The following is a 115343-nucleotide window of genomic DNA, read 5'->3' on the forward strand; positions in this document are numbered from 1 at the left end:
CTCCCAATCCTCAAGCGCAGCCTTCCCCTGGCTGCGATGACCCTGCTGGCGGGCTGTTCCGTCGCCAAGCCGCGTACCGACGATCCCCATGAGAAGTTCAACCGGGACATGTACGCGTTCAACGACTCGATGGACAAGGCGATCATCCGGCCGGTCGCGGTGGGCTACCGCAAGGTGACCAATCCGCCCGTGCGCCGTGCCGTGAGCGACTTCTTCACCAACATCCGCATGCCGATCACGGTTGCCAACGACCTGCTGCAGGCGCGGCCAATGCAGGCGGCCCAGAGCACCGGGCGCTTCCTGGTCAACCTGACCCTGGGTATCGGCGGCTTCTTCGACCCGGCCAGCCAGCTGGGCATCCCGCTGCAGGACACCGACTTCGGCATCACCCTGGCGCGCTGGGGCGTGCCGGAGGGTGGCTACCTGGTGCTGCCGTTCATTGGCCCGACCACGGTTCGCGACGTCTGGCGCCTGCCGGTGGACAGCTATTTCTTCGATCCGCTGAGCTATTACTCGCGCAACCACAGCTTCGAATACGGCCAGGAATACCTGCCCGAGCTGTTCTACCTGGTGACGCTGCGCTCGCGCGGCATCGATGCCGAGAGCTTCCTGGAGTCGGCCTACGACCCGTACGTGTTCATGCGCGACGCCTACCGCCAGCAGCGCCTGTACGAGCTGTACGACGGCAACCCGCCGGCCGACGTCATCGAGCAGATGCAGGGCCTGAAAGACCAGAACTTCGACCCCGATGAACTGCTGGAAGAGCAGCACAAGTGGGAGAACAAGCAGCCGTCGCAGGAACAGCAGCCGGCCAAGAACTGAGCACGGGCGCGCTGGTCGCAGTCCAAAAAAAGGGGCCCCGGAGGCCCCTTTTTCTTGTCCGGCTTTCGCGGGATCTCAGGCTATCAGGCCTTCGACCTCGCACACGCTGGCCAGCAAATGCATGCCTTCAGGCATGTTCCGCACGGTCAGCGAGCGGCCCCGCTCGGCTGCACCCGACAGTACCGCCAGCACGCAGGCCAGGCCGGCGCTGTCGCTGCGGGTAACGCCCGACAGGTCGATCACGCGGCGATCGTCGCGTGCCAGGGCCGCACCGATCACGTCCAGCGCATGCGCGGCATTGGCGAAGGTGAGCACGCCCGACACGCGAACGGCGTCGGGCGCGATGTCATCGACCTTCACGGGCGCGGAGGCGTCGCTCATGACTTGCCCTTGGTGTCCTTTTCCATGGTATCCAGCGCCTTCGAGCCCTGGCTTTCCAGGTTGGTGGTCAGCTGGTCGATGCCGACCTTGCGGATTTCCGCGTCCACCTGGTTGCGGTAGTTGGTGACGTAGGAGATGCCTTCGATGATCACGTCGTAGGCCTTCCAGGTGCCGTCACTCGACTTGCGGAAGGCGTAATCCACGCCCACGGTCTTGCCGTCGTCCAGCACGACCTGCGTGCGCACCACCGTGCGCTTGTCGTTGAGGTCGCCGGAGAACGGCAACACCTTCACGCGACCGCGGGTGTAGTTGAGCAGACCTTCCGCATAGCGGTGGGTGATCGAGTTGTAGAACGCCTTGGCGAAGCGCGCACGCTGCTCGGGCGTGGCCTCGCGGGCATGCTGCCCCAGCACCAGGATCGACGCATAGTCGATGTCGAAGTGCGGCAGGAACACGTCGTCGATCACCGCGATCAGCTTTTCCTGATCGTTCTTCAGCTGCGCCTGGTGGCCTTCGATGGCACTGGCGAGCTGGTCGGAGATGGCCTGCACCACCTGCTCCGGCTGCTGCTGGGCGCCGGCCGTGGCAGGGGCGTTCTGGGCGAACGCCGGGGCGGCGATCGCGCTGCCGAAAGCGATGGCGGTGGCAAGAGCCAGGCTACGCAACATGGGGAAACTCCTGATCATGATCCATAGGGAATATCGGGACGTGACGTGCCAACTCAATGCTTGGTGTCGCTGTCGGCAGGCTTCTTGTCCGTGGACGAACCACTGACCAGGAACTTGCCGATGAGATCTTCGATCTGCAGCGCCGACTGGGTCAGCACGAGCTCGTCACCGTCCTTCAACATGTCCGGCGAACCGCCGGGCTGGATGGCAACGTACTGCGTGCCGATCAAACCACTGGTGAACACCGCGGCGGCCGAATCGTCCGGAATCTGGCTGTACTTCTTGTCGATGGACAGGCTCACTTCAGCATCCAGCTTGACCGGATCCGCCTGTACCGCCTTGACGCTGCCAATGGCCACGCCGGCCATCTTCACCGGGGCACCGACCGACAGTGCGCCGATATTGGTGAAGCGGGCCTTGACCGTATAGCTGCCGGACAGGTTGTCCGCGGCGCCGCCGGCGCCGAAGAACTTGCCCAGCATCTCTTCCAGCTGCTGCGCCGGGCGCGTCAGCGACAGCGTGCCGCCGTCGGCCAGGGCCTTCTTGGAGCTGCCGTACTGCAGGCCCACGTATTGGTCGCCCAGCAGGCCGCTGGTGAAGATGGTGGCGACGGTGTCCTCGGGAATCTTGTCGTAGTGCTGGTCGATGGCCAGCTTCACGTCGGCCGTCTCCTTGCCCGGATCGAGCGTGATCGACTGCACCTGGCCCACGCGCACGCCCGCGACCTTCACCGGCGCACGCACCTTGAGCTGGCCGATGTTGGCGAAATGCGCCTCGACGCTATAGCTCGGCCCGCGACTGGTATTGACCACCGAGGTGGTCTGGGTCGCGAGATAGCCGAGCGTGGCAAAGCCAAGCACGATGAACAGGCCGGTGCCGACGGCGTAGGACGGTCTCTGGCTCACGGCACGATCCTCAATGAAAGGTTGATGGTGAATTCGGTCATGGCGGCGCTCACATCAGGAAGGCGGTGAGCACGAAGTCGAGCGCCAGGATCGCGATCGACGAGGCGACCACGGTACGGGTGGTGGCGTAGGCCACGCCTTCGCTGGTGGGCGGCGTGGTGTAGCCCTGGAAGACGGCGATGAGCGAGACCACGATGCCGAACACGAAGCTCTTCCACAGCACGCCGTTGATCACGTCCTTGCCCACCTCGACGGTGGCGGTCATGTTCGACCAGAACGTGCCGTTGTCGATGCCCAGCCAGCTGACGCCGACCAGGTGGCCGCCAAAGATGCCCATGGCGCAGAACACGCAGCTCAGCAGCGGCATGGCGATCATGCCGGCGAGGAAACGCGGCACCGCGACGTAGGCGATCGGATCGACCGCCATCATCTCCATCGCGGCGATCTGGTCGGTGGCGCGCATCAGGCCGATCTCGGCGGTCACTGAGGTACCCGCGCGGCCGGCGAACAGCAAGGCCGTGACCACCGGACCCAGCTCGCGGTAGATCGCGATGGCGACCACCGTGCCGGTGGCCGAGGTGCCGCCGAAGATGGACAGCACGTCATAGAGCTGCAGGCCCAGCACCATGCCCACGAACAGGCCGCAGACCATGATGATGATCAGGCTCATCGCGCCCACGAACCACAGCTGGCGCACCGTCTCGCGGTAGTGGCGCAGGCTCTGCGGAATGGCCGCCAGCAGGCGCAGCAGGAACAGGCCGCAATTGCCGATCTGCTCCAGCGAACGCACCACGATGTTGTCGCGGCTCATGGTCAGGCTCATGCGCCCCTCCGTGGAAAACCGAGCGAGGTCGCGTAGTCGCCCGCGGGATACTGGAACGGTACCGGGCCGTCGGCCTCGCCGCCGAAGAACTGCCGCGTCCACGGCGAGCCGTCATCGGCGATGGTCTTGGGATCGCCCTGCGCCACGACCTTGCCGTTGGCGATGAGGTAGATGTGGTCGGCCACCTGCTTGATCGCTTCCAGCTCGTGCGCCACCAATACGCTGGTGATGCCCAGCGTCTCGTTGAGCGTGCGGATCAGCTTGAGCACCTGGTTGAGCGCGATGGGATCGAGACCCACGAAGGGTTCGTCGTACAGGATCAGCATCGGGTCGAACACGATGGCGCGGGCCAGCGCCACGCGGCGTGCCATGCCGCCCGACAGCTCCGTCGGCATCAGCGCAGCGGCGCCGCGCAGGCCCACGGCCTGCAGCTTGGTCAGCACGATGTTGCGGATCAGCACTTCCGGCAGCTCGGTGTGCTGGCGTAGCGGGAACGCCACGTTCTCGAACACGTCGAAATCGGTGAGCAGCGCGGAATTCTGGAACAGGTAGCCAATGCGCTCGCGCAGCTCGAACAGCTTCTCGCGCGACAGCTTCGACACGCTGTGGCCGTCCACCCACACCTCGCCGGCATCACCGCGCATCTGGCCGGTGATGTGCTTGAGCAGGGTGGTCTTGCCGGTACCGCTGGGACCCATGATCGCGGTGATCTTGCCGCGCGGGATATCCATGTCCAGCGAGTCGAATACCTTCTTGCCATTGAGCACCGTGGTCAGGCCACGGACGCGCACGAGAGCGCTGTCGTCGGGCTTGGCACTAACGGGTTCGGTCATGGGCGAGGTGGGGGCTTGGGAAAGCGGCAACGTTAGCCGAATACGGGGGTGAAGGCCATGCGGCGATGGTTGGGCCGCTCAGGGTTGGCTAACAAAACAAAGGCTTGCGGGGTGGCATGAATTTGCTGCGCGGTGGAGTGGCCGGGTGCTGGCAGACCGCCGAGCCTCTCCTCGTGCGAGCTATTACTTCCTCTCCCCCTCACTGCCCCACACGTCCTTTCCAGTGCGGGCATTTACCTCCCTCTCCCTCCGGCGCGCCGAAGATAATCCCCCGCGGGAGAGAGGGTTGCGCAAACGCCCCTTAGCGCGCGCTCTTACCCCCTCTCCCCTCGGGAGAGGGCTGGGGTGAGGGTGCGGGGCTTGCGTTGCACTCCATGGCCCTCCGTCCCTGCGCAGGCCGGACGGAACGCGAAGCGCGCAGAACGCCCGTAGGGTGGTCCCGAAGGGGCGAGCGTAGCGAGTCATCCAGCTTCCGTGTGCACGGTTGTCGCGCTACCGCGAGCGTGCCGCCTACGCGGCGGGCGTTTCGACGTCCTGCCGGCCGCCGAGTCACTTTTCTTTTGCTGGCCCAAAAGAAAAGTAACCCAAAGAAAATGGCCTTAAGAGCTCTCGTAGCGATATGAGGGATACAAGCTTTGGTAACTGGTGCCAGCCGGATCGGTGACGTGCTACCTCAGACCCAGCGGCTACCCCGCAACGCGCCATCGCCCTGAGGGGGCGCAGCGCTGCCTGGCATACCAGCCTGAGGACTGAAGCAAGCCGAATGAGGGACGTGCTACCTCGGGCACAGCGGCTACACCGCGGGGCGGCGAAGTACAGAGGACTTAAAGCGTGTGGGATGTTGTTCTGCTGTTTTCCACAGCGAATGTGGATGCGCACCAGCAAAGCCTGTGGATAGGCACTCCAAGACATTGATGGCAAAGAACTCCACGACACCGTGCGCAGAATCTGCGCAAGCGATGTGCCGCTACGCGGCACAAGCCTTCCCGGGGCCCCTGGGAGGCGGTGAGGGGTGGACGAGCAGGCCCCGCAGGGGTGCCCGACAGGGATGTCGGGCACTTTTCGGCAGGGCAGGAGCCCTGGCGAAAAGCCCGGCCACCCCTCACGGACTGGGCGGGCCGCAGGCCCGGCCAGCGCCGACGGGGGTGCCGTTTCTCTTGGTTACTTCTCTTTGGGCAAGCAAAGAGAAGTAACCCGGCGGCCGGCAGGCCGGCGGAAGCCCGCCGCAGGCGAGCCAGGTCGCCTTAGCGCGACAATCGAAGACCGAGGCTGCTGGATGACTCGCTACGCTCGCCCCTTCGGGGCCGCCCTGCGGGCCGTTCTCCGCGCTTCGCGCTCCGTCCGGCCTGCGCCGGGATGACGAGCAAGGGAGGCTATGGCAAGACCCGCACCCTCTCCCCAGCCCTCTCCCGCAGGGAGAGGGGGTAAACGCTCGCATGAGGGACGACCTTCGGTTCACCGGCGGGCGAGGGAGTAAAAGCGCGTCCTAGGGGCCGCCGCCGACGTTTACCGGCGCCATCAGGCGCTCAGGCCAGCAACTCCGCGATCAGCGTCTCATGCCGCTGCCACTGCAGCGAAGAACGCTGGCGAACGGCATGCACGATCGCCTGCAAGTCACCCAATGCCACGTCGAAGTCGTCGTTGACGATGATGTAGTCGAACTCGTGCGCGTGGGCGATTTCCTCGCGCGAGTTGTGCAGGCGCCGCGCGATCACTTCCGGGCTGTCCGAACCGCGGCCGCGCAGGCGGCGTTCCAGTTCGGGGCGCGACGGCGGCAGGATGAACACGCTCACGCAGTCGGGCTTGGTCTTGCGGATCTGCCGGGCACCCTGCCAGTCGATCTCCAGCAGCACGTCACGCCCCTGCTCCAGCAGCGTGTTCACCGTGGTGCGCGAGGTGCCGTACAGGTTGCCATGCACTTCGGCATGTTCGAGGAAGATGCCCTCGGCGATCTCGCGCTCGAACTCTTCGCGCTCGACGAAGAAGTAATGCCGGCCGTACTGCTCGCCCGGACGCGGCGGGCGCGTGGTGTGCGAGATCGAAAGCGAGATGGCCGGCTCGCGCTCCAGCAGCGCATTGACCAGGGTGGACTTGCCCGCGCCCGAGGGCGCAGCCACCACGAACAAGGTGCACTCGGCGCTCGGGGAGTCGGGCGTGGCGGTATTCATTCGATGTTCTGCACCTGTTCGCGCATCTGCTCGATCAGCACCTTCAGCTCCACGGCCGCATTGGTGCTGCGCACGTCCACGGCCTTGGAGCCCAGCGTGTTCGCTTCGCGGTTGAATTCCTGCATCAGGAAATCCAGGCGACGGCCGACGGCTTCCTTGGTACCCAGCACGCGGCGGGTCTCGGCGATGTGGGCCGTGAGCCGGTCGAGTTCCTCATCGACGTCGCTGCGGGTGATCTGCAGCACCAGCTCCTGCTCCAGGCGACCCGGGTCGGCGGGCTGCTTGATGTCGGCCAGGCGCGATTCCAGGCGGGTACGCAGGCCTTCACGGATCTGCGGCATGAAACTGCGCACGTCGGCCACGATGCGCTCGATCGCGTCGAGGCGATCCTTCAGCAACTCGGCCAGCTTGGCGCCTTCGCGCTCGCGGGTAGCGGTCAGCGCGTCGAGCGCACGTTCCAGCACATCCAGCAGGGCAGTCTGCAGTTCGTCCTGGTCCACCTCGGCCTGCTGCAGCACACCGGGGAAGCGCAGAAGTTCGGTGAACTCGATGTTCATGCGCGGGAAACGGGCTTCCAGGTCCAGCGCGAGCTCCGACAGGCGCGCCAGCGTGCCGGCGTTGACCTGCAGCGATTCGCTGCGCGCCTCGCCACGCAGGCGTACGGTGAGGTCCACCTTGCCGCGCGAAAGGCGGGCCGCGATGCGTTCGCGCAGGGCCGACTCGAACACGCGCAGCTCGTCCGGCAGGCGCGGGCTGAGCTCCAGATAGCGGTGGTTGACCGTGCGCAGCTCGCAGCTGAGCGTGCCGGCGGGGCCGGTCGCCTCGGCGGAGGCGTAAGCCGTCATGCTGCGGATCATGGGGGGCCTTGAGGTGTCCGGAAAGGGCGAATGGTAAACTTTCCCGCCCTGGCTTGCCCAATCCTTAAGGCCGACGCGTCCCATGAGCTCCCCCAGCCGCCCCAGTGGCCGCGCCAGCGATCAGCTGCGCACCGTCACCATCGAACGCCATTACACCCGCCACGCCGAAGGTTCGGTGCTGGTCTCCTTTGGCGATACCAAGGTGCTGTGCACCGCCAGCATCGAAGACCGCGTGCCGCCGTGGCTGCGCGGCAAGGGTGAAGGCTGGGTCACCGCCGAGTACGGCATGCTGCCGCGCGCCACCAACACCCGCATGCAGCGTGAAGCCGCACGCGGCGGACAAGGTGGCCGCACCATGGAGATCCAGCGCCTCATTGGCCGCAGCCTGCGAGCCTGCGTGGACCGCCAGGCCCTGGGTGAGCGCGTCATCACGCTCGACTGCGACGTGATCCAGGCCGACGGCGGCACCCGCACGGCCGCGATCACCGGCGCCTACGTGGCGCTGGTCGATGCGGTGAGCCTGCTCATGAAGCGCGAGAACCTCCGCCGCAATCCGGTGATGGGCGCCGTGGCCGCCGTTTCGGTAGGCATCTACCAGGGCGTGCCCGTGCTCGATCTCGATTACGCCGAGGATTCGAACTGCGACACCGACATGAACGTGGTGATGAACGACGGCGGCGGTTTCATCGAGGTGCAGGGCACGGCCGAAGGCCATGCGTTCCGCCGCGACGAGATGGATGCCATGCTGGCCTTGGCCGAAAAGGGCATCGGCGAGCTGGTGGCGGCTCAGCGCGCGGCGCTGGAACTGGCCTGACCGCGCATGTCCTCCATCGTTCTCGCCAGCAGCAATCCCGGCAAGCTCGCCGAATTCAACGCCCTGCTTGCCGATAGCGGGCTCAACGTCGTGCCGCAGTCCGCTTACGCCGTGAGCGACGCCGACGAGACCGGTCTCACCTTCGTGGAGAACGCGCTGCTGAAGGCGCGCCACGCGGCGCGCATCAGCGGCCGGCCTGCGCTGGCTGACGACTCCGGCCTGTGCGTCGAATACCTGCGCGGCGCACCGGGCCTGTATTCGGCCCGCTACAGCGGTACGCACGGCGACAACGCGGCGAACAATGCCAAGCTGCTGCAGGAAATGAAGGACGTACCCACTGAACAGCGTGGCGCGTTCTTCATCTGCGTGCTCGTACTGTTGCAGCACGCGGACGATCCGGCGCCGCTGATCGCCGAGGGCCGCTGGCATGGTCGCGTGCTGACCGAACAGCGCGGCGCCCACGGCTTCGGCTACGACCCGTTGTTCCTGCCCGACGGGGAGACGGTGACTGCCGCCGAGATGCCACCGGGACTGAAGAACCGCATCAGCCATCGCGGGCGCGCACTGGCCGAACTTCGCCAGCGCCTCGCCGCACCACACGTCTGAAGCCATGTCGTTGATCGCACCACCGCTATCGCTATACGTCCACATGCCGTGGTGCGTGAAGAAGTGCCCTTATTGCGACTTCAATTCGCATGGCGTCAAAGGCGAGTTGCCGCCATATGCCGAATACGTCGACGTGCTGCTTGCCGACCTCGACGCGGATCTGCGTGATTTCGGCAGCGCCGCGTACGGCCGCCCGGTGCACAGCATCTTCTTCGGTGGCGGCACGCCCAGCCTGTTCACGCCGGATCTGATCGACCGTTTCCTCGACGGCGTGCGCGAACGCTTGCCGCTGGTCGAGGGCGCCGAGGTCACGCTGGAGACCAATCCGGGCACGGTCGAGCACGGTCGTTTCGACGGCTACCTCGCGGCGGGCGTGAACCGTTTGTCGTTCGGCATCCAGAGTTTCGACGACGACAAGCTGCGTCGCCTGGGCCGTATCCACTCGGCCAGCGAGGCCGAGGCGGCGGTGAAGTCGGCGCAGGACGCAGGCTACGCCAACATCAACCTCGACCTGATGTATGCGCTGCCCCAGCAGGCCCTCGAGGGCGCGCAGGCCGACGTAACACGTGCCATCGCGCTGCAGCCGACGCATATCTCGCATTACCAGCTGACCCTGGAACCCAACACCGCCTTCGCCGCGAACCCGCCGCCCCTGCCCGACGATGATCACGCGTGGGCCATGCAGGAAGCCTGTGAGCAGCAGCTTGCCGCGGCTGGGTATGGGCAGTACGAGATTTCGGCCTATGCGCAGGCGGACCGGCGCTGCGTGCACAACCTCAACTACTGGCGCTTCGGGGACTATCTCGGCATCGGCGCCGGCGCCCACGGCAAGCTCACGCGCACCGACAACGGCACGGTCCATCGCCGCTGGAAGACACGCCACCCCAAGGCCTATCTGGCCGCCGTCGGCGATGCCGGTCGTATCGGTGGTGACGGCCCGGTCGCGATCGACGAGCTGCCATTCGAATACATGCTCAACGCACTGCGACTGATCGATGGCGTGCCACTCGTCGATTTTTCCGAGCGTACCGGCATGCCGATGGAGCGCATTGCTTCGGCACTCGCATCGGCACGTCAACGCGGCTGGCTGGTCGAGGACGCGGCACGCCTGCAAACCACCGCGCTGGGCCAGCGTTTTCTCAACGACGTGATTTCCAGCTTCCTCGACTAAGCAGCTGCCCGGCTCAGCCCAGTCCGAGCGTCGGTGATTGCACCAGCGCCTCGAGGAACGCAAGCACCACGGCGGAAGTTTCACCCCTCAGCGGCAGCGCGATCGGATGGGCGACCACTGAGCCGTCCGGTCGGTGCACGTGCGCTACGTTGTCGACGCCCGGATGCGCAACCGGCGCGGTATCGAGCCGCCAGCCCTCCCCCGCCCAGTGCCATTCGAACGACCACGCCTGCGGCGTCAGCGCGCGTACCAGCACCTGGATACCCGATTCGCCGCTGAAGGAAATCCCGTCAGGGTGCAAACGCATGCCGCCGGCGAATTCGGACGGCAGCGACGACCGGATCCGGTACGCCAGGGCGGCCAGGCCGGAGCGCGGGGGTGGCAGGCGCTTGCCACCGTTGGCGATCAGGCAGCGCCACTGCAGGGTTTCCTGCAGGGCGCGCTCGCGGTCACCGATGAGCCGCACCGCCAGCCAGGCGTCGTAACCCGGGTGTTCGGGCAAGGCGCCATCGCGTACCGCGGCAAGCATCGCATCGGCGTCTGCGCAGCCCGTATCCTCGAGCAGGCGCTTGCGCCGCTCACGGAGGTCGTACATCCGCCGCGAAACGTCGGAAATCGCCGAAGCGGTCCGCGGGTCCACGTTCTCAAAAAAGGCTCTCATACGCTCTCCCTCACATGCCCATGTCGCCGCCGGCGCCGCCATCCAGGCGCACCATGTCCGGCGTGATCTGTGCGTAGCTCAAAACTTCTCCGCCGAACTGGCGTGCGAACGCCTCCGCGTCCGCGCGCTCGGCAAAGCTGGCCAGGGTGGGTCCCATGCTTCCGCTGCGATGCGAACCACGCACGTAGTAAGCCTTGGTCGCATCGGTCCAGTGCCCGTGCGGGTGGTCCCAGTCGGCGTGCGCCATGTCCTGGGTATAGGCGCCCTTCAAGGCACGCACCTGCTCGGGATGCAGCAGCATCGACAGCAGCTCCAGCGTGTCGCAGAAGTACGCCGTCCTGCCGTCCGCGTAGCTGATCTGCCCCTTGGGGCCGGGGTAGTCGGCCAGGGTCATGCCGTCAAGCTCGCAGTACGCGTCGGCACGCGGCTCGACCGGCCCCTGCGTGTCGGCCTGCTGAGCGCACGCCGCAAGCAGCACCACGAGAAGCCCGGGTATCCAACGTCGCATCGAACTCATCGAAACCTCCAAAGTGCCACGCCGAGCGGCGCGGCGATCCAGGCAAGCAAGACGCTGTACAGAGTGGCGGGCGCATTCCAGCCCTGGGCCATCAAGGTGCCCAGACCAAACGAGCTGCGCAGCGCGTCAGCGCCGAACACGTTGATCACGCGGAACACATCCGCGGGATTGAGCAGCAAGGCATAGGGCGCCCAGGTCGAGGCGTGGCTCCCGGCCGACGCCACCAGCACGCCCAGCAAGGACAGGTCGAACACCAGGACGAAGCCAAACCACAGCGCGATGGCGGCACCGGTGGCCCGCGTGCGGTCCCGCGCCACCGTCGACACCAGCACGGCCAGGCTGAGGAAGGCCAGGCCCAGCATCAGCGCGCTGCCGACGAAGCGCAGGTAGATCACCAACGCGGCGCCATCCATCGAGGGCGCCAGTGGCACCAGTGCGGCACCGAAACCCACCAGCGTCGCCATCGACAAGGCAGCCGCCAGGCCCAGGTATTTGCCGATCAGCAGCTCGGCGCGCGTGATCGGCTGCGACAGCAGCAGGTCCAGCACGCCGCGCTCCCGCTCGCCGACCACCGCGTCGAAACCAAGCAGCAAGGCAATCAGCGGCACCAGGTAAATGGCCAGGCTGGTCAGGCTCGCCACCGTGGCAGCCGCGCTGCGCAGGCCCACCACGCCCGACTGGGCTCCGCCGAAATACGCGATCAACAGCGCGAAGGCCCCAAACACCACGGCTACTGCCAGCACCCAGCGGTTGCGCAGGCGGTCACGCCATTCCTTGGCAGCGATTGCGGCAACCAGGCGCCATTGCCAGCACGATGCCCGCTTCATGCCGCACGCTCCACCCAGGTGCTGCCACGCTGGTGGCGCAGGAACACGTCCTCGAGGGTAGGCTCGGTGAGCGTGTATTCCAGCAATTCGTCGGACAGTGCCGCGAGCACGCGAAGTAGCGTCATGCGCTGGGATAACGTCACCGCCGCCTGCACCAGACCATCCGGTGTGTCCTGGGGCAAGAAGCCCGCCGCCAGCAGCGCGCCCCGCACGCGATCGCGCGCGCCTTCCCGCGGCGTCACTGCCAGGCGTGCCGGCAGGCCGGACGCGGTGGCCAGTGCCGTCACCGTACCTTCCGCTACCAGCTTGCCGCTCGCCATGATCACTAGGCGGTCCACCCTCGACTGGATTTCCGCCAGCAGGTGCGAGCTGAGGATGATGGTGGTTCCATCGTTCCTCAGCTGCTGCAGCACGTTGTAGAAGCCATGGATCGCCTCCGGATCCAGGCCATTGGTCGGCTCGTCGAGCAGCAGCAGGCGCGGCTCGCCCAACAACGCCTGCGCAAAGCCCAGCCGCTGGCGCATACCCTTGGAGTACTCGCGGACGGCACGATGCATCGCCTCGCCCAGACCCACGCGCTCAAGCAGGCTCTTGCAGCGCGAAGGATCGGCGGACTTCAGGCGCGCGAAGAAGCGCAGCGTTTCCAGCCCCGAAAGGTTGTCGTACAGCGCCACGTGTTCCGGCAGATAGCCGATGGCGCGGCGCACCTCACGGAACCGGCTTCCACGCACCGGTTCGCCGAAGAGCAGGATGTCGCCCTCGTCCGCGGCGATGATGCCAAGCATCATCTTGAACAGGGTGCTCTTGCCCGCACCGTTATGGCCCGCCAGCCCGACCATCTCGCCTTCCCTGCAGGAAAAGCCAATGCCGCGAACCACGGATGTCGCGCCATAGCGCTTCACCACGCCCTTGATTTCAACGACCGCTGCGTTCAAGCCACTGGCTCCAGTCGACATGATGGGGGCGCATCGCGGGATGCGCATCGATGATGGTGGGCACGCGAAGCACCGGAAACTGCTTTGCCGCCAGCCCCAGCGCCTGCAACGCGGGACTGCTGTCCAGCAACTTGACGAAGGGATAGCGCGAGACCAGCCGGTCGGTCAGTTCGTTCGCCTCGAAGGGCACGTCGCCGTAGCCGTCCGCGTCCGCGTCCCAGCCCAGGTAGTTGCTCCAGTAGTTACCTTCGTGCTTGCCCCACTCCACGTCGCGCGTGGCGACGTAGCTCACCTGTTCGGCATTGCCGATGAAGTCGTTGCCATCCACTTCGTTGTTGTACGAGCCGGCCCACAGGTGCACGCCGACCGCGTTGCCGATCACCAGGTTGTTACGCAGGGTGAGGTACTCGGCGTCGTAGACGAACAACCCCTCGCCGTTGCCCGCCGATACATTGCCCGTGATGGTCGAATCCTGGATCGTCCGCAGCATGATGCCGTGACCGACGTTGCCCCAGGCCACGTTGTTGCGCACCTCGAGATCCCGCACCTCCATCAGTGCCAGACCGCCGAGGTTGTGGAAGCTCTCGTTGCCCTCCCACAGGTTGTGGTACGAGTTCATGTAGTGCGTGCCGTAGCGCACGTCGTGGATACGGTTGCCGACGAAGCGCGCGTGGTGCGACACATCCACGTAGATGCCATCGCGGGCGAAGCTGATGTGGTTGCGCTCGATCGATGCGCCTTCGGTGTTGTACAGCTGAATGGCGTTGCCGCGCTGCGAAGAAAATTTTTCGCGCATTCCTGTGATCAGGTTGTCTTCCACCGACACCTGGTTGCTCTTCTCGATCCACAGGCCGAACAGCACATGGGCGAAATCGCAGTGGCTGACCACGGCACGGTCGGATCCGGGCTGGATGTAGATGCCGGCGTTCTGTGCCCCCAGGTCGTCACCGCTGTCGCGCACGATCACCCCTTCGACGCGTACATCCGGGGACGCGATGCGTATGACATCGCCCTTGCCGTCGCCGCTTATGGTGGGCCGGCCCACGCCGACCAGCGTCAACGGCTTGTCGATGCGCAAGCCGCCGACGTATAGGCCACGCTCGATCTCGATGGTGTCGCCCGGTGATGCCTGCGCTATCGCCGCGCCGATCCGCTCGCCGGGATGCACGCGGAGCGTCGCCGCACTCGCGGGCAGCGCAGCCAAGCCGAGCAGCAGGAGCGCCGACAGGCGTTTCATTCGACCAGCTTGATCGGGATGAAGTGGCCGTCGCGACCGATCGGCGTCAGCGGCAGGCCGGCCTTGGCGCGGCGCTTGCGCTCGGAGCTGAGCGGCGGACAGGCGTGATCGTCGTGATAGAGCACCAGGCAATCCAGGCATTGCATGCATTCGGAGGGATCGATCCGCCCCTGGGGATCGATGGCCTGCGAACCGCAACCCACCGCGCACGCCTTGCAGGTCGAGCATTCCGCCTTGCGCTTGAGCCCGAACAGGCGGAAGCGCGACGGCAGTGCGAGCGCGGCGCCCAGCGGACACAGGTACTTGCAGAACGGGCGCTCGACGAACATGGAGAGCGCCACGAGCGCCGACCAGAACAGCACGAACGGCCAGCTGCGATTCCACACGTGGACCATGAAGGTGGTCTTGAACGGTTCCACTTCGGCCATCCGCTCGGCCAGTGCCATGGAGTGGAATGAAGCTGCCACCAACACCGCCAGCACGACGTACTTCATCCAGCGCAGGCGATGGTGCCAGCGCGACGGCAAGGCAAACTGCCAGCGCCCGAGACCAAGGCGCCGTGCGCCGCGAAACAGCAGCTCGCTCATCGAGCCATACGGGCACAGCCAACCGCAGAACACGCCGCGGCCCCACAAGGCGATGGTGATGGCGATGAAGATCCAGAACAGGAAGATCAGCGGATCACTGAGAAAAAGGTCCCAGCGCCAGCCGTCGAACGGCGCATGGATCAGCGTAAGCACCTGCACCACGGACGGTTGCGCCAACTGCGTCGCGCCGACGAAGCCCACGGCGATGATCCAGCTGGCGGTATGCGGCCACAGGATCCAGCGCTTGTCGTTGCGCCTGGAGCGTGCGGCCCAGCGCATGCGCAAGGCGTAGAACACGCCAACGGACAGCAGCAGCGCCACGAAGGCGGCGATGGTGAAGGCCTTGGCCTTCCACAGCTTCACCCAGGCCGGCGTCGGCGTCTCGATGGTCGGGCGGCCCCCTTCCAGGTAGCGCGCCGGCAGCCAGTACTCGGCGTTGAAATTGGCGAAGTCCGCATTGCCGTGATCACCGGCATGCTTGGACAGGAACGCGAGCCGCCACGGATACGCCGCGGAGAACGACTTGCCACGCAGGATGAAGATGCCCGACTCGTCGTACGTCGGAACGCCGGGAACATCGACGTGATAGAGGTTGCGGTAATCGCCATCACCGAACTGGAAAGTGTCCGCATCCTGGGTGATCTGGATGCGGTCATACACACCGCCGCGCACGAAGGCCGAGCCCTTGAACGAGCTGCTGCCGCTGTTGATGATGAAGATGGCGTGCTCGCCCGGCTTCAAGTCCGCCATCAAGCGCTGGTAACCCGCCTCGCCCAGCACGGCCTTGCCCACCGCAGGCGCATTGAGATAGCCGAACCATAGATCGATGAACGGCTGCGCAGCCCGCGGCTCGCCCACCTGCTCGGGCATCACCTTGAGATGGCTGACACTCCCATCGGCGACCAATCCTGCCCAGTCGGACGGCGCAGCCGTGCCGGCAAACCGGGCCTGGGGGCGTTCCACGGCATGGATCAACCCGACCTGGCGTGCCACGGCATAGCTGCCCCGCCCCACCATCTGGTTCTCGGCCAGCACGGTGACGGTGGCGCCGCTGATGGCGTCCATCGGCACGTTGGTGCCATCGGCTCGGCCGAGCTCGAAATGGGCACCGGCCGGCTTGCCGGTGTACTGGGCCACATATGCCACGAGCTTTTCTTCGGGGATCCCCGCCAGCAGGATCGGCTCGCTGTGGCGCAGGATGCGCACGCCCGTGATGCGCCCCTGTGCATCCATGCCCACCAGGGTGACGATGGGCTTGCCCGAATAGCCGACGATGTCGGGCGTGGTATCCGTGGACAGGAAGACGTAGCCGACCACTTCGTCATGCCCGTTGTGCTGGCGGATGCCTTCCACGTAGGCCGGATTGCCTTTGCGCAACGAAAACCGCTCGGCGTCCGGCAGCACGCTGCTGCACGGCGCGTACCGACACAGCTCGGGACTGGCAAACATGGCGGCAGGAAGCTCCGCCTCATAGGCGCCCGCCAGGGCATGGCCGCTGCCAAGCAGCAGCCAGCACCCGATGATCAATGCGTATAGCCATCCAAACCGATGGCCATACCGAGTAGCGGCGCCACGCCCACGGCGCAAGCCTTCCATGTTCATGACGCGCTTGTTCCTTACTGCGCCTTGCTGACCATGTAATCGACCGCCGCCTTGATCGCGGTCTCGTCGAGGCTCGGGTTGCCGCCGTGCGCGGGCATTGCGCCCTTCTCGCCGGTAAAGCCTTCCATGGCGTGCTTGTAGAGCACGTCCTTGCCCTGCGCGATGCGCGGAGCCCAGTCGTTCTTGTTGCCAAGCACAGGCGCACCGACCGCTGGGCTGCCATGGCACATCACGCACGTGCCCTGGTACACCTTTTCGCCCGGCGAAGGCTCGGCCGCGACCGCTTCGGCGGCAGGTGCCGCGGCAGGCTGGGCAGCCGGTGCCTCGACGGCCGTCGACGGCGACGACGCTGCGTCACCGGCGGGCGCAGCCTTGTCGCCACCACCACACGCAGCAAGCAGCATGGCCGCCGTGACAATCAGCGGACCACCAAAGTGTCGGACTTTCATCGATTGATTCCCTGGGTACGGATGCGGGTCGTGCACGTGCAAACACTGGCTGCATCGGACGACACGAAGATGAGAGCAGCGGAGGGTGCTTTTCACCTTGACGTGCGTCAGCCCTGTGGCAATCGATCCCGCGCTCAAAGCGCACAGGTTCGGCCCTGCGTGACCTGCATCAATGGCTTGGTGTGAAGCGAATCCTAGAGTCCGCGTCGTCTTAAACCGACGCGACCACAGAGGGATGCGCAGATGAGCGGTAACGAAACGAAAGACGGCTATTCGGCAGTCGATCCGAGCCGAAGGAAATTCCTTGGTAACACCGCGATGGCCGGGCTCGCCGGTACCGGCGCGGCGCTTGGCCTGACGGCATGCGGCGCCTCCCAACCCGCCGGTGACAAGGCGGCCACAGGGTTGGCTCCGGCAGCGGCGCCCGACCACGGCGCCTACGATGTACCGCCGGGCAAGCTGGACAGCTACTACATCATTTCGTCCGGCGGTCATTCGGGCGAAGTGCGCATCCTGGGCTGCCCGTCGGGCCGCACGATCAAGCGCATCCCGGTGTTCAACATCGACCCGATGGTGGGCTGGGGTATCACCAACGAATCGCGCGCCATCATCGGCACGCGCCCGGATGGCCAGCTGAAGTACTGGACGGGTGACACGCACCACGTGCACGGCTCGTACAAGGACGGCACCTACGACGGCAAGCACTTCTGGGTCAACGACAAGTTGAATGCGCGCGTGGCACGCATCCGCGGCGACACCTTCGAAGTGGACAAGATCACTGAGCTGCCGAACGTCCAGGGCCACCACGGCCTGTTCCCGGACAAGCGCGACCCGGTGGATGCGTCGATCAACCACACCACGCGCGTGTTCGCCGGCGCGGAGTTCCACATCCCGTTGCCGAACGACGGCCGCGATGAAAACTCGCCCGACAAGTACGGCTGCCTTTTCAGCTGCCTCGACGCCGAAACCATGGAAGTCCGCTGGCAGTGCCGCATCGACGGCAACATGGACCTGGTCGCCACTACCTACGACGGCAAGCTCGCGGCGTCCAACCAGTACAACACCGAGAACGGCATCCACTACGAGGACATGATGTCCGCGGAACAGGACGCCTGCGTGTTCTTCAACATCGCGCGCATCGAAGCGGCGGTGGCGGCGGGCAAGACGACCACCATCGGCGACTCCAAGGTGCCGGTGGTGGATGGCCGCAAGGACGCCAACGCCGACCCGAAAACGGCGCTCACCTGCTACGTGCCGATCCCGAAGAACCCGCACGGCGTCAACGCCAGCCCGGACGGCAAGTACTTCGTCTGCTCCGGCAAGCTGTCGCCGACCTGCTCGGTCATCGACCTGGCACTGGTGACCAAGTGGTTCGACGGCGAACTGGCCAAGCCGCGCGACGCCGTGATCGCCGAGCCCAACGTGGGCCTGGGTCCCTTGCATACCGGCTTCGATGGCCGCGGCAATGCCTATACGACGTTGTTCCTGGACAGCAAGATCGTGAAGTGGAGCGTCGACTCCGCCATCGCGCAGTTCAAGGGCGACACCAAGGCCAAGGTGATCCTCGACACCATCGACGTGCATTACCAGCCCGGCCACGGCTACACCACCATGGGCGAGACCAAGGAACCGGACGGCAAGTTCTACAACTCGGGCAACAAGTTCTCGAAGGACCGCTTCCTGCCCGTGGGCCCGCTGCACGTGGAGACCGAGCAACTCATCGACATCTCCGGCGACAAGATGAAGCTGGTCCACGACCATTCGGCCCACCCCGAGCCGCATGACGCGATCATCGTGCGCGCCGACATCATCAAGACGCGCCAGATCTACGACCTCAACGAGTTCCCCAATGCCGTCAAGAGCAAGGAGGAAAGCACGATCGAGCGCAACGGCAACAAGGTGCACATCAGGCTGATGTCGCAGGCGCCGGCGTACTCGATGCGCGAGTTCAACGTGAAAAAGGGCGATATCGTCACCATCACGCTGACCAACCACGACAAGGTGGAGGACCTGACCCACGGCTTCGGCATACCGAAGTACAACATCAACTTCATCGTCAATCCGCAGGAGACGAAGTCGGTGACGTTCGTGGCCGACAAGCCGGGCATCTTCTGGTGCTACTGCACGCACTTCTGCCATGCACTGCATCTGGAAATGCGCTCGCGCCTGATCGTGGAAGGCTGAGGCTCCACCCGCACGACCCAGGGGCGCCGCCAGACGGCGCCCCTACCCTCTTCATGGCGCCGGTCGCGGCCGACGCCTTCCCGGAGTACCCATGAAACCCCGCTCGCTCAAGACGGCGATACGTGCGGGCATCATGCTCACGACGTTCGCCCTGCTCACCGGCCTGTTCCTGTGGCTGCGCCCCCTGCAGCCCATGCAGGGCGAGTTCCTGGTATTCGGCACACGCGCTCGCATCGAGCTGCTCACGCCCAGTCGCGACGATGCCGACGCAGCCCTGCAGGACATCGGCCACCTCTTCATCCACGACCACCACACCTGGCACCCGTGGGAACCCAGCGAACTGACCCGGCTCAACGACGCGCTGGCACGCGGCCAGTCCTATCGCGTGCCACCGGATGTCGCTGACCTGATCCGCCGCGCGCAGCTCGGCTACGCCCAGACCGATGGATTGTTCAACGCCGCGGCCGGCCGCCTGATCGGGGCCTGGGGTTTCCACACCAGCCACTATCCCGTACAGACCGCTGCGCCCTCCGACGGTGAGGTCACGAACCTGCTCGCCGAGCGGCCCGACATGGACGAGGTCCATATCGCCGCGGATGGCACCATCAGTGCCAGCAATCCGTTTGTCTCGATCGACATCAACGGCCTGTCCGAGGGCTATGCGTCCTCTCAGGTGCGGGAGCTGCTCGCCCGGCATGGCATCCACCATGCCCTGATCTACCTGGGCGGCTTCGTCATGGCGGTCGGACGCAACCACGGCCAGACCTGGCGAATCGGCGTCAGCGCCCCGACGGGCGTGCTGGGCAATATCGACCTCGATGGCGGCGAGTCGCTGGCCTCCTCAGGGGATTACCAGCGCCATCGCGCCTCTTCTCCCGACCTTGGCCACATCGTCGATACCCGCACGGGCTGGCCGCAACGGGCCAGTGCCGCCACCAGCGTGCTCAGCGACGACGCGGTCTACGCCGACATCGCCGCCACGGCACTGATGGTCGCCGGCCCGGCCGGGTTCCAGCATATGGCCGACCATATGCAGATGAACTGTGCCCTGCTGCTGGGGCACGACGGCAAGCTCTACATCACGCCCGGCATGCGTGCCCGGCTGCACACGAGCTTTCCCCCGGCCATGCTGCAGATCATCCCCCGCCCATCCACAGACTGCCGCCGAAGCGGCGCCAGTGGCGCACCACCGGTCGTGATCCCGGCGGGCATATAGGCGCTCATTGGCCGGCACGCCCCCTGATGCCGTCACATTTCCCCGTCCCAACCGCCTCCTGACCCAGCCTCCCCCATACAGCCGATGGCGGGGCTGCGGGCGAGGCCCTACACTGCGTTCATTCCGGGGGGAACGCACAGGGTCAGCCATGGATGTCGAACAACAGGGTCGACGTCAACCATTTGCATCCGATCGAGACGCACGTCCAGACCGTGCCGACTGGTCGCCGCGTGCCCGCCGCCTGATCGAAGAGACCCATGCGCTGTGCGTCAGCTGGCTGGAGGCGCCGCTGCGTGCATGTCTGTTCGACATCGAGCAACGCCTCTATTCGCAGGCCGAGCGCTCGCGCAACAACCTCGAGCAGCAGCGGAGCCTGTTCAGCCGCCAACTGCTGCAGCAACAGCGCCCGGTGCTGGAGCGGCGTTTCCTCGAAGGCGTGCGCAAGCATTTCAGCCGGCTCGGCTCGGCCGTCATCGCGACGGAAGAGCACGAGCCCGCCCATCGGCCGCTGGAATTGCTCGACCAGAGCGAGCACGAGCAGAGCGTCGCCGTGCAGACCCTGGTGGCGCGCGGAGAAGCCCGGCATGGCTCCGCGCTGTTCGAACTTGGCTATCGTTTCGCGGTACTGGTCAGCCAGCCGCCGCTTGAAGGCGAACATCTCCCGCTGGGACCCCTGGCGCTGTCATCGGCATTCCGCGAAGGCGGCGAGGCGCTGGTCGACTTTCCGGTGGAGCACCGCGTGCTGATGCTGCAGTGCTTCGACACGGCGGTGATCAGCACGCTGGGCTCCCTGTATGACACGGTCAACGAACACCTGCGTGCTGACGGCGTCCTGCCCCAGCTGCGCGCGTTCCCGACACCGCCACGCACGCAGGTCGAGCGACCGCAGCGTGGTGGAAGCGGCGAAAACGCGCCCGCCAATTTCTCGCGCCAGCCTCCCGCTCCGGCCGCACCCGCACCGCTCAGCCCCACCCCTGCTCGCAGCGACAGCATCGCCGTGCTGGATAACCTGCGCGAGATGCTGGCCCAGCATCGCGCCGGCCAGGGTGCGCTGAACTATCAGCAGAGCGGTCGCCCTGCCTCGCCGGAGGAACTGCAGCTCGCACTCGATGCGCTGCAATTGCACGTCTCCGACGTCGCCGATCACGCGCAGCGCGAACTGCGCAGTGCACACGCGCTGCGCGAGGAGCTGATCACCCAGCTCAATGCCGGCAAGCCGGCAGGTGCCAGCCAGACCCACCTCACCGCCGAACAGGGCGACACGGTGGAACTCGTCGCCATGCTGTTCGAGCAACTGGGCCACCAATTGCAGCACGAAGGCAGCGCCCACTCGCTGCTCGGCGACCTGCAGCTGCCGCTGCTGCGCATGGCCGTCGCCGACAAGGGATTCTTCAACCAGCGCGAACATCCAGCGCGCAAGCTGCTAGGTGTAGTCACCGAGGCCGCCAACGATTGGCTGGATGTGCCCGATGGCGACGCCGATCGCTCACTGGGCGCCAAGCTCAACCAGCTGGTGGACCGCGCCCGCCGCGAGCCCCCCAGTACCGGCCTTTACACCAGCCTTCTGGCAGACATCGAACATCACCTGAGCCTGCTCAATCGCAAGGCGCAGATCGCCGAGCGCCGCCAGGTCGAGGCCATGCAGGGGCGCGAGCGCCTTGAGCAGGCGCGCCATCGCGCCGCGGCGCTGATGACCGAACGTTTCGAACGCTGCAATCCGCGCGGTCTGCTGCGCACGCTGCTGGAGCGCGCCTGGTCCGATGTGCTGGCCCTGACGTTGTTGCGCCACGGCGAGGACAGTGAAGCGTTCACGCTGCGCCTGCGCATCACCGACCAGTTGCTGGGCCAGCTGCCGGTGGCTGACCAGGGCCTGCTGCAGTCGGAAGTGGAATCCGGCCTGCAGCAGATCGGCATGCACGCCGAAGAAGCCGTGCAGGTGGCGCAACGCCTGCTGGGCATTTCAGCCAGCACGCCAGCCGCCACCGAGAACACCGCCACCACGACGGAACTCGCGCTCAAGCTCAAGCAGCACCAACGCCTGGGCGAGCACGTTGCACCGGAAGCTCCGGTCGCTGCACCGGCACCACCGCCGGTACCGGCCTCGCCCGAATCGCCCGAACGGCGGATCTACCAGCGCCTGCGCCAACTGCCCTTCGGCACGTGGTTCGAGTTCATCGACGCCAACAACGGCAAGGTCAGCCAGCGCAAGCTGGCCTGGTATTCGCCCGTATCGGGCAACGCCCTGTTCGTGACACGCCGCGGCATGCGCGACGAGGAAATGCCACTGCAGCATCTCGCCCATGAAATGGCCTGCGGCCACGTGCGCGAAATGGCTCACGTGCGCGACAACCTGCTCGACCGTGCCTGGCACGCGCTGACCAGCCATCTTCGCCAGGTCGCCCGCCCGCTTACGGCCGCATCGAGGGACGGAGCGTGAGCGAGAACATTACCTCCATCGACCAGCGTCGCGCCCAGCGCAAGCGCGCCAACTTCACCGCAATCGTCACCGATGTGATCAGCGGCCAGCCGATCGGCCACCTGGGCAACCTGTCGGCCAACGGCATGCTGCTGATCAGCGCCCACCCGCCGCGCAGCGAAGCTATCTACCAGGTCAGCCTGTCATTGCCCGGACTGGGTAGCGCTCCGCAGACGATCGAAGTGGGTATCCAGGAGCAATGGCACGAAGCCGCCGCCAGCCCGGGACAGATCTGGGCGGGTTATCGCATCGTGGCGATCGACGATGCGGATGCGGCGCTGCTGGATGCCTGGTTGGAGCAGCCCGGGCATCCGTGAGTTTGTCGTCCTCCTTCGTTTGGGGAGGAGGTTCTGCAGGCATCACCATACGCACGACTCGATCTCTTTGAAGTCTCTCGCAAGCACCCACCCCTCACCCCAGCCCTCTCCCCAAAGGGGAGAGGGAGCGAAGCGGGCTCCGCTTTAAGTCCTCAGCGCCACGGCGCGTTGAGGTGTAGCCGCTGGTTGGCGGCGGAGGCGGTCGCAATCCGGGCTCCGGAACCTTCAGGGCCTTTCCCATCAGTCCGCTGCCAGCTCTTCAGGCCATTTTCTTTGGGTTACTTTTCTTTTGGGCCAGCAAAAGAAAAGTGACTCGGCGGCCGGCAGGACGTCGAAACGCCCGCCGCGTAGGCGGCACCCTGGTGCCAGCGTAGCTACCAGAGGCCATGCTCTACTCTCCAAAGAACGGAGAACATGAAGACCGGCGCGAAAGGCTGTTGCGCACAGGGTGCGCTCCCACAAAAAGGAGCAGCGTTAGTGTGGTGACTGAAGCGAAGTGCGATCGCGCACTGGGTGCGCTCCTACACAGGCAGGGGCCTCCAGAGTCCCGGTGAGGCGAGCAAATCCGGCCTTCTCCCGCGAAGAGAGACAGAACAAGACAGCGACTGGCACCCGCGCCCACCTGGCGCCATCATGTAAAGCCCCACCCCAACTTGCGCGACCCGCTACCTCGCAGCAGTCACCCCGGAGTTCCCATGCACGATCGCCTCGCCTCACTCTATCCCCAGCACCTGGCCACGCTGCGCGAGCGCGCCGACAAGGCGCTTGCGCTGGGCGGATTCGATCACCTAGTGATCGCGGCGAGCTTGCCGCTGCGCAAGTTCATGGACGACCAGGACTATCCGTTCGTCGCCAACCCGCACTTTCGCCACTGGTTGCCGCTGACCGATACGCCGGGGAGCTGGATCGTCTATACGCCCGGCCACAAGCCGAAACTGATCTTCCTGCAGCCGAAGGATTACTGGCATGTGGTGCCGGCGGCGCCGAGTGGCTACTGGGTGGAGCATTTTGACATCGAGATCGTGCGCGAAGCTGCCGACGCCGTGGCCTTGCTGCCCGGCGCCCACACACGTCGTGCCATCCTGGGCCCCGAGTGCCCGACCGTGCCGGGTGCGGAAGCGAACAACCCGCAGGCCGTGCTCGACTACCTGCATTGGCACCGCTCGTACAAGACGCCCTACGAACTGCAACTGATGCGCGAGGCGAGCCGTATCGGCACGCTCGCACACCGCGCCGCCGAGCGCGCGTTCCGCGCAGGCGAGAGCGAATTCGGCATCCAGGTGGCCTATCTTGCTGCTGCCCGGCAGCTTGAAGCGGACCTTCCCTACGCCAACATCGTCGGCCTCAACGAACACGGCGCCGTGCTGCATTACACCCACTTCGATCGCCAGGCGCCCGCCCAGAGCCGCTCCTTCCTGATCGACGCGGGTGCGAGCGCGGCCGGTTACGCCAGCGATATCACGCGCACGTATGCCGCACATGGCCATGGCGAATTCCAGGCACTGATCGACAGCGTGGACGCCGCACAACAGGAATTCGCGTCGAAGGTGTGTGCAGGCCAGAGCTATCCGGAACTGCACATCCACGCGCACCACGTGCTGGCCGGCGTATTGCGCGAGCACGGCATCATCCGCATGAGCGCCGAGAGCGCGGTGTCTTCGGGCGTCACCTCGGCCTTTTTCCCGCATGGCCTGGGTCACCCCATCGGGCTGCAGGTGCACGACGTGGCCGGCTTCCAGCAGAGCGAGCGCGGCGGCACCATCGCCCGCCCGCAAGGCCACCCGTACCTGCGCATGACCCGTCCGCTGGAGCCGGGCATGGTGGTCACCATCGAGCCGGGCCTGTACTTCATCGATATGCTGCTGGACGAGCTTCGCGCCAAGCCGGCGGCGAGCGACATCGACTGGGCAAGGGTCGACTTTTTCCGGCCCTACGGCGGCATCCGCATCGAAGACGATGTGGCGTGCACCGATGGCGCACCGGAGAACCTGACGCGCGATGCGTTCGCGCGGATCTGAGCACCCATGGACCAGCCCGTCCGCTATCAGGTCACAAGCGAATGGGCTGTCGATGGCATTCCCCGTGCGGTGCGGTTCGAGGTGGATGCCACCAGTGCAGCGGACCCGCGCAAAGAACCGCGCCTAGCGACGGGACAATGACGTAGAGCACCGCTTCGCAGTTCACCGACCAACGAGGCGGCGGCGTAGCCATTGTTTTCGTAGCGGCATGACCGCCCCTGCCGTCGAATGATGCGCTTGCAGCAAGCCGTGTGGCGCTTTGACCAGGCACTAAACCGCCACTTCAGCGCGAGTCCCGCGCCGCAGCGCAACACCGGCCAGAAGCCCAGTCGAAACAAAAACTATCGTTTGAACATGCTGCGTTCGCTCGATTCACGCAGTATCCGTCACGCACACTCGTCCGCACCGAACAATACGGCGACAGACGGACCCATTGATGCGCAGCAAGCTTTTCGTTCCCGGGTCCCGTCCGGAACTGTTCGCCAAGGCGCTTGCCGGTAACGCCGATGCGCTGTCGCTGGATCTCGAGGACTCCGTGTTACCTGCCCTCAAGCAGGAAGCGCGCGAGTGCGTGGGCGAGTTCGTGAGCTCGCCGGCGGTAAGCGCGGCGGCGAAGCTGATCATCGTGCGGGTCAACGCACCGGATTCGGAGCACTTTCAGGCGGACGTGCACGCGGTCGCACGCCAGGGCCTGACCATGCTCAACCTGCCCAAGATCGAATCAGCCTGCGACCTGCTCGAGGCGGTCGCCGTCATCGAGCGTGCCGAAGCGGCCAATCACGTGCATGAGCCTATCCGCCTGCTGGTGAACGTCGAAACACCGCTGGCACTGGCCCATGCCGCTGCCATCGCGTCGGCACACCCGCGTGTCGCGGGACTGCAGCTTGGCTTGGCCGACCTGTTCGAGGCACAGGGCATCGCTCGCCGCGACACGGCGAACGTGCACGCCGCGATGTTTGCCGTGAAGATGGCGGCAGCACAGTCGAGCGTGTTCGCCATCGACGGCGCGTTCGCCGATATGGAAGACAGTGACGGTTTCACAGCGGAAGCCGCCATGGCACGACGCCTGGGTTTTACCGGCAAGAGCTGCATCCATCCGCGCCAGGTGGCGCTGGCGAATGCGGCGTTCGCACCGACCGAAGCCGAACTGTCCGCTGCGCGACGCATTGTCGAAGCGGCACACCGCGCGGAACACGCGGGGCACGGAGCCTTCGTGTTGGATGGCAAAATGATCGACCTGCCGTTTCTCAAGCGCGCGCAGGCCATGTTGGCAGCAGTGGAGCGATGATGGGCATGTGGGGGCAGGCAACGCCGCGGGGGCGGAAGAACACCAGCGCAACGGATCTGTGGTTTGCAAAACTGCTTGCCGTCCTGCTCCTGTTCTCGGGCTTCCCTGCGACGGCCGATACCCTGACGCCGATGCGCGCAAGCTCCCTGCCGGTCCCGGCCGCGCAAGCCATTCGGTCGTTGGTCGTCGTTGACGGGCATCCCATCGCCCTCACCGATCGGGGAGTCGCCGGCTACAACGACCAGCAATGGCGGACGTTGCGGTGGGCGTCCCCTGATGCGACCTCCCAGGTAGCCGCACTATTCGGGAGTAACCGCCAGGGCTACGCGCTGCTCGGCAGCACCACGGCTGTCACGGGCGTGGCACGCCTGTCATTGCATGGTGACGTGCTTTCGCTCGAACCGCTGCCCGCACTGCCGCAGGCCATCGCACACGGACAGGCAACCGTTACCGACAACGCGGTGTTCGTCGCAGGCCAGGCACCCAACGGGACTCACCTGCTGCGACTTCCGCTGGACGTCACTTCAGCGCAGTGGACGGACCGGGCAGGTTGGCCCGGAAACACCGAAGCCACGTCGATCACGGTCCAGAACGCCGGTGCATTCGTTACCGTGGCGCGAGCAGATGGCCACGAGCAGCTGTGGCAGGCAGCCAACGACGGAACCTGGAAAGATCGCGGCAACGTGCCCGGCACCATAGTGGCCTCATCCGCGCGCGCGATGGGACAGGCTCATCTGATGTTCCTCCTGCGCGGATCCGACGGTGGCGTCGCACGCCCTGCCACCTTCCAGACCATCACAAGCGCCTGGACCACCCTTCCCGGCGCTTCCGTCCTGTACCCACAGGCCACCACCGCCTGGCAGGACGGCCTGCTGTGGGCGACGGTTGCGGACGGAAAGATGGAACTCACCTCCGCCCAGGTGCAGTCCAGCAAGCTGCTGCTGCGTTGGCTGGATTGGATCGTCATCGTGGTCTACCTCGCCGCGATGATCGGCATCGGTCTGTACTTCTACGTGCGCGAGAAGCGCAATTCCACCTCGAGCTTCTTCGTTGGCGGCCGCAGCATCCCGTTCTGGGCAGCGGGCGTTAGCCTGTATGCAGCCAATACCAGCTCGATCAGCTTCATCGCTATTCCAGCCAAGGCATTCGAGAGCAACTGGCAGTACCTCACCAACAACCTCATCGCGGTGTTCGGCCTCATGTTCGTCGCGGTATGGATCGTTCCACTGTTGCGCCGACTGGACCTCATGTCGGTGTTCTCGTATCTCGAGACGCGCTTCCATCCGGCCATCCGCATGCTTGCCAGCGCGCTTTGCATCCTCACCCAGATCGGCAGCCGCATGAGCGTGATCCTGTTTCTGCCGGCGCTCGCCATTGCCACCATCACGGGCATCAGTGTCACCTGGAGCGTGATCCTGATGGGTGGATTCACCATCATCTATACCGCCATGGGCGGCATGAAGGCGGTGATATGGACGGATTTCGTACAGGTTATCGTGAAAATGGGCGGCGCCATCTTCGCCATCGGCTTCATCGTGTGGAACCTGCACGGCGGCGTGGGCGAGTTCGTGCATACCGCCATGGCCGAGAACAAGACGAAACTGTTCGATTTCAGCTTCGACCTCACCAAGGCGACGGTCTGGGGCTTCATCTTCCTCGTGCTGTTCGACGTAGTGCTGACTTTCCCGAAGGACCAGGTACTGATGCAGCGTGCGCTGTCCACCAAGTCGGACAAGGAAGCTGGTCGCTCGATCTGGGCATTCGCCGCGATCATGATACCCGGCGGCTTCGTGTTCTACATGATCGGCACGGCGTTGTTCGTCTTCTACAAGACGCATCCCGAGCGCATGAACCCGCTGCTGCCGATCGATGCCACGTTTCCGCTCTTCATTGCGGCCGAGCTGCCCATGGGCGTGACCGGGCTGATCGTCGCTGGCATCTTTGCCGCAGCCATGGCGACACTGTCGGGGATCATGAACAGCGTGGCTACGCTTATCTCCGTTGACTTCTACGACAAGCTGGTGAGTGAAGGCTCGCAGAAAAAGAGCGTGTTCTTCGCTGAAGTCATGACTGTGATGGTGGGATTGATAGGCATCGCCTCGGCGCTGTTGCTGTCTCGCTTCGACGTGCACTCGCTGTTCGACGTGTCAATCGAGCTGGCCGGCCTGCTGGGGGGCGGCTTCGCGGGTGCCTACACCCTGGGCATGTTCACGCGCCGGGCGAACGCGCCGGGCGTGGCCATCGGCATTGGCGCCAGCATCTGCCTCACGCTGATTGCATGGTCGTACAAGCTGGTACATCCGTATTTCTATCTGGCCATCTCGATCTTGTTGTGCATCGTGATCGGCTATCTGGCGAGCCTGTTTTTCCCGGCGCCCACGCGCTCGCTGAAAGGGCTGACGATCTACCGCGACGTGGAGTGATACACCTCGCCATGGGCCGAAAGTCCATGGCGACACCGGCCGATGGTCAGGTAGGCTGCGACAAAGCAAAGGTGGTCGCACGTGGAAACCCAGTTCCTGCATACCTTCATCATCACCGTCGACCAGGGCTCGATGGCGGCGGCAGCACGCGTGCTGAACATCACTCCGGCGGCGGTGGCACAACAGATCCGCACGCTCGAGCGCGAAATCGGCGCCACGCTGATTGCCCGCGTGGGGCGCACGGTGAGCGTCACCGAGGAAGGCTCGCGCATCCTGCAGCACTCGCGCGACCTGTTGCGGCAAGTGGCCAACCTTCGCAGCATCGCGAACGAAAGCGATGTCTCTGGCGAACTCAGGCTCGGCGCCTGCCAGACTGCGCTTGCCGGCATGCTGCCGGACATTCTCGCGCGCATGGTTGATGCGTTTCCGCAGATCAACGTATTCATCAAGCCCGGTTTCTCGGTGGACCTCTATCGCGCCGTGGAAGATGGCGACCTCGACGCCGCCGTGGTGTTGCAGGCGCCCTTCCCGCTGCCCAAGACCTGCGAGTGGCAGTTGCTGCGCGAAGAACCCCTGATCGTGCTGGCGCCACGCAGCATGGCCGACCGCGATCCGCACGAACTGCTGTCGACCGAGCCGCTGATCCGCTACGACCGCAACCAGTGGGGCGGCCGCCAGGCCGACGACTACCTGCGCATCAACGGCATCAAGCCGCGCGAGCGCTTCGAACTGAATGCGCTGAACGCGATCGCAGTGATGGTGGACCGCGGGCTCGGCGTATCGCTGGTGCCTGACTGGGCGCAACCCTGGCCCGAGGGACTCGAGCTCGTGCGTATTCCGCTGCCGAATGCTGCGGTACCACGACGTATCGGCATCGTATGGGCGCGATCGAGCGTGCGCGTGCGGCTGGTATCGGTTTTTCTGCAGGAGGCGCGAAAAGTCGCGCAAACCATCAGGAACACGACGTCGTGAACCTGCATGAGCTGCGCGCGGAGCAGCTCGATCGAAGCAGTTTATTTGCTGCGTCGCGACACATTTTTGCTTGGTTCGTAAGCAACAAAAACTAGTCTCTGAACATAGGACGCGCCGGTTATATGTGGACTGCGTCGCGAGATAGGCTCGCCTTCAGCAACAAAGCGGGGCCGTCGGGACGTTGGGGAGAGAGCACGTCGCCGGCGAATCACCACAAGCAAACGTTCCTGGCCATCCTCCGCGATGCGCCGGGTGGGCATCTGCACACCCGCGGACGACTGCATAACAACGAGACCAAACGATGATCAAGCCACTCACCGCAGCGATCAGCAGCCTGTTGTTGTTCTCCGTCATGGGTTCGTGCGCCCATGCACAGGATGCCCAGGGCGCGGCGCCGGCGAACGCCAGCAGTGTCGATAAGAACAAGAAGGATGCCGACGCTGCGAAGAAGGAGAAAGTCACCAACCTGGACCAGGTCATCGTGACCGGCGTGCGCACGCCCAAGGCCGTGGACGAGATCCCCGGCGCGATCACTGTGGTGGGCAAGGCCGAGATCCAGCACACCCTGTTGGTCACCGACGATGCCACCGCCGTGCTGGCTCGCGCCGTGCCGGGCTATGCCGAATCCTCGCAGGCCATGAGCAACACCGGCGAAACGCTGCGCGGTCGCATTCCGCTCCGCCTGTTAGACGGCGTGCCCCAGGGCTCGCCGCTACGCGAAGGTACGCGCAACGGCACCTTCACGGACATGGGCATCGTCGGCCGCGTAGAAGTGATCAACGGCCCGTCCGCCTCCGAGGGCATCGGCGCGGCGGGCGGCATCATCAACTACATCTCCAAAGTGCCGACCAAGGAAGGCAACGAAACCACCGTCACCATGCGTTACTCGACGCAGGGACCGCGCGACAGCGGCGGCTGGAAGACCGGCGTGACCTTCACCCGCAAGGAAGATTCATACGACCTGCTGCTGTCCGGCTCGCACATCGACCGCGGTGTCACCTATGACGGCAACGGTCGCCGCATTGGCCTCAACACCAGCGGCTCGCTGGCCGATTCGCTCTCGGACAACATCTTCCTGAAGGCCGGTTACAACTTCGGCGAAGGCAACGACCAGCGCGTCCAGGCCTCCTACAGCCACTTCAAGATCGACGGCAAGGGCGACTACTACCAGGTGCTGGGCTGCCGTGGTCCCACCGACGATCCGCCGTGCGCCGTGCCGCGCACCAATACGTCGGAAAAGGGACATATCTACGGCTCGAAGGACGCCTTCAACGACTTCGAGCAGTACGCGGTGGAGTACACCCACAACAAGCTGTTTGGCGGCGCGCTGGACATCAACGTGTACCAGGCCAACCAGGCCATGCGCTACCTGCCCGAGCTCACCGACGACAAGCAGGACCCACTGATCGCGCCGTTGGGCACGCTGTGGGACCAGTCGGAGATCCGCGCCAAGAAGAAAGGCATCCGCACCTCGTGGACGCGCCCCGACCTGTTCCTCACCGGACTGGAGCTGCACGTGGGCGTGGACTACGTGAAGGATCAGGCCGACCAGCGCCTGGCCCTGACCAATCGCTTGTGGGTGCCACCCATGAAGTACGACAGCACGGCGCCGTACGCGCAGCTGTCCTATGACATCGGCCCGGTCACGCTGAGCGGCGGCATGCGCCACGAGGACGACACTCTCAAAGTGGACAGCTACACCACCACCTACTACCGCAATCGCGTGTTCGTGCAGGGTGGCAGCCTGAATTACAAGGAAAACCTGAAGAACATCGGTGGCATCTGGCGCATCACCGACGAATGGTCCGCGTTTGCCTCCTACAGCGAGGGGTTCACGCTGCCCAACATCGGCATCCCGTTGCGCAACATCAACGTGCCGGGCCAATCGGTGGACCGCATCAGCGACCTGCAGCCGATCATCTTCAAGAACGACGAGTTCGGCTTCAACTGGCGCGGTGACTTCGCCTCGTTCGGCGCCACGCATTACATCTCCAAGTCGCCCTTCGGCGCCTCGCTGGCTATCGATCCGCACAGCAACGATTTCATCCTGTCGCGCGCACCGGTACGCATCGAAGGCACGGAACTGACCGGCGACTGGCAGATCAACCCGACCTGGAAGATCACCGGCCTGTATTCGCACATCAAGGGTGCCACCTCGTTCTGGGCGACCGACCCGGCCGGCCGCTTCCCCGCAGGCGACCTGAAGAAGCCGATGGGCGTGCTGGACATCAACCCGGACAAGCTGGCCGGATCGGTGACCTGGAACTTCCTCGCCAACGCCGACGCCACGTTGGGTTTCACCTCACTGTTCGGCCGCCACATCTCCGGATCGGATACCCGCCCATATGACGGCGCCACCTTCAGCTACGACGAGCAGACCCACGGCTACACCCTGTGGGACCTGGGCGTGAACTACGACATGGGTCGCAGCGGCAAACTGTCGTTCGGCGTAGAGAACCTTTTCGACAAGCAGTACATCCTTACCTGGTCGCAGCTGGCCGGTTACCAGAACTACTGGTCGGGTCGCGGCCGCGTTACCTCGGTCACCTATTCGATCACGTTCTGATGCACGGGTGACGGGCAGGGTTGGAACGACGCCCCACGCGAACGGGGCGTCGTCGCGAAAGCAGGAGAGTCGATGATCGATGGGTACAAGCAGGGAGGCCGATGGCTCGTGACCGCCGTCATGATGCTGTGCGTGATGGCGTGCGCCAACGCATCGCCCTGGGACGCCCCCGTCGCGGCAGCCTTCCCCACAGCGCGCTTCGGACGCCTGCATGACTACCTCAACCATGCGACCGACGCGGAGGGTTACCTCGGCGCCGTCTCGCTGGTGATGTACGAAGGCCACATTGTCGATTGGCGGGCCTATGGCCATCGCGACCTGGGCCGCCGGGAGCCGATGCGCAGGGACGACATCTTCCGCATCTACTCCATGACCAAGACGGTGACTTCCGTCGCCGTCATGATGCTGGTGGAGGAAGGGCGCCTTTCGCTGGAAGACCCCGTTTCGCGTTATCTCCCCGGCTTCGACGCACCCCAGGTGATGATCGGCGGCACGGCGGAGGCCCCCGTGCTCCGACCGGCCGGCAAGCCCATCACCTTGCATGCCCTGCTCACCCATACCGCCGGCTTCCCCGCGGGACTCAAGGGCGATGAGCAGGCGACCCAGCGGATGGAAGGCATCGACCCGCACGGTAGCCGCGACCTGCGCGAATTCGCCGAACGCATGAGCCATATCGCGCTGGCCGCCGATCCGGGCAGGCGATTCGGTTATGACGGCGCCTCGATCGAACTGATGGCGCGCGTCGTCGAAGTCGTCTCACAGCAGCCCTTCGATCAGTTCCTGCAGCGACGCATCTTCGCGCCACTGAAGATGCGCGACACCGGCTTCAGCGTGCCGATGGCGCAACGCCAGCGCGTCGTTGACCTCACCACCACGGACTCGCACGGCCGCCTCGTCCTGGCCGATACGAACAGCGCGCGTCATCCCGGCGAGCCGCTCAACGCCTATGCGAGCGGCGCGGGAGGCCTCTATTCCACGGCGGGCGACTACGCACGCTTCGCCCAGATGCTGCTCAACGGCGGCGCGCTCGATGGCGTGCAGCTGCTCAGCCGCAAGTCGGTCGAACTGATGATGAGCAACCATCTCACCATGCTCGATCCGCCCGTCACGCAGTTCAGCGACGCGGAAGGCTTTGGCATCGGTGGCTACGTGGTAATCGACGCGGCGCGGCGCGGCCAGCTCGGGTCCAATGGCCAATACGGCTGGTCGGGCGCTGCTTCCACTTACTACACGATCGACCCACGGGAAAAGCTAGTCGCCATCCTTCTGCTGCAACACCTGCCACGCGAAGGCGTGCAGGAGCTTCCTCGCGTCAGCCGTCCGTTCTACAACCTGGTTTACCAATCGCTGCCATGAATGCCTCCAGTCCAGGATCCGTGCTCGTCATCGGCTCCGCCAATCTCGATTTCGTAGTGCGCGCTTCGCATGTCCCGGCACCGGGCGAGACGGTGCTCGGGCGCGAGTTCACCACCCATCCCGGAGGCAAGGGCGCCAACCAGGCCGTTGCCTGCGCGCGGGCCGGCGGTGCGTCCACGCGCATGCTGCTGGCCCTGGGGGATGATGCCCACGCGCTCCCTTTGGAAACCTCGCTGCGGGACGCCGGCGTGGAACTGGTGGTGATGCGCGCCAAGGCACCGACCGGGGTGGCCTTCGTGTGCCTCTCCGGTACGGCGGAAAATGCCATCACCGTGGCGCCAGGCGCCAATCTCTCGCTGCAACCGCACCATCTGCCATCGCTGACCGGCGTCAGCCACCTGCTGATGCAGCTCGAATCACCACTGGAGAGCGTCATCGCCTGGGCGCGCAGCGCGCGCGAAGCCGGGGTGGTAACGGTACTCAACGCTGCGCCGGCCCAGGCACTGTCACGCGACACCCTGGCGCTGGTGGACATTCTCATCGTCAACGAACCCGAACTGGTGCAACTCACCGGGATCCACGACCTGGATGGCGCGCTTGACTCGCTGGACAATGCTTGCGTGGTTGTCACGCTCGGCGCGCGGGGTTGCCTTGCACGCGCGAACGGCGAGCGCTTCGTGCAACCCGCGTTCGCCATCGATCCCGTCGACACCACCGGCGCGGGCGACACGTTCTGCGGCACCCTGGTGGCAGCATTAAGCCGAGGACTTCCGTTGACCGGTGCCCTGCGGCACGCCACCGCCGCATCCGCACTGGCATGCACCCGACTGGGCGCTCAAGCTGGAGTTCCTTCGCGCGCCGAGGTCGACGCCCTGCTCGCCCGCGTGCCCACCACGCCCGCGCACGCCCATCACGCTCCCTGAGCTTCCATAGCGATAGCCCCATGACGACCGCTCCCGACTTCACCACTGCCGACGACGGCGACACCCTGCATCCCCGCGTGGGCACCGAGTACAAGTTCTCCCACGTCACCACCGGTCGCTACCTGCCCACGCCGGGCAAGGCACCCGGTTGGCCATTCGCCGAGATCGGCCATTGGAAGATGGACGTCGACGGCACCGCCGACGACTGGATTGCCGAGCTGATCGACTGGCGCCGCGAACATCTCACGCGCATCGGCTTCGACGACGCGAACTACCGGCGTCCCGAGCTGCAATGGGCGCAGCGCAACTTCGTGCATGCGCAGATGATGGTGGAAGATCGCTATTTCTACGACCCCGTGGCGGGCCGTTATACGGTCGACCGCTACCTGGACGACCTGGAGGCACGCTTCGGCGGCATCGACAGCGTGCTGATCTGGTTCGTCTACCCGAATATCGGCATCGACGACCGCAACAAGACCGACCTCGCCTTCGACCTGCCCGGCGGGCTGGAAGGTTTGCGAGGTGCCGTCGCTGATTTCCATCGCCGGGGCGTGCGCGTATTCCTTCCCACGATGCCGTGGGACAACGGCACACGGCCATCCGCGGACAACGACTGGCAGGCCATGGCGAAGCTCGTCACCGCCGTCGGCGCCGATGGCGTGAATGGCGACACCTACAATGGCGTGCCGCGTGCCTTCTTCACCGCCTGCGACGAAACGGGACGGCCAGTGGTGCTGCAACCCGAATCCACCATCAGCGCCGAAGAGCAGCTGAACTGGAACGTGCAGAGCTGGGGAAAGAAGGCACCCAACGAAGTCATTCCGCCCGTGGCGAAGTTCAAGTGGCTGGAACCGCGCCACATGATCAACTACGAGAACCGCTGGGGCCGCGACCGCAACCACGACCTCCAGTACATCTTCTTCAACGGCATCGGCTACAACGCCTGGGAGAACGTCTGGGGAATCTGGAACCAGCTGACGCCGCGTGACGCCGAATCGCTGCGCCGCATTGCCGCCATAGAACGGCAGTTCGCTCCCGCCATGGTGAGCATGGCCTGGCGTCCCTACGAGCGCACACAGCAGGCGGGTGTCTTCGCCAGCCGCTTCCCACTGGATGACTACACCCTGTGGACGCTGGTGAACCGCAACGAGTACGACGTGGACGGCGAGCAGCTGGGCGTGCCGCACGTCGAAGGCACGCACTACTTCGACGTCTGGCACGGTGTGGCACTGAATCCGCGTATCACCGACGGCACGGCGCTCTTTTCGTTCCCGATGGAGGGCCGCGGCTTTGGCTGCGTCCTGGCGTTGCGGGCCGATGCCGGCATCGAAGCGCTGGATGTGTTCCTGCAGCGTGCACGCCAGTGGGCGAACACGCCGCTGCAGTCACTGTCGAAGACATGGCGATCGCTGCCGCAACACATCGTGCCGGTTCCGGCCACGACGCCGCTCGCCAAGGCGCCGGCAGGCATGATCACCATCCCTACCGGCGACTTCGATTTCGTCGTCGGTGGCGTGGAGATCGAAGGCCAGACCTGGGAAGGCAACGACGTGCAATACCCGTGGGAGAACAGCGCGCGCCGCCATCACCGGCATCGCATGCAGGTGCCTGCATTCCACATCGACCGCACGCCCGTCACCAACGCGCAGTTCCTCGCGTTCCTGGAAGACACCGGCTGGCGCCCGTCTGACGGGCACCAATTCCTGCATCACTGGCGTGACGGTGCGCCCCAGCCCGGCTGGGAGAACAGACCGGTCACCTGGGTGTCGATCGAGGACGCGCGCGCCTACGCCGAGTGGGCGGGCAAGCGCCTGCCGCGGGAATGGGAGTGGCAATACGCGGCACAAGGCACCGACGGGCGCCTGTATCCGTGGGGCAACTGCTGGGAAGCATCGCGCGTGCCGGCCGTCCACCGCGGCCGCGTACTGACGCCACCGGCTCCTGTCGATGCGCATCCGCAGGGTGCCAGCCCATTCGGCGTGCTGGACCTGGTCGGCAACGTGTGGCAGTGGACCGACGAATTCCACGACGAGCATACGCGGTCAGCCATCCTGCGCGGCGGCAGCCACTACCAGCCGCAGACGTCCCACTGGTATTTCCCCCAGGCCTATCGCCTCGACCAGCACGGCAAGTATCTGCTGATGGCGCCAGGAAAGGATCGCTCCGCATGCGTGGGTTTCCGCTGCGTGGTGGATGCCGCCTGATGCCAGCACCCGTCACGCGACTCGATGGACTGCTGGGCGAAGCCCTGCGCGCCAATCTGCACGGCCGCCTTTCGCACTTCATCACCGATGAACACAGCGCCGCCATCGCGCTGTTCGCGCCAGAGCAGCGCCAAAACAATCGCGCCGGCGACTGGTACGGCGAGCACGCCGGCAAATGGCTCTATGCGGCGGCCAAGGCGGCGGCACGTAGCGGCGACGCCACGTTGCGCGGGCATCTTTTGCGAGTGGCCGATTTCCTGGTCTCGGTGCAGGATTCCGACGGTTATCTGGGCACGTACGCAATCGACCATCGATTCATGGTGCAGCAGCCGCCCAAACTGGTGAGCTGGGACGGCGCGCCCAGCGTACGCACCTGGGACATCTGGACCCATGCTTATCTCGTGCTGGGCCTGCTGGAGGTGCACAAGCACTTTGCCGACGTGCGCTATCTCGACGCTGCACGCCGCATCGGCGACCTCTGCCTGTACACGCTGACCGAAGGCGGCATCGACATCACCGAACTCGGCAACCACTTCGGCATGTCGGCCACGGTGCTGCTGGACCCGGCGGTGGAACTGCACCTCGTCACCGGCGAGGCACGCTACCTCGAACTGGCACGCCGCATCCTCGCGCAAGCCAACGACGAACCCGACCTCGCCCTGCTCACGCGCGCGCTCGCGGATACCGATGCCGCCTTCATTGCGACGGGCAAGGCCTACCAGCTCGCATGGAACCTGGTGGGCCTGGCCAAGCTCTATCGCGCCACCGGCGAGCACGACTACCGCGTAGCGGTGGACAACCTCTGGCGCAGCATCCGCGAGAAGCACCTCACCCTCGGCGGCGGCCCCTGGGGCGGCGTCGCGCATCGGTCGCGCGAGGTATTCAATGCGCCCGGCACCTTCAGCCCGCATGCCTACGTGGAAACCTGCTCCACATTGGCCTGGATCCAACTCAACCGCGAACTGCTTGCCATCAGCGGCGAAGCACGCTACGCCGAAGAAATCGAGCGCTCGGCCTACAACGACCTGCTCGCGGCACAGGCACCCAATGGTGAGGACTGGTGCTACTACGTCTTCCCCAATGGCAGACGCGTGCACACGACCTACTGGCGTTGCTGCAAGTCCAGCGGCGCGATGGCATTGGAAGAACTCCCGGCGATCGCCTACGCGCATGGCGACGACACGCTCAGCGTGAATCTCTACGGCGCCGGCGAGACGCGCTTCTCGCTACGCGGCCACCAGATCACCGTGCAGCAGCAAACACGCTATCCCTTCGACGGCGTCATCGCGCTTCGCGTGCACACCGCGGGTGTCGTGCGCTTCGCCCTGCGTCTGCGCATTCCGTCGTGGGCTACCGACGCCAGCGTGCAGGTCAACGGAGAGCCACTGGACCGCCCCCCGGCCGGCGGCAATTACGCAGAGATCGAGCGCGAATGGCGTGATGGCGATACGGTGATGCTGCAGCTACCGATGCGCCCCTTGCTGCACCACGCCGTGAACCGCAACGTGCAGGAATCGAAGGCACCGGACGGCAGCGACGTGAAGCAGGAAGTGCTGCGCTTCGAATACATCGGCATCACCTGCGGGCCGCTCGTCTACGCCACCGGCCTGATCGACGGCTTCAAGGTCGAGGAGACGGTGCGGCTGCCCGAGGGAAACCCGGACCGATGGCTGAGCTTCCATCCAGGCGCGACGGACGCGACGCCGATGGTAAGCCTCGACCTGGGCTACCGGCCGCCGTTGGAATTCACGCCGTATTTCTGCGCCGGCGGACGCGTGGACGGTGCCTGGCGTCTTGCCTGGCTGCCCCTGGCGCCGCAGCTGCCCTGACGCGCTTACACAAGGAATTGTGCGTCGAGAAACTAGCTGCGGCAGCTTCTTCTTTCACACCCCCTGTTGCAGAGTGAATCTCCGCATGGGGCACCTGGAATCGAGTGAATACGCAACGCATGGAAACCCTTTCGCCTGAGTCGAACGCGGCACCCCGCGGCCATGCCGGCCCTCTCGCAGGCATCCGCGTGCTGGACCTGAGCGCCTACATCGCCGGTCCCTACGGGTGCACGCTGCTGGCTGACCAGGGTGCCGACGTGATCAAGATCGAACCGCCGGGGGGCGACAACCTGCGTCAGTATCCCTCCACGCTCGCCAGCGAGAGCCGTGCGTTCCTCGGCGTCAATCGCAGCAAGCGCGGCATCGTGCTCGATCTCAAGCGCCCCGAGGACCATGCCGCGCTGCTCAAGCTCGTGCGCGATGCCGACGTGCTCGTGCACAACTTCCGCCCTGGTGTCGCCGAGCGCCTGGGCATCGACCACGATCGCCTCAATCTCATCAATCCTCGCCTGATCTACTGCGCCCTTACCGGCTACGGCGAGGCCGGCCCGATGAAGGACAAGGCCGGCTACGACCAGGTGCTGCAGACCATGACCGGCATGTGCGCGCTGCAGGGCAAGCGCGGCGGTCCGCCGGAAGTGATCTTCGGGTCGGTGGTCGACTACTACGCGGCTGCCCTGCTTGCCGCCGGCGTGGCTTCTGCGTTGTTCGAACGGGAGCGCAGCGGGCTCGGGCAATTCGTGGGTGTGTCGCTGCTACGCAGCGCGTTGACCATGCAGTCCGCGCGCATGATCTGGGCAGAAGGCGAGTCGCTCGACATCGGCCGCGACATGCGCTCGGGCGGGGTCACCGGCATCCATCCTACGCGCGATGGCTACATCTACATCTCTGCGAACACGCCGCATTTCTGGCGCGCGCTATGCGAGAAGACGGGACTGAAAAGTCTGCGCGACGACTCCCGCTACGATACCGTGCGCAAACGCGCGGAGCATTACAGCGAGATCGTGCCGCAGCTGCACGAGGCATTGTCCACGCGCAGCGCACTGGAATGGGAGGCGCTGTTCGGCGACGAAGTGCCCAGCGCGGCCGCACGTCGGATCGAAGACATGTTCGAGCATCCGCAGGTGCTGGCCGAAGGCATGATCGACACGTTCAGGCATCCTGCCGTGGGCCACTATCGCGGCGTCGCGCATCCGATCAAGTTCGGACGCACGCCTGGGCCGCAGGCTTTCGCCGCGCCGGCACTTAATCAGGACGGCGCCGAGATCCTCACCTCAATAGGCGCGTTCGTGCCCAGGGCCGAGGACTGATCCAGCCCCGACGGCCGCGTCGCGATCAGCGCGCGGCCAGCAAAGCCTCGATCTCGTCGGCGTCCTTGGGCACGTCGGACGTCAGCACGTCGTTGCCGTCGCGGGTGACCGCCACGTCGTCCTCGATGCGGATGCCGATGCCGCGCCAGCGCTCGGCCACGCTGAAATCGCCAGGGGGCACGTAGATGCCCGGCTCCACCGTCACCACCATGCCGGGCTCGAGGATGCGCGGCTCGCCGTCCACGCGGTAGTCGCCGACGTCGTGCACGTCCAGGCCCAGCCAGTGGCCGGTCTTGGCGGGGAAGAAGCGCTTGTAGCTGCCTTCGGCAATCGCATCGTCGGCGCTGCCCGGGATCAGGCCGAGCGCACACAGCCCTTCGGCAATCACCCGCACAGCCGCTTCATGCGCGGCGCTGAATGCACGACCGGGCATCACTTCGTCGATGGCCGCCAGCTGTGCGGCATGTACGACTTCGTACAGTGCGCGCTGCTCGCGGGTGTAGCGACCGCTGATGGGGAAGGTGCGCGTGATGTCGGATGCGTAGCAATCCATCTCCGCACCCGCATCAACCAGCAAAAGGTCACCCTCGCACAGCACGGCACGGTTGGCGGTGTAATGCATCACACAGGCGTTGTGCCCGCTGGCCACGATCGGAGGAAACGCCGGCACCGCGCCGCGGCTGCGCATCACGCGCAGGATCTCCGCTTCCACTTCGTATTCGTGGCGTCCGGCCAAGGCCGCGTGCATCGCAGCAAGGTGCGCTTCGGCCGCAATCGACGCCGAGGTCTTCATCAGCTTCAGTTCGCCGCGCGACTTGTACAGACGCAGGTCGTGCAGCAGATGTCCCAGTGCGACGAACTCTTTCGGCACCACACCACCGCCGCGCAACTGGCGCAGGCGGCGCATCCAGCCGAGCAGGCGCGCATCGAACTCCGGTTCGCTGCCGAAATGGCAGTAGACGCGCGCCCTGCCCTCGATCATGCCGGGCAGGATGTCGTCGATGTCGTCGATCGGAAACGCGTCGTCCATGGCGTGCTCGCTGACGGCGCGATCGGTGCCGATGGTCTCGCCGTGCCAGCGCTCATGTTCTTCGTCGCGCTCGCGACAGAACAGCACCGCTTCGCCATGCTTGCGTCCCGGCAACAGGGCCAGCACGGCATCGGGCTCGGGAAAACCCGAGAGGTAATGCAGGTCCGAGTCCTGCCGATACGGCCAGTTCGCGTCGGCATTGCGCACGCGCTCGGGCGCGGCGGCAATGAGCAGCACGGCGTCCTCGCCGGCCATGCGCATCAGCTGGCGGCGACGACGCGTGTATTCCTCGGACGAAATGCTCAATGCAGCGTGTCGTTCTGGCTGGCGGGGCGCTTCGCGCATTCGGCGAACAACAGCATGGCGCCCATGCGCACGAACTCATGCACTTCGATCAGCGCATCCTCGTCTTCGGCCTCGTCACCGAAGTCGAACGAGGAGGCGGCAATGGTGCCGAGGTCGCGCAGGATCTCCTGCGCCTCTTCGGACAACTTGCCGTGCGTCTCGGCGCCAGCGAGGCCGAAGCCACCCAGGAAGCCACGACACCAGTCCACCAGCGACTCGGCCCGCTCGGGCAGAGGGCGGTCATCGGCCGGCAGCAGGGGTTCGAAACCCAGCTCAGGGTCGGCCAGCTCGGCCTCGCTCTGCTTGACCAGCCGTTCGAGCAGGGCCTGGTCACGGCCAGCGGGCACCACCTCGGCGTCCATATGCAGCGCCTCGATCAGCGACTGCTTGCCGACGCGGGCGCCGCCCGACAGGAATCCGCAGAGGGAGCCATGCAGCTCGCTGGCCGGGACAGCCAGCTTCAGATGGACCACGGTGTCGTCCAGTTCGTCGTAGCCAATGAGCTCATCAGCGGCCATGGCCATACTCCATTCAGGGCAAGCCGCCAGTTTAATGCACCGCCCCGGGGAACGTGGCGGAGCCTGCTGTTTTGGCCGGACGGCCTGCTATAGTTCCGGGCCATGAGCGCGCCCGAATCCGTCAAGCCAGATCCCGTCAAGCGAGAGCTAGCAGCCCTCGGCGAACAGGTCGATCGCCTGCTCGACACCGTGCGTCGTCTCAATGAGGAAAACCGCAGCCTGCGGCACAGCCAGGAACAGCTGGCGAGTGAGCGAGCAGGCCTGATGGCGCGCAACGAACAGGCGCGCAGCCGCGTCGAAGCGATGATCCAGCGACTGAAGGCGCTCGAAAACAATGGCTGAGAGCAGCGTGAGCAACACCGCCAGCGAACCGGTCGCCCTGCGCCTGGTCGATCGCGAATTCCTCATCGCCTGCGCGCCGGAAGAACGCGAAGGCTTGCTGGAATCGGCCGCCTACCTCGATCGCAAGATGCGCGAATTGCGTGCCAACGCCAAGGCGCCGGGCTTCGATCGGCTGGCCGTTCTGGCTGCGATCAGCATCACGCACGAATTCCTTGCCTTGCGCAAGCAGCACGGCGGATCCGACCAGAGCGTGACTGATGGTCTGGCCGCATTGCGACAGAAGCTTGAAGCGGCACTGGACACCCACATAAAATAGCCACGGCGTTTTCTGCGGTGTGCGCCAGCACACTCTTACATTTGCCTTGTTCCTAAATACGGCCCCGGGTCGGCTTTTCATCGGTCGTTGTGCATGTCCGCCGCGTGCGGAAAGCCTTGAGACCATGTCGCCCTCCCACCTGATCCATCGTGGATCAAGGTCGTTCGGTGGGCAGCGGCATCGCGGTTAACGCCACCTCATTCCCCTCGTACGGCGCCTCTGGCGCCGGGCGTTCAGGTCCGTTCGCGGGCCCGCACTGGCAGGAGACGCGAACGTGGACGCCCAGCGACGCGAACTACGCCGGCAACTGGCCGAGCAGCGCCGCGCGCTGACGCCACCCCAGCGCATCGCGGCCGCCCAGGGCCTGCGGCGCAGCCTGGAACAGCTGCCCGAATACCTCACCGACGCTCGCGTCGCCGGCTACTGGGCCTGCGACGGCGAATTGCCGCTGAATCTGGTCATACCGCCCCTGGCCACGCGCGGCCAGCAGTTCCTGCTGCCGGTGATCGGTCCCAACTACCAGCTCCGCTTCGCCCCCTGGCACGCCGGCGAGGACGTCGAGCCGAACCGGTATGGCATTCCTGAACCGGTATCGCCCCGGGAACTGCTGGAGCCGTTCCAGTTGGACCTGGTACTGGTGCCGCTGACGGCCTTCGACCGCCGTGGCAATCGCCTCGGCACCGGCGGCGGCTACTACGATCGCGCCTTTGCCTTCCTCAACGAGCAGGTCCGTCCGACCGAGCCGCTGTTGGTCGGAATAGCCTATGCGTTCCAGGAATTGCCGGAGATCGACGAGCAAGACTGGGACGTGCCGCTGGATTTCATCGCCACCGACCGCGAACTGATCGACTGCCACGCCAACGGCGAGGATGGAGAAGCCCACGCATGAGCAAGCCCAAGAGCCTGCCTTCATATGCCAAGTGCCTCGCGTTGCGCTTGAGCGGTCGCCAGGCGCTAGTGCGTGGCGCAGCGCCTGCCTGGCTGGCAGGTCAAGCCGCGCGCTATCGCCTGGCGACCGCTCAAGCGCAACCCGATGGGCCGAAGCTGTTTGCCCGCAGCGCGGCGTCATCACTCGGTCGTGTATCGACATACACTCCCTCGTTCTTCCTTGTTCTGCGGGCAAACAGCTTCCGGCGCGAGGTACTTGGCATATGAAGGCAGGCTCTCGCCACTGGCTGATGAAGTCCGAGCCGGACGCGTTCTCCATCGATGACTTGAAGCGCAAGGGCCAGGAAGCCTGGGACGGCGTGCGCAACTACCAGGCGCGCAACTTCATGCGCGACGGCATGCGCATCGGCGACAAAGTGTTCTTCTATCACTCCAACTGCGACGAGCCCGGCATCGTGGGCCTCGCCGAAGTGGCCACCGACGCCTATCCGGATCCGTCCCAGTTCGATCCCAAGAGCAAGTACTTCGATTCCGCCGCCTCGCGCGACAACCCGCGCTGGATGCTGGTGGAAGTGAAGTTCGTCAAAAAGCTCAAGCGCACCATCACGCTGAAGGAACTCCAGTCCGATCCGGCGCTGGTCGAGATGCCGCTGGTGCGCAAGGGCAACCGCCTGTCGGTGATGCCGGTGGGCGCGCCCGAGTGGAAACACATCCTGGCGATGGAATAACGCTTTCACCCTTATCGGAATCTACCCATGAGCAACGCCAACGAAAAACGCCAGGCCGGCGAAGCCGCCATCCGCTACGTCGAGGACGGCGCCATCATCGGCGTCGGCACCGGTTCCACCGTCGCCTTCTTCATCGATGCGCTGGCCGACCTCAAGGACCGCATCCAGGGCGCGGTATCCAGCTCGGAGCAGTCCACCGCGCACCTCAAGCGCCTGGGCATCCCCGTGCTCGACCTCAACGCCACCGGCTCGCTCTCGCTGTACATCGACGGCGCGGACGAATGCGATCCGCACAAGCGCCTGATCAAGGGCGGCGGCGCCGCGCTCACACGCGAGAAGATCGTGGCCGAGGCCAGCGACAAGTTCGTATGCATCATCGACTCCAGCAAGCGCGTCGATCTGCTGGGCAAGTTCCCGTTGCCGATCGAGGTGATCCCGATGGCACGCAGCCTGATCGGCCGCGAGATTGTCAAGCGCGGTGGCAATCCGGTGTGGCGCGACGGCGTGGTTACCGACAACGGCAACTGGATCATCGACGTGCATGGCTGGCAGATCGCCGATCCGGTGGCGCTGGAGAACGATCTCAACCAGGTTCCCGGCGTCGTTGCCGTCGGCCTGTTTGCACGCCGCGCGGCGGATGTGGTGCTGGTGGGCGACAAGGTGATGTGACGCGCCCCTCCATTTTGGGGTGAGGGATCCATCTCACGACAAGGCGTCATCGAGTCCTCCTGTGCGATGAGCCGCAGCGAGCCCCGAAAAAAACGCCCCCGGTCTCCCGGGGGCGTCTTGTTTTACCGGTCAATCGTTCGTCATGGCCAGTTGTTCACCAGGTTGGCCGCGTTCACCGTACCGATGCCGGTGGCAAAGTCCCAACCCGTGCCGGTGCCGTAGGCCTTGGCATAGCTCGTGGTCGAGGTCGACAGCACGCCGTAGGTACCCGACGGGCGATAGCAGCTATGCGTGCCGGTGCAGTTCACGTCCATGTCGCCCTGGGTGACGTCATAGAAGATGCAGCTGCCGCCGGCGGCATTGCCGTTGCTCGAGTTGCACGAGGTGCTGCCGCTGGTGCCGTACTCGGTCTTGGCCAGGGAGTAGAGCGTCGGGTTCGGGTTGCCCACGCTGGCACCGATCTTCTGGTTCACCAGGGCCTGGATGCCCGCCATGATCGGCGAGGCAAACGAGGTGCCACCCGCGCCAGCCCAGCCACTCGGGGCGCCCGTGCAGGCCACGCCGCCACCGGCGGTATTGGTGTAGCAGTACACGTAGTAGTGGCCCCACACGCCATTGGCGGCGAACAGCGAGACGTCCGGGATGTCACGCACGCCATCGGCCGGGTTACCGAGGAAGCCGGACTGCCACGACGGCTTGGCCGTGCCCTTGCAGGTACCGCTGACCACGCCACTGGTGCTGGCCTTGCCGCTGGCGCAGCCGCTCGGACCACCGCTGCCCGAAGCCGTCGTCAGGTAATACTCCTTGCCGGTGGCGCTGTTGCAGAAGCCACTGGTGCCGTAGGGCGTGCTGTAGCCGCTCTTGCTGCTGATCAGCGCGCTGGCGCAGGAGTCGTTCCACGGGATCTCGGGGATGTACGACAGGGCCGAGCCGTAGGTGGAGCCGTTGGTCGAGCTCCAGTACGTGCTGTTGGTCCCTGCGTAGGTATCACCGAAGTCCGTGCCGCCCACCGCCACGTTGTACGGGGTGGACGCAAAGCCACTGACGCCGATGCCGTGAGTGGCATTGGTCTTGTCGGCATCGCAGCTGGCGGCACCCTCGTCACCCGAGGACACGAACACCGACACGCCCTCACTCGCGGCCTGCTCGTAGGTGGAGATGTAGGCCGCATTCGCGGTCGCACCGTTCTCCGCCTCACACTCGCCGTAGCTGACGCTCATGATCGCCGGCGGCGTGCCGGAAGCGTTGATCAGGTTCTCGATCGCGATCAAGCCACCGAAGGTGGTCGAGGTATCGGCACAGGACGCCAGCTCCAGCGTGGCACCCGGTGCGGCCGCACCGGCCCACTCCACGTCCAGCTCTGCCTCGCCATCGTTGCCGGTCACCACGCCCGGGTTGGTACAGCTACTCGGATGCACCTGGGTGAAGGTGGCGGTCGGCAGGCCGAAGGTCGAACGGAAGGTGGTGATATCGGCGGTCGAGTACACGTTGGTGTCTTCGATGAGCACGATGGTCTGACCCGTGCCGGTGATGCCCGCGTTGTACACCGGGGTGAAGTTGTAGATCTTGGCCAGATCCGCCGGCACCACCGCCTGGTACGTGCTGCCGCTGCTGGTGAAGGTGTAGTCAGCGTGCGGCTTGAAGTTCGTATGCGGGCGGAAGTCGTGCAGCGAGACCAGGCCCTGCACCACGCCGGCAAACGCGGCCGGGATCTGCGGATCGCTCATGTTGGCGATGTGCGCGACGTTGTTGACGCTCAGATGATGGATCTCCGTGCGGAAGGCGCTGCGCACCAGTCCGGCCGTACCCGAGAAGTCGATCATCGTGCCGCTGGGATAGACCTGGTTGACGGTGAAACCGTGGGACTTCAGCCAGCTTGTCACCGCATCGATATCGAGCTGCGAGGGACCGTACTGCTGACCGAATTGTTCGGCCGTGAGCCACTGGCGATAGTTCGGCGAGCCCTTGGTCTGCTGTGACTGCATGAACTGCTCGAGCGCAGCTTCGCGATCGGCGGGACGCTTCAGCAACAGCTGCAGGTGCTCCAGCGGCTGGCTGTCGGCAACCGCGCCGCGGTCGTTGTCAGCCGTGGCGAATGGCGACACGTTGCCCGGCAACGATACGCGATCGTTGTCGTTGGGCGCGCGTGTCACCTGTGGAGCAGACAGCAGGCCGATGGTGCCTGCCTGTGCGTGCGTGGCGTAGGTAGTGCCTACGCCCGCTGCCAACAGCGTCAGCAGCGCTCTTGCGGTCACTCGACCGCATACGGATTTGAATCTCACGTTGCTTCCTCCCACGAAAAGGTTTCGGAAAGGTCGTCCGGACGCACGACGCCAACGCCCCCTACGCTGAGGGTGGCCCATGGACCTACGCAAGAAATTGCTTTGCCGCCTCCCCATACGACACGGCCATCGAAGACCGAGCGGCCCTTCGAGCGATAACGCCCGACCGCTTACGTGTTCCTTTCACTCACCCTGAAAAACGGTCGAATGCCGTAGATTTTGTGCCAACCATCACACGTGTTGCACTTCTGCCACACACAAGCTTGCGAAGACTCCGACAAGATCCTGCTTTCGTAGCGCAGGATAGCCGTCTAAATGTCCTGACCGTCGTCCGCAGGTTGGTCGTCATAGCGGATCGACTGATACGTCACGCTCAAGGTGACGCGCGGCGGCTCGTCGTCTTCATGCAACGCCCTCACCTGGTCGATAAGCGCCTTGTCTGACAACGTCATGCGATCGAGCATGCGCAGGTGCTGCAGCCAGCTTTCGACCAGCAGCATCTCGCGCCAGACTTTCTCGTTGCGGACATCGCGGAACAGTCCCCAGTAGCGGCCGCCATTGCGCAAGCGCAGGCTGCGCAGTGCGTCGGACATCGCCACGAATTCGGCCGCGCGCTCGACGGGAATGATGTACTCGATCGACATCGCCACGTCGCCACGCTCGTGATCGAAGTCGAGCTGCGGCGGGTTCGTCTTGCCCCGCGTGACCAGTCGCAGGCTGCCTGCATCCAGTTGCGGGAATTGCGAGTGATAGAGCAGGAAGGTGGCGATGGCCGTCACGATCGCCGAGGCAAGGATCGCGCCCGATACGCTCATGGTTTCGGCGAGATGGCCCCACAGGAACGAGCCGATGGCCAGGCCTGCATACAACGCGGTCTGGTAGAGCGCGAGCGCACGTCCCTTCACCCAGTCCGGCACCAGGATCTGCACATTGGCGTTGTACTCGGTGAGTGCGGCGATCCAGCACGCACCCGCCACGCCCAGCGCCGGCATCATCACGGCCAGGCTTCGCGCATAGGCCAGCAGCACGAGCATCACCGCCAGCGTGCCAGCTGCCATGCTGATCAGGCGACTCGAACCCACCCGGCGGCGCAGCGACGGCACCAGCACGCTGCCGAGGATCGCACCGATACCCAGCATGCCCAGCATGTAGCCGTACAACGCCGCGCTGCCGTCTGGAAAATCACGCGCAACCAGCGGCAGCAGGGCCCATATGACGCTGGCCGTGAAGCCGAACATGAAGGAACGCAGCATGGCGAGCCGCGTCACCGTGGAATTCCAGGTAAAACGGAGCGCAGCCACCACCCCTTCGCGAATGCCTTCGGGCGGCAGGCTGCGCACGGGCACTTCACGGCGCCAGTACCAGAGGGCCGCCAGCAGCGCGATGTAGCTCAGCGTATTGACCAGGAACACCCAGCTCGGCGCGAGCACGCTCAACATGAGGCCACCCAGCGCCGGTCCCAGCGCGCGGGCAACGTTGTAGTTCACGCCGTTGAGCAGCACGGCCGAACTGACCATCTCACGCGGCACCTGCTCGCCCACGGCCGATTGCCACGCCGGCACGGTGATCGCACTGCCAAGTGATATCCACAGCACGGCCAGGATCAGCACCAACGGATCCAGGTAACCGATGAAGGCCAGCACCGTGAGGAAGATCGCGCCGGCCATCTCCACCGCCTGCCCGATCAGCATGATGCGTCGCTTGTCGTAGTTGTCCGCCAGCACGCCCGTGGCAATCGACAACACGACCAGCGGCGCCGCCGACGCGACCTGCACCATTGCCACCATGATGGGACCGGCATGCGCCGCCGTGATCACCCAGGCCACGGCCACGGACTGCGCCCAGGTGCCGAGGTTGCCGAGCAGGTTGGCGATCCAGATATGGCGGAATGCCGTCACGCCAAGCGGCGACAGGATGCTGGCCTCACGGGGCGATGATTCCGCGCGCGGGGCAGCATCCACTTCCGGCGAGGTCGATTGCAGCATCCTGGTGACTGACGTCCCGTGATTCCAGCTAGGTTCCGCGTTCGCTCGTCCTCGATGCGTGAACGTCCACGCTGCCTTGTGACGGCGCTCACAGGGGATTAGGCTCAATCGCGGGGAGCCAGGAAACAGGCATCGAATCCAGAGGCTGCGCGCCTAGGCGCCGTGGGCTCATGCCGATCGCAGCACTCCTCTCGACTCCACATCCGGCCGCCTTCACACGGCCGTATTCATCAACCGCAACGAGGAAAGGGATATGTCCGTCGGCGAGAAGATTTGGATTGCGGAGCACGGCGAGCGCAGCGGGCCGTTTCCGGTGGATGAGGTGCGTCGATGGATGACGGAAGGCCGCTATGACGCGCAGACGCTGGCATGGCGCAACGGCATGCCGGAATGGGCGCCACTGTACTCACTGTTTTCCGAACGCCCTGCTCCGGCCGGCCCCTTGCCGCCATCGCCGCCGCCGGCCGCCGCCGTGTTCGATGCCACGGATCGCCCCGCGGCCACGCACATGCTCGACGAACCTACCTCCGCCTATCGCGCGCCCGCAGAAGCCCCGGATGAAGACCTGCCGCCGGCGCCCTCCATGCACTGGGGCGTGCTGCTACTGCTTGGCATCGTGACGCTGGGCATCTTCACGCTCGTGTGGCCTTTCATGCAGGCCAACTGGGTCCGCAAGATCGACAAGGACAGCAAGGCGATGCTGTGGCTCGGCATCGGCGTGGTCTGCCTGGTGGTCGGCGAAGTAGTGTCGATCGGCCATCCGTTCTCGCTGCTCGGCAGCTTGTTGAGCCTGGCCTACTTCGTGCTGTTCATCACCGCCTACTTCGCCATGGCAGGCTCCATCCGCAGCAAGCTGGCTCCGCATGGGCTCCCGGTAGAGATCGGCGGCGTCACGCTGTTCTTCTTCAACACCTTCTATCTGCAAGGCCAGCTGCGCTGGATTGCTCGCTGGCAGGAAACCGGCGCGCGCCAGCCGGAGCCACCGAAGGTGGTGTTCTGGGTGTTGTGGCTGGCCGCGCTGGTTCTGGGCGCGGCCCTCGTCATTCCCGCTTACCAGCGCTACGTGCAGCGCATCCAGGCCATGCAGATGGAACAGAGCGAATAGAGAAGACAGCGCCAGGGAGCCCGGCCTCATGGCGGGCTCTCATGGCTGCACGATGGCGCTAGGCGCTGGCCACGCGAGGCCAGTGCCACGCCAACCATACGATGTACAGCGACAGCACCGCCTCGATCACGCCGAGGAACTGGTAGAACGTCCATGCGCCTGGCATCGAAATCAGGATGATGATGGCGTAAGCCACGCCCAGCGCAGCATTGAACCAACGGCTCAACACCGCAGGCAACGCCAGGGAAAGAAAGACCATCAGGCTGGGAATCGCCATCAAGGCGGCCGTGCCCAACAGGACGCCCTGAGTGGTCGGGCCTAGCGGACCCATCTGCCCTTTCAGCATGTCCTGCAGGTTGCCAGGCTGGTAGAGCCCGAAATAATCGCCGTAGATGTAGCAAAACATCAGGCTGGCCCATAGCGCGGACAGTTTCAGCCGAACGGGTACCTTGATGTCTTCCAAGGAAGGCGGCTTGGCCATGACGATTCCATGCGTCGGGTCAGAGGGGATGTGAGGGCTGAACGGGAAGCCCGATCGGGCGGCGGACGCCCACGAACAGCAGCCACAGGCAGCTGCCGATCTCGCCGATGGCGGCCGGCAGCGTCATGTAGTCGGACATGCCCATGTCGCCGTAGCCTGGCATCAGGATGCTGCACAACACGTCGACCACGTAACCCACGCAGCCGATCATCAGGAATACGCCGATGAAACGCGGCAGCAACCCCGAACGCATGACCAGGAATCCGAAGGGGAACAACCAGAGCCCCCAGAACACGCTGGTGATGAGTAATCCATGGCTGTATGCGTCGAGCGATGCGCGCACGAGCGCCATCAACTGATCGGACACGTGACTCACATCGCTGCGTTCCAGCAGCGAGAGCAGGTTCAAACGTTCCACCAGGCTCACCAAAGCGAGCGGTACGCTGATAACCACCAATGCCACCATGACGGCGGCCACCGTCGGATCGACCGCGCGCAACAGGCGGTAGAGCGCAAAGGCCAGCAGCAGGAACGCCACCTGCTCCACCAGGAAACTCGCGATGCCGTAACGGAGCAGCGGCTCGAACGCCGCCATGCGTTCCAGCGTCGCCTGCGTATCGCCATGAACGACCAGCCGTGAGGGCACGTAGCCCAGGCTGAACATGCCTGTGACCACAACGATCAGGTAGAGCAAGCCCGCCAGCCGGGCCAGCCGTGATTCCGCATTCATTGGACGCTTCCTTGTAGCCCAGTCAGCGGCCGGCTCGCGGGAACTCACCCACGGCCGGTTGAAAGTGCAGCCTTCCGTGCCACGTTATGACGAGCGGGATTTCGCGAGCTTGTGCCATTTGGCATGGCGGGCGAAGCCGGAGCACGGGAGCCATCCTCGGTGCGGCAGTCTGGGCCGGCGCTGCACCCGGCCTGGACTGGTTGAGGGCTTCGTTAAAGAAGAGCGCTGCTTTTTCGTTCAAGCCAGGGGCAAATGCTCGCCACGTACGGACCTTGGATTGCTCTTCCCACCCGCAGCTCTTCCGTGCAGCGCGATCCGTGGCAAGCGCCATGCGCTGCCCAGTCGAGCCAGGCGAATTTGTCGAACGATGCCCGCCTCCTGCCGCCATAGAAGCAAAAGCCCGACAGAAGACGTGCGCACTGAACCATGGTTTGGCCGGTGTGGCCGAACCATGCGATTCGGAGGAAAGGTTCGGCCCGCGGAGGTGTGGCTCTGCCGGGCCAAAACCAGGGTCTCCCTAGCCCGGCAGACTGACCACCGGCACGAAGCCACCGAAGATCATGCGCTTGCCGTCGAAGGGCATGCTGCTGGCGGCATCCATGCGTGGATCTTTCATGACTTTCTCCATGCCCGCATCACGGGTGGCCTTGTCGGGCCATTCGATCCAGGAGAACACCACCGATTCCTCCTGCTTCGCCTGCACGGCGCGACGGAAATCGGTGAGCTTGCCGTCGGGCACCTCATCACCCCAGCACTCCACCACCCGGATAGCGCCAAACTCCAGGAAAATGGTGTCGAACTTACCGGCGTATCCGATGAATTGCTCTCGGTTGGCACTGGGTACGGCAATCACGAAACCATCGACGTAGGACATGACTATTTCCTTTGCGGGAAGCGGCGACCAGCATGGCCGCCATCATGTATGCGACGAATGAGCATGCGCGGGATCGACAGGGGTGCGCTCTTCGTCCCGTCGCCGCTAACGGAGCCTTCTTTGAAGTGTGGTCGTGATCGGCGCAGAACGGCCACACGCAATTACCGGGTGCCCGAGATGTCCTGCCGAAGATAAGGTGCCAGGCGCATGACTTGCACCGACCAGGCCGCGGAGCACCGAAACGCAGGCAATAAAAAAGCCCTGCTTTCGCAGGGCCTTTTTATTTTGGCTGGGAGACTAGGATTCGAACCTAGATAAACGGAGTCAGAGTCCGTTGTCCTACCGTTAGACGATCTCCCAAAACCCTGCTGAGCGGTACGCTCTGACTTGATGTACCGGCCAGTCGAAGCGGGATTAGCGCTTCGAGAACTGGGTAGCGCGGCGGGCCTTGTGCAGACCGACCTTCTTGCGCTCGACCTCGCGGGCGTCGCGGGTCACGAAGCCAGCCTTGCGGAGCTGGGACTTCAGGGTTTCGTCGTATTCGATCAGGGCGCGAGCGATGCCGAGACGGATCGCGCCGGCCTGGCCGGTGATACCGCCGCCAGCGACGGTCACGTTGACGTCAAACTTGTCGGTAGCTTCGATCAGTTCGAGCGGCTGGCGCACGATCATGCGCGAGGTCTCGCGACCGAAGAACTGGTCGAGGGTCTTGCCGTTGACCGTGATCGCGCCGGTGCCCTTGCGCAGGAACACGCGAGCGGCGGAGGTCTTGCGGCGGCCGGTGCCGTAGTTCTGCTGGATAGCCATGATGGTTCCTTAGATTTCCAGCGCCTGCGGCTGCTGTGCGGTATGCGGGTGCTCGGCACCGCCGTACACCTTGAGCTTGCGATACATCGCGCGGCCGAGCGGATTCTTCGGCAGCATGCCCTTGACGGCAATCTCGATGACGCGCTCCGGATGGGTGGCCAGCAGGTCCTTGAGACTCGTGGTCTTCAGGTTGCCGACGTAACCGGTGAAGCGGTGGTACATCTTGTCGTCCAGCTTGGCGCCCGTGACGGCCACCTTCTCAGCGTTGACCACGACGATGTAATCGCCGGTATCAACGTGCGGGGTGAATTCCGGCTTGTGCTTGCCACGCAGACGGCGGGCGATCTCGGTCGACAGACGACCGAGCGTCTTGTCCGTGGCGTCAATCACGAACCAATCGCGCTTGACGCTTTCCGGCTTGGCGCTGAACGTTTTCATTTCAGAATACCTGGTCTGCCGCCACATGGGCGGTACACGTAATCGGTGGAACAAAGGCGCGAGATGATAACGGAGTTTTCATCAATCGCGCAAGCCCACCGACCGGTGGGATGCGAGCTGGCAATGATAGCATGACCAGCATGGCGCTTGAAAAGCCCCCCTATACCCGAGAACAGAAGATCGCCGCCCTGGCCGACCAGTGCGTGCAGTGCGGGCTGTGCCTGCCCACCTGCCCGACCTACGGTCTGGACGGCAATGAGGCGGAGTCTCCGCGCGGCCGCATTGCCATTGCCGCGGCCCTGGCACGCGGCGATGCCGAGCCCACGGAAGCGCTGCGCATCCACCTCGATCACTGCCTGGGCTGCCTCAACTGCGAGCGCGTCTGCCCCGCCAACGTGAAGTACGGCGAATTGCTGGTGGAAACGCGGGCCATGATCGGCCCGATGAAGCATCGCCCGCGCGGCCTGCTCACCTTGCTCAAGCAACCGACGCTGCTTCGGCTGGCGGCACAGCTCGGCGGCGCTACGGGCCTGGCGCGGTGGAAGCAGCGGCTTGCCGCCCGCCTTCCCGCGCAGTCGGCCTGGCGCGTCGCGCTGGAGACCATGCCCGATAAGCCCGACAGGGCGCCTGCTGCACCCGCACTCGAGGTTTCGACCGACGCCATCACCGTCGCGCTGTTTCCCGGCTGCGTGGCCAGCATCGAAGACGCCGGCGCGGAAGAAGCGGCGATGTTGCTGCTGCGCACGGCGGGTTATCGCGTCGTCCGGCTGCCCGCCTTCTGTTGCGGCGCCATCGACCTGCATGGAGGCGACATGCCATCGGCCGACGAGCTCGCCGAGCGTACGCGCGAAACCTGGCAGGCCTCGGGCGCAAAGCACCTTGTCACGGTCACGCCGGGTTGCCTGGGCACGTTGCGACGTGCGCTGCCAGGCGTCGCCGTGGACGATCCGATCGGGCTGCTGGCCACGCGCGCCGATCGACTGCGTTTTCGCCCGCTCGCAGGACGCATCGCCCTGCACCTTCCCTGCACGCAGGTGAATGTCGCACGCAATGAAGCGGCACTGCAGAAGTTGCTGCGCGCAATTCCGCAGCTCGACCTGCAGGTGGTGCCTCGCGCACCCTACTGCTGCGGTGCTGCCGGAACGCACATGCTGGAATTCCCGGAGCGCGCCGCACGCCTGCGCGAAGCCACGCTGGGACAAATCGCCACCGTAGCGCCGCAGCAGCTGTTGTCGTCCAATATCGGATGTCGCCTGCATCTTGCCGCAGGCATGGATGCCGAGGGCCGGCGCTGGCCGCATATGCATCCGCTGACCCTGCTGGCGCAGCAACTGGAGAATTCGCCATGAACGCACGCACGCTTTCCCCGCTCGACCGCCTGCTGGCAGGCGTCGAACGCGCCCTGGAAACCGTTGCAGGAGCGCCGGAGGCGGCACGCCCGTCGCCCGCCGACACCTTCGACGAAGCCGACATGGATGACGCCGAGCGCCGCCACGCCGCCGGCCTCATGCGCATCAACCACACCGGCGAAGTCTGCGCGCAGGCGCTCTACGACGGCCAGGCTGCATTGGCGCGCAACGACGAGAACCGCGAGCACCTGTTGCACGCCGCCGCCGAGGAGACCGATCATCTGGCGTGGTGCAACGAGCGCCTGAAGGAACTCGACAGCCGCCCCAGCCTGCTCAATCCACTGTGGTACGCCGGCAGCTACGCCATAGGCGCACTCGCTGCGCTGGCAGGCGACCCGATCAGCCTGGGCTTCGTGGTGGAAACGGAACGCCAGGTGGAGGCACACCTGGAAGAGCACCTCGACCAATTGCCCGCGCAGGATGAGCGCTCGCGTGCCGTGCTGATGCAGATGCAGGCAGACGAGATCCGCCACGCGCACAACGCCCGCGAACGTGGCGGCGTGGACTTGCCGTTCCCGATTCCGGGATTGATGCATCTGTCTTCGATGGTGATGAAGACGGTGGCGTACCGGATTTAGTGCCTCGCGCGACGCGGCCAACCGCGTTTCAACGCTATCGCGAGCACCCACCCCTCACCCCGGCCCTCTCCCCAGAGGGGAGAGGGAGAAGTGCGGGACCGACCCGAAAACCGGGATTGATTTAAGTCCTCTTCGCCTCGGCGCGTTGCGGCGTAGCGGATTCCTTCGAGGTAGCACGTCACTAATTCTGCTTGCACCGGTCGACAGGCGCTTCTATTCCACCCAACGCTGAGAGCTCTGGCTCTTAAGGCCATTTTCTTTGGGTTACTTTTCCTTTGGGCCAGCAAAAGAAAAGTGACTCGAGCGCCGGCAGGGGATCGAAACGCCCGCCGCGTAGGCGGCACCCTGGCGGAAGCGCACGAATTACTGAATGAGACTGCAGAAACCCACCTCATCGGAGGTGCCAGATCCGGAGGCTGTGGCAAGACCCGCACCCTCTCCCCAACCCTCTCCCGGAGGGAGAGGGAGTGAAAGCTTGGCAAGGCCATACAAAAAAAACCCGCCTTTCGGCGGGTTTTTCGTCACATCAGGTTGCGACCGTGGAACAACTCCTCGATCTCCCGGCGCAGCAGCGACTCGATGCGCTGGCGCTCCTTGAAGGAGAGATCGTCGGCATGCGCCTCGAACAGATACGTATCAAGGTCGAAGTCCTTGATATGCATCTTCGTGTGGAACATGTTCTCCTGGTACACGTTCACGTCGAACATCTCGTATTTCTGGCGGATGTGCTTGGCCAGATAGTCCTGCACCGAGTTGATCTTGTGGTCGATGAAGTGCTTCTTGCCCTTCACGTCACGGGTGAAGCCGCGCACGCGGTAGTCCGCGATGACGATGTCCGACTCGAAACTGTCGATCAGGTAGTTCAGGGCCTTCAGCGGCGAGATCACGCCGCAGGTGGCCACGTCGATGTCCGCGCGGAAAGTCGCGATGCCGTTGTGCGGATGCGTTTCCGGGTAGGTATGGACGGTGATGTGGCTCTTGTCCAGGTGCGCGACCACCGCGTCGGAGATCGTGTCGCGGCCCAGCTTCTCCACCACCGGCTCCTCGGAAATGAGGATGGTGACGGATGCGCCTTGCGGATCGTAATCCTGACGTGCGATGTTGAGGATGTTGGCACCGATGATCTCGGCCACATCCGTCAGGATCTGGGTGAGACGATCGGCGTCATACTGCTCATCGATGTATTCGATGTAGCGCTGGCGCTGTTCTTCAGACACTGCATAGCAGATGTCGTAGATGTTGAAGCTCAGGGCCTTGGTCAGATTGTTGAAGCCCTGCAGACGCAGGCGCGGAAGCGGTTTTACCACAGCGACTCTCCATGGCCGGGATCATGGCCAGCAGTAGAGGCGGGTTAGCTACAAGGGTCCCCGCTAGAAAATTGAACGTGAAAGCAGGAAGCTTCCACGACCCTTGTGACCGGATCACGACACGCTCGCGTCCGAAAGACCGTGAAGTATGCGGCAAAAAAAGGGAAAACTGAACCTTCGGCGGCTCAAATTAGTTGCCATAATGCCCGGAGGGGGGAAGGATTGGACACTTGGGGGCCGCCTGCGGACCCCGGATTGAATCTACGGGACTCATTGTGGCGCAACTCAAATATCAGCTACAGCAAGCTTTTGAACGTTCCCAGGCGCCGGCCAATTTCGCTCCGGATCCGGCCTCGATGGAGCGCTTCCTGGCGCTTTGCCACCGGCGCCGCTATCCGGGCAAGACGGCCATTATCCGGCCTGGCGACCCGGCCAACACCTTGTATTACATCGTCGACGGCTCGCTGGCCGTTTGCACGGAAGATGAACAGGGGCGCGAACTAATCCTGGCCTACCTGAGCCGTGGACAGTTCATCGGCGAGATGGGCCTGTTCGTGGAACAGGCGCAGCGCGAGTCGATGGTGCGCACCCGTACGGCGTGCGAAATGGCCGAAATCAGCTACGAACGCCTGTTCCAGCTGATGGAGGGTCCGCTGCGCGAGGAGTGCCCGAAGATCCTGTTCGCCATCGGCTCCCAGCTCACGCACCGCCTGCTGCGGACGTCGCGCCAGGTAAGCCGCATGGCCTTCATGGACGTGACCAATCGCATCTCCAAGACCCTGCTGGACCTGTGCCAGGAGCCGGATGCGATGACCCACCCGGACGGCACCCAGATCCGCATCTCCCGCCAGGAAGTGAGCCGCATCGTGGGCTGCTCCCGCGAGATGGTCGGCCGTGTGCTCAAGCAGCTGGAAGAGCAGCGCATGATCGACGTGGCGGGCAAGACCATCGTGGTGCGCGGGACTCGCTGACCGGCAAGCCCTGCCGGAACGACGCAAGCACGAGTGACGCCGCCCCGGCCCCTGGCCCGGGCGGCGTTTTCGTTCAGGCCTTGGCGGCGGCGCGGGCGCGACCGCCCTTTGCCGGCTGATAAACCATGTACACGTCGGCACGTTCGTAGTGCGAGCCGGGCCGGGTGGCGGACTGCATCACGAACCCAGCCTGCTCGTACATGCGCAGGGCCGTCTTCAGGCGGCTGTTGGATTCCAGGAACAGCTCCCGGCCCTCGCGCCGATGGAATTCCGCGATGGCCGCGGCCAGCAGGCTGCGCCCGGCGCCCATGCCGCGGAAGGTCTCGTCCACGCCCATCTTCGACAGCTCGTAGACGCCCAGGGACTCCTGCAGCAGCGCGCAGGTGCCGATGACCTCGCCGTCCAGGCGCGCAAAAAAGATTGCCCCGCCCGGCGCCAGCACGTAGCGCTCCGGGTCGCCCAGCAGCTCGCGGTCGATGTCCTCGATACGGAAGTGGCGTTCCAGCCATTGCGCGTTGAGGCGGTAGAAATGCTCTTTCAGGGCCGACTCGTAGGGCACGATCTCCAGCGTGGCACTGACCAGCGCGGCGTGCTCGGCCAGCATCGCCTCGACCACGGGGCGCTCCTGCAGCGCCTGCTCGGTGGCGGACAGCGCCGCCAGCAGCGTCTGCAGCCCCTCCTCGCCCAGCGACTGGATGATGCCGCGCCTTACCGCCACCCAGATCGGCCCGAGCGCCGCCAGGGCGTGGCGGCCCTTCGCGGTCAGCGCCAGCAGGCTACGGCGGCCGTCCTGGGCATCCTTGCGGCGCTCCACCAGCTCGGCATCCACCAGCTTGTCGGCCAGCTGGCTGACCGCCGAGTGGGTCTGCCCGATCGCGGCGGCCACATCGCTGACCGTGGTTTCGCCGTGCTCCCACAGGAAGCGAAGCACGGGGAACCAGCGCGACTCCACGCCCGCGCCACAGGCGCGATAGACCTCGTCCACGGCACCGTAGAAGTGATCGCTCAGCGATTTGAGACGGCTGCCAAGCGCCAGCTGGGCGAGCGAGGGGAGATACATGGCGATTCCCTGCGATTCTTATGTAAGTCCTAACGTAGTTCCGCTCGCGTGACAGAAGCAAGAACTCCCCGGGCAAAAACGCGAACAGGGCACGACCCGGCCGGATCGTACTCGAGGTGCGCTCTACAGCAGAGGGAACCGGTGGGCTAGAACCAATCCACGCGAGTGATGGTGCGGCCCAGTGCCTTTTCCAGCTTCATGCACAGCTTCGGGGTGCCGTTGACCAGCACCACCTCGGCGGCAGGCTTCAGCATGGGGATATCGAGCAGGGAATCGCTATAGGCCACATGCCACTCGCGAACCCCGAAAGCGGCCAGCTGAGCGGGTTTGCGACGGCCGATGTTGTGCAGCTTCACGCGCATGCCCAGCAGCCCGGGTCGAAACTGCGAGGCAATCACCTCCACACCACCCAGGCCAAGCTGCGCCAGGATGTGGGTGACCAGCACCTGCTCGCAGCCCGTCACCACGATTACGCGATCACCGGCAGCCTGGTGGCGACGGAGCGCGCCGAGGCCATCGCGGCAGAACTGACGAGGCCGACGAACGAGATGCTCGGCGAATGCTTCGGCCGCCGCCTTGTAGCGGCGCTCACCCACGCCCAGAAGTCCGACATGAACCAGCGTGCGCATCGCGCGGCGCCGCGAGAACGGCGTCACCAGCAGCAACCAGGGCAAGGTCAGCAACGCGCCGAACTTGCGCAGCAGCGAGTGCTGGTAGCGATCGCGCATGAAGAGATAGAAGGCATCGCCGTGAATCAGCACGCCGTCGAAATCGAACAGCACGGTACGCGGCGCGGACACGGCCATGTCCGCCGCTGCCGGCATGGAACTGCTTTCCCCTGTAGACATCGGCGCTTACTTGGTGTCGAACAATCGCTTGAGTTCCGTGCCCGGATCGTCGGCGCGCATGAAAGCCTCGCCGACCAGGAACGCATTGATACCGGCATCGCGCAGCGTCGCCACGTCGTCCGGCGTATGGATGCCCGACTCGCTCACCAGGATGCGGTCGTATTCCATCAGCTGCTGCAGTTCGATTGAGGTATCGATCGAGGTGTGGAACGTGCGCAGGTTGCGGTTGTTCACGCCGATCAGCGGCACCGGCAGCGCCAACGCGCGTTCCAGCTCCTCCGCATCGTGCACTTCGCACAGCACGTCGAGATCGAGCTCGGCGGCCAGCAGCGACAGGTCCAGCAAGGCGGCGTCGGTGAGCGCGGCAACGATGAGCAGGATGCAGTCCGCACCGATCACGCGTGCTTCGTACACCTGGTACGGGTCGATCACGAAGTCCTTGCGCAGCACCGGCAGCGAGCATGCATCGCGCGCCTGCTGCAGGAAATCTTCGCTGCCATGGAAGAAGTCGCGATCGGTGAGCACCGACAGGCAGGCTGCGCCGCCCTTCTCGTAGCTGCGCGCGATGGCCGCCGGATCGAAGTCGTGGCGGATCACGCCCTTGCTCGGGCTGGCGCGCTTCACTTCCGCGATCACCGCTGGCAAGCCGGCGTCGACCTTGGCTTCGATGGCGGCCGCGAATCCGCGTGTGTCCGGCAGGTCGCCTACGCGAGCGGACAATTCGACCAGCGGCAGTTTCGCGCTGCGCTCGGCGACCTCTTCGGTCTTGCGGGTAAGGATGCGTTGAAGGATGTCGGTCATGTCAAAAGCTTGCGGGGAGTGGGCATGAAGAGGGCGTGAGCGTCAGGCCGTTTCCGCCAGACGCTGAGTCGACGCCACGAAGTCGTCCAACTTCGCACGGGCCGCACCACTGGCGATGGTGGCGCGCGCGAGTTCGATACCGGCCGCGATGGAATCCACCACGTTGGCCGCATACAGCGCCGCGCCCGAGTTCAGGCAGACGATGTCGTGCGGCACGCCACGGCGGCCTTCCAGCGCTTCAAGCAGCATGACGCGTGACTCCTCCGCGTTTTCCACGCGCAGGTTGCGGCTGGACGCCATGGCGAGGCCGAAGTCTTCCGGTTCGACCTCGTACTCGCGCACTTCGCCGTCGCGCAGCTCGCCCACCAATGTCGCCGCGCCTAGCGAGATTTCGTCCATGCCGTCGCGGCCCCACACCACCAAGGCATGCTTTGCGCCGAGCTGCTGCAGCACGCGCACCTGAATGCCGACGAGGTCGGGGTGGAACACGCCCATCAGGATGTTCGGCGCACCCGCCGGATTGGTGAGCGGCCCGAGGATGTTGAACAGGGTGCGTACGCCCATTTCCTTGCGCACCGGTGCCACCACCTTCATGGCCGGGTGATGGTTGGGCGCGAACATGAAGCCGATGCCCACATCCTGCATGCACTGGGCGACCTTCGCCGGCGGCAGGTCGATGACCGCGCCAAGCGCTTCGAGCACGTCCGCGCTACCCGACTTGGACGACACGCTGCGTCCGCCGTGCTTGGCGATGCGCGCGCCAGCCGCGGCCGCCACGAACATCGAAGCGGTGGAAATATTGAAGCTCGATGCGCCGTCGCCGCCGGTGCCGACGATGTCGACGAAATGCTCGTGAGCCGGCAGATCCACCTTGGCGGACAGCTCGCGCATCACGCGCGCCGCACCGGTGATCTCGCCCACGGTTTCCTTCTTCACGCGCAGGCCGGTGATGATCGCCGCGGTCATCAGCGGGCTCACTTCGCCACGCATGATCTGCCGCATCAGCTCGATCATCTCGTCGTGGAAGATCTCGCGATGCTCGATCGTGCGCTGAAGAGCTTCCTGCGGCGTGATGGTGACGCGGCGCCCCACCGACGGGTTCTGCGCCCCGCTCATGCCGCCAGCTTCAGCGGCAGGCCCAGGAAGTTGCGCAGCAGGTCGTGGCCGTACTGCGTGAGGATCGATTCGGGATGGAACTGCACGCCCTCGACGTTCAGCGTCTTGTGGCGCAGACCCATGATCTCGTCGATCGAGCCATCGGGATTTTCCGTCCACGCGGTGACTTCGAGGCAATCGGGCAACGAATCCTGCTCCACCACCAGCGAGTGGTAACGCGTGGCTTCGAACGGATCGGGCAGGCCGGCGAACACGCCCTGCCCGCGATGGCGCACCGGCGAAGTCTTGCCGTGCATGATCTGCTTGGCGCGGATCACCTTGCCGCCGAACACCTGGCCGATGGCCTGGTGACCCAGGCACACGCCGAAGACCGGGATCTCGCCCGCCAGCTCGCTCAGCACGTCCAGCGACACGCCGGCATCATCCGGCGTACCGGGTCCCGGCGAAATCATGATGTGGGAGGGCTTCAGGGCACGGATGCCGGCCACGTCCAGCGCATCGTTGCGCACCACTTTCACCGACTGCCCCAGCTCGCCCAGGTACTGCACGAGGTTGAAGGTGAAGCTGTCGTAGTTGTCGATCATTAGTAGCATAGAATATGTCTAACTATTTGATTTTATTGACTATTTTGTCAACGATGGGCGACGATTTAGGGTGCCGATACCCCCAACGATACCCCCAATTTTAGTGGGTGGCAGGCGTCACAAAACCGGGGTTTGGTCGCGCCCTGAGTGCCGAGTTGGCACAGACCGCGCTTGATAAGGATAGGGGTAACCCGGTGCTAGTTGTGCACCGGAACTGACAGCCGCACGAGCCAGAAAGCCCCTGGCCGTTCCAAGCAATTGAGATTTGCTTGTGTAACACTTATCTATGAAGCACACCGACTAATGCAGCACTGGCGTACCTTTGTGGCGCTCGGTGAGCATCTTGGTGAGGAAAATACTTATGAATGCCCGCTCGCTCGCCGTTGCTAAGTACATCCTCGACCGTTGCAAGACGCACGGCGATGGTGCTGTTACGCCGATGCAATTGTTGAAGCTTGTTTATATGGCCCATGGGTGGATGCTCGGCCTTGCTGGCCGCCCATTGCTGGACGAGCCCGTGGCTGCGTGGCGCTATGGCCCCGTAGTTCCTTCGCTGTACCAGGCCATTCGAGGCTATGGCAGCAATCCCGTGCAGAACGTCCCTCTATTTAGCGGCGCTGATGTCCAGTTTGATGACACAGAACGGTCAATCATGGACCAGGTGGCTGACATATATGGCGGTTATACGGGGATCCAGCTCTCCAGCATGACTCATGAGGCCGGCACGCCATGGGACATTGCATGGCGTCAATCTGGTCAGAACACGACCATATCGAACGACCTCATAGAACAGTTCTATCGCCAGAAGGCCCAAGCCTCTGAAAAGAGTCGGGGGCACTAATCTGTGGAAGGCATGGAGCCGCAGGACGATGAAGATCCGAATGTTCTTGGACCTGCTCCGGTTCACCCGGGAAAAGAGACCTCTCAGTTAAAAGTGCCGCGCATCGCCCCACCGCAGAAGTCTGGGTGGGGGCGCTGGTTCAACGACGCGAAGGCTCGCAAAGAGAGTGCTGCGGTCAATGCCAATCGCGATCTTGATTTGGAGGCCAGGGAAGCAGACCACGACAGGCTTGAGGACTTACGTAAGCAGCTACAAGTCGGCATAAAGGTGCTGTTTTGGGTTGCGTTGATCTGTACCTGTGCAGGCATCATTGCTTGGTCTCTGCATCAACTCATCCCCGCCGGGTGGGCTTGGCTAAATGACAGCCAACTTCAGACAATCCAGCACATACTGACAACCATCGCTGTGTCAGGCTTGGTTGGTGGCCTCGCAAGACGTGTTATGGAACCGCCATCCAAATCGAAGAGATCCGATGATGACTAAGTAAAAAGCCCCGCATAGCGGGGCTTTTTTTGAGACGCGACCGGTGGAGCGATTTGCACCCACTCTCTGCTGGCAGCTCAACTTAAGTAACAAAACGACTGCGGCGCGACGCCGCTGCTGACCACCGCGCCCAGGTCTAACGGCTCCTCGTAGCGCTTTGCACGTTTGACCTTGATCGCATAGGCAGTATCACGCCCGCGGAAGTATTCGTTGAAAAACTTCCTTGTGATGCCCGCAAAACCAGATGTGAGCGACCACATAACCCGTGGCCGTCCGCTCAAGATTCCTTCGACCTCGAACTCCCCCACAACCTTACCGACCGGCTTCGTTGCATAGATCACAACCGTCTTGAGCCCTTCGGCTTTGGGTACAGCCTTTCGAAACTCAAAGCGCTTTTCCCCGGCCAAGATCTTTTCCGCGTACTCCGGCTTAATGCTTAATAAGACTTTCATCGACTTCGCCTTTGCGGATGATCTGCTGGAACTGCGCATGTGTCAGCGGCAGGAAGCCCCAACGTGCAGCGGCATCAAGCCCGACGTCTTCAATCATGAATCCTCGCGTCACCCTTTTTTTCAGCGCGATATTGTATGTGAACCTAATTACGTGCGGGTACTTCTTCGCCGCCCAAAAATTGCGCAACTCCGCATCAGTAAAAACGCTGTATGGCCGACAGTAAGCCAAAAAGGCTTCGAGGTCAGGGAACGAGTGAATCGACCGGTACTCCTCCACGACACAAACTGAAGTGGCCACGGATCTGTAGTGCGCATGTCCGGCACCATCAGATGTCCGGTAGATCAGCAAGACGTCACCAGGCTCGAGCGCGGATAGGCCCGCCATCGCTGCCAAGTACACTTTGTGAATGCTATTCGTGTGCGAAACGTCCTCAACGACGTCAGCATCTTCGTTATTTAGAATCGAATCTGGCAACAACCTTGTGTGCCACTGAGGATAAAGCGCAAGCAGCGCCACCTTATGCCCGTTGAGCGGAACTAAAGGGTAGCTGGCAGTGGGATTTACATATCCCGACCGCAAATCACGGACGAGCACCAACTCAGTGCCGTTCTGAGTGTGCTTCTCTGCCAGCGCTTTGAATCCGTAACGCTCGAACAAAGCAATGAGAGATGTGTGAGTAGCGAAGACGGTTACATAGATTTCGTCGACCTGCTCGAAGAGCGCATGATCAAAAATTTTCTTGATGAAGCGCTCGCCGAGCTTTGTACCGTGAGCGTTGATCTTCAACGTACCGATCTTGATTCGACGACGCGCCGGCAGAGGAGGAACCACATCCCCCACTTCGCCTTCTTCCACCTTCAGGTACAAGAATCCGTCTATTGCACCGCCATCACCCTCAAAAACGTAGGCGGCGTCTTCAGCCTTCTTAGCGAACCACGCCGGGAATTCGGCGTAATCGGCTTTGAGCGAATCAAAAAACGGATCGGCTAAATTGATGTCCTTGAACTTCCGCAGCTCCAAATTCATTACTCATCCTTGATTTCCCCGTTCACTCATTGTGCCGCGACAGTTTGGTACCCGCCAGCACCCGCATATGACCTTGTTTGACGAGGCCGTAAGTCCGTTTTGTGGCCTCGGGAACCCTAGGAGGACATGCTGCCCCAGCCGCGCCGCGCATCGGCGTCCGCTACACCTACACGCGCAGGTGGGGGGTATCACTGTTGGGCCTGAAGCCGATACCCCCAACGGTACCCCCAAAATCTACGGAGACTGGCGGCTTGTCGCGGACGCCTGCGAACACGAAATGTCGGAAAAGCGCTTCCTTGTCCTGATTTGCGGACAATTGCGAACCGTCAGGAACCCGCCTGCTGCTTTTCGATCATCAGGAGCATGGGGCCGCCAACAGGGGGAAGTCAGGGGAACCAGGCCGGGTACGACCACGAGGAGCATGCCCAGGCCTCTCCGGCCCGCCGAATGCGGCGCCGGAGCCTCCATTGTGCTCAAACCCGCGCCGCACTGCAGCAACCACGACGTTTCCTCACGCCCGACCGTGCTATACCGGCCCCGCATTTCCCTGACCATGCGTTGCCGCATGGGGAGCGAGGCCATGAAAGTTGCCATCGGGTTCAAGGCGCATTCGGGCTGGGCCGCCGCGGTGGCGGTGGCGCTGCAGGACGAGCATCCGCATCTGGTGGACCGGCGCCGGCTTTCCCTGGTCGACACCGAGATCGAAGCCTGGGCCAAGCAGCCCTATCACGCCGCCGAAGGCATGACCCCCAGCCGGGCCGAGGCCCTGGTGCAACGAGGCATCGCGGCGGCCCGGGAGGCCTCGGCCAGCAGCGTGACCCATTGGGTGCAGGAGCTACGCGAAGCAGGCCACGACATTGCCGGCGGCACCGTGCTCACCGGGCCACCGATGCCGGCCTGGACCACCACGCAGATCCTCGCCATGCACATCCGCATGCACCAGGCCGAGGGAAAGCTGTTTCCCGATGCACTGGCCGCCGCCGTGGCCGCCTGCGGCCTGCCCCTGGGCCTGATTCCGGAACGGGCCCTGGATCAGCTGGAACCCTCCGCCTGCCCCTGGGCCGACGAGATTGCGAAGCTAGGCCGATGGGCGGGCCCACCCTGGGGCGCGGACCAGAAACACGCCACCATGGCTGCACTGGTCATTTTTGGCGCCCGGCTGCACTGAAAAGGTAAGCCCCAACCCTTCACAACTCGGCAATCTTGCGCGCGCATACTGCCTTTCCGCCGGAACAGGGAGGAAACACGATGCACGTCATCGCCGAACTGGAACAACGTCTGCGCGATTCGCGCCACCTGATGGCGCTGGAGAAGGAACACCTGCGCCGTGTGCGCGAGGCTGGCCTGGACAGCTCGGACGCGGAGTGGCTGCTGGAACTGCGCCAGCGCTACATCGAGCGCCTGGAAAAACGCCAGGATCACATCGTGACGCGACGCGTGGTCGCCCACGCCAATGCCAACGTGCCCATATCCACCGTCAGCGGTGAAGAGTTGCCGGTCGCGCAGACCCGGCCCGGGCACGCGCTGCCCTGAAACTCCGTATCGCCCGGCGCCGCTCCGCTAGCGGAACAGACGCCCGGGATTGAGCATGTCAGCACTGATACCCGCTGCCTGCAGGTGCGCCGGCAGCGGGCGTCCCAGAGCGAGATGGGCACAGGCCTCGCCCATCGCGGCGGATGTCTGGATGCCATAGCCACCCTGTGCCGCCACCCAGAAGAAATCGCTGCTGCCAGGCGCGAAGCCGCCCACCAGGTCGCCGTCGGCCACGAACGAACGCAGGCCCGCCCAGGTGCGCGTGGGGCGCCGGATGGTCATGGTGGTGGCTTCCTCGATGCGGTGGATGCCCATCGCGATATCGAGTTCTTCCGGCTGTACGTCGTGGGGCAACACCAGATCGGCATTGGCCGGGCAGCCCATCAATAGGCCGGCATCGGGCTTGAAGTAGAAGGCCTCCTCCACGTCCATCACGAACGGCCAGTGCGCGGTATCCATCTGCGACGGCGGCTCGAACAGGAAGGCCGAGCGGCGCCGGGGCTGGATGCCGATGGGCGCCACGCCCGCCAGTGCGGCCACTTCGTCCACCCACGCGCCGGCAGCATTGACCAGCAGCGGCGCGCGGAAGGATTCCTCGCCCGCATCCACGAACCAATGGCCCGGGCCATGCTCGATCGTGCGAATGCCCACGTTGAAGCGAAGCTTGCCGCCCCGCGCGCGCAGCCCGCGCAGGAAGCCCTGGTGCAATTCGTTGACGTCGATGTCCGCGGAACCCGGCTCGGACAGGCCGATCTCCGCTGCCTCCGGACGCAATACCGGCACCCTGCTCCGCAACCACGCTCCATCAACCATGCGCACGCCATCGCCGAGCGGAGCCATCTCCTCGTACATCGCGTGCACCGCCTCGGCCTGATCGCCATTGCCGATGATCACGGTGCCACGCGGCGTCAGGATCGGATGATTGGCGAAGCCTTCCGGCGGACGCTCCAGGAACGGGCGCGTGGCACGCGTCAGTGCACGTACCTGGGCCGAGCCATAGGTTTCCGAAAACAGCGCGGCCGAGCGCCCGGTGGAATGCACGCCCGCATGCTGCTCGCGCTCCAGCACCACCACGCGCGCATGGGGCGCCATGAAATAGGCCACCGAGGCGCCGGCCATGCCGGCACCGATGACGATGACATCCGCGTCCGTAATCGTACTCATGCAGTTTCTTCAGCAGATTGACGCGCCACCACGCTGGTGGCGGTAAGGTCGGCAGTCACATTGCCCAGCGTGGCCAATGCATCGGGCAACGCATCGACAGCGAGCATCAGGCCCAGCGGGCCCACGGGCACACCCATCGCCTGCGCCACCGGCAAGTTGGTCGCCATGAAACTCACGGCGCCCGGCAGACCCACCGAGCCAAGACTGATCACGACAGCGAGCAACGCCGCCGCGACAAGCTGGGCTGCACCCACGTCGATGCCATAGGCCCAGGCGATGAAGCAGGCCGACACCACGTACTGCACCGGGCTGGTCAAGCGGAACAGGCTCACGGCCATCGGCAGCACCAGCGCGTTGACCTGCGAGGGATAGCCGAGGCGACGCTCCGCGCTTTCGAGCATGGCCGGCAACGAAGCGAGCGACGACTGCGTGCTGGCTGCCACGATCTGCGCGGGCACCAGCGCCGGCACGAACCGACGCCATGTCTCGCCGCCCCACAGCACGGCCACCGGCAGCATCAGCAAGGTCACCGCCAGATACAGCAGGCACTCCACCAGCACATAGATGCCCAGCGCACTGAGCATGTGCAGCCCGGCCCGGGCACACACGGCGAGGATCAGCGCGAACACGCCCAGCGGCGCCACCCACAGCACCCAGCGCACGATCACGATCATGGTGTCGGCGATGGCCTGGAAGAAATGGATCACCAGCTGGCGCCGCTCGGCATCGATGCGTGTGAGGCCGAAACCAAAGAACAGTGCGAACACCACCAGCGGCAGCATCGCACTCTGCGCCGCGGACATGATCGCGTTGGAAGGCACGATGCCGTTGAACCATTCCGCCCAACCCACGCCGGTGGTTGCCGGTGCTGCATGCGTGGCGACCGCGCTTTCCAGCGCACGGGTCAATTCGTCGTTGTGCGAGAACAGCGAGAACAGGCGGGGGGCCGCCGCCGCCGCGAACAACGCGCCGCCGACCAGGATCAGGATGAACGCCACGATGGCGCGCCGCGCGATGCGCCCCGAGGCTGCCGCATCGCTGGCCGTATTCACGCCGACCACCACCAGCGCGAACACCAGCGGCACCACCGTCATCTGCAATGCGTTGAGCCACAGGCGTCCTAACGGCTGCACGGCATCCGCCACCTGCGCCGCATGGTCGGGCTGCCACGCCGCCAGCGCCAGGCCACCCATGGCGCCCAGCGCAAGACCGATCAGTACCCTCGTCGTGGCGCTCAAGGTTGCTTGCCCGGCGCGGGCAGATGCCAGGTCGCAGCAAGCCGCCGATAGGCGTCCTGCGGCAACAGCACGAACACCGGGTGGTCCTCGGGCTTGAGCCACGCCAGCAATCCACGCATGGCGGACTCGGGCATCGCCGTGCAGCCAGCCGTGGCATCGGTGGGCGACTTCCACAGGTGGGCGAAGATGCAACTGCCACCGCCCGTCTTGCCCTGCGGGTTCTGCTCGATCACGAAACCCAGTTTGTAGCGCTGGTCGCCATCCAGGTGCAGGTCGCGACGCATCGGTTCGCTGGAACCGGCCACCGCCTTTTCGCCGACCTTCTTCGCATCGACGATCTGGTTGTAATACGGCGAGCCATCCACGTCGACGCACCAGTCGCTCATCTGCATCGCCTGGTAAGGCATGCGGGTGTCGGCGTGATCGGCATAACCGAATACCTGCCCGATGCGAAATACACCGGCCGCGGCGCGACCATCGCCCTCATGCTTCTGCGGGCCATCGGATTGCGGTCCGCTGAGCCCCACTCCCCACGCGGCACCCGCGCGACCGACGGTGACGTCCTGTGCCTCGCCCGCCGGCTTCCACACATTGCCGTCGCGCTCATAAGCACGCAACACGCCATGGTCGGCGCTCCAGTCCGGCGTCACCACCAGCACCATCTGCGTCGAGCTTTGCCAGGCGGCGTCGGCCTGCGCAGCGGTAGCCTGTCCGGCAACACAGGTCGCGGCACCGACGCCCAGTACGAACAGGGCGTGAAGTAGGGAATGGCGATGCACAGGCTTCATGGGACTCCGGACTCGATACGAAGTGACTACGATTCCAGCACCTGCTGGACGCGCTCCAGGTTCGCCAGCAACTGCACGTGACGCTGCTCGTCGCCTTCGCACAACTGCACGAACACACGGTCGAGCAGATGCTGCAACGCTGACTGGTACAGCACGGGCTGGAAATACGGTCGATCGTCGTGCGCCGATACCAGCAGCGCGAGATCGGCCAGCGCACGCAACGGATTGGACGTGTGGCGCGTGACCGTGATCAGCAGGCCGCGGCGCTCGCGGAAGAACCGCCCGATCTTGCACAGCGCCGGATGGCTGCCCTGCTCGGAAAACACCAGCAGCACATCCCCTTCGCCCGCGGCGGACACGCTCGCTGCCATGCGCGGCGCGTCGAAGTTGTGCACGCTCGGGATGCCCAGCAGCGACAGGCGCAACGCAAAGCTGCGCGCATAGATGTCGTCATCGCCCAGGCCGATCATGAATACCTTGCCCTTGCATCCCGCCGCGGCAATGGCATCGGCCACGGCCTGCAGGGTTTCGGGCGGGTTGATCAGGCGGGTCTCTTCTTCCGCCTCGGACTTGCGGCGCCACAAGTGGGTCGCGCGCAGATCATGCTCGCCTCCATCCGCTTCTGGCGACACCTCCGTGGCGTCACCGTTGTCGGCGCGTGCGATCGCCTCGCCCACGGAGTACTTGAGGTCGGGATAGCCCTTGAAACCAAGCTTTTGGGTGAACTTCACCACGCTGGACTGGCTGATGCCCAGCGCATTGGCCAGCTGCTGCGAGGAGTAGTCGCGCAGCAGCTGGGCGTTTTCCAGGATGAAGTCGGCGATGCGCCGCTCGACCGCCGACATCTGGTCGCGTTCGGAGCGGATTTTCACCAGCGGTGACATATCAGTCGGGCAACCTTTCCAGGCCACGGATCTCCCGGATTCCCAATCCGGGCGCCTCGGTGACCGAGATCTCCGACTCGTTGAAGATCACGCCCCCGTCAATGGGGTTGTACTGGCACAGCGAGGGGCCGTCCAGATCCACCTTGGTGATCACCGCCGACTTGGCCACCGCCACGTGCACCGCGGCCGCCACGCTGATGCTGGTTTCCAGCATGCAACCAATCATGCACTCCACGCCGTACATCGCGGCGATGTCCGCGATGCGGATGGCGTTGGATATGCCACCGGTCTTCATCAGCTTGATGTTGATGATGTCGGCGGCGCGCATCTGGATCAGGTCGATCACTTCCATCGGACCGAACACGCTTTCGTCGGCCATGATCGGCGTATGCACGCGCTCGGTGACGTAGCGCATGCCTTCCAGGTCGCGCGCCTTCACCGGCTGCTCCACCAGTTCCAGCCGAACCCCTGCATCTTCCAGCGTCTGCAACGCATAGACGGCCTGCTTGGCGGTCCAGCCCTGGTTGGCGTCCAGGCGCAGCAGCGCGCGGTTCTGCACCGCGGCGTAGATGGCCTTGACGCGCTCGATGTCGACGCCGATGTCCTTGCCCACCTTGATCTTCAGCGACTCGAAGCCACGCTCCACCGCACTGACCGAATCGGCCACCATCTTGTCGATGTAGTCCACGCTGATAGTGATGTCGGTGGTGATCACCGGATCGCCACCGCCCAGCAATTTGTAAAGCGGCGCGTTGTACAACTGGCCCCACAGGTCGTAGAGGGCGATTTCCACCGCGGCCTTGGCGCTGGTGTTCTTTTCCATCGAGCTCTGCACCAGCTGGGTGAGCCGGTTGAGGTCGGCGATGTCCTGGCCCATCAGGCGCGGTGCGATGTAATGGCGGATCGCATCGACGATCGACCCATGCGTGTCACCGGTGATCACGGCCGTGGCCGGCGCTTCGCCGTAGCCCACGTGGCCGGTGTCGGTGTGCACCATCACCACGATGTCTTCGACCGTACCTACGGTGCGCAGCGCCGTCTTGAACGGCGTCTTCAAGGGCACCCGCAGCATGCCGAACTGGATGTCGGTGATCTTCATGACGCTCGGAGGCTTCCTGTCTTCGAAAGGGAGAATGGGGTTGGCGGCGGCCATCACGGGCGGATGTGCACGATGCTGGTCATGCGGTCGACATAGCTGTGCTTGCTGTCGAACATGAGGGGCAGCAGCGGCGTCACCGACACTTCATTGAGCTTGACCCGGCGCATCGTGCCGTTGCCGTCGAAGTAGCTGATGCCGCCCGTGTCATGGATGACGTAGGGCTCGCCGTTGAGCTTGCCGATCACCATCATCACGTGGCCGGGGATATAGACCAGGTCGCCGACATTGAGCGCCAGCGCCGCCTTCATGCGCGCGTCATGGCTGTCCTTGTCGGTGAACGCCTGGTGCGTCAACGCGGGACTGATCGCCTGCTTGCTGGTGTTGCGCGGCATCTGCACGCCCAGGCTGCGATAGACGTCCGACACGAAACCGCTGCAATCGCGCCCGTCGTAGGCATGGCCCCAACCGTAGCGCTCGCCCAGGAACTTGAAGCCCTGGCGGATGATGTTGGCCTCGGTCAGCGGCAAGTAGCTATCGCCGGTATCGGCCACACGCTGCACCAGTGCGGGCGAGAACGCGAGCTTGCCCTCGGCGCCCTGCAGCGGCAGCTCGACCACGTGCGAGGCGTACGGCGACTGGCCGTTCACCGGCTGGTCGGCCGGCTGGTCGGCCAGCACCGGCACGGCCACGCCCATGTCCAGTTGCAACTGCGAGATACCCGGCTGCTCGGGGGTGAACACGGTGGCCACGTTGTCGCCGGTGATGATGCGCACCGGCGTCTTGCCGGCATAGCCGAACACTTCGGCAGCCGAGCCTTCCGCCACGTTCTCGCGGCGCGTCCAGGCGGCATAGCGCGGGCTCACCACGAACAGCCACTGGCCGTCACGGCTTTCATGCGCGATCACCATCGGCGTACCGGGAAATTCCGCGGTTTCCTGAAAGCGATCGATGTCGTGGTCGTCGGTCGAGGTGAACACCCGCTGGTCAGTGGGGAACGTGCGCAGTGCGGCACGCTGCACCACCAGGCCATAACGCGTGGACTGCTGCGCCGGCACCCTGTCCAGCGCGAGCTGGCCGGTGACCTCCTGCTTGAGTGTGGCGGCTACCGGCTTACCGTTGACGTCGAACAGCGGCTTGGAAGGATATTCCGACAGGTCCCTGATCCAGCCTTCCACTTTCGCGCGATCGAGAGAGGCCGGCAGCGCCTTCAGGTCATGCATGGAAGGATCGATCTGCAGCAACCTGGCGTTCTGCGCCTGGATCGCCGGTGTGTCGAGCAGCACGCGATCAGGCTGGGCCAGCTGCTTGATCCAGAATTCCGGAGTGAGCATCGCGTTGTTGCTGATGCCGATGACACCCGAAGGCGGCACGGGAACCGCGTCCGGCCCCTTGCCGGCGATGGCTGGCGCGGCAGCGAGACTGGCGGCGAACACGAAGGCAAGGCTGGGCTTGAATCGCATGATGACTCCTACGCAATGGCCAGCGACGACATCACCGACGCCACCAGCAGACCGAACGCGGTACCGAGGATATAGCCCAGCAAGGCCAGCAGGATGCCCACCGGCACCAGCGTGCGCGAATAGCTGGCGGCAAGGATCGGCGTGGCGGCCACGCCGCCGATGCAGGCGAGCGAGGAGATGCCGCACAGATAGAGGTCGAAGTGGAATACGCGGGCCGCGAGCGCGAGCAGCAGCGCGTGGATCGCGATGATGCAGACGCCGCACATCAGGTAGAGCGGCGCCGAGCCGATACCTTCGAAATTGCTCTGCGAAGCCAGCACCGCCACTACGCTGATCAGCATGGCGCTGGAGATGGTGTTGGCACCCGCGAAGCGCGCCAGCGGGGTCTGCGCAGCCACCAGCCCAATGCCGGTGGCCAGCATGATGGTCCAGGTGGTGGGCGACACCATGTCGGTGGTCGGCAGCCGGTCGGCCAGCCACGCCGAGATCGCACCCACCAGCAACGCCATGCCCAGCCACAGCAGCACGTTCTCCGGCGTGGTCGGCCCGTGGCTGCGGGTCTCCTCCACCACCATGTCCGCGCTGGACTTGGCACGCGTCCAGCGATTGAAGCTAGTGGCCAGCCGGCCCAGCCCGAACAGCACCACCACCCACATGGAGTAGCACAGGGCGTCGGTGAGCAACGACATGGCCAGCAGCCGATCCGGCATACCGATGGCCTGTTTCACCGCCACCATGTTGGCCGTCCCGCCGACCCAGCTGCCAGACAGCGCCGCCAGGGGCTGCCAGGCGTTGCCCGCCAGCCAGTAGCGAAACATCAGGAAGGTGGCGATGAAGGCCACGAACAGGCAGACCATCGTGACGAAGAACACCGCGAGAACGCGCGGCCCCAGCCGCAGGATCGCGAGCAGGTCGCAATTGATCATCAGCAGGAATAGCAGGGCCGGCACCATGTGCCCGATCAACATCGTCTGCGCGCCACGGATCTCGTCGTTCACCTGCCACAGGCCGGTCACCGCCAGCGCCGTGACCAGCAGATAGGTCAGCACGATCGGCGGCAATACCTCGAAAAACCGCCATTTGAAGCGCCTTTCCAAGGCAGGAAACAGTCCTGCCGCCAGCAACATGACAGCGAGATAAGGCCAGGCCGTGTGGATCATGCGTCCCCTCTGGTTCCCCTGATCGCCTGCCATGGAATATCTAATTCAGGCAGGTTTCGATTGAAGCATAAATTATTGACCGTCGATTGCAAGCGTGCTACACAACGACGGTGTCGCCATTTCTTGCGAGGGGAGTGCAGTGAAGATGGCCAGGAGTTCCATGTTCTTGCGGACCCGACGCGCCCTACCGGCCGCGCTCGCTCTCGTCTGTCTGCTGGCTGTCGGCGCACCCTGCGCATCGACCGCCCCATCGCCCGTGCAGCATGCCATCGCGCTCATCGATGCGGGGCAATTCAACTCAGCGGAAACGGACATTGCGAAGGCGCTGACCCAGCCAGGCCTTCCGGCAGGCACACGCGATGGGCTGTTGTTCCAGCGCGAGCGCATGCGCCGCATCCTGATCGACTTCACGCTGGATGCGGATGCCGCCAAGGCACGCATCCGCAAGCAGGTGCCCGACCTCAGCGACGCCGAGTTCACCCGCTGGGACCAGCAGGGCCTGCTCGAGCACATGGTGATCGATGGACGCACGCTCTACTTCAAGCGCGCACCCAACAACCTGTTCCTGTTGAGCAAGGAAGCCGCGGCACGACGCAGCAAGCCTGCGCCGTCAAGCGACGACCCGATGGAAACGCTCAACGAGCACCATCGTGCCGCGCGCACCGAAGCGCTCGCCACGCACCGCAGCAGCGTTACGCCAAACCATGTGCGCGTGACCGAGACGGTCACCGTCGATGCGGACGCGGTGCCTGCCCGTGAGACCATTCGCGCCTGGCTGCCCTTCCCGCGTGAACTGCCGGGGCAGCAGGAGCAGGTACGACTCGTCGACAGCCAGCCGACCGGCGCGAGCGTGGCGCCAGCCTCCACCATGCAGCGCACCGCATACCTGGAGAAGAAGGCCGAGGCCGGCAAGCCGACGACGTTCGCGGTCACCTACGAACTCACCATCTACGCGCAGTACCACGACATCGACGCCAACACGGTGGTGGCGCCCAAGCTCACGCCCGAGCTGAAGCCCTTCGTGGAGGAACGCGCGCCGCACATCGTGTTCACCGATGACCTGCGCGCGTTCTCGCGCAAGGTGGTGGGCAACGAGACGAACCCGTATCGCATCGCGCAGAAGCTGTTCGCCGCCGTGGACCAGATTCCCTGGGCCGGCGCACGCGAGTACTCCACCATCAGCAATCTCAGCGATTACACCCTGCATGCCGGCCACGGCGATTGCGGCCAGCAGACCATGCTGCTGATCACGCTGCTGCGCCTCAACGGCATCCCGGCCCGCTGGCAGTCGGGCTGGATCTTCTCGGACGGCAAGTACAACAACATCCACGACTGGGGCCAGCTCTATCTCGCGCCCTACGGCTGGGTGCCGATGGACGTGACATTCGGCCAGCTGCATCCGGAGCATGGGGATGACCCCGCGCTGCAGTGGTTCTACCTGGGCGGGCTCGATGCCTATCGCATCGCCTTCAACAGCGACTTCAGCCAGCCCTTCGTGCCGGCCAAGCAGCACTTCCGCTCCGAGACCGTGGATTCGCAACGCGGCGAGCTCGAGTGGCGTGGCGGCAACTTGTACTTCAACCAGTGGGACTACGACTTCACTTGGCAGCTCCTGCCCGTGCCTGAGCGCACCGGCGGGTAAGCGGCTTTTACATCAACGACGGCAAGAACCGGGGGAGAACGGGGAGATGGGCAGTCGTAATTTTCGCAGGACCGTGCTGTGCATGGCGCTTGGGCTTGGATTGAGCTCGATGGCCGTGCCTCCGGCACACGCAGGTAACAACGACGGCACGGTGGTAGGACACACCGAAGCCGGTGCGGTAGTCACCATCAACAACACGCAGACCGGGTTCTCGCGCACGGTCACGGCGGACGCCAAGGGCAGCTACCGCATTCCGTTCCTGCCGGTGGGCGACTACGTCCTCACCGTCGCAAAGGATGGCAAGGAGCTGACGGCGCCCGCCAACGTCACCGTCACGCTGGGCAATGCCACCACGGTCAACCTGGGTGGCAATGCGCAGAACCTCGAAGCCGTGAACGTGACCGGCACGTCGATCATTACCGCGGTAGATGTCACCTCGACCGAGTCGGCCACCAACATCTCGCGCGAGGAGCTGCGCCGCCTGCCGGTAGACCAGACGCTCGCCTCCGTGGCTCAGCTCGCGCCCGGCGTGGTGAAGGGCGCATCCTCGTTCGGCGGCCTGTCGTTCGGTGGTTCGTCGGTGGCCGAGAACGCCATCTACGTGAACGGCCTCAACGTCACCGACTTCTACAACCGCAACGGCTATTCCGAGGCACCGTTCAACTTCTACCAGGAATTCCAGGTGAAGACCGGCGGCTACTCGGTCGAGTTCGGCCGCACCACCGGTGGCGTGATCAACGCCGTGGCGCGCTCGGGCACCAACGAGTTCCACAGCGGCGTGGAAATGACCATGGAGCCGGGCGCATGGCACTCGGAGGCGGAGGATCGCTACGACAGCAGCGGCAACCGCTACCTCACCGCCAGCAAGGACCGCGATTCGTTGATGAAGACGAACGTGTGGGCATCCGGCCCCATCGTGAAGGACAAGCTGTTCTTCTTCGCCATGTACGAAGCGCGTGGCGAATCGCCCCGCAACACCAATGACGAAGGCACCGCGCTTACCAGCAACCGCGCCAACCCCAACTTCTGGGGCACCACGATCGACTGGCGCATCAACGACAGCAACCTGCTCTCGCTGATGGCCTTTTCGGACAAGGACAGCAACGTCGGCTCGGTCTACAACTACGACTACGACACCGACACCGTCGGCGCCAAGACCAACGAGATCTACACCGACACCGGCGGCAAGAACTGGTCGCTCACCTACACCAACTACTTCACCGACAACCTGTCGATGAAGGTGCTGTACGGCGAGAACCGCCGCGAGTCGTTTACCCGTTCGCTGGCCGACATCGAGTGCAACCACGTCGCGGCCGAGAACGCCGTCGCCAAACCGGGCGTACCGCTGGGTTGCACCACCAGCACATCGGTCTCCAAGCGCAATGACCTGCGCAAGGAAGGCCGTGTCGACTTCGAATGGAAGCTGGGCGACCACCTGTTGCGCTTCGGCTACGACCATGAAGACGACGATTCCGATTATGCCCGCCACTATCCCGGCCCGGGCGCGATCTACTACAACGTCTACGCCGCCACACCGGGCTCGTCGATCCCGAACCCGAACGGCGGTGGCGTCATCCCGGCGGGCTACAACGGCTATGTGCGTGCACGCCGCTACGAGATCTCCGGCAACTTCGATACCACCAACAATGCCCTCTACCTCGAGGACAACTGGCAGGTCACCCCGACCCTGCTGTTGAACGCCGGCATCCGTCGCGACGGCTTCGACAACATGGACTCCGCCGGACACAGCTACATCAAGATGGACAACATGTGGGCGCCGCGCTTCGGCTTCTCGTGGGATCTGAAGGGTGACGGCACCACCAAGATCTACGGCAACCTGGGCCGCTACTACCTTCCCGTAGCCAACGTCATCAACATCAAGCAGGCCGGCGGCCTGCTGGACGAGCGCACCTATTACGCCTTCGGCGGCTGGCAGACGCTCACCGACGCCAACGGCAACCAGTACGCCATGCCCATCCTTGGCCCGCAGCTCGGCGGCGTGGATACCTCACAGGGCAACGGCACCGTGGGCGACCTGCGTTCGGAAGTGAACAAGAACATGGACCAGGTGTACCAGGATGAGCTCATCCTGGGCTTCCAGCAGATGATCGACGACAAGTGGTCGTGGGGCGTCAACGGCACCTACCGCAAGCTGCACAACGCGATCGACGACATGGAGATCAGCGCGACCGGCAAATGCGGGCCGGACGGCTATATCGGCTGGGTGATGGGCAACCCGGGCAAGAAAAACACCGTATGGGGCGACACCAACTGCGACGGCACGCCGGACGGCTGGGTCACGGTGGACACGTCCAAGGAAGGCTGGGCGATGTACGACGCCGACGGCAACTACCTCGGCCAGCGCGGCTGGGTGAAGCCCAAGCGCACGTACACCGCGCTCGAATTCCAGATCGATCGCGCATGGGATGACAAGTGGGCTTTCAACGCCTCCTACGTGCTGTCGTGGAATCGCGGCAACGCCGAGGGCCCGGTCAATTCGGACACCGACTTCGATGACACCGGCCGCACCGAGAACTTCGACAATCCGTGGGTGAACTTCGGCGGCAACGGCTACCTGCCCAACGACCGCCGACACCAGATCAAGATGCGCGGCACCTACGCCATCACGCCGAACTGGCAGGTGGGCGGCGATCTCAATGTGGCGTCGGGCGGCCCGATCACCGGCTTCGGCGTGGGCAACCCGTACGACGACACCAACTACCACAGCTACTTCATCTGCGTAGCCAACTGCGACTCGCCGGTTTCGGAAGACCGCGTGTACCAGTCCTCGCCGCGTGGCAAGTACGGCCGCATGCCATGGACCTACAACCTTGGTGCCAGCCTCACCTACCTGCGGCCACTGGGCGACAAGGGTCAGCTGCGCGTGAAGTTCGCCGTGTACAACCTGCTGAACGAGCAGCAGACCATCGCGGTGGACCAGGACCTGCAGACCACCATTTCCAACAGCACCAGCTCCACCTTCAAGCAGCCGCTCCGCTTCCAGCAGCCGCGTTTCGCCCAGCTCACCGTTTCGGTGGATTTCTGACTTGACCGTCCCCACCGGCAGCCCACATCGTGTGGGCTGCCGTTTTTTTGAACGCGGACGACGCCTACCCAACCATGAACAAGCCCTCCGAAGCCACCCCCCGGGACCATCGCGCCGCGCCACGCTTCGACGGGGTCGACCTGCAGACACTGGCCGAGCGCTTACCTACCCCGTTCCACGCCTATTCGGCCAGCGCCATCCGCGATCGCATCAGCTCGCTACAGCGAACCCTGCATGGGGTGGATGCGCTGATCTGTTATGCGGTGAAGGCCAATTGCAGCCTGGCCATCCTCAGCCTCATGCATGAGCACGGCGTGGGCGCCGACATCGTGTCCTCCGGCGAGCTGTGGCGAGCACTGCGCGCGGGCATACCGCCCGAACGCATCGTGTTTTCCGGCGTGGGCAAGAGCGAGCAGGAAATTCTCGAAGCGCTGGCTGCCAACATCCTGCGTTTCAACGTGGAGTCCCACGACGAGCTGCTGACCCTGCAACGCCTGTCCGCATCGCGAGGCATCACCGCACGCGCCTCGGTGCGCATCAATCCGGACGTGGATGCCCTCACCCACGCCAAGATTTCCACCGGCAAGGCCGAGAACAAGTTTGGTGTCAGCATCGACGAGGCCCGGCGCTGGTTCGCCGAGAAGGCCACGCTGAGCCATGTGCAGCTCGACGGCCTGCACGTGCACATCGGCTCGCAGATCCTCAGCCTCGATCCGTTCCGCGAAGCCTTCAAGCGCGTGGCCAGCTTCTGGCGCGAACTCGAGACGGCAGGCCACGCCATTGCCAGCATCGACGTCGGTGGCGGCCTGGGTGTGCGCTATCGCGAAGGACACGATCATCCGGTGGATGCCGCGGCCTATGTCAGCGTGGTTCGCACCGCGCTCGACGGCTTCACGGGCCGCCTGCTGTTCGAGCCGGGCCGCTACCTGGTCGCCGAGGCCGGCGTGCTGCTCACCCGGGTCATTCGCATCAAGCATGGCGAGCAGCGCAAGTTCCTGATACTCGACGCCGCGATGAACGACTTGCTGAGGCCGAGCCTGTACGATGCCTGGCATGACATCGTGCCCGTGCATGGGGAGACACGAGCGATGACGGAGTACGACATCGTAGGTCCCGTCTGCGAGACAGGCGACACTTTCGCCCGCGGCCGGGCCATGCCCGAATGCGCGGCCGGCGACCTGCTGATGATCCGCACCACCGGCGCCTACGGCGCCTCCATGGCTTCCACTTACAACTCGCGACCGCTCGCGGCCGAAGTGCTGCTCGATCGCGGGAGCTATGCCATGGTGCGCCAGCGCCAAAGCTTCGAAGACATGATCGCCGGCGAGCAGCCGGCCCGACACTGGGAGACGGCATGAAGGGCTTGAACATTCTTGGTAGCGCGATCGTCCTTGCACTGGCCTTCGGCGGCAGCGCGTCCGCCGCCCAGCAGGATCCGCCGATCACGCTGGATACCCATGTCGACATTCCCTTTGGCTTGATGCACGAGACGCGCTTCGACGTCGGCAAGTCCACGCCGTTGCAGGTGGATCTGGACAAGATGAAGCGCGGCGGCCTCGATTCGGCCTTCTTCATCGTCTACGTCGAGCAGGGCCCGCTGACGCCGGAGGGCTACAAGCATGCGATGGACGAAGCGAAGCAGAAATACGACGCCATCGACCTGATGGTGCGCACCTACCCCAACCGCATTGCCCTGGCCACTTCGCCGGCACAGGTGCGCGCCAACAAGGCAGCCGGCAAGCTCTCGGCCATGATCGGTGTCGAGAACGGCTATTCGCTGGGACACGACATCAAGAATCTCGACGCGGCCTACAAGCGCGGCGCGCGTTACGTGGGCCTCGCCCATATGGGCAACAACGACCTGTGCACCAGTTCCACGCCGGAAGCGAGCCTGGGCGACACGCCGCTGCCCGAGTACGGCCTCACCGACTTCGGGCGCGCCGTCGTCAAGCGCGACAACGAACTGGGCATCATGGTCGACGTGTCGCACTCGTCCGACCAGTGCGTGCGCGACGTACTGGCCGTGTCCACGGCGCCCGTCATTGCCTCCCATTCGTCGGCGCGCGCGCTCGATATCCATCCCCGCAATCTTTCCGACGAACTGCTGCGCGCCATCGCCGCCAAGGGCGGTGTGATCCAGGTGGTCGCCGTGCAGGATTTCATCCGGCTTGACCCGGCTCGCGAACTCGCCATCAAGGCGCTGCAGGCCCAGGTTGCCAAGCAGGCTGGCGACAAGGAGTTCGACAGCGAGAAGCTCGAGTACCTGCCCGCCTACATTGAAGGCATGAAGCGCATCGATGCGGCGCTACCGCCGCCAACCGTCGACGATTATGTCGCGCACATCAAGCACATCGCGGAGGTCGCGGGCATCGATCACGTAGGCGTCGCTTCGGATTTCGACGGTGGCGGTGGTGTCGCCGGGTGGAACGACGCAACGCAGACGCGCAACCTCACCGCAGCGTTGCGGCGGGCAGGCTTCAGCGACCAGGACATTGCCAAGATCTGGGGTGGCAACTTGTTGCGTGTATGGGGCGAAGTGGAGCAGCACGCCACGGCCGGTCATGCGAAGCGCTAAGTCCGCAGCCGCGGGATGGCTGCGCGCAGGGCGCGTTGCCGTCGCGCTTGTAGGTGCGGTGATCGCCACTTCGGCGATTGCCGCCCAACCAGATCCCAAGCTCGACGCCATCGTCGATACCGTAGCGGCCCGCTATCACCTCGCCGGCGTGGCGGTGGGCGTGATCGATCACGGCAAGGTCGTCTATACCCATACGAAAGGGGAACGCACGGCCGGCTCGGGCGAGGCCATCGACGCGGACACGCTGTTCAAGATCGCCTCCAACAGCAAGGCGATGACCAGCACCCTGCTCGCCCGCCTCGTGCAGGAAGGCAAGCTGCGCTGGGACGACCCGGTACGCAAATACCTGCCCGCATTCCGCATGAACGATCCCTGGGTCACCGAACACATGCAGGTCGGCGACCTGCTCACGCATCGCAGCGGCCTGCGTGAAGGCGCGGGCGACCTGATGCTGTGGCCCGAGCCCAACGCGTTCACGCGGGAGGACATCCTCCACGGACTTGCCTACCTGAAGCCTGCCTACAGCTTCCGTGCGGGATACGCGTACGACAACCTGCTTTACGTGATCGCGGGCGAGGTGGCTGCTGCGGCAGGGCATGACCGCTATGACGCGCTGCTGCGTCGCGAAGTGTTCGGGCCGCTCGGCCTGTCACGCTGCCAGATCGGCCGCTGGAATCGCGATGCCGTCGGCAACGTTGCACAGCCTCACGCACGCGAAGACGGACGCACCGTGGTCGTCAATGCGGACGATGCCATCGTTCCCGATATCACCTCGGCCGCTGCGGGAGGCGTGCGCTGCAGTCTCAATGACATGCTCACCTGGGCGCACAACTGGCTGACACCCACAACCACGCAGCTTGCCTGGCTATCACCCGCGCAGCGGCAGATCCTGTGGACGCCGTATACGCCCATGCCGATCGCGAAGCTCCGTCGCGAGTGGGATGGCACGCGCTTCTATGCCTACGGCTACGGCTGGCGGATCGCCGATGTCGATGGCGAGTTCACCGTGTCGCACACGGGTACGCTCTCGGGCATGTATTCGGCGATGGTGCTGTTGCCAAACCGGCAATCCGGTTTCGTGGTGCTGATCAACAGCGAAGCCGAAGACGCACGCACCGTACTGATCGAGACGCTGACCAAGCACTTCACCCAGCCCGCCGATCCACACGACGTGAACTGGTACGCCGACCAGCTCGACGCTGCTGCGGCAGCACCCGAACACAAGGCACCCGAACCCGTGTCGCAACCGGCGACCGTGAAGGAACTCGGCGCCCAGCTCGGCCAGTGGCGTGACCCATGGTTCGGCACGATCAGCTTGTGCCCGCGTGATGGTGCGGTGCGCTTCACCGCCACCAAGTCGCCTCGCTTGGTGGGCACGGTGATGCGAGCCGGGCAGCGCTACCTGGTGCACTGGGACAAGGGCGAAGTCGACGCATGGATGGACTTCCCCAAGCATCCGGGCGAGCCGATGCACATGAGCAAGGTCGACCCGGCTGCCGATTTCAGCAACGACTTCGAGGATCTCTCCTTCCATCGGGAGCGTGCCTGTGAATAGCGCCGTTAGCTCCACCCTCTTCCTTGCCGCCCTGCTGTTGGGCACAGAGGCGACGGCGGACGGCACGCCGACGCTGTCACCTGCAAAGACCGCCGCGCAGGCGGGTCTGGTGGACATCCGCCAGCTCGCCCCCGACATCGCCGAGGACATCAAGTACGCCGGCAGCGACAACTTCGTGGGCACGCCGGTGGATGGTTATCTCGCACCCAAGTGCTTTCTTCTCAAGCCCGCGGCCGAGGCGCTGGCGCGCGTGGAGCGCGATCTGCGCGCACAGCATCGCCGCCTGCAGATCTTCGACTGCTATCGCCCTGCACGTGCGGTGGCGCATTTCGTGCGCTGGGCAGGCGACCTTTCGGACCAGCGCACCAAGCCCGAACATTATCCCGACCTGGACAAGCGTGCCCTGCTCGGTGACTACATCGCCCCGGTGTCGGGCCACAGCCGCGGTGCGACGACCGATCTCACCCTCATGCAGTGCGATGCCCATGACACGCACTGCAAGCCGCTCGACATGGGCACCTCGTTCGATTACTTCGGCACGCTGGCGAACACCGAATCGCCGAAGGCGACGTCCGCACAGCATGCCAACCGCGAACTGCTGCGCGCCGCGATGGAACGCGAAGGTTTCCGTAATTACTCCATGGAATGGTGGCATTACACCCTGACGCCCGAGCCAACCCCCGACACGATCTACGACGTACCCGTGCAGTAACCATCTACCTCCGATGACAAGGTTCGTACCGATGCGCACGTTCGCCTTGCTGTGCTCCCTGCTGCTGTGTGCGGCCAGTCACGCCGCCTCGACCGACACGACCGGCATCGCCGCGATGATGAAGGCCTACCAGGGCGACGTGCCCAGTGCGTCACTGCTGGTCATCAAGGATGGCAAGGTCGTGCTGCGCAAGAGCTACGGCCTGGCTGTCGTCGAGTCGCACGAGGCCGCCACGCCCGACACCAACTACCGGCTTGCGTCAGTGAGCAAGCAGTTCACCGCCGCGGGCATCCTGCTGCTGTCGGAACGCGGCAAGCTCTCGCTCGATGATCGCGTACGCCGCTGGCTGCCTGAACTCAACGCAGCGCACGACACCATCACCATCCGGCAGCTGCTCGATCACAGTGGCGGCCTGATCGATTACGAAGACCTGATGCCGGCCGATGTCACCGACCAGATCAGCGATGCCGGTGTGCTGAAGTTGCTTGCCGCGGAACCGCGCAGCTATTTCGCACCGGGAACCTCATATCGCTACAGCAACGGCGGCTACGTGCTGTTGGGCCTGATCATCGAGCGCGCCTCCGGCCAGACGTTGCCGGATTTCCTGCGCCAGCACATCTTTCAGCCCCTGGGCATGACGCACACCCTGCTCTATCAACGCGGCGGTCCGGATGTGCCACATCGCGCCTACGGCTACAGCGAAGAGAACGGTCACTGGGTGCGCACCGACCAGAGTTCCACCAGCGCCACGCGCGGCGACGGCGGCATCTATTCGTCCATCGACGATATGGCGAAATGGGACGCCGCGCTCTACGACCACCGCCTGCTCTCGGACGCCTCGCGCAACGCAGCCTTCAGTGCACAGAACAAGGTGACAGGCGAGGAAGACGTCGACAGCTACGGCTACGGCTGGCGCATCCACGGCGACGTGCGCTGGCACTCGGGCGAGACCATGGGCTTTCGCAACGTGATCATCCGCTGGCCGAAACAGCATCTCACCGTGGTGATGCTGACCAATCGGAATGATCCGGAGCCGTATCACATGGCGCTGGCGATCGGGCAGCGATTCCTTCAGCCGTAAGCCACCAGGCCGGGCAGCACCAGCAGACAGGGCTGGTCCATCACGACACGCGTGCCGCGCCGAGTCCGCGATGCTTCCCGTTCGGCAAGGTGCGTGGCGAACTCCACGGCGTCGAACAACAACGAACGACGCCCCGTGGGCCGGCCATCGCGCAGCACGGTCCACATGCCGTGCTGGCGCGCAAGGACATATTCGACGGGGTAGACGCTCATGGGAAATGCCGTATTGCGGGATTTCCTACAAGGCTAGAGGTCACCCTCTGGCAACAACATCAGACTTTTCCGAAAACGGCGAACGGCCAGGACCGATAGTCAGAGAGGCGCGCTTGCCGGGTCAGGGGCCAAGCCGGGCGGGCGCGAAGTCGAGCACCTGCGACGTATAGCTTTCGACCACGAGGCTGAAAGGCCGGTTGTCCTGATCGAACAGCACGGCGCGGTGCTCCAGTACATGTCGCGGAATGTCCAACGCGCCGCCCTTCGACGCAGGCACCGGCGCACCGCTTTCCCAACCCTGCGGCAGCGGCGACCACAACAGCTCGGCCGACAGGGTCTGGCGGCGGAAATGCAGCGGCTGCACCACCTTGCCGAACGGCATATCGGTGGAGTCCAGCTCGTGGTTCATGGCGTCGGTGAGGCGCGAAGGCACGTACCAGTTGTCGGCTTCGGACAACACGCGATCGCCGCAGGCGAGCTGCACGCGGCGATAGCGCACCAGCTCATCCGGACCGATGGCCAGCTGCTTGCGCGCGTCGTCAGGCAGCGGCTTGTCTTCGCCACGCACCCGCTCCGCCACCACCTTTGCTTCGGGCGCGAGGTGATGCGCGCCACACCAGCGTTCCAGCGTCAGCGTTGCGCTGGGATGGCTCAGCAGGTCGGCGTTGAGCGTCTGCAGCAGCGCCAGCACTTCGATCCGCGAGGTGGCATCGTCGCTCCACGGCGCCTCAGGCGTGCGGGCGGGCGCCGGTGTCACCAGCAGGCTGCCACCCAGACCAATCGCGCAGGCCGCAACCGCGCCTCGACGGATCGCGCGCATGCTCACAAGCCCTTCGCAGCCTGCGCCACGGCGCGGAACAGCGCGCGGCCCTTGTTCATCGTCTCCTCCCACTCGGAGGCGGGATCGGAGTCGTACACGATGCCTGCGCCGGCCTGGACGTGCAGACGTCCATCCTGGATCACCGCCGTGCGGATCGCGATGGCGGTGTCCGCATCGCCCCACCAGCCGATCCAGCCGATCGCGCCGGCGTAGATGTTGCGCTTGTAGGGCTCCAGCTCCTGGATGATCTCCAGCGCGCGGATCTTCGGTGCACCACTGAGCGTGCCCGCCGGGAAGGTGGCCTTGAGCACGTCCATGTAGCCCACGTCAGGACGCACGTCACCCTGCACCTGCGAGACGATGTGCATCACGTGCGAGTAGCGCTCGACCACGAAGGATTCGCTCACCTCGACGCTGCCGGTCTCGCTGATGCGGCCGATGTCGTTGCGTCCGAGATCGATCAGCATCACGTGCTCGGCGCGCTCCTTCGGATCGGCCAGCAGTTCGGCTTCCAGCGCCTGGTCTTCCTCGTCGGTGGCGCCGCGCTTGCGCGTGCCGGCGAGCGGACGCACTACCACCTTGCCGTCCTTGAGGCGCGCCAGGATTTCCGGCGAGGAACCCACGATCTGCGTCTGCCCCAGGTCGACGAAGTACATGTACGGCGACGGGTTCAGTGCGCGCAGCGCGCGGTACACATCTACCGGGCGCGCATTGAAGCCCACGCTCAGGCGCTGCGAAGGCACCACCTGGAAGATGTCGCCGGCGCGGATGTATTCCTTCGCGCGCTCCACCATCGCCTCGAATTCCTCCTTGGTGAAGGAGGACTTGAAGTCGCTTTCATCCAGCGCCGTGCTCTGGTTGAGCTGCGGATACGACACGCCGCTCTGGCGCAGTCGGTAGACCAACGCATCGAGGCGGCGCTGCGCTTCGGCGTAGGCGTGCGGCTGCGACGGGTCCGCGTGCACGATCAGGTACAGGCGGCCCTTGAGGTTGTCGAATACGGCCACTTCTTCGGCCAGCATCAGCAGCACGTCGGGCGTGCCGAGCTCGTCCGCGCGATCCCACTGCGCCAGGCGCGGCTCGATATAGCCGATGGTCTCGAAGCCGAAGTAGCCCACCAGTCCGCCACTGAACGCGGGCAGCTGCGGCAGGCGCGGCACGTCGTACTGCTTGCGCAGCACTTCGATCTCGCCCAGTGGGTCTTCGACGTGGCGACGCTCGGTCACTTCACCGGCGTCCTCCACTTCCAGCTCATGCCCGCGCAGCCGGTACACGCGCTTCGCCGGCAGGCCGATGATCGAATAGCGTCCCCAGGTGGCGCCGCCCTCGACCGACTCGAACAGGAAGGTATACGGGCCGTCGGCCAGCTTCAGGTACACCGACAGCGGCGTGTCGAGATCAGAGAACACCTCGCGCACCAGCGGGATGCGGGTATGGCCCTGCGCTGCCAGTGCGTCGAATTCGTCGCGGGAAATCACGTGGGGAGTGTCCGGTTGGGCGAGCTTGAACGGCCATTGTAGGGGCCCTTCGCGGCGAACCGAAATCCGTGTACGGCTTGTCCGCGCGCGATTGCGCGCCTAACCTTGCCCCATCAATGCTCGAAGCGGCACTGCAGGGGAATCGTTGGGTATGGACCACAGCTGTCTGATCCTTTCCGGCCGCCTGCTCGACGGGCAGGACCTGGCCACGGTCCAAGCACGCCTGGCGGCGGCTTTCGGCATGGAAATGGCGGGTTTTCGCGAGCGTGTGTTTGAACGCGCCCCCCTGATCATCCGCCGCGGGCTGGACACCGCCACCGCCGACGCTCAGGCGGCTCAGTTGCGCGGCATGGGCGTCGAGGCCGACGTGCTGCCCGACAGCGACCGGCTGGCCTGGCTGCGCCGGGACGGGCAGATCCGCGGCCCCATCCCCGAGGAAGCCCTGTCCCGCTACGCCCACGCGGGCGACCAGTGGTGCCACGACGGTGGACAGGCCTGGTTCGACTGGGTCCACGCGACATCGCCCTTCCCGCCACTGCCCGAACCGGATCCGGAAGACGTGGCGCTGGAAGAGGCGGCCGCCCACGAGCCGCCACCGCTGGAGTCCGTGATGGAGCCACCAGCGCTGGAAGCCACCATGGAGCCCCCCCCACTTCCACCCATGCCCGAGGCCACCCCGCCGCCGGCCGCACCTGCCGCCAAGGCGCCGCTATCCACTGGCGCCGTCGTGGCCTCGCTATTCGGATTGCTGACGCTGCTGTATCGCCCGTTGGCACCCATCGCCGTGCTGCTGGCATTGGGCGTGCTGATCTATCTGTATCGGCGCCCGCTGCTGCGCGGCCGGGTCTTCGCCGTCGCCGCGCTGCTGCTGGGCGCCACGGCATGGCTGCTATGGATGCACCAGCCGGCGCCGGCGCCTGTAGCGCAACCCTATGTGCCACGCCCGTTGAAGCCGCTGCCGTCCGATCTTGCCCCAGTGGCGCAGGCGCCCACCGAGTGCACGGCCAAGGCACCGCCGCCGAAGAACGACGAGGATCGTTTCCTGCTCACCGGCCAGCGTCTGCTCACCGGACGAGCACAGCGCAAGGGCGATACCTATGTCGCGGAAGTCGCGGTATCGGTGAGCGACGACTGCCAGCCCAGCGCCCTGCAGCTCTATGTGTTCCGCCACGGCGTGTTCCTCGGCCCGGCGCTGGACAAAGCGGCGAGCCTTGCCACCACCAGGCTCGCCAACTTCGACCTCATCGACGACCAGCACCTGAGCGTGACGCTGGCGCAATGCACGGAGAAGCCGGGCGATTGCGCGGCTACCACGGTGAAGCAGTTCGCGGTGATGCCGGGCGGTGGTGGCTGGACGTTGGGCGAGATCAAGTAGCACCTCGTCGCCGTCGCTTTTGTGGGAGCGCACCCTGTGCGCGACTGCGAGGCAGCGCAGAACATCGCAAGAAGCGGCATCACCGCTCCGTTGGCTGTCGCGCACAGGGTGCGCTCCCACAAGGAGCCGGAGGTCACAGCCTCTGACGCGGCATCCCATGCAACTGCAGCGTGAACGCCACGCCGCTGCCATCGTCCAGGTTGCGCGCCATCGCCACGCCGCCGTGGCGCTCGGCCACCAGGCGCACCACGTAGAGGCCCAGGCCAAGATGGGGTGCATCGCCCGGCGTCGCCTTGTCACGCAAGCTCACCAGTGAGTCGAACAGCCGGCCTTGCATCGCGGCGGGCAACGGCGGGCCCTGGTTGGCCAGTTCGATCTCGGCGCCATGGCTGGTGGCGCTTAGCGTCAGCCGCAACCAGCCGCCATCCGGCGTGAACGACAGGGCGTTGTCGAACAGCTTGTCCAGCGCCTGCGCAATCAGCTCGGGCGCGCAGTGCATCATCATCGGTTCGTCGGGCAGCACGGTCTCGAGCCGTCGCGTGCCGGCGAGCGGGCGATAGGCCTCACCGCAGCCACGCACTACTGCCACGAGATCGACATCCTCGGGTTCGGCCGCCGCAATCGCACGCTCCATGCGGCTCGCCTCGCTCATCGCGCGTACCAGCGCACCGAGGCGCGCCACGCCGTCGCGAGCGCGCAGCATGTAGGGCTGCGCATCAGGCGGCATCGCATGCTCGGCCTGCAGGGCGTGTTCGAGGTTGTCCAGCGAGGACTTCACGATCGCCAGCGGCGTGTTCAGCTCGTGCGACAGCTTGGAGGCCAGCGTTCGCAGGTAATCGGTGTAACCACCCACCACTTCGAACAGCCGCTCGAAGCTGCGGGCGAGATCTCCGATCTCGTCTTCGGCCCCGGTCATGGGGAACGGGCCGTCCAGACGTCCATCGTTCAATTGCGCGCGCTCGGCAGCGTCACGCAGGCGCCCAAGGCGAATGCTCAGGCGCGTGGCGAAGATCAACAGGATGGCGCCCGCCACCAACAGCACGCCGAAACTGGTAAGCAGCAATCCAAGCAACGCACGGTTGGCGAGCAACGGCACCGCGCGGCTGGCCTGTTCCAGCAACAGCACGCCGCGCACCTGTCCGTCGCGCTCGATCGGCACCGCAGCCGCCAGCACTACGCTGCCGCGCGCTTCGCCCTGGCGCCACAGCGTCGCGGGTTGACCCTTGCTGGCTTCGCGCACCTCGGCCACGTCCAGACGTGGCACGTCCTGCGTCCACAGCTCGGCATCCTCCACCTGGTTCGCAAGCAGCGAACGGTAGATCAGCGCGGCGAACCAGCCAGGCTGATCGCCCGGCGCCGAGGCCGGCGTCGCAAGATGCCCGGTCTGCGCCAGCACCCAGCCGGCGGGTGCGAGCACACGCGCCTGCACGCCATCGAGCGCCAGCTGGCCCAGCTCATAGGACAGCGTGGTCGAATAAGCGACCAGCGGGCGGCTCTCCACCGCCTGCGGGTCGCCGCCCGCATTTGCGTCGTAGATCGACAGGCCCAACGAGTCCACGCCAAGGCTGCGCGGCACGCGCAACTCCACGCGGTAACCGCTGCCGTCCTCCTGCCATTGCGCGGTGAGCTGCGTCGGCAGGCCGTCGACGGCCGGATCGAGCGGCCGCGCGGTCACCAGGCCCGGCGCCGCACTGGCGAGCAGGTAGCGCCGCGACTCGCCCGCCTTGCCCAGGCTCAGCACCAGATGATCAGCGCGCAGCGCTCCCGGATCTTCCGCATCGGCACGCGTACGTTGTGTGCTGCGCACGTCCGCGTAGAGATAAAGCCAGTCCGCATCCTCGGCGAGCAACAGCTTGCCGCGTCGATCCAGCGGCTGGCTCCACGGCGTGAGCGGCGCCCAGTCGTCGCCGTAACCATCGATCGTGATCGGATTGACCGCCTGCTGCACGTACCAGTCCGGACCAGATGGCGGCAGTGGCGCATCGGTCACCACCAGGCTGCGCGCCATCGCGCGCGCGGACGCGGTGAGCGCCTGCGCCTGGCCTTCGCGCAGCAAGGTCTCCATCTGGCGCACGTACAACCAGCCGGCCACCGGCAGGGCCAGCGTGCACAGGGCGACAAGCAGCAGTTTGCGACGGAGGGTCATGCCGGCACGATACCGAAAAGCCGCTTAGTGCGCGGCTTTGGCGGCGTCGGCGTGTCCGGTGGAATTCACCGCATAGCGCGACTGCTCGACCACCTGGCGGAACAGGGCAAGCAATGCGTCCTTCCCGGGTTCATCGTGGGCGAACGCCATCGACCAGCTGAGACGGATGCCGCTCGCAAGGCCCGGGTCACAGAACACCACCACGTCATCCTTGTGGTCCGTGCCTTCGTACAGCAGGCCGCGACAGGCCAGCGCCTTGTTGTCGAGCTCGAAGACGCCCGCCTTGCCGTGAGGATCGCGTGCCAGGTAGTGATGGCGATCGTCCTGCACCTCGGCTTCGAGCGAGGACAGTTTGGACGGCCATACGTTGAGCACCATCACGCGATCGGGCTCGCCGGTCCATTCGCCCTTGTAGAGCACCTCGTTGACGCCGATGCCCTGTGCGTACAGGCAGCAGTCCTGCGTCCATCCCGCGGGAAGCACGGTGCGAATGGTCCACGCCGGCACATCACGATCCGCCTTGCCGTTGATCACCACCTGCGCGGCATCAGCGGCAAAAGCCCCCTGCGCGGACATCCACAACAGCACCAACGACAGCAAACCCATCCAACGCTTCATCAAGGCTTCCACCGATAACCGACGCCATGCACCGTCTCGATGGCGTCGAACTCCGGCGCCACGGCGATGAACTTCTTGCGGATGCGCTTGATGTGCGAGGTGATGGTGGCGTCATCCACCACCAGTTCGGCTTCGCGCATCAGCTGGTCACGGTTCTTCACGTGCCCGGGGAAGCGCACCAGGGTGTGCACCATCCAGAACTCGGTGACCGTCAGCGGGATCTCCTCGTGGTTCCAGGTGATGCGCATGCGTTCGGACTCGAGCTTGAGCGGGCCATGCTCTATCACCGTTTCGCTGGACGCCGGCACCTTCAGCGATTCGATGCGACGGAACAGTGCCGCGATGCGCGCCGCCAGCTGATGCAGGCTGGTGTCCTTGCTGAGGTAGTCGTCGGCCCCCAGGCGCAGCCCCGAGATCACGTCGAAATCGGAGTCGCGCGCGGTGAGGAAGATGATCGGCAGCGTGGCCGACTTGGCGCGCAGCTCGCGGCACAGGTCGAAACCGCCCTCCGGCTCGTCGCCCAGGCCGATATCGATGATGACCAGCTCCGGCAGGCGCATGGCGAAGGCGTTGGAGGCCTCCTGCCGCGAGCCGTAGCCACGCGTCTCGTAACCGAAGCGGGTCAGCGCCTCGACATAGTTGGCGCGGATCAGCGGCTCGTCCTCGACGATCGCAATGCTGCGGCCCATGGCTCACTCCGGAATGGCAATGGCGCGCAGCGTGAAGCCTGTGCCACGGCCGCGCAAGCCACAAACCCATACTGCCCCCGTTTCGCCATTCGCCGTCGGCGCGCCGCCACAGTCCGGGACACCAGACAGCCGCCCCGGGCTGACAACAGATGTGATCCACGTCGCACAAGTACCTCGAGACGCGCCAGCTGCCACGCCACGGGCCGATCTTGCCCGCGTTTTGCCACATTCGGGTCCCGGCGCATGCCCCGCATGGGAGCGCAATGGAGCCGTCTTCGCAGGAGTCCGAAACATGCGTCCCACTGGTCAGCCCCCCGTCGATCCCAACGCCGAACTGCACGGTTTCGAGCCGTTGCGCGTGGTGCTGGCGCTGGGTGCGCTCCTGCTCGGCCTGGTCATGAGCCTGCACTGAGCAGGCCCGTCATGAACGGCGATACCGAACTGAACGACCCTTTCCTGTTACCTGCCGTGGAAGGCTTGGAGGCGGCCAGCGCGCATGGAAGCGCGTCGGCCGCCGGGGCCGATGAGCTCGATCCTGATTATTGGCAGTCCCTTTGAGCCTGGCTCCCGCTCTCCGGGTTACGTTCCTCCCCGCCTCTGGCGGGGATTTTTTCATCTGAACAAAGGCTTAGGGCGAGTCGTCAGGCTTCCGGCCCGGGGAACCAAATCGCAAGAGCCCGGTCCCAATCCATGGCGGTCGTGGATTCTTGCCGTGGATCCATGTCCCGCCGTGTGGTCTCCTCACACGTCGTTCCGACGAAACTTATCCCGGCGCGGGCTGCGCCGGGATTTTCTTATGGGCGCTCCGCAGCGGGGCTCAGCCCTTCACCGCCGCCAGCTGCTCGTGCATCGCGGCGATCACGGTCTGGTAGTCCGGCGCATTGAAGATGGCCGAGCCGGCCACGAACGTGTCCGCACCCGCCCCGCCGATCTCGGCGATATTGGCGGCCGTCACGCCACCATCGATCTCCAGACGGATGGCCCGGCCACTCTCGTCGATGCGACGACGCACCTGGCGCAGCTTGTCCAGCGCGCCGGGAATGAACTTCTGCCCGCCAAAGCCCGGATTCACGGACATCAGCAGGATCAGGTCCAGCTTGTCCATCACGTAGTCGAGGTAGCTCAGCGGCGTGGCCGGGTTGAACACGAGGCCCGCCTGGCAGCCCGAATCCTTGATCAGGCCGATGGTGCGGTCGATGTGCTCGCTGGCTTCCGGGTGGAAGCTGATCACGCTGGCTCCCGCCTTGGCGAAGTCCGGCACGATGCGGTCCACCGGCTTCACCATCAGATGCACGTCGATCGGTGCGCTGATGCCGTAGTCGCGCAGCGCCTTGAGCACCATCGGACCCATGGTGAGGTTGGGCACGTAGTGGTTGTCCATCACGTCGAAATGCACCCAGTCCGCGCCGGCGGCCAGCGCCTTGGCGGTGTCCTCGCCGAGCCGGGCGAAGTCGGCGGAGAGGATGGACGGGGCGATGACGTTGGATTGCTTGCTCATGTCTAGGATTCCTGTAGGAGCGCACCCAGTGCGCGACCCAAGCGCTGCGTAGTGACCGTGATCGCGCACAGGGTGCGCTCCTACAGGTCGACGCCAAGTTTATTTGAAGCCGCGTTCTGCCTTGATGCGCTCGTAGGCCGCATTGATCTCGCTGGCGCGCGACTCCGCCTGCTTGCGCATCGCCTCGGGCAGGTCGCCCAGGCGATCCGGATGATGTTCGGAAATCAGTTTGCGGTAGGCGCGCTTCACCGCGCGGTCGTCCACGCTGCGCGCGATGCCCAGCACGGTGTACGGATCGGGCCCCTGCGTATTGCGCTGGGGCGGCACGTAACCGCCGTTGCCGCCGTAGGGACCGTGGCCACGTGAATAGCCGGTGGCGTTCCAGGCGTAACCCTTCATCGCCATCAGCGCCATCAGCTCCATGTCGCTCACGCGCAGCGCGAAGGCAAGCTGGCGCAGGATGGCCATCTTTTCCGGTGGCGGATTGCCTTCGGCAAGCACCGTCTCGATCACCACGTCGAGCACCGGGAAGGCGTGGTCACGGCGCAGGCCGACCCAGCGACGCAGCTCCTCGATGGCGAGGGTCACGTTGAATTCGGGCTGCTTGCCCTGGTTGAACGCGATGATGGCCTGCTTGCGCTGCTCGTGCTCCAGGCCCATGCGCTGCATCACGCGCTCGGCCACGGCAATCTCTGCCTCGGAAACGCGGCCGTCGGACTTGGCCACCGCACCCAGCACGTTGAACAGCGGACTGATGTAGCCGCCCGCCTGGGGCGTCACGCGGCTGCGCTGGCCCTTGCGCAGGCTGTCGATGATGAAGCCGGTGATGCCGCCGACCACGGCGCCAGGCAGACCGTGGCCGAAGATCAGGCCGAACAGGGCAAGCCAGAGGGTCCAGGTGAAGGTCATGGATTGCCTTGAATGTGAGGCGTCTGCGCGCTGTACCAGCGTGCCAGTTCGTCGAGGTCGGCGTCACTCATCGGGCCGATCGCCGCGCGCATCAGGGGCACGTTGCGGCGGCCGTCGCGATACTGCTTGAGCGCCTCGCGCAGGTAATCGAGTTTCTGCCCGGCCAGATTGGGTGCGCCCGGAATCTGCGCCATGCCGGTTTCGCCATGGCAGGCAGCGCACAGGCCCAGTCGCGCAGGCTTCGCCGGGGCCGCCGCGTGAACCGGCAGCGCCGCCGCGAGCCCGGCCGCCAGCAACGGCAGCGCGCGAACCCACGCCGGGCGCTTGCCCGTGCGCGTTGCGACATCGATGCGGTACGGCGGAACCATGGAAGACGGCCTGGCTCAAAAAGCGCCGATTCTAGCAGCCGCCGCAATACCCGCCGGGCCCGGCGGATCGCCGCGATACGTCTGGCACGGGCCGCACCCGGTAGAATGGGCGGCTTCGCGGGCCCTGCGGGGGCCCAAGTCACCGTTTCCCCGTCCTGGCACGCCAGGCGGCCAGCCAGGAGCGAACAACGTGCCCACCACCCTGCTGCAATCGAACCTGCCAGGCCTGGAGCTGATCCACCGCGGCAAGGTGCGCGACGTCTACGCGCTGCCGGAAAACCGCCTGCTGATCGTCGCCAGCGACCGCCTGTCCGCCTTCGACGTGGTGCTGCCCGATCCAATCCCAGGCAAGGGCGAGATGCTCACCCAGATCTCCAATTTCTGGTTCGACAAAACCGCGCACCTGGTGCCGAACCATCTGCTCGACGTCCCGCTGGCCGACGTGCTGCCCGCCGGCACCGACCTGAAGCTCTATGAGAAGCGCGCCGTGGTCACGCGCCGCCTGAAGCCGGTGCCGGTGGAAGCGATCGCACGCGGTTACATCATTGGTTCGGGCTGGAAGGACTACCAGGCGACCGGTTCGCTGTGCGGCATCAAGCTTCCCGCGGGTCTGAAGCAGGCGCAGCAGTTGCCTGAGCCGATCTTCACTCCGTCGACCAAGGCCGCCGTGGGCGATCACGACGAGAACGTCAGCTTCGACGCCGTGGTGGCCGCCGTGGGCACCGAGCTCGCCGAGCAGGTGCGCGAAGCCACGCTTTCCATCTACAAGTGGGCTGCCGCCTATGCCGCCGAGCGCGGCATCATCATCGCCGACACCAAGTTCGAGTTCGGCACCGACGAGAACGGCAAGCTCTACGTGATGGACGAGATGCTGACGCCCGATTCCTCGCGCTTCTGGCCGGCCGACTCGTACCAGGTGGGCATCAGCCCGCCGAGCTACGACAAGCAGTTCGTGCGCGACTACCTGGAAACGCTGGACTGGAACAAGAAGGCGCCCGGTCCGAACGTGCCGGCCAACGTGATCGCCGCGACCTCGGCGAAGTACGCCGAAGCCCTGCAGCGCCTCGCCGACATCAAGCTGGATTGATACCCCATGCAGCCTTGGCTCGATAGCTACAGCGCCGACCACCAGCATCCCACCAACCGCGTGCTGCACTGGATCTGCGTGCCGCTGATTCTGTGGTGCGCGATCGCGATGATGTGGACGATTCCCGTACCGCCGATGATCGGTCGCCCGGGCTTCTGGTCGGTCGCCGCCCTGGTGCTGGCCTTTGCCTGGTACTGGAAGCAGTCGCGCCGACTGGGCGCGGCATTGTTTGTCGCACTGGTGCTGCTGTGCGCGCTGACCGAATTCGCCTATCGCCAGCTGGGCCCGCACATGCTGCTGACCGCCATTGGCGTATTCGTGGTGGCGTGGATCGGACAGTTCATCGGCCACGCCATCGAGGGCCGCCGGCCGAGCTTCTTCACCGACCTCGCCTACCTGTTGGTAGGCCCGGCCTGGTTGATGGACAAACTGCTGCGCCGTGTCGGCATCTAAGTCACCTCACCACCCACCGTCATTCCAGCGAAAGCTGGAATCCAGCGCCTGCGTGACCCTGCAGGAAAGCCAGTGGATTCCGGCTTTCGCCAGAATGACAGGCGCAATGAAGCCATTCCCGGATCCGGCATGACCACTCTTCTCACCCTGATCAGCGCCCTGCTCTGGTGGGTGCTCTACAGCAGCATCGGCGCCCTGTTCTTCGCCATCATCGCGTGGTCCGTGATGCGCTGGAGCGAGCGCTGCCCGGTGGTGTTCAACCGCGCCTATCTCGCCTGCCTCGTGTGGAGCCTGATCACCCTGCTGATCATCGGTGGCGTGGCGATGCACGAGGGACACACGAAGCCACCATATGCGCCGCTGCTGGTTTCGCCGCTGCTGCGGGGCGCGTTGCTGGTCGACATGCTGATCGGCGTCGTAGTGTTGTGGCGGCTGATTCCGCGCGTCGATGCTCGTCGCATCCGGCCGTCCAGCGCGTGTCTCGCGGTGGCGATGATCATGGCCGTGGGCTTCGGCCTGGCGACCAGTCTCGCCGGCTGAACCCGTGCGTCACGGTCTCGGAACGTGGGACCGGTGCAAGCTACAACGGTCGGCTGAGTGCCGAGAGCCCGCATGACGCTGCGCAGCCTGTTCATCGACTTCAACAGCTATTTCGCCTCGGTCGAACAGCACGAGGATCCGTCGCTGCGCGGCCGCCCTGTCGGCGTGGTGCCGGTGGACGCGGATACCACCTGCCTGATTGCCGCCAGCTACGAGGCCAAGGCCTTTGGCGTCAGCACCGGCACGCTGGTGCGCGAAGCCCGGCGGCTGTGTCCCGGCATCGAGATCCGGCTCGCGCGCCCTGAACGCTACGTGTGGTGGCACAACACGCTGATCGAGGCGATCGACCACGCCATCCCCATCGCGCGCGTCGGCTCCATCGACGAGATGGCCTGTGAACTGGTCGGACGCCAGCGCGAACGCGCCGTGGCCGAACAGGTGGCTGGCCACGTGAAGCGAGAAATCGCGCGTGTTGCACCCGGCGGTGCCATCCGTTGTTCGATCGGCATCGCGCCGAACAACTTCCTTGCCAAGACCGCCTCGGACATGCGCAAGCCCGATGGCCTCACGGTCATCGAGCAGGAAGGTCTGCCGCAGGTATTGCACGATCTCGACCTGCGCGACCTCTGCGGCATCGGCCCATCGATGGAGCAGCGCCTGCATGCACACGGTATCACCACCGTACGGCAGCTCACCGAGGCACCGCGCCACCTGCTGCGCCACGCATGGGGCAGCATCGAAGGCGAGCGCATGTGGGATCTGCTGCGCGGCAAGTGGTTGCCAGTGGCGGAGACTGCGCGCAGTTCGCTGGGGCATTCGCACGTGCTCGGTCCCGAGCTGCGCCATCCCGCCGGTGCGCGCGCCGTGCTGACGAAGCTGCTGGTGAAGGCGGCGATGCGGCTGCGCAAGCTGGAGATGCTGAGCGGCGCGATGGCCGTGCGCATCCGCTATGTAGGCCACGACGAGCGCTGGGAAGGCGACCTCGGCTTCGATCCGACCGACGACAGCCGCGAACTGCTGCGCATGCTCACGCGCATGATCGATGGCCCCGGCCGCAAGGCACGCGTGCTGCCCGGGCCGGCCCACGCCACGCCGCTGTCAGTGAGCGTGACGCTGCAACGGCTGGTCGCGCGCACGCAAAGCACGGGCTCGCTGTTCGAATCACCCGTGACGACACGCAAGGTCGATGCGGTGATCGATCGCATCAATGCGAAATTCGGCTACAACAAGGTCTACTTCGGCAGCATGCAGGCGGCGATCGATCACGATGCAGCGCCCATGCGCATCCCGTTCAATCGCATCCCCGACAGCGCCAGCGAGAACGAGGCGCGCAAGGACGATGCGCAGCATCACGCACTGTGGCTGCAGTCACTCAATCGGGCGAAGGTGCTGGCCGAGCATGCGCATCGGCAGGAACGGGAAGAGAAAGCGGGCGACTCAACGCCCAAGCGCGAATAAGCGCTGCGCAGGCGCAACCGCTGAGCTGCGCCGCGCAAGCCCCTCTCCCTCAGGGAGAGGGGCCCATCAGATCAATGAGCGTCCGCGGCGTGCGGCTTGTCCGGAGCGGCAGCCGCTGCGGTGGCATTGGAGAAGCGGCCGCCATACGGCAGCACTTCCGACGCCAGCTTGGCGTCGCCCTTGATGAGGCCGACGGCGTCGAACAGGATGTGCGCGGTCTCCTCGAGCTGCGGATCGGCCGCCTTCTTGGCGTCCTTCTCCTGCTTCAGCTCCGACTTCAGGCTGCGCTCGTTGGCGTTGAGGCCATCGTCCGTCACCGCATCATCCGAGCCGTCCACATCACCGTCGATGGCCTTGTGGCGCGCGCGGAACTCGGCCTGCAGGGCGTCCTGGTCCTTGCGCTCGGTCTGGCGCTGGGCGAAGTTCAACGAGATCGTCGTCTTGTCGCGCATCTTCTTGTACTGCGCCAACTCATCGAGCATCAGCTTCCACGAGGGCGCCGTCGCCGTGCGCGTATCGTGCTTGCTCTGCAGCTGACCGAGGTAGGCCTTGAGATCCGCGACCGGCTTGTAGTCAGCCGGCTGGATCTGCGTCCACGGCAGCGCGTTGTCGTAGGTCGACTCGCCGAAGTCCTTCTCGTCGCCGTTCTTCGGATACTGGATGTCCGGCGTCACGCCCTTCAGCTGCGTGGAGCCGCCGTTGATGCGGAAGAATTCCTGGATGGTCATCTTCAGCTCGCCGTACTGCGGCTTCTCGCTGGTGTTGCGGGTGAAGCGGTCGAGGTCGACCAGGTTCTGCACCGTGCCCTTGCCGAAGGTCGGCTGGCCGATGATCAGGCCGCGGCCGTAATCCTGGATGGCAGCAGCGAAGATCTCGGAAGCCGAGGCCGAACCACGATTGACCAGCACCGCCATCGGGCCGCTCCAGGCCATGCCCGGATCGTCGTCGCCCTGCACCTGCACTTCGCCACGGGCGTCGCGCACCTGCACCACCGGACCCTGGTCGATGAACAGGCCGGTGAGCTCATTGGCTTCGGCCAGCGAACCGCCACCGTTGTTGCGCAGATCCATCACCACGCCTTCCACGCCCTCGCCCTTCAGCTCGCCGAGCAGCTTGGCAACGTCGCGGGTGGCGCTCTTGAAGTTCTTGTCGCCTTCGCGGCGCGCACCGAAGTCGGAGTAGAAGCTGGGCAGGTCGATCACGCCGATCTTGCGGGTGACGCCGGCGTCCTTGATCTCGATGACCTTCTTCTTGGCGGCCTGCTCCTCGATGCTCACCTTCTGGCGCACCAGGGAGATCAGCTCGTGCTTGCCGTCCACGCCCGCATCGGCCGGGAGGATCTCCAGGCGCACCGTGGTGTTCTTCTTGCCGCGGATGTGCTTGACCACGTCGTCCAGGCGCCAGCCGATGACGTCGACCATCGGGCCGTTGTCGCCCTCGCCGATCGCCACGATGCGGTCGCCCACATGCACCTTACCGGACTTCGCGGCCGGGCCGGCCGGCACGATCTCGCGGATCGCGGTGTATTCGTCGCGTGCCTGCAGCACCGCGCCGATGCCTTCCAGCGACAGCTTCATCGAAATGTCGAAGTTCTCCGCCGCGCGAGGGCCGAGGTAATCGGTGTGCGGATCGGTGGATTCGGCATAGGCGTTCATGAAGGACTGGAACGCGTCTTCGCCGTCAAGCTGCTTCACGCGATCGATGTAGCCGGCGTAACGCTTGTCCAGCGTCTTGCGGATCTCGTCGTCGCTCTTGTTGGCGAGCTTGAGGCGCAGCCAGTCGTTCATGGTGCGCTCGCGCCACAGAGCGTCGAGCTCAGCCTGGTCCTTCGGCCAGTCGGCCTTCTTGCGATCGAAGTTGTAGCTTTCGTTCGTGTTGAAGTCGAAGCCCTGCTTGAGCAGGCCTCGCGCGTAGTTCATGCGGTCGATGGCGCGCGCGACGTACAGGTTGAACATCGAGAACGGACCGGCAAGGTCCTGGTTCCAGATCGCGTCGTCGAGCTGCGTCTTCAGCGGCTCGAACTTGGCCATGTCGGCCTGCGTGAAGAAGACCTTCTCGCCGTCGAGGCTATCGACATAGGCCTTGAAGATCTTCTGCGACATCGCGTCGTCGAGCGGCTTCGCGTCGTAGTGGAAGCGGGTAAGGAAACGCGCGGAAAGCTGCGCCGCCTGCGCCTGATTGACCGTGGGCTTGAGCGGCAGTGTGGAGTACTTGCGTGGTGCGCTATCGCCGGTAAGGTCAGCGGCGGACTGCGCGTGGACACCGACACCGGTGACGGCAAGGGCGAGCAACAGGGCTAGCGAGGGGCGCAGTTTCATAGGTTCTCTGTGAGCTCTCTGGGCGTGCTCTTTAAGCGTGCTCGGTGACACCCGCGGCATGCGCCTGCAGGTCGGCATGGTAGGACGATCGCACCAGCGGGCCGGAGGCGACGTGATGGAAACCCATCTCCTCGCCGGCCAGGCGCAGCGTCTCGAATTCTTCCGGCGTCCAGTAGCGCACCACCGGGTGATGATGCGGCGTCGGCTGGAGGTACTGGCCGATGGTGATCATTTCCACATCGTGCGCGCGCAGGTCGCGCATGGTCTCGAGCACCTGCTCCATGGTCTCGCCCAGGCCCAGCATGATGCCGGACTTGGTCGGCACGTCCGGATGCTGCGCCTTGAAGCGCTTGAGCAGGTCCAGCGACCACTGGTAGTCGGCGCCCGGACGCACTTCGCGATACAGGTGCGGCACGGTCTCGAGGTTGTGGTTGAACACGTCCGGCGGGAAGTCCTTGAGCACTTCCAGCGCGCGCTCCATGCGGCCCTTGCCGCGGAAGTCGGGCGTGAGGATCTCGATCTTGATGTTCGGGCTGGCGTGGCGCGTCGCGCGGATGCACGCGGCGAAATGCTCGGCGCCGCCGTCGCGCAGATCGTCGCGGTCCACCGAGGTGATCACCACGTACTTCAGGCGCATGTCGTGGATGGTCTCGGCCAGGCGCGCCGGTTCCAGCGGATCGGGCGCGGCCGGCTTGCCGTGGGCCACGTCGCAGAAGGAGCAGCGGCGCGTGCACACCTCACCCAGGATCATGAAGGTGGCGGTGCCGTGGCTGAAGCACTCGTGGATGTTCGGGCAGGAGGCTTCCTCGCACACGGTCACCAGCGAGTTCTCGCGCAGGCGTGCCTTCAGCTGCTGCACGGCATTGCCTTGCGGCAGGCGCACGCGGATCCAGCTCGGCTTGCGCAGCGTCGGCACCGCGGTATCGAAACCGGCGCGGTTCAGCGCGATCTTGTCATTGCCCAGCTGTTTCTCGGGGGCGCCGGCAACAACGCTGATCGGGATGACCTTGGAGGAAGACATATCGCTCATGTAGGCAGACTCAGACCGCTACGCGAGCGGGTAGTTCAGGGAGGATGGGGGCGGCCGGTTCAGCGTCGAACCCGAACTGGCGGCAGAACTCCTCCACCAGGGCGTCCTCGACATCCGACAGGCGCGACGGACCGCCCAAGTCTAACACCTGCGTGACCGCCAAACCCTTGTAGCCACAAGGATTGATGCGGTGATACGGCTCCAGGTCCATGTTCACGTTGAAGGCCAGGCCGTGGAAGCTGCAGCCCCGGCGCACCCGCAGGCCGAGGGCCGCCACCTTGGCGCCGGCCACGTAAACGCCGGGCGCACCTTCCAGCCGCTCGGCGCCGATGTTCCAGTGCGCCAGCGTATCGATGAGGGATTGCTCGATCTTGTTGACCAGCTCGCGCACGCTGACACCGGCGCGGCGCAGGTCGATCAGCGGATAGCCCACGATCTGGCCGGGGCCGTGATAGGTCACCTGGCCGCCGCGATCCACCTGCACCACCGGGATATCACCCGGCGCCAGCACGTGCTCGGCCTTGCCGGCCTGGCCCTGGGTGAACACGGGATCGTGCTCCAGCAACCACAGCTCGTCCGAGGTATCGGGGCCGCGATTGTTGGTGAACTGGCTCATCGCCTCCCAGGTCGCCGCGTAAGGCTGGCGACCGAGACGACGGACTTTGAGCGGCAAGGACATGGGGAATGACCTGGGGATGGAACTGGGTATCTGCGGTCGTGAGCCGGCCCTTGCAAGGGCCGGGCGCCGTGTGGGGAGTGGCAGGCACCGCCGGCCCGCCACACCCCGGTAAGCCTCAGAGCGTGTAGCGGATATCCGGATCGGCCCGCAACGCCGAGTGCGCAAGGTCGTACTGCTCGCGCGTATCGCAGCGGAAGCTCACCGTCACCGAAAGGAAGTTGCCCTCGCGCGAATGGCGGTGCTTTACCGTCTCATGCAGCACGTGCAGGCCAATGCCTTCCAGGATCTGCGGCACGCGGGTCTTCAGGTCCGCGCTGGCATTGCCCATCGCGGTGATCTCGAACTCGCCCGGGAACTGGAATCCCTGACCTTCCTGTTGGGCCTGGATGGTGTCGATATCGCGCATCACGCTTCCTCCATCACTTCTCGTCGGGCTTCTTGTCGCTGTGGAACCACAGCATGATGCTGTCCCACAGGCGGGCGAAGAAGCCGCCCTGCGGCGCATCCGCCAGGGCGATCAGCGGCACGTTCTGCACCGGCTGGCCGTCCAGCGTCACGCGCAGCGTACCCACCTGCTGGCCCTTGGTGAACGGGGCGATCAACGTGGCCGGGATGTCCATGGTGGCCTTGAGCTTGTCGTAGTCACCGCGCTTGACGGTCACCAGCACGTTGTCGGCCACACCCAGCGCCAGCTGGTTGGACTGGCCCTTCCACAGCTTCGGCGTCGCCAGCGGCTTGCTGCCGTCATACAGCTTGTGCGTCTCGTAGAAGCGGAAACCGTAGTTCATCAGCGCCAGCGCGGCGTCGGCACGGGCCTTCTCGTTGGACGCGCCCATCACGATGGCGATCATGCGCGAGTCGCCCTGCTTGGCGGACGCTGCCAGACAGAAACCGGCCGCGGCCGTGTGGCCCGTCTTGATGCCGTCCACCGTGTTGTCGCGCCACAGCAGCAGGTTGCGGTTGTGCTGCTTGATGCCGTTCCACTCGAAATCCTTGACCGCCGAGATCGCATAGTCCTCGGGGAAGTCATGGATCAGCGCACGCGAAAGGATCGCGATGTCACGGGCGGTCGAGTAGTGGTTCGCGATCGGGTAACCCGAGGCGTTCTGGAAGTTGCTGTTGGTCATGCCCAGCTGCTTGGCGTAGGCATTCATCAGGTTGGCGAATGCAGCCTCGGAGCCGGCGCTGTGCTCGGCCAGCGCGATGGCAGCGTCATTGCCCGACTGGATGATCATGCCGTACAGCAGGTCCTTCAGCGGCACCTGGCTGTTGAGCTTGAGGAAGCTGGTGGAACCATCCGTGCCCGCACCACCGCTGCGCCACGCGTTCTCGCTGATGGTGACCGGATCGGTCATGTGGATCTTGCCGTTGGCAATCTCGGCGGAGACGACGTAGTCGGTCATCACCTTGGTGATCGAGGCCGGCTCCACGCGCGTGTCCGGCTCTTTCGACGCCAGCACCTGGCCGGTGGCGTAATCCATCAGCACCCAGCTCTTGCCGTCCACATCCGGCGGCGGCGGCACCGGCGCCTCGGGCACCGCCGGACGCGGCACCGGCACGGGCTTGGGCGGAGTCTGCTGGGCGACGGCCGTGCCGACGACCAGGGCGGCGACGGCAAGCGAGGACAGGGTACGGCGGATCAGGTTCATCGTTCGGTTCAATCCAATGCTGAGTGGCGGCGCGTGAGGGCGCCGCGAGAAAACAATGCGTCAGTCTACCGCGACCTGCGGCCGGGGCAGCCCCATGTTCGCGATGCGCGAGGTGACATCATCGGCCTGGTCCACGCTGGCGAGCGGCCCCACACGCACGCGCCGGATGTTGCGACCGTTGATTTGGGCATCCACCACCTGTACTGGCGCAAAATTGGCCGCACGCAGCTGCTGCGCGACGCGTTCCGCGTTGCTCGCGTCAGAGAATGCGCCCACCTGGAGGAAAATTCCGGGCCCTGCGCTGGCAGGTTTGGGCGGCGGCGGTGGTGGCGGCAGGGTCTGGGCGGTCAACGGCTGCGAGGGATCAATGGCGCGCACCTCCACCAGCCCCGTGCCCTTGGGCCACACGCCGATCTTCACCGCGGCGGCATAGGACAGGTCGATCAGGCGGTTCTCGTGGAACGGACCGCGATCGTTGATGCGCACGATCACGCTCTTGCCGTTTTCCAGGTTGGTCACCCGCGCGTAGCTCGGCAGCGGCAGCGTCTTGTGCGCAGCGGTGAACTGGTACATGTCGTAGTCCTCGAGACTCGACGTCTTGTACCCATGGAACTTGTTGCCGTAGAACGAGGCGATGCCGCGCTCGACATAGCCGCTGGGGCTGGTGAGCACGTTGTAGGTCTGGCCCAGCACGGTGTAGGGCGACTTGTTGCCGTACAGCGCGCGCGGCTCCACCTTCGGCACCGGCTCGGGAATCTTGGCGACGGCTTCCGGCGACAGTGCTTCGGGAACGCTGTCGGCGTTATCGCGGTAGCGGCTGCTCTGCGGGCGGCTGGTGTCGTCGTAGATGCCGCCCCGCGAGCTACCCCCGCCAGCGGAAGAGCTGCCGCCGCGCGAGGATCCGGCTTGTCCCGCGGAGGGACGGGTTTTGCCGCCACTGCATCCGGCCAGCAGCGCGATAAGAAGAAGCGGCAGCGCCAGCCGCCATGTCATCGCATGGCTTCCGTCACACCTGCTCCCTCGGCAATCGCCTGGGCCAGCTGATGCACAGCCAGCGCATACAGCGGACTGCGGTTGTACGTGGTGATCACATAGAAATTCTGGAAGGTGAACCAGTATTCCTTGCCGTTTTCGCCATCCAGCGACTGCAGGCTGGTCGGCTCACCCGGGCTGAGCGACTGCAGCGGCGCATAGCCCCAGGCTTCCATCTGTTCCAGCGGCCACTGCGGTTTGGAGTCCTTCACCGAAATGGGTTTGGCCGCGCTGTCGGGTTGCGCGCGCGCCGCCACCAGGCCGCCCTGCTGCCAGCCATGCTTCGCAAAATAGTTCGCGACGCTGGCCAGGATGTCGGGCAGCGAATTCTTCAGGTCGATGCGGCCGTCGCCATCGGCGTCCACGCCGAAGTCGCGGATGCTCGAGGGCATGAACTGACCCCAGCCCTGCGCGCCGGCGTACGAGCCGGTCAACGTGTCCACGGGGCCGGCGAGATGGTTGTCGGGCAGCTCCAGCAGGGTCTTCAGCTGCTCGCGGAAGAACGTGGCGCGCGGCGGGTAGTACAGACCCAGCGTCACCAGTGCATCGAGCACCTTGTACTTGCCGGTGATGCGCCCGTAGGACGTCTCCACGCCGACGATCGCCACAATGTACTCGGGCGCCACGCCGTATTGCTTGCCGATGCTTTCCAGCAGCGCGCGATGCTCGCGATAGAACGCGATGCCATCGTTGATGCGCTGCGGCGTGATGAAGATCGGCCGATAGTCCTTCCAGGGCTTGGCCTCGGCGGGGCGGCTGATCGCATCGAGGATGCCTTGCTGCTTCCTGGCACCGTCGAGCAGCGCGGTCAGCGCCTGCGGATTCTTGCCGGTGTCCTTGGCCACTTCACGGACCAACTGGTCCTGACCGGGATGGGTTTCCGCGAGGACCGGCATGCATGCCGAGGCGATGAGCAGGCCCAGCGAGGCGAGGAGGCGACGAGTCGGTAGCGACGCGGCAATCAAAGGCATGAATGACTTCACTGTCGAACGGCTTCGATGCAAAGCCTAGCACGCAAAGTGGGGAAAAACCGGGGGTTTGCGCAGTGTCGGATGGCGGTGGACAGAGCCCGACGCGCCATCCTCAGTCGTGAACCTTGCGATTCGCGTGAATGGACATCAGCACGCCAAATCCGGTCAGCAGCGAGACCGCCGACGTGCCGCCATAGCTCACCAGCGGCATCGGCACGCCCACCACCGGCAGCATGCCGGCGACCATGCCGCCATTGACGAATACATACACGAAGAAACTCATGCCGATCGCGCCCGCAAGCAGGCGCGAGTAGGTGTCGCGCGCCTCCATGGCAATCCACAGGCAGCGGCCGATGATGAAGGCGTACAGCGCCATCAGGCAGATCACGCCGACCAGGCCGAACTCCTCGGAGAACACCGCGAAGATGAAGTCGGTGGTGTGTTCGGGCAGGAAATCCAGGCGCGACTGCGTACCGTGCTGCCAGCCCTTGCCCCAGAGGCCGCCCGAGCCCACCGCGATCTGCGACTGGATGATGTGCCAGCCGTTGCCCAGCGGATCGGACTCCGGATCCAGCAGCGTGCGCACGCGATTGCGCTGGTACTCGTGCAGGAAGTGCCAGGCCACGGGAACCATCGCGCCGACGACCGCCAGCAGGCTGCCGATCTTCCACCAGCGCATGCCGGACAGGAACAGCGCGAACGCACCGGCCGCGCTCACCAGCAGCGCGGTGCCGAGATCGGGCTGCTCGGCAATCAGGCCTGCGGGGATCCCGATCAGGATGCCGACCACGGCAATGTCCTTCCAGCTCGGCGGCAACTGGCGCGGATGCAGGTACCAGGCCACCATCATCGGCATGGTGAGCTTGAGCAGTTCCGAGGGCTGGAACGACAGCACGCCCAGGTCCAGCCAGCGCTTGGAACCACTGCGCACCTCGCCGAGCGCCGCCACCACCAGCAGCAAGCAGACGCTGCCGGCATAAAGCCATGGCGTCCACCCGCGCAGCACCGCGGGTGGAATGCGCGAGATCAGCAACAGCAGGATGCCGCCCATCACGAAGCGCGCCGCCTGGCCGGTGATCATCGCCATGCTGCCGCCGCTGGCGCTGTACAGGGTCATCAGGCCGACGCAGCCGAGCACGAACAAGCCAAAGGCGAGCGGCAGGTCGATGCGCGGGCGCGTGATCATCCGGCGCAACAGGCGCTGCAGGCGAATCTGGAGGGCGTCGATCATGGGTTGCCTCCATCGTCGGGCGGAGAGGAACTGGCACTTTCCGGGGGCATGGCGGGCGTGTCGGCCGGCGTCGCCACCGGGGTATCTTCGGGCACTTCCGGCACGCTCGACGGCACGGCGGGAGCGCTCTCCGGCGTCGCCTTCGGCGGAACCGGCCCGCCGGTCGAGACCAGCCACGCATCCATGATCTTGCGCACGATGGGACCGGCGTCGGCCGCGCCCCAGGCGCCCGATTCGAGCATGGCGGCCACGGCGATGCGCGGCGACTCGGTGGGCGTATATCCGATGAACCACGCGCGGTGGCGCGTCGCCAGGTAGGCCAGGTTCTTGTTGGTGTCGTAATCGTTGCTGCGACGGGAGAAACGCTCGGCGGTACCGCTCTTGCCAGCCACGGTCAGCGGGAATCCCTTGAACACGCCTGCCTGCATGGCCGTGCCTCCGGCGCCATATACCACCGCCTCCATGCCCTGGTTCACCACATTCCAGTCACTGGGCTTGTGGATCAGCGAGGGGCCGGCCGGCGGGTTGGGCAACGGTACGGCATGCTCCTTCACCGCGGCCGTGGCCATCACCAGGCGCGGCGCATACGGCGTGCCATGGCCGGCGAAGGTGGCGGTGGCGTGCGCCAGCTGCAGCGTGGTGACGTTCCAGTAGCCCTGGCCGATGCCTGCAATCACGGTTTCACCCGGGAACCAGCCGTACTTGCTGCGCGTGGCCTTCCACTCGCGCGACGGCAGGATGCCTTCCGCTTCGCCGATCAGGTCGATGCCGGTCTTCTTGCCGAAGCCCAGGCTGCCCATCCAATTCGCAAGGCGGTCGATGCCCATGTCGAGGGCAAGCTTGTAGAAGTACGTGTTGGTAGAGAGCTGGATGGCCCGCACCATGTTCACCGTACCGTTGCCGCCGCGCACGTCATCGCGATAACAGCGCTGCTGGCCGGGGATACAGAACTCGCCGGTGGACAACACCGTGTCCTCTGGCCGGCGGATGCCCAGTTCAAGGCCGCCCAGCGCCAGGAACGGCTTGACCGTCGACCCCGGCGGATACGCGCTCTTCAGCGCGCGATTCAGCAACGGCTTGTCCGTATCCGTCATGTAAGCCGAGTAGTCGGCACGGCTGATGCCGTTGACGAACAGATTGGGATCAAAGCTGGGGACGCTGACCATCGCCAGGACCTGGCCATCTCGCGGATCAATGGCCACGGACGAGCCCGGCCGCCCCTCGAAAGCCTCGGCGGCAGCCCGCTGCACGCGCAAATCGATGCTCAGGTAGAGGTTCTTGCCCGGCGTCGGGGCGTGCGTCTCCAGCACGCGCTGCACGCGACCATCTGCATTCACCTCGACCAGCTCGTAACCCGGCTCGCCGTGCAGCACGTCTTCGTAGGAGCGCTCCAGGCCGCTGCGTCCCACGTGACTGGTGCCCTTGTAGCGATCGGCGTCCAGGCGATTCATGTCGTCCGCATCGATGCGCCCCACATAGCCGACCACATGCGCGAACAGAGGCCCGTAGGGATAGCGACGGGTGAGGTATGGCACCACGTCCACGCCGGGGAAACGCCAGCGGTTGATGGCGAAGCGTGCGATCTCGTCCTCGGTGAGGTGCAGCTTCAGCGGCACGCTGTCGAAGCGGCGGTTCTGCTTGAGCTGTTTCTTGAACGCATCGATGTCGTCGTCGCCGAGCGGCACCACATCGCGGATGTCCGACAGCAACGTCTTCATGTCGGATACCTGCTCGGGCACCACTTCGAGGCGGAACGCCGGCACGTTGTCGGCCAGCAGCACGCCATTGCGGTCGTAGATCAGGCCACGCGCCGGCGGAATCGCCCGTGGCTTCACCCGGTTGTTTTCCGAGCGCAGGGCGAACTCGCTATGACGCTGCACCTGCAGGTACTGGTAGCGCGCGACCAGCACGCCCAGGCCAAGCAGGATCAGCGCGAAACCCACCATCGCGCGCACGCGGAACAGCGTGCTTTCGCCGCGGGAATCCTTGATCGAGCGCCGCTTCAGTGCCATGGCGCTACTGGATGCGCAGGCGCATGCGCAGGTCGTCCATGAGCAGGAACAGGAACGGCCACAGTGCGGCGCCGACGAACGGCGAGATCCACCAGGTGGCGGACGGCAGTGCCTCGCCGGCAAACGTACGCACGATCAGCAACATCACGCGGTCGTTGAGCAGCAGCGCAAGCACGGCCAGCGTCTGCTGCCACATCGGGAAGAAGCGCAGGCGCGAACGGAAGCGCAGCGCGATGAACACCAGCGCACACAGGCGCATGGCCTGCTCGCCCAGCAAGACGCCATCGAGCAGGTCCGCACACAGGCCGATGCAGAACGCCAGACCCAGGTTCACCCGCTGGTCGCCCGACTCCAGCGCCCAGTACAGCAGGAACAGCGCGGGCCAGTACGGCTTGAATGGCTGCAGCGGCGCCGGCAGCGGCACCAGCATCGACATCAGCGCGAACACCAGCGAGCCGGCAAACCACAGCCATTGGATGCGTTGCTTGTTCATGGCTGCGCGGCCCCCGTGCTGGTCGCGGGCGCGACCGTGGCGCGCGTGGCCGCCGGAGGCGGCGCCGTGCTCGCGGAAGGTGCCGGAGCCAGATCCGCAGGCGGACCCGCAGGTGTCACCGGCTCCGGCGGACCGACCGGCTCGGCCAGGTCATGCAGCAGCAGCACGTCTTCGCTGCGGTCCAGATCCGCCGAGGGGCGCGCCTTGCCTTCGAGGAACATGCCCGAGGCCGCCGGTTCCACGCTGCGGATTTCACCCACTGGGAAACCGGGCGGGAAGCGCCCACCAAGGCCCGACGTGAGCAGCTTGTCACCCGGATGCACGTCCGCGGCCATGGAGATGTTCGGCAGGCTCAGCAACGCACCGTCGCGCGAGCCATAGGCCACCGTGCGCAAGCCGGTGCGCTCGATCACCACCGGAATCGCGTGATCGGGATCGGTCACCAGCATCACCAGCGAGGTGCGTGCCATCACTTCCACCACCTGCCCGATCACACCGTGCGCATCGATCACCACCTGGCCCTTCTTCACGCCGTCATGCGAGCCCAGGTTGACCAGCATGCGCTGACGCGAAGCACCGAGATCCACGTCGATCACGCGGGCCAGCTGCACGTTGAGCTCCAGGCTGTGCTGCGTGTCCAGCAATTCCTTCAAACGCTGGTTCTGCTCGGCCACGGCGGCCATGCGATTGAGCTTGGCGTTGGCCAGCAACAGGTCTTCGCGCAGACGCTGGTTCTGCTCGGTAAGTACTTTGCGATCGGAGAACGCGACGCTGGCTGCGCGCATGCCGGTGGCCGGCAGGCTGGCCAGCCGATAGACCGGCTCGACCAATACCGACGCGGTGTTGCGCAGGCGCCAGATCCAGCCGTTGCGATGGTCGAGCACCATCAGCACCAGAGCCAGCGCAAGATAGAAAATCAGTCTGAGCGTACCGGCAGCTGTGCCGGCGAACAGGGGCGAGGATTCCTCGCGCGCGAGCGCCATGGCCTACCCCCCTTGTTGGAGCCTGCTCCATGCCTCCCCATGGCCCGCGCCGAGAGCTGTTTGCGCGCAGGACAAGGAAGAACGAGGGAGTGTATGTCGATACACGACCGAGTGATGACGCGGACCTGTGGGCAAACAGACTCGGCCCGAAGGGTTGGTCTCGTGCGCACGCCAGGAAGCGATGCGCGGCTTGACCTGACGGCCAGTCAGGCACTGCGCCACGCCCCACTCCCTGGCGTGCGCACGAGACCAACGCGGGCCATGGGGAGGCATGGAGCAGGCTCCTGGTTTATTCAGCAGCGAAGAAATCGCTGCCGTGCTGGTCGATCAGCTCCAGCGCCTTGCCGCCGCCACGCGCCACGCAGGTGAGGGGCTCGTCGGCCACCTGCACGTGCAGGCCGGTTTCCTCGGAGATCAGGCGATCCAGGTCGCGCAGCAGCGCGCCGCCACCGGTGAGCACGATGCCGCGCTCGGCCACGTCGGAGCACAGCTCCGGCGGGGTCTGCTCCAGCGCCGACTTCACCGCGGCCACGATGCCGGACAGCGGCTCGTGCAGCGCTTCCAGCACTTCGTTGGAGTTGATGGTGAACATGCGCGGCACGCCTTCGGCGAGGTTGCGGCCGGAGATCTCGATCTCCTTCACGTTCGTCTGCGGGAACGCACAGCCGATTTCCAGCTTGATGCGCTCGGCGGTCGACTCACCGATCAGGGTGCCGTGGTTGCGGCGCACGTAGTTGATGATGGCCTCGTCGAAGCGGTCGCCGCCCACGCGGACGGACTGCGAGTACACGATGCCGTTCAGCGAGATCACGGCCACTTCGGACGTACCGCCACCGATGTCGAGCACCATCGAGCCACGCGCCTCGTGCACCGGGATACCGGCGCCGATCGCAGCGGCCATCGGCTCTTCGATCAGGAACACGTCGCGGGCACCGGCGCCTTCGGCCGATTCCTTGATGGCGCGGCGCTCCACCTGGGTCGAGCCGCAGGGCACGCAGACCAGCACGCGCGGGCTGGGGCGCAGCATGCGCGACTTGTGCACCTGCTTGATGAAGTGCTGCAGCATGGCCTCGGTCATCGAGAAGTTGGCGATCACGCCATCCTTCATCGGACGCACGGTGGCGATGTTGCCCGGCGTACGGCCCAGCATCTTCTTGGCATCGCTACCGACGGCAGCCACGGCGCGCGGGCCACCCGGGCCACGGTCCTGACGGATCGCCACCACCGACGGCTCATTCAGGACGATGCCCTGGCCACGCACGTAAATCAGCGTATTGGCGGTGCCGAGATCGATGGAAATGTCGTTGGAGAAAAAGCCGCGAAACTTCTTGAACATGGGTCCGCCGTGGGCCGGCTGTGGCTAAAAAGTAAGCGCGCCAGTCTAGTCAGCAAACCCCCGGATCGCAAGGATAATCTCGTTAAGAAAGCCTTTGGGGACGCGATGATATGGGCGTTTTCACAGGTTGGCCGGGGGAACCTGCGACAACGGAAAGTCGCGGTCCGGGCCGGTTGCCGGTATGATCTGGAACTTTGAGCCAGGCAGGTGAACGAGCCGCCCGGCAACTTCGTTTCATCTGCCAGGAAATCACCCCGCGCCATGTCTGCCGTCATCTGCGGATCGCTCGCCTACGACACCATCATGGTCTTCCAGGACCAGTTCAAGAACCACATCCTTCCGGACCAGGTGCACATCCTGAACGTGTCGTTCCTGGTGCCGCGGATGCGCCGCGAATTCGGTGGCTGCGCAGGCAACATTGCGTACAACCTGAAGCTGCTGGGTGCGGATCCGCTGCCGGTCGCCACGGTGGGCCAGGACTTCGCGCCCTACCGCTCGCACATGGAGAAGTGCGGCATCCGCCTGGACTACGTCCGTGAATTCGAGGACCAGTTCACGCCGCAGTGCTTCATCACCACGGACCTGGACAACAACCAGATCACCGCCTTTCATCCGGGCGCCATGCTGAGCGCGCACACCAACCACGTGCGCGACATCCCGGAGATCAGCTTCGCCATCGTGGCGCCGGACAGCCGCGACGCCATGCTGCAGCACGTCGACGAGTTCGCCGCTCGCGGCGTGCCCTTCATCTTCGACCCGGGCCAGGCGATGCCGCTGTTCGACGGCGCCGAGTTCCGCGCCATGATCGAAAAGTCGACTTACGTGATCGTCAACGACTACGAATCGCAGCTGCTGCAGCAGCGCACCGGCTGGAGCGCGCAGGACATCGCTTCGCGCGTGAAGGCTTACATCGTGACGCAGGGCCCGCGTGGCTCGCACATCCACACCGACGGCACCACGCACGAGATCCCGGCCGCCCGCGAACGCCAGGTGGTGGATCCCACCGGCTGCGGCGACGCTTATCGCGCGGGCCTGATCTTCGGCATCATGAACGGCAAGGACTGGCCGACCATCGGCCGCATGGCCTCGCTGATGGGCGCCCTCAAAGTGGAGCATCCCGGCACGCAGAACCAGCGCTTCGATTACGCGCAGTTCGCCGCGGAGTTCAAGGAACAGTTCGGCTACTCGATCGACTGATCGACGCAGCACGTGCGCATGGACAAGGCCTCCCCTGCGGAGGCCTTGTCATTTCTGCTCCACGCGAAAGCCCATGGTCGCATTCACGGCGTCCTGCCAGCCACGATAGAGATCGTCGCGTTCCTTCGCAGGCATGACCGGCGCAAAGCGTCGATCCACCTGCCACAAGCTGGCAATTTCCTCGCAGTCGCGCCAGAAGCCAACGGCAAGCCCCGCAAGATAGGCGGCACCGAGCGCTGTCGTTTCCTGCACGCGAGGGCGCAATACCGGCACGCCCAGCATGTCGCTCTGGAACTGCGCCATGAAGTCGTTCGCGATGGCGCCGCCATCGGCGCGCAGCTCGGTCAGCGCAATTCCCGCGTCCGCTTCCATCGCCGTCAGCACATCGCGCGACTGGTACGCCATCGATTCCAGCGCCGCTCGTACAAAGTGCTCCTTGCTGGTGCCCCGACTCAATCCGAACACAGCGCCGCGCACATCGCTACGCCAGTAAGGTGCGCCGAGGCCCACGAACGCGGGCACCACGTAGACGCCATCGCTCGAAGCCACCCGTTCCGCATACGCCTGCGAATCACTGGCCTTGCCCAACATGCGCAGGCCATCACGCAACCACTGGATCACCGAACCGGCTACGAAAATGCTGCCCTCGAGCGCGTAGTCGACCCGGTCGCCCAATTGCCAGGCAATGGTCGACAGCAAGCCGTGCTTCGATGGCACGGCCTGCTCGCCCGTATGCATCAGCATGAAGCAGCCGGTGCCATAAGTGTTCTTGGCCATGCCAGGCTTGAAACAAGCCTGGCCAAAGAGCGCAGCCTGCTGATCGCCGGCGACACCCGCGATCGGCAGGCTGGCACCAAAGAACTGGGACGGGGCCGTCGTCGCGTAGACCTCACTGCTCGATCGCACCTCGGGCAGCATGACGCGGGGGATGTTCAACGCGTGCAGCAGATCGTCGTCCCAGCAGCAGCGATGGATGTCGAAAAGAAGCGTGCGCGCCGCGTTGCTCACGTCGGTCACGTGCGCCGCGCCGCCGCTCAGATTCCAGATCAGCCAGCTGTCGATCGTGCCGAACAGAAGCTCGCCACGTTCGGCTCGCTCTTGCGCGCCTTCCACATGATCGAGGATCCAGCGCAACTTGGTTGCGGAAAAGTACGCGTCGATCAGCAGACCGGTCCGTTCGCGGACCAGGGGCTCGAGTCCTTCCCGTTTCAGTCGTTCGCAGATATCCATGCTCTGCCGCGATTGCCACACGATCGCGTTGTGGATGGGTTGCCCGGTTGCGCGGTCCCACACCACCGTCGTCTCGCGCTGGTTCGTGATGCCGATCGCTGCGATATCCGCTAGGTCGACCTGCGCATTGGCAAGCAACTCCGTTACCGTGACCAGCACGCTGGTAAGGATGTCCCGCGGGTTGTGCTCCACCCAGCCCGGCTGGGGGAAGATCTGTGCGAACTCGCGCTGCGCGGAACCAACGACCGAGCCTGCACGATCGAACAGAATGGCCCGCGAACTGGTCGTCCCCTGATCAAGGGCCAGTATGAAACGCTTTTCCATGTTGCTCGCGCCCCCGAACGTCATCGAGGGCGCAAGCGTAGCAACAAGCGGTGGGCCGAATCGACGTCAGCTCACCGATACTTTCTCAGTGGGCTTCGCCCTTCGCGCCCGGCTGCATGATCCGGTCGATATAGGCCAACGCCAGCGCTGACACCACGAACGCCAGGTGCAGCAGCACCTGCCACATGATGGTCTGCGGGTTCAGCGTATCGGCCTTGATGAAGGTGGCCAGCAGGTGGATCGAGGAGATGCCGATGATCGCCATCGCCAGCTTCACCTTCAGCACCGTGGCGTTCACATGGGACAGCCA

At 65.0% G+C, this 115343-nt stretch carries 106 protein-coding genes, 1 tRNA gene and 1 other RNA gene (2 of these 108 cut by a window edge); 46 read left to right on the forward strand and 62 right to left on the reverse strand.

Going from position 1 to position 115343, the window contains the following annotated elements:
* Positions 1-822: the 3' portion of an MlaA family lipoprotein gene (locus EPB08_RS14345; protein WP_130619772.1), read on the forward strand. The gene continues 15 nt to the left of window position 1, outside the view; 822 of the gene's 837 nt are visible here — the last part of the coding sequence; its start codon lies beyond the left edge, outside the window; its stop codon occupies positions 820-822.
* A 75-nt stretch (positions 823-897) separates the two neighbouring features.
* Here the strand turns inward: EPB08_RS14345 and EPB08_RS14350 are convergent, their stop codons facing one another.
* The 7 genes from EPB08_RS14350 to EPB08_RS14380 form a co-directional block, all read right to left on the reverse strand.
* Positions 898-1203 (reverse strand): STAS domain-containing protein, encoded by a 306-nt coding sequence (locus EPB08_RS14350; protein ID WP_130619773.1) that lies wholly within the window; start codon positions 1201-1203, stop codon positions 898-900.
* Entirely contained in the window at positions 1200-1871 is a 672-nt protein-coding gene (locus tag EPB08_RS14355) for an MlaC/ttg2D family ABC transporter substrate-binding protein (RefSeq protein WP_130619774.1), read from the reverse strand. Before EPB08_RS14355 ends, EPB08_RS14350 begins: the two co-directional genes overlap by 4 nt.
* Before the next feature lie 53 nt (positions 1872-1924).
* The gene (gene mlaD / locus EPB08_RS14360; protein ID WP_130619775.1) at positions 1925-2776 is read right to left on the reverse strand and encodes an outer membrane lipid asymmetry maintenance protein MlaD; all 852 of its coding nucleotides are present in this window, start codon (positions 2774-2776) and stop codon (positions 1925-1927) included.
* Positions 2777-2825: 49 nt separating this feature from the next.
* Positions 2826-3599 (reverse strand): lipid asymmetry maintenance ABC transporter permease subunit MlaE, encoded by a 774-nt coding sequence (mlaE, locus tag EPB08_RS14365; protein WP_130619776.1) that lies wholly within the window; start codon positions 3597-3599, stop codon positions 2826-2828.
* On the reverse strand, positions 3596-4432 hold the full coding sequence (locus tag EPB08_RS14370) for an ABC transporter ATP-binding protein (protein ID WP_130619777.1): 837 nt from the start codon (positions 4430-4432) through the stop codon (positions 3596-3598). The genes mlaE and EPB08_RS14370 overlap by 4 nt, the downstream gene beginning before the upstream one ends.
* Before the next feature lie 1526 nt (positions 4433-5958).
* On the reverse strand, positions 5959-6600 hold the full coding sequence (gene gmk / locus EPB08_RS14375; RefSeq protein WP_130619778.1) for a guanylate kinase: 642 nt from the start codon (positions 6598-6600) through the stop codon (positions 5959-5961).
* On the reverse strand, positions 6597-7457 hold the full coding sequence (locus tag EPB08_RS14380) for a YicC/YloC family endoribonuclease (protein ID WP_130619779.1): 861 nt from the start codon (positions 7455-7457) through the stop codon (positions 6597-6599). The genes gmk and EPB08_RS14380 overlap by 4 nt, the downstream gene beginning before the upstream one ends.
* 82 nt (positions 7458-7539) lie before the next feature.
* On the opposite strand from EPB08_RS14380, the gene rph reads away from it, so the two are divergent.
* Genes rph through hemW form a run of 3 tightly spaced genes read left to right on the forward strand, consistent with a single transcriptional unit; the run spans position 7540 to position 10048 of the window.
* Positions 7540-8271, forward strand: a complete 732-nt coding sequence (gene rph / locus EPB08_RS14385; protein WP_130619780.1) for a ribonuclease PH — start codon at positions 7540-7542, stop codon at positions 8269-8271.
* 6 nt (positions 8272-8277) lie between these two features.
* Positions 8278-8877, forward strand: coding sequence for an RdgB/HAM1 family non-canonical purine NTP pyrophosphatase (gene rdgB, locus EPB08_RS14390; protein ID WP_130619781.1), 600 nt, complete (start codon positions 8278-8280; stop codon positions 8875-8877).
* 4 nt (positions 8878-8881) lie between these two features.
* Positions 8882-10048 (forward strand): radical SAM family heme chaperone HemW, encoded by a 1167-nt coding sequence (hemW, locus tag EPB08_RS14395; RefSeq protein WP_130619782.1) that lies wholly within the window; start codon positions 8882-8884, stop codon positions 10046-10048.
* A gap of 13 nt (positions 10049-10061) precedes the next feature.
* Here hemW and EPB08_RS14400 read toward each other — a convergent pair whose 3' ends face one another.
* From EPB08_RS14400 to EPB08_RS14430, 7 genes are read right to left on the reverse strand one after another with little or no spacing between them, the layout of a single operon-like run.
* Entirely contained in the window at positions 10062-10709 is a 648-nt protein-coding gene (locus EPB08_RS14400) for a hypothetical protein (protein ID WP_130619783.1), read from the reverse strand.
* A gap of 10 nt (positions 10710-10719) precedes the next feature.
* The gene (locus EPB08_RS14405; protein ID WP_130619784.1) at positions 10720-11226 is read right to left on the reverse strand and encodes a nitrous oxide reductase accessory protein NosL; all 507 of its coding nucleotides are present in this window, start codon (positions 11224-11226) and stop codon (positions 10720-10722) included.
* Complete coding sequence (locus EPB08_RS14410) at positions 11223-12053, reverse strand: ABC transporter permease (RefSeq protein WP_130619785.1); 831 nt, start codon at positions 12051-12053, stop codon at positions 11223-11225. Before EPB08_RS14410 ends, EPB08_RS14405 begins: the two co-directional genes overlap by 4 nt.
* Positions 12050-12988 (reverse strand): ABC transporter ATP-binding protein, encoded by a 939-nt coding sequence (locus EPB08_RS14415; RefSeq protein ID WP_205746358.1) that lies wholly within the window; start codon positions 12986-12988, stop codon positions 12050-12052. Before EPB08_RS14415 ends, EPB08_RS14410 begins: the two co-directional genes overlap by 4 nt.
* Positions 12969-14225 (reverse strand): nitrous oxide reductase family maturation protein NosD, encoded by a 1257-nt coding sequence (locus EPB08_RS14420; protein ID WP_130619787.1) that lies wholly within the window; start codon positions 14223-14225, stop codon positions 12969-12971. Before EPB08_RS14420 ends, EPB08_RS14415 begins: the two co-directional genes overlap by 20 nt.
* Entirely contained in the window at positions 14222-16414 is a 2193-nt protein-coding gene (locus tag EPB08_RS14425) for a NosR/NirI family protein (protein WP_205746359.1), read from the reverse strand. The genes EPB08_RS14420 and EPB08_RS14425 overlap by 4 nt, the downstream gene beginning before the upstream one ends.
* Before the next feature lie 14 nt (positions 16415-16428).
* The gene (locus EPB08_RS14430) at positions 16429-16863 is read right to left on the reverse strand and encodes a c-type cytochrome (RefSeq protein WP_130619788.1); all 435 of its coding nucleotides are present in this window, start codon (positions 16861-16863) and stop codon (positions 16429-16431) included.
* Between the two features lie 243 nt (positions 16864-17106).
* Here EPB08_RS14430 and nosZ point away from each other — a divergent pair, with 243 nt between their 5' ends.
* From nosZ to EPB08_RS14500, 14 genes are all read left to right on the forward strand, one after another.
* Positions 17107-19047 carry a TAT-dependent nitrous-oxide reductase gene (gene nosZ, locus EPB08_RS14435; protein ID WP_130619789.1) on the forward strand — a complete coding sequence of 647 codons (1941 nt, stop codon included), beginning with the start codon at positions 17107-17109 and terminating at the stop codon, positions 19045-19047.
* Between the two features lie 91 nt (positions 19048-19138).
* Complete coding sequence (locus tag EPB08_RS14440; RefSeq protein ID WP_130619790.1) at positions 19139-20263, forward strand: FAD:protein FMN transferase; 1125 nt, start codon at positions 19139-19141, stop codon at positions 20261-20263.
* Between the two features lie 148 nt (positions 20264-20411).
* Positions 20412-22700 carry a DUF1631 family protein gene (locus EPB08_RS14445; RefSeq protein WP_130619791.1) on the forward strand — a complete coding sequence of 763 codons (2289 nt, stop codon included), beginning with the start codon at positions 20412-20414 and terminating at the stop codon, positions 22698-22700.
* Positions 22697-23056 (forward strand): PilZ domain-containing protein, encoded by a 360-nt coding sequence (locus EPB08_RS14450; RefSeq protein WP_229238350.1) that lies wholly within the window; start codon positions 22697-22699, stop codon positions 23054-23056. Before EPB08_RS14445 ends, EPB08_RS14450 begins: the two co-directional genes overlap by 4 nt.
* A gap of 695 nt (positions 23057-23751) precedes the next feature.
* Complete coding sequence (pepQ, locus tag EPB08_RS14455) at positions 23752-25074, forward strand: Xaa-Pro dipeptidase (protein ID WP_130619792.1); 1323 nt, start codon at positions 23752-23754, stop codon at positions 25072-25074.
* A gap of 436 nt (positions 25075-25510) precedes the next feature.
* Positions 25511-26362, forward strand: a complete 852-nt coding sequence (locus EPB08_RS14460) for an HpcH/HpaI aldolase/citrate lyase family protein (protein WP_130619793.1) — start codon at positions 25511-25513, stop codon at positions 26360-26362.
* Complete coding sequence (locus EPB08_RS14465; protein ID WP_229238351.1) at positions 26359-28785, forward strand: sodium:solute symporter; 2427 nt, start codon at positions 26359-26361, stop codon at positions 28783-28785. The genes EPB08_RS14460 and EPB08_RS14465 overlap by 4 nt, the downstream gene beginning before the upstream one ends.
* An 81-nt stretch (positions 28786-28866) precedes the next feature.
* On the forward strand, positions 28867-29757 hold the full coding sequence (locus EPB08_RS14470) for a LysR family transcriptional regulator (protein ID WP_130619794.1): 891 nt from the start codon (positions 28867-28869) through the stop codon (positions 29755-29757).
* Positions 29758-30058: 301 nt separating this feature from the next.
* On the forward strand, positions 30059-32323 hold the full coding sequence (locus EPB08_RS14475) for a TonB-dependent receptor (RefSeq protein ID WP_130619795.1): 2265 nt from the start codon (positions 30059-30061) through the stop codon (positions 32321-32323).
* Positions 32324-32431: 108 nt separating this feature from the next.
* Positions 32432-33679 carry a serine hydrolase domain-containing protein gene (locus EPB08_RS14480; protein WP_165418509.1) on the forward strand — a complete coding sequence of 416 codons (1248 nt, stop codon included), beginning with the start codon at positions 32432-32434 and terminating at the stop codon, positions 33677-33679.
* Positions 33676-34602, forward strand: coding sequence for a ribokinase (locus tag EPB08_RS14485; RefSeq protein WP_130619797.1), 927 nt, complete (start codon positions 33676-33678; stop codon positions 34600-34602). The genes EPB08_RS14480 and EPB08_RS14485 overlap by 4 nt, the downstream gene beginning before the upstream one ends.
* A gap of 20 nt (positions 34603-34622) precedes the next feature.
* Positions 34623-36806: a formylglycine-generating enzyme family protein gene (locus EPB08_RS14490; protein WP_130619798.1), complete on the forward strand. Its 2184-nt coding sequence runs from the start codon at positions 34623-34625 to the stop codon at positions 36804-36806.
* Positions 36806-38635: a glycoside hydrolase family 127 protein gene (locus EPB08_RS14495; protein ID WP_130619799.1), complete on the forward strand. Its 1830-nt coding sequence runs from the start codon at positions 36806-36808 to the stop codon at positions 38633-38635. Before EPB08_RS14490 ends, EPB08_RS14495 begins: the two co-directional genes overlap by 1 nt.
* A 119-nt stretch (positions 38636-38754) precedes the next feature.
* Positions 38755-39945 carry a CaiB/BaiF CoA transferase family protein gene (locus tag EPB08_RS14500; RefSeq protein WP_130619800.1) on the forward strand — a complete coding sequence of 397 codons (1191 nt, stop codon included), beginning with the start codon at positions 38755-38757 and terminating at the stop codon, positions 39943-39945.
* 25 nt (positions 39946-39970) lie between these two features.
* Here the strand turns inward: EPB08_RS14500 and EPB08_RS14505 are convergent, their stop codons facing one another.
* A complete protein-coding gene (locus EPB08_RS14505; protein ID WP_130619801.1) occupies positions 39971-41320 on the reverse strand; it encodes an aminopeptidase P N-terminal domain-containing protein in 1350 nt (449 codons plus the stop codon).
* Positions 41278-41838, reverse strand: a complete 561-nt coding sequence (locus EPB08_RS14510) for a UPF0149 family protein (protein WP_130619802.1) — start codon at positions 41836-41838, stop codon at positions 41278-41280. The genes EPB08_RS14505 and EPB08_RS14510 overlap by 43 nt, the downstream gene beginning before the upstream one ends.
* A gap of 102 nt (positions 41839-41940) precedes the next feature.
* Here EPB08_RS14510 and EPB08_RS14515 point away from each other — a divergent pair, with 102 nt between their 5' ends.
* From EPB08_RS14515 to rpiA, 6 genes are all read left to right on the forward strand, one after another.
* Positions 41941-42180: a TIGR02449 family protein gene (locus EPB08_RS14515; protein WP_130619803.1), complete on the forward strand. Its 240-nt coding sequence runs from the start codon at positions 41941-41943 to the stop codon at positions 42178-42180.
* 7 nt (positions 42181-42187) lie between these two features.
* Positions 42188-42496, forward strand: a complete 309-nt coding sequence (locus EPB08_RS14520; RefSeq protein WP_425598259.1) for a cell division protein ZapA — start codon at positions 42188-42190, stop codon at positions 42494-42496.
* A gap of 6 nt (positions 42497-42502) precedes the next feature.
* A non-coding RNA gene (ssrS, locus tag EPB08_RS14525) (6S RNA) lies at positions 42503-42689 on the forward strand.
* Positions 42690-42770: 81 nt separating this feature from the next.
* Entirely contained in the window at positions 42771-43385 is a 615-nt protein-coding gene (locus tag EPB08_RS14530; protein ID WP_130619805.1) for a 5-formyltetrahydrofolate cyclo-ligase, read from the forward strand.
* Positions 43386-43647: 262 nt separating this feature from the next.
* Positions 43648-44112: an EVE domain-containing protein gene (locus EPB08_RS14535; protein ID WP_130619806.1), complete on the forward strand. Its 465-nt coding sequence runs from the start codon at positions 43648-43650 to the stop codon at positions 44110-44112.
* A gap of 27 nt (positions 44113-44139) precedes the next feature.
* Complete coding sequence (gene rpiA / locus EPB08_RS14540; RefSeq protein ID WP_130619807.1) at positions 44140-44781, forward strand: ribose-5-phosphate isomerase RpiA; 642 nt, start codon at positions 44140-44142, stop codon at positions 44779-44781.
* 140 nt (positions 44782-44921) lie between these two features.
* Here the strand turns inward: rpiA and EPB08_RS14545 are convergent, their stop codons facing one another.
* The gene (locus EPB08_RS14545; protein ID WP_165418510.1) at positions 44922-47063 is read right to left on the reverse strand and encodes a S53 family peptidase; all 2142 of its coding nucleotides are present in this window, start codon (positions 47061-47063) and stop codon (positions 44922-44924) included.
* Between the two features lie 311 nt (positions 47064-47374).
* Complete coding sequence (locus tag EPB08_RS14550; protein ID WP_130619809.1) at positions 47375-49048, reverse strand: MFS transporter; 1674 nt, start codon at positions 49046-49048, stop codon at positions 47375-47377.
* A 253-nt stretch (positions 49049-49301) separates the two neighbouring features.
* Between EPB08_RS14550 and EPB08_RS14555 the strand changes: the two genes are divergently transcribed.
* A complete protein-coding gene (locus EPB08_RS14555; RefSeq protein ID WP_130619810.1) occupies positions 49302-50153 on the forward strand; it encodes a DUF4339 domain-containing protein in 852 nt (283 codons plus the stop codon).
* 58 nt (positions 50154-50211) lie between these two features.
* On the opposite strand, the gene EPB08_RS14560 is transcribed toward EPB08_RS14555, so the two are convergent.
* From EPB08_RS14560 to rplM, 6 genes are all read right to left on the reverse strand, one after another.
* Positions 50212-50634, reverse strand: a complete 423-nt coding sequence (locus EPB08_RS14560) for a DUF6326 family protein (RefSeq protein ID WP_130619811.1) — start codon at positions 50632-50634, stop codon at positions 50212-50214.
* Positions 50635-50653: 19 nt separating this feature from the next.
* Entirely contained in the window at positions 50654-51364 is a 711-nt protein-coding gene (locus EPB08_RS14565) for a DUF4386 domain-containing protein (RefSeq protein ID WP_130619812.1), read from the reverse strand.
* Positions 51365-51881: 517 nt separating this feature from the next.
* Entirely contained in the window at positions 51882-52238 is a 357-nt protein-coding gene (locus tag EPB08_RS14570) for a DUF1428 domain-containing protein (protein ID WP_130619813.1), read from the reverse strand.
* A 286-nt stretch (positions 52239-52524) separates the two neighbouring features.
* A tRNA-Gln gene (locus tag EPB08_RS14575) sits at positions 52525-52598 on the reverse strand.
* A 54-nt stretch (positions 52599-52652) separates the two neighbouring features.
* Positions 52653-53045 (reverse strand): 30S ribosomal protein S9, encoded by a 393-nt coding sequence (gene rpsI / locus EPB08_RS14580; RefSeq protein WP_038623370.1) that lies wholly within the window; start codon positions 53043-53045, stop codon positions 52653-52655.
* A 9-nt stretch (positions 53046-53054) separates the two neighbouring features.
* Positions 53055-53483 carry a 50S ribosomal protein L13 gene (gene rplM / locus EPB08_RS14585; RefSeq protein ID WP_130619814.1) on the reverse strand — a complete coding sequence of 143 codons (429 nt, stop codon included), beginning with the start codon at positions 53481-53483 and terminating at the stop codon, positions 53055-53057.
* 131 nt (positions 53484-53614) lie between these two features.
* Between rplM and EPB08_RS14590 the strand changes: the two genes are divergently transcribed.
* Both EPB08_RS14590 and coq7 read left to right on the forward strand, forming a co-directional pair.
* Complete coding sequence (locus EPB08_RS14590; RefSeq protein ID WP_130619815.1) at positions 53615-54832, forward strand: (Fe-S)-binding protein; 1218 nt, start codon at positions 53615-53617, stop codon at positions 54830-54832.
* Complete coding sequence (gene coq7 / locus EPB08_RS14595) at positions 54829-55470, forward strand: 2-polyprenyl-3-methyl-6-methoxy-1,4-benzoquinone monooxygenase (RefSeq protein WP_130619816.1); 642 nt, start codon at positions 54829-54831, stop codon at positions 55468-55470. The genes EPB08_RS14590 and coq7 overlap by 4 nt, the downstream gene beginning before the upstream one ends.
* Before the next feature lie 521 nt (positions 55471-55991).
* On the opposite strand, the gene speD is transcribed toward coq7, so the two are convergent.
* Positions 55992-56777 (reverse strand): adenosylmethionine decarboxylase, encoded by a 786-nt coding sequence (speD, locus tag EPB08_RS14600; RefSeq protein ID WP_019465856.1) that lies wholly within the window; start codon positions 56775-56777, stop codon positions 55992-55994.
* A 356-nt stretch (positions 56778-57133) separates the two neighbouring features.
* Between speD and crp the strand changes: the two genes are divergently transcribed.
* A complete protein-coding gene (crp, locus tag EPB08_RS14605) occupies positions 57134-57748 on the forward strand; it encodes a cAMP-activated global transcriptional regulator CRP (RefSeq protein WP_229238352.1) in 615 nt (204 codons plus the stop codon).
* Positions 57749-57821: 73 nt separating this feature from the next.
* Here the strand turns inward: crp and EPB08_RS14610 are convergent, their stop codons facing one another.
* The 5 genes from EPB08_RS14610 to EPB08_RS14630 all read right to left on the reverse strand — a co-directional run bounded on the left by EPB08_RS14610 (position 57822) and on the right by EPB08_RS14630 (position 62166).
* On the reverse strand, positions 57822-58808 hold the full coding sequence (locus EPB08_RS14610; RefSeq protein ID WP_130619817.1) for a bifunctional helix-turn-helix transcriptional regulator/GNAT family N-acetyltransferase: 987 nt from the start codon (positions 58806-58808) through the stop codon (positions 57822-57824).
* 146 nt (positions 58809-58954) lie between these two features.
* A complete protein-coding gene (locus EPB08_RS14615) occupies positions 58955-59656 on the reverse strand; it encodes an HAD family hydrolase (RefSeq protein ID WP_130619818.1) in 702 nt (233 codons plus the stop codon).
* Positions 59657-59662: 6 nt separating this feature from the next.
* A complete protein-coding gene (gene trpC / locus EPB08_RS14620) occupies positions 59663-60457 on the reverse strand; it encodes an indole-3-glycerol phosphate synthase TrpC (RefSeq protein WP_130619819.1) in 795 nt (264 codons plus the stop codon).
* A 42-nt stretch (positions 60458-60499) separates the two neighbouring features.
* Entirely contained in the window at positions 60500-61573 is a 1074-nt protein-coding gene (trpD, locus tag EPB08_RS14625) for an anthranilate phosphoribosyltransferase (RefSeq protein ID WP_130619820.1), read from the reverse strand.
* Positions 61570-62166, reverse strand: coding sequence for an anthranilate synthase component II (locus EPB08_RS14630; protein ID WP_130619821.1), 597 nt, complete (start codon positions 62164-62166; stop codon positions 61570-61572). Before EPB08_RS14630 ends, trpD begins: the two co-directional genes overlap by 4 nt.
* 352 nt (positions 62167-62518) lie before the next feature.
* Between EPB08_RS14630 and EPB08_RS14635 the strand changes: the two genes are divergently transcribed.
* Together EPB08_RS14635 and EPB08_RS14640 are read left to right on the forward strand one after the other, a co-directional pair.
* Positions 62519-62998 carry a Panacea domain-containing protein gene (locus EPB08_RS14635; protein WP_130619822.1) on the forward strand — a complete coding sequence of 160 codons (480 nt, stop codon included), beginning with the start codon at positions 62519-62521 and terminating at the stop codon, positions 62996-62998.
* 12 nt (positions 62999-63010) lie between these two features.
* A complete protein-coding gene (locus EPB08_RS14640; RefSeq protein ID WP_130619823.1) occupies positions 63011-63481 on the forward strand; it encodes a hypothetical protein in 471 nt (156 codons plus the stop codon).
* A gap of 77 nt (positions 63482-63558) precedes the next feature.
* Here the strand turns inward: EPB08_RS14640 and EPB08_RS14645 are convergent, their stop codons facing one another.
* On the reverse strand, positions 63559-63933 hold the full coding sequence (locus tag EPB08_RS14645; protein ID WP_130619824.1) for an ASCH domain-containing protein: 375 nt from the start codon (positions 63931-63933) through the stop codon (positions 63559-63561).
* Positions 63911-64960, reverse strand: coding sequence for a GNAT family N-acetyltransferase (locus tag EPB08_RS14650; protein ID WP_130619825.1), 1050 nt, complete (start codon positions 64958-64960; stop codon positions 63911-63913). Before EPB08_RS14650 ends, EPB08_RS14645 begins: the two co-directional genes overlap by 23 nt.
* Positions 64961-65540: 580 nt before the next feature.
* Between EPB08_RS14650 and EPB08_RS14655 the strand changes: the two genes are divergently transcribed.
* Positions 65541-66128: a hypothetical protein gene (locus tag EPB08_RS14655; protein ID WP_130619826.1), complete on the forward strand. Its 588-nt coding sequence runs from the start codon at positions 65541-65543 to the stop codon at positions 66126-66128.
* 80 nt (positions 66129-66208) lie between these two features.
* Positions 66209-66493, forward strand: a complete 285-nt coding sequence (locus tag EPB08_RS14660) for a hypothetical protein (protein ID WP_130619827.1) — start codon at positions 66209-66211, stop codon at positions 66491-66493.
* A 27-nt stretch (positions 66494-66520) separates the two neighbouring features.
* On the opposite strand, the gene EPB08_RS14665 is transcribed toward EPB08_RS14660, so the two are convergent.
* Genes EPB08_RS14665 through EPB08_RS14695 form a run of 7 tightly spaced genes read right to left on the reverse strand, consistent with a single transcriptional unit; the run spans position 66521 to position 74286 of the window.
* Positions 66521-67657: an NAD(P)/FAD-dependent oxidoreductase gene (locus tag EPB08_RS14665; RefSeq protein ID WP_130619828.1), complete on the reverse strand. Its 1137-nt coding sequence runs from the start codon at positions 67655-67657 to the stop codon at positions 66521-66523.
* Positions 67654-68895 (reverse strand): dicarboxylate/amino acid:cation symporter, encoded by a 1242-nt coding sequence (locus EPB08_RS14670; protein ID WP_130619829.1) that lies wholly within the window; start codon positions 68893-68895, stop codon positions 67654-67656. Before EPB08_RS14670 ends, EPB08_RS14665 begins: the two co-directional genes overlap by 4 nt.
* Positions 68892-69683 carry a L,D-transpeptidase family protein gene (locus EPB08_RS14675; protein ID WP_425598260.1) on the reverse strand — a complete coding sequence of 264 codons (792 nt, stop codon included), beginning with the start codon at positions 69681-69683 and terminating at the stop codon, positions 68892-68894. Before EPB08_RS14675 ends, EPB08_RS14670 begins: the two co-directional genes overlap by 4 nt.
* 26 nt (positions 69684-69709) lie before the next feature.
* A complete protein-coding gene (locus EPB08_RS14680) occupies positions 69710-70567 on the reverse strand; it encodes a MurR/RpiR family transcriptional regulator (RefSeq protein ID WP_130619830.1) in 858 nt (285 codons plus the stop codon).
* A 1-nt stretch (position 70568) separates the two neighbouring features.
* On the reverse strand, positions 70569-71666 hold the full coding sequence (locus EPB08_RS14685) for a dipeptide epimerase (protein ID WP_130619831.1): 1098 nt from the start codon (positions 71664-71666) through the stop codon (positions 70569-70571).
* A gap of 53 nt (positions 71667-71719) precedes the next feature.
* Complete coding sequence (locus EPB08_RS14690; RefSeq protein WP_130619832.1) at positions 71720-73126, reverse strand: C40 family peptidase; 1407 nt, start codon at positions 73124-73126, stop codon at positions 71720-71722.
* A gap of 8 nt (positions 73127-73134) precedes the next feature.
* The gene (locus EPB08_RS14695; protein WP_130619833.1) at positions 73135-74286 is read right to left on the reverse strand and encodes a DUF819 family protein; all 1152 of its coding nucleotides are present in this window, start codon (positions 74284-74286) and stop codon (positions 73135-73137) included.
* A 160-nt stretch (positions 74287-74446) separates the two neighbouring features.
* Between EPB08_RS14695 and EPB08_RS14700 the strand changes: the two genes are divergently transcribed.
* From EPB08_RS14700 to EPB08_RS14730, 7 genes are all read left to right on the forward strand, one after another.
* On the forward strand, positions 74447-75928 hold the full coding sequence (locus EPB08_RS14700; RefSeq protein WP_130619834.1) for a transglutaminase-like domain-containing protein: 1482 nt from the start codon (positions 74447-74449) through the stop codon (positions 75926-75928).
* A 46-nt stretch (positions 75929-75974) separates the two neighbouring features.
* Positions 75975-78974, forward strand: coding sequence for a TonB-dependent receptor (locus EPB08_RS14705; protein ID WP_130619835.1), 3000 nt, complete (start codon positions 75975-75977; stop codon positions 78972-78974).
* Positions 78975-79048: 74 nt separating this feature from the next.
* Entirely contained in the window at positions 79049-80332 is a 1284-nt protein-coding gene (gene lysA, locus EPB08_RS14710) for a diaminopimelate decarboxylase (protein WP_130619836.1), read from the forward strand.
* Positions 80329-81549, forward strand: coding sequence for a dipeptidase (locus tag EPB08_RS14715; RefSeq protein WP_130619837.1), 1221 nt, complete (start codon positions 80329-80331; stop codon positions 81547-81549). The genes lysA and EPB08_RS14715 overlap by 4 nt, the downstream gene beginning before the upstream one ends.
* On the forward strand, positions 81536-83104 hold the full coding sequence (locus EPB08_RS14720; RefSeq protein ID WP_130619838.1) for a serine hydrolase: 1569 nt from the start codon (positions 81536-81538) through the stop codon (positions 83102-83104). Before EPB08_RS14715 ends, EPB08_RS14720 begins: the two co-directional genes overlap by 14 nt.
* A complete protein-coding gene (locus EPB08_RS14725; protein WP_130619839.1) occupies positions 83097-83816 on the forward strand; it encodes a M15 family metallopeptidase in 720 nt (239 codons plus the stop codon). The genes EPB08_RS14720 and EPB08_RS14725 overlap by 8 nt, the downstream gene beginning before the upstream one ends.
* A 31-nt stretch (positions 83817-83847) precedes the next feature.
* On the forward strand, positions 83848-84897 hold the full coding sequence (locus tag EPB08_RS14730; RefSeq protein WP_130619840.1) for a serine hydrolase domain-containing protein: 1050 nt from the start codon (positions 83848-83850) through the stop codon (positions 84895-84897).
* Here the strand turns inward: EPB08_RS14730 and EPB08_RS14735 are convergent.
* From EPB08_RS14735 to trpE, 3 genes are all read right to left on the reverse strand, one after another.
* On the reverse strand, positions 84888-85109 hold the full coding sequence (locus EPB08_RS14735) for a hypothetical protein (RefSeq protein WP_130619841.1): 222 nt from the start codon (positions 85107-85109) through the stop codon (positions 84888-84890). The two genes, EPB08_RS14730 and EPB08_RS14735, sit on opposite strands and share 10 nt — an antisense overlap.
* 121 nt (positions 85110-85230) lie before the next feature.
* Positions 85231-85929: a hypothetical protein gene (locus tag EPB08_RS14740; RefSeq protein WP_130619842.1), complete on the reverse strand. Its 699-nt coding sequence runs from the start codon at positions 85927-85929 to the stop codon at positions 85231-85233.
* Positions 85930-85931: 2 nt separating this feature from the next.
* The gene (trpE, locus tag EPB08_RS14745) at positions 85932-87407 is read right to left on the reverse strand and encodes an anthranilate synthase component I (RefSeq protein ID WP_130619843.1); all 1476 of its coding nucleotides are present in this window, start codon (positions 87405-87407) and stop codon (positions 85932-85934) included.
* 151 nt (positions 87408-87558) lie between these two features.
* Here trpE and EPB08_RS14750 point away from each other — a divergent pair, with 151 nt between their 5' ends.
* Positions 87559-88782 carry a PRA1 family protein gene (locus EPB08_RS14750; protein WP_130619844.1) on the forward strand — a complete coding sequence of 408 codons (1224 nt, stop codon included), beginning with the start codon at positions 87559-87561 and terminating at the stop codon, positions 88780-88782.
* Between the two features lie 133 nt (positions 88783-88915).
* On the opposite strand, the gene EPB08_RS14755 is transcribed toward EPB08_RS14750, so the two are convergent.
* Genes EPB08_RS14755 through pdsR form a run of 3 tightly spaced genes read right to left on the reverse strand, consistent with a single transcriptional unit; the run spans position 88916 to position 92235 of the window.
* On the reverse strand, positions 88916-90928 hold the full coding sequence (locus EPB08_RS14755; protein WP_130619845.1) for an ATP-binding protein: 2013 nt from the start codon (positions 90926-90928) through the stop codon (positions 88916-88918).
* Positions 90929-90952: 24 nt separating this feature from the next.
* Positions 90953-91546 carry a hypothetical protein gene (locus EPB08_RS14760; RefSeq protein ID WP_130619846.1) on the reverse strand — a complete coding sequence of 198 codons (594 nt, stop codon included), beginning with the start codon at positions 91544-91546 and terminating at the stop codon, positions 90953-90955.
* Positions 91546-92235 carry a proteobacterial dedicated sortase system response regulator gene (gene pdsR, locus EPB08_RS14765; RefSeq protein ID WP_130619847.1) on the reverse strand — a complete coding sequence of 230 codons (690 nt, stop codon included), beginning with the start codon at positions 92233-92235 and terminating at the stop codon, positions 91546-91548. Before pdsR ends, EPB08_RS14760 begins: the two co-directional genes overlap by 1 nt.
* Positions 92236-92658: 423 nt before the next feature.
* Here pdsR and EPB08_RS21365 point away from each other — a divergent pair, with 423 nt between their 5' ends.
* A complete protein-coding gene (locus EPB08_RS21365; RefSeq protein WP_267873357.1) occupies positions 92659-92793 on the forward strand; it encodes a hypothetical protein in 135 nt (44 codons plus the stop codon).
* A gap of 259 nt (positions 92794-93052) precedes the next feature.
* Here the strand turns inward: EPB08_RS21365 and rpe are convergent, their stop codons facing one another.
* The 3 genes from rpe to EPB08_RS14780 form a co-directional block, all read right to left on the reverse strand.
* Positions 93053-93733 (reverse strand): ribulose-phosphate 3-epimerase, encoded by a 681-nt coding sequence (gene rpe / locus EPB08_RS14770; protein ID WP_130619848.1) that lies wholly within the window; start codon positions 93731-93733, stop codon positions 93053-93055.
* A gap of 99 nt (positions 93734-93832) precedes the next feature.
* A complete protein-coding gene (gene djlA / locus EPB08_RS14775) occupies positions 93833-94642 on the reverse strand; it encodes a co-chaperone DjlA (RefSeq protein ID WP_130619849.1) in 810 nt (269 codons plus the stop codon).
* Positions 94639-94938 carry a c-type cytochrome gene (locus tag EPB08_RS14780; RefSeq protein ID WP_425598261.1) on the reverse strand — a complete coding sequence of 100 codons (300 nt, stop codon included), beginning with the start codon at positions 94936-94938 and terminating at the stop codon, positions 94639-94641. Before EPB08_RS14780 ends, djlA begins: the two co-directional genes overlap by 4 nt.
* A 262-nt stretch (positions 94939-95200) precedes the next feature.
* On the opposite strand from EPB08_RS14780, the gene EPB08_RS14785 reads away from it, so the two are divergent.
* From EPB08_RS14785 to EPB08_RS14800, 4 genes are all read left to right on the forward strand, one after another.
* Positions 95201-96097 carry a phosphoribosylaminoimidazolesuccinocarboxamide synthase gene (locus tag EPB08_RS14785; protein WP_130619851.1) on the forward strand — a complete coding sequence of 299 codons (897 nt, stop codon included), beginning with the start codon at positions 95201-95203 and terminating at the stop codon, positions 96095-96097.
* A 6-nt stretch (positions 96098-96103) separates the two neighbouring features.
* Positions 96104-96550: an Mpo1 family 2-hydroxy fatty acid dioxygenase gene (locus EPB08_RS14790; RefSeq protein WP_130619852.1), complete on the forward strand. Its 447-nt coding sequence runs from the start codon at positions 96104-96106 to the stop codon at positions 96548-96550.
* A gap of 129 nt (positions 96551-96679) precedes the next feature.
* Positions 96680-97090: a hypothetical protein gene (locus EPB08_RS14795; protein WP_130619853.1), complete on the forward strand. Its 411-nt coding sequence runs from the start codon at positions 96680-96682 to the stop codon at positions 97088-97090.
* A gap of 72 nt (positions 97091-97162) precedes the next feature.
* A complete protein-coding gene (locus tag EPB08_RS14800) occupies positions 97163-98548 on the forward strand; it encodes a Y-family DNA polymerase (RefSeq protein ID WP_130619854.1) in 1386 nt (461 codons plus the stop codon).
* Positions 98549-98619: 71 nt separating this feature from the next.
* Here EPB08_RS14800 and EPB08_RS14805 read toward each other — a convergent pair whose 3' ends face one another.
* The 12 genes from EPB08_RS14805 to EPB08_RS14860 form a co-directional block, all read right to left on the reverse strand.
* Positions 98620-100866 carry a carboxy terminal-processing peptidase gene (locus EPB08_RS14805; protein WP_130619855.1) on the reverse strand — a complete coding sequence of 749 codons (2247 nt, stop codon included), beginning with the start codon at positions 100864-100866 and terminating at the stop codon, positions 98620-98622.
* Between the two features lie 31 nt (positions 100867-100897).
* Entirely contained in the window at positions 100898-101896 is a 999-nt protein-coding gene (gene lipA, locus EPB08_RS14810; protein ID WP_130619856.1) for a lipoyl synthase, read from the reverse strand.
* A gap of 10 nt (positions 101897-101906) precedes the next feature.
* Positions 101907-102575: a lipoyl(octanoyl) transferase LipB gene (gene lipB / locus EPB08_RS14815; RefSeq protein WP_130619857.1), complete on the reverse strand. Its 669-nt coding sequence runs from the start codon at positions 102573-102575 to the stop codon at positions 101907-101909.
* A gap of 115 nt (positions 102576-102690) precedes the next feature.
* Positions 102691-102981 carry a YbeD family protein gene (locus EPB08_RS14820; RefSeq protein ID WP_130619858.1) on the reverse strand — a complete coding sequence of 97 codons (291 nt, stop codon included), beginning with the start codon at positions 102979-102981 and terminating at the stop codon, positions 102691-102693.
* 13 nt (positions 102982-102994) lie between these two features.
* Positions 102995-104224, reverse strand: a complete 1230-nt coding sequence (locus EPB08_RS14825; protein WP_130619859.1) for a D-alanyl-D-alanine carboxypeptidase family protein — start codon at positions 104222-104224, stop codon at positions 102995-102997.
* A 60-nt stretch (positions 104225-104284) separates the two neighbouring features.
* On the reverse strand, positions 104285-105217 hold the full coding sequence (locus EPB08_RS14830) for a septal ring lytic transglycosylase RlpA family protein (RefSeq protein WP_130619860.1): 933 nt from the start codon (positions 105215-105217) through the stop codon (positions 104285-104287).
* Positions 105214-106227 carry a lytic murein transglycosylase B gene (gene mltB / locus EPB08_RS14835; protein ID WP_130619861.1) on the reverse strand — a complete coding sequence of 338 codons (1014 nt, stop codon included), beginning with the start codon at positions 106225-106227 and terminating at the stop codon, positions 105214-105216. Before mltB ends, EPB08_RS14830 begins: the two co-directional genes overlap by 4 nt.
* A gap of 112 nt (positions 106228-106339) precedes the next feature.
* Entirely contained in the window at positions 106340-107458 is a 1119-nt protein-coding gene (rodA, locus tag EPB08_RS14840) for a rod shape-determining protein RodA (protein WP_130619862.1), read from the reverse strand.
* Positions 107455-109470 carry a penicillin-binding protein 2 gene (gene mrdA, locus EPB08_RS14845; protein WP_130619863.1) on the reverse strand — a complete coding sequence of 672 codons (2016 nt, stop codon included), beginning with the start codon at positions 109468-109470 and terminating at the stop codon, positions 107455-107457. The genes rodA and mrdA overlap by 4 nt, the downstream gene beginning before the upstream one ends.
* 4 nt (positions 109471-109474) lie before the next feature.
* Complete coding sequence (gene mreD / locus EPB08_RS14850; RefSeq protein WP_130619864.1) at positions 109475-109963, reverse strand: rod shape-determining protein MreD; 489 nt, start codon at positions 109961-109963, stop codon at positions 109475-109477.
* Entirely contained in the window at positions 109960-110946 is a 987-nt protein-coding gene (gene mreC, locus EPB08_RS14855) for a rod shape-determining protein MreC (protein ID WP_130619865.1), read from the reverse strand. Before mreC ends, mreD begins: the two co-directional genes overlap by 4 nt.
* Before the next feature lie 289 nt (positions 110947-111235).
* Positions 111236-112282, reverse strand: a complete 1047-nt coding sequence (locus EPB08_RS14860) for a rod shape-determining protein (protein ID WP_038623286.1) — start codon at positions 112280-112282, stop codon at positions 111236-111238.
* A 261-nt stretch (positions 112283-112543) separates the two neighbouring features.
* Between EPB08_RS14860 and EPB08_RS14865 the strand changes: the two genes are divergently transcribed.
* The gene (locus EPB08_RS14865) at positions 112544-113479 is read left to right on the forward strand and encodes a carbohydrate kinase family protein (RefSeq protein WP_130619866.1); all 936 of its coding nucleotides are present in this window, start codon (positions 112544-112546) and stop codon (positions 113477-113479) included.
* Between the two features lie 48 nt (positions 113480-113527).
* On the opposite strand, the gene glpK is transcribed toward EPB08_RS14865, so the two are convergent.
* On the reverse strand, positions 113528-115033 hold the full coding sequence (glpK, locus tag EPB08_RS14870; protein WP_130619867.1) for a glycerol kinase GlpK: 1506 nt from the start codon (positions 115031-115033) through the stop codon (positions 113528-113530).
* Positions 115034-115118: 85 nt separating this feature from the next.
* Positions 115119-115343, reverse strand: partial view of a TIGR00645 family protein gene (locus EPB08_RS14875; RefSeq protein WP_130619868.1) — the end only. The gene runs 333 nt beyond the window's last position; only the last 225 of its 558 coding nucleotides appear in the window; the start codon falls outside the window, past its right edge; the stop codon is at positions 115119-115121.

The organism is Dyella amyloliquefaciens, from assembly GCF_004296575.1.
In the GTDB taxonomy this organism is placed as follows: Bacteria; Pseudomonadota; Gammaproteobacteria; order Xanthomonadales; family Rhodanobacteraceae; genus Dyella; species Dyella amyloliquefaciens.

Bases quoted from the DNA above. Each gene is read 5' to 3' on its own strand.
- EPB08_RS14695 (WP_130619833.1), bottom strand. From the start codon at position 74,286: ATGATCCACACGGCCTGGCCTTATCTCGCTGTCATGTTGCTGGCGGCA.
- EPB08_RS14830 (WP_130619860.1), bottom strand. From the start codon at position 105,217: ATGACATGGCGGCTGGCGCTGCCGCTTCTTCTTATCGCGCTGCTGGCC.
- EPB08_RS14400 (WP_130619783.1), bottom strand. From the start codon at position 10,709: ATGAGAGCCTTTTTTGAGAACGTGGACCCGCGGACCGCTTCGGCGATT.
- pepQ (WP_130619792.1), top strand. From the start codon at position 23,752: ATGCACGATCGCCTCGCCTCACTCTATCCCCAGCACCTGGCCACGCTG.
- rpsI (WP_038623370.1), bottom strand. From the start codon at position 53,045: ATGGCTATCCAGCAGAACTACGGCACCGGCCGCCGCAAGACCTCCGCC.
- EPB08_RS14790 (WP_130619852.1), top strand. From the start codon at position 96,104: ATGCAGCCTTGGCTCGATAGCTACAGCGCCGACCACCAGCATCCCACC.
- EPB08_RS14555 (WP_130619810.1), top strand. From the start codon at position 49,302: ATGTCCGTCGGCGAGAAGATTTGGATTGCGGAGCACGGCGAGCGCAGC.
- EPB08_RS14640 (WP_130619823.1), top strand. From the start codon at position 63,011: ATGGAGCCGCAGGACGATGAAGATCCGAATGTTCTTGGACCTGCTCCG.
- EPB08_RS14860 (WP_038623286.1), bottom strand. From the start codon at position 112,282: ATGTTCAAGAAGTTTCGCGGCTTTTTCTCCAACGACATTTCCATCGAT.
- EPB08_RS14515 (WP_130619803.1), top strand. From the start codon at position 41,941: ATGAGCGCGCCCGAATCCGTCAAGCCAGATCCCGTCAAGCGAGAGCTA.
- EPB08_RS14755 (WP_130619845.1), bottom strand. From the start codon at position 90,928: ATGACCCTCCGTCGCAAACTGCTGCTTGTCGCCCTGTGCACGCTGGCC.
- EPB08_RS14445 (WP_130619791.1), top strand. From the start codon at position 20,412: ATGGATGTCGAACAACAGGGTCGACGTCAACCATTTGCATCCGATCGA.
- EPB08_RS14550 (WP_130619809.1), bottom strand. From the start codon at position 49,048: ATGCTGCAATCGACCTCGCCGGAAGTGGATGCTGCCCCGCGCGCGGAA.
- EPB08_RS14820 (WP_130619858.1), bottom strand. From the start codon at position 102,981: ATGCGCGATATCGACACCATCCAGGCCCAACAGGAAGGTCAGGGATTC.
- EPB08_RS14650 (WP_130619825.1), bottom strand. From the start codon at position 64,960: ATGAATTTGGAGCTGCGGAAGTTCAAGGACATCAATTTAGCCGATCCG.
- EPB08_RS14735 (WP_130619841.1), bottom strand. From the start codon at position 85,109: ATGAGCGTCTACCCCGTCGAATATGTCCTTGCGCGCCAGCACGGCATG.
- coq7 (WP_130619816.1), top strand. From the start codon at position 54,829: ATGAACGCACGCACGCTTTCCCCGCTCGACCGCCTGCTGGCAGGCGTC.
- EPB08_RS14410 (WP_130619785.1), bottom strand. From the start codon at position 12,053: ATGAAGCGGGCATCGTGCTGGCAATGGCGCCTGGTTGCCGCAATCGCT.
- EPB08_RS14420 (WP_130619787.1), bottom strand. From the start codon at position 14,225: ATGAAACGCCTGTCGGCGCTCCTGCTGCTCGGCTTGGCTGCGCTGCCC.
- EPB08_RS14570 (WP_130619813.1), bottom strand. From the start codon at position 52,238: ATGTCCTACGTCGATGGTTTCGTGATTGCCGTACCCAGTGCCAACCGA.
- EPB08_RS14495 (WP_130619799.1), top strand. From the start codon at position 36,806: ATGCCAGCACCCGTCACGCGACTCGATGGACTGCTGGGCGAAGCCCTG.
- rplM (WP_130619814.1), bottom strand. From the start codon at position 53,483: ATGAAAACGTTCAGCGCCAAGCCGGAAAGCGTCAAGCGCGATTGGTTC.
- EPB08_RS14500 (WP_130619800.1), top strand. From the start codon at position 38,755: ATGGAAACCCTTTCGCCTGAGTCGAACGCGGCACCCCGCGGCCATGCC.
- rpiA (WP_130619807.1), top strand. From the start codon at position 44,140: ATGAGCAACGCCAACGAAAAACGCCAGGCCGGCGAAGCCGCCATCCGC.
- EPB08_RS14660 (WP_130619827.1), top strand. From the start codon at position 66,209: ATGCACGTCATCGCCGAACTGGAACAACGTCTGCGCGATTCGCGCCAC.
- EPB08_RS14425 (WP_205746359.1), bottom strand. From the start codon at position 16,414: ATGAACATGGAAGGCTTGCGCCGTGGGCGTGGCGCCGCTACTCGGTAT.
- EPB08_RS14675 (WP_425598260.1), bottom strand. From the start codon at position 69,683: ATGAAGCCTGTGCATCGCCATTCCCTACTTCACGCCCTGTTCGTACTG.
- EPB08_RS14690 (WP_130619832.1), bottom strand. From the start codon at position 73,126: ATGCGATTCAAGCCCAGCCTTGCCTTCGTGTTCGCCGCCAGTCTCGCT.
- EPB08_RS14795 (WP_130619853.1), top strand. From the start codon at position 96,680: ATGACCACTCTTCTCACCCTGATCAGCGCCCTGCTCTGGTGGGTGCTC.
- EPB08_RS14405 (WP_130619784.1), bottom strand. From the start codon at position 11,226: ATGAGTTCGATGCGACGTTGGATACCCGGGCTTCTCGTGGTGCTGCTT.
- rpe (WP_130619848.1), bottom strand. From the start codon at position 93,733: ATGAGCAAGCAATCCAACGTCATCGCCCCGTCCATCCTCTCCGCCGAC.
- EPB08_RS14805 (WP_130619855.1), bottom strand. From the start codon at position 100,866: ATGAAACTGCGCCCCTCGCTAGCCCTGTTGCTCGCCCTTGCCGTCACC.
- pdsR (WP_130619847.1), bottom strand. From the start codon at position 92,235: ATGGGCCGCAGCATTGCGATCGTCGAGGACGAGCCGCTGATCCGCGCC.
- rdgB (WP_130619781.1), top strand. From the start codon at position 8,278: ATGTCCTCCATCGTTCTCGCCAGCAGCAATCCCGGCAAGCTCGCCGAA.
- EPB08_RS14825 (WP_130619859.1), bottom strand. From the start codon at position 104,224: ATGAACCTGATCCGCCGTACCCTGTCCTCGCTTGCCGTCGCCGCCCTG.
- EPB08_RS14475 (WP_130619795.1), top strand. From the start codon at position 30,059: ATGATCAAGCCACTCACCGCAGCGATCAGCAGCCTGTTGTTGTTCTCC.
- EPB08_RS14460 (WP_130619793.1), top strand. From the start codon at position 25,511: ATGCGCAGCAAGCTTTTCGTTCCCGGGTCCCGTCCGGAACTGTTCGCC.
- EPB08_RS14760 (WP_130619846.1), bottom strand. From the start codon at position 91,546: ATGAAGCGTTGGATGGGTTTGCTGTCGTTGGTGCTGTTGTGGATGTCC.
- lysA (WP_130619836.1), top strand. From the start codon at position 79,049: ATGAACAAGCCCTCCGAAGCCACCCCCCGGGACCATCGCGCCGCGCCA.
- EPB08_RS14700 (WP_130619834.1), top strand. From the start codon at position 74,447: ATGTTCTTGCGGACCCGACGCGCCCTACCGGCCGCGCTCGCTCTCGTC.
- EPB08_RS21365 (WP_267873357.1), top strand. From the start codon at position 92,659: ATGAACGGCGATACCGAACTGAACGACCCTTTCCTGTTACCTGCCGTG.
- lipB (WP_130619857.1), bottom strand. From the start codon at position 102,575: ATGTCCTTGCCGCTCAAAGTCCGTCGTCTCGGTCGCCAGCCTTACGCG.
- hemW (WP_130619782.1), top strand. From the start codon at position 8,882: ATGTCGTTGATCGCACCACCGCTATCGCTATACGTCCACATGCCGTGG.
- EPB08_RS14865 (WP_130619866.1), top strand. From the start codon at position 112,544: ATGTCTGCCGTCATCTGCGGATCGCTCGCCTACGACACCATCATGGTC.
- EPB08_RS14705 (WP_130619835.1), top strand. From the start codon at position 75,975: ATGGGCAGTCGTAATTTTCGCAGGACCGTGCTGTGCATGGCGCTTGGG.
- EPB08_RS14535 (WP_130619806.1), top strand. From the start codon at position 43,648: ATGAAGGCAGGCTCTCGCCACTGGCTGATGAAGTCCGAGCCGGACGCG.
- EPB08_RS14565 (WP_130619812.1), bottom strand. From the start codon at position 51,364: ATGAATGCGGAATCACGGCTGGCCCGGCTGGCGGGCTTGCTCTACCTG.
- rph (WP_130619780.1), top strand. From the start codon at position 7,540: ATGAGCTCCCCCAGCCGCCCCAGTGGCCGCGCCAGCGATCAGCTGCGC.
- EPB08_RS14680 (WP_130619830.1), bottom strand. From the start codon at position 70,567: ATGTCACCGCTGGTGAAAATCCGCTCCGAACGCGACCAGATGTCGGCG.
- EPB08_RS14665 (WP_130619828.1), bottom strand. From the start codon at position 67,657: ATGAGTACGATTACGGACGCGGATGTCATCGTCATCGGTGCCGGCATG.
- EPB08_RS14655 (WP_130619826.1), top strand. From the start codon at position 65,541: ATGAAAGTTGCCATCGGGTTCAAGGCGCATTCGGGCTGGGCCGCCGCG.
- mlaE (WP_130619776.1), bottom strand. From the start codon at position 3,599: ATGAGCCTGACCATGAGCCGCGACAACATCGTGGTGCGTTCGCTGGAG.
- EPB08_RS14430 (WP_130619788.1), bottom strand. From the start codon at position 16,863: ATGAAAGTCCGACACTTTGGTGGTCCGCTGATTGTCACGGCGGCCATG.
- glpK (WP_130619867.1), bottom strand. From the start codon at position 115,033: ATGGAAAAGCGTTTCATACTGGCCCTTGATCAGGGGACGACCAGTTCG.
- EPB08_RS14635 (WP_130619822.1), top strand. From the start codon at position 62,519: ATGAATGCCCGCTCGCTCGCCGTTGCTAAGTACATCCTCGACCGTTGC.
- trpC (WP_130619819.1), bottom strand. From the start codon at position 60,457: ATGACCGACATCCTTCAACGCATCCTTACCCGCAAGACCGAAGAGGTC.
- EPB08_RS14355 (WP_130619774.1), bottom strand. From the start codon at position 1,871: ATGTTGCGTAGCCTGGCTCTTGCCACCGCCATCGCTTTCGGCAGCGCG.
- EPB08_RS14510 (WP_130619802.1), bottom strand. From the start codon at position 41,838: ATGGCCGCTGATGAGCTCATTGGCTACGACGAACTGGACGACACCGTG.
- gmk (WP_130619778.1), bottom strand. From the start codon at position 6,600: ATGAATACCGCCACGCCCGACTCCCCGAGCGCCGAGTGCACCTTGTTC.
- rodA (WP_130619862.1), bottom strand. From the start codon at position 107,458: ATGATCGACGCCCTCCAGATTCGCCTGCAGCGCCTGTTGCGCCGGATG.
- EPB08_RS14485 (WP_130619797.1), top strand. From the start codon at position 33,676: ATGAATGCCTCCAGTCCAGGATCCGTGCTCGTCATCGGCTCCGCCAAT.
- lipA (WP_130619856.1), bottom strand. From the start codon at position 101,896: ATGAGCGATATGTCTTCCTCCAAGGTCATCCCGATCAGCGTTGTTGCC.
- trpD (WP_130619820.1), bottom strand. From the start codon at position 61,573: ATGAGCGGGGCGCAGAACCCGTCGGTGGGGCGCCGCGTCACCATCACG.
- EPB08_RS14370 (WP_130619777.1), bottom strand. From the start codon at position 4,432: ATGACCGAACCCGTTAGTGCCAAGCCCGACGACAGCGCTCTCGTGCGC.
- EPB08_RS14685 (WP_130619831.1), bottom strand. From the start codon at position 71,666: ATGAAGATCACCGACATCCAGTTCGGCATGCTGCGGGTGCCCTTGAAG.
- EPB08_RS14800 (WP_130619854.1), top strand. From the start codon at position 97,163: ATGACGCTGCGCAGCCTGTTCATCGACTTCAACAGCTATTTCGCCTCG.
- EPB08_RS14730 (WP_130619840.1), top strand. From the start codon at position 83,848: ATGCGCACGTTCGCCTTGCTGTGCTCCCTGCTGCTGTGTGCGGCCAGT.
- EPB08_RS14720 (WP_130619838.1), top strand. From the start codon at position 81,536: ATGCGAAGCGCTAAGTCCGCAGCCGCGGGATGGCTGCGCGCAGGGCGC.
- mrdA (WP_130619863.1), bottom strand. From the start codon at position 109,470: ATGGCACTGAAGCGGCGCTCGATCAAGGATTCCCGCGGCGAAAGCACG.
- EPB08_RS14610 (WP_130619817.1), bottom strand. From the start codon at position 58,808: ATGTATCTCCCCTCGCTCGCCCAGCTGGCGCTTGGCAGCCGTCTCAAA.
- EPB08_RS14350 (WP_130619773.1), bottom strand. From the start codon at position 1,203: ATGAGCGACGCCTCCGCGCCCGTGAAGGTCGATGACATCGCGCCCGAC.
- EPB08_RS14440 (WP_130619790.1), top strand. From the start codon at position 19,139: ATGAAACCCCGCTCGCTCAAGACGGCGATACGTGCGGGCATCATGCTC.
- djlA (WP_130619849.1), bottom strand. From the start codon at position 94,642: ATGACCTTCACCTGGACCCTCTGGCTTGCCCTGTTCGGCCTGATCTTC.
- mltB (WP_130619861.1), bottom strand. From the start codon at position 106,227: ATGCCTTTGATTGCCGCGTCGCTACCGACTCGTCGCCTCCTCGCCTCG.
- EPB08_RS14590 (WP_130619815.1), top strand. From the start codon at position 53,615: ATGACCAGCATGGCGCTTGAAAAGCCCCCCTATACCCGAGAACAGAAG.
- EPB08_RS14630 (WP_130619821.1), bottom strand. From the start codon at position 62,166: ATGCTACTAATGATCGACAACTACGACAGCTTCACCTTCAACCTCGTG.
- nosZ (WP_130619789.1), top strand. From the start codon at position 17,107: ATGAGCGGTAACGAAACGAAAGACGGCTATTCGGCAGTCGATCCGAGC.
- EPB08_RS14505 (WP_130619801.1), bottom strand. From the start codon at position 41,320: ATGCGCGAAGCGCCCCGCCAGCCAGAACGACACGCTGCATTGAGCATT.
- mreC (WP_130619865.1), bottom strand. From the start codon at position 110,946: ATGGCGCTCGCGCGCGAGGAATCCTCGCCCCTGTTCGCCGGCACAGCT.
- crp (WP_229238352.1), top strand. From the start codon at position 57,134: ATGGAGCGCTTCCTGGCGCTTTGCCACCGGCGCCGCTATCCGGGCAAG.
- EPB08_RS14645 (WP_130619824.1), bottom strand. From the start codon at position 63,933: ATGAAAGTCTTATTAAGCATTAAGCCGGAGTACGCGGAAAAGATCTTG.
- EPB08_RS14715 (WP_130619837.1), top strand. From the start codon at position 80,329: ATGAAGGGCTTGAACATTCTTGGTAGCGCGATCGTCCTTGCACTGGCC.
- EPB08_RS14465 (WP_229238351.1), top strand. From the start codon at position 26,359: ATGATGGGCATGTGGGGGCAGGCAACGCCGCGGGGGCGGAAGAACACC.
- EPB08_RS14560 (WP_130619811.1), bottom strand. From the start codon at position 50,634: ATGGCCAAGCCGCCTTCCTTGGAAGACATCAAGGTACCCGTTCGGCTG.
- EPB08_RS14490 (WP_130619798.1), top strand. From the start codon at position 34,623: ATGACGACCGCTCCCGACTTCACCACTGCCGACGACGGCGACACCCTG.
- mreD (WP_130619864.1), bottom strand. From the start codon at position 109,963: ATGAACAAGCAACGCATCCAATGGCTGTGGTTTGCCGGCTCGCTGGTG.
- EPB08_RS14615 (WP_130619818.1), bottom strand. From the start codon at position 59,656: ATGTCTACAGGGGAAAGCAGTTCCATGCCGGCAGCGGCGGACATGGCC.
- EPB08_RS14380 (WP_130619779.1), bottom strand. From the start codon at position 7,457: ATGATCCGCAGCATGACGGCTTACGCCTCCGCCGAGGCGACCGGCCCC.
- EPB08_RS14750 (WP_130619844.1), top strand. From the start codon at position 87,559: ATGGACCACAGCTGTCTGATCCTTTCCGGCCGCCTGCTCGACGGGCAG.
- EPB08_RS14740 (WP_130619842.1), bottom strand. From the start codon at position 85,929: ATGCGCGCGATCCGTCGAGGCGCGGTTGCGGCCTGCGCGATTGGTCTG.